This is a genomic window from Pseudomonas sp. GW823-FHT02C05, assembly GCF_058797595.1.
Map to the genome: position 1 here is coordinate 163,264 of NZ_JBXAJU010000001.1, position 109,096 is coordinate 272,359.

The following is a 109,096-nucleotide window of genomic DNA, read 5'->3' on the forward strand; positions in this document are numbered from 1 at the left end:
CTTCGGCGAGGCCAACTTCCTGCGCGACGGCAAGGACGTGACCCTGGTGTCCTACGGGCGCACGGTGAACACCGCCCTGGATGCGGCCCGCAGCTTGGCCGGGCGCGGCGTCGACTGCGAGGTGATCGACCTGCGCACCACCAGCCCGCTGGATGAAGACAGCATCCTGGAAAGCGTGGAGAAGACCGGGCGCCTGGTGGTGATCGACGAAGCCAACCCACGCTGCTCCATGGCCACCGACATCTCGGCCCTGGTGGCGCAGAAAGCCTTCGCCTCCCTCAAGGCGCCGATTGAAATGGTCACCGCGCCCCACACCCCAGTGCCGTTCTCCGACGCCCTGGAAGACCTGTACATCCCCGACGCGGCGAAGATCGAGAAAGCCGTGCTCACTGTGATCGAGTGGAGCCGCTGATGAGCCAGATCCATACCCTGACCATGCCCAAGTGGGGCCTGTCGATGACCGAGGGCCGGGTCGATGCCTGGCTCAAGGAAGAAGGCCAGAGCATCAGCAAGGGCGATGAAGTGCTGGACGTGGAGACCGACAAGATCTCCAGCAGCGTCGAGGCGCCGTTCTCCGGCATCCTGCGTCGGCAGATCGCCCGCCAGGACGAGACCCTGGCGGTGGGCGCGCTGCTGGGCATCGTGGTCGATGGCGAGGCCAGTGACGCCGAGATCGACGCGGTGATCGAGCAGTTCCAGGCCAGCTTCGTGCCCGGCGACAGCGCCGATGAAGACAGCGGCCCGGCGCCGCAGAAGGTCGAACTGGGCGGCCGCCTGATCCGCTATTTCGAGCGCGGTGAAGGCGGTACGCCGCTGCTGCTGGTGCACGGCTTTGGCGGCGACCTCAACAACTGGCTGTTCAACCACGAAGCCCTGGCCGCCGGGCGCCGGGTGATCGCCCTCGACCTGCCGGGCCACGGCGAATCGACCAAGGCCCTGCAACGGGCCGACCTGGACGAGTTGAGCCAGGTGCTGCTGGCGCTGCTGGATCACCTGGAGATTCCCGTGGCCCATCTGGTGGGCCACTCCATGGGCGGCGCGGTGTCCCTCAACACCGCGCGGCTGGCGCCGGACCGCGTGCGCACCCTGACCCTGATCGGCAGCGCCGGGCTGGGCCGCGAGATCAACGGCGACTACCTGCAAGGCTTTGTCGAGGCCAGCAACCGCAATGCGCTCAAGCCGCAGCTGGTGCAGTTGTTCTCCAACGCCGAGCTGGTGAACCGGCAGATGCTCGACGACATGCTCAAGTACAAGCGCCTGGAAGGGGTGCAGGCGGCCCTCGGGCAGTTGGCCGGCAACCTGTTTGCCGACGGCCGCCAGCAGGCCGACCTGCGCTCGGTGGTGCAGGACGGCCCGCAGCCGGTGCTGGTGATCTGGGGCAGCGACGACCGGATCATTCCGGTGAGCCACAGCGCCGATCTCAAGGCGCAGATCGAGGTGCTGCCGGGGCAGGGGCACATGCTGCAGATGGAAGCGGCGGAGCAGGTCAACCGCCTGATCCTCGATTTTATCCAGCAGCACTGAGGTGTTCTGCGGCGGCCAGGGGGCCGTCGCAGCTCTACAAGAATAAGGAGAAGCCAAGATGAGTGTTTCCCTCAAGCCTGTTCCCAGCATGCGTGCCGCGGTCTGGCACGGCCGCCACGATATCCGCGTCGAAGACGTACCGCTGCCCGACGCGCCGCCTGCCGGCTGGGTGCAGATCCGCGTCGATTGGTGCGGGATCTGCGGTTCCGACCTGCACGAATATGTGGCCGGGCCGGTGTTCATTCCGGTGGACGCACCGCACCCGCTGACCGGGATCAAGGGCCAGTGCATCCTCGGCCACGAGTTCTGCGGCGAAATCGTCGCCCTGGGCGAAGGGGTCCAGGGTTTCAGCGTTGGCCAGCCGGTGGCCGCCGACGCCTGCCAGCACTGCGGCACCTGCTACTACTGCACCCACGGCCTGTACAACATCTGCGAAAACCTGGCCTTTACCGGGCTGATGAACAACGGCGCCTTCGCCGAATTGGTCAACGTGCCGGCCAACCTGCTGTACGCCTTGCCGGCCAACTTTCCCGCCGAGGCCGGAGCGCTGATCGAGCCGCTGGCGGTGGGCATGCACGCGGTGAAAAAAGCCGGCAGTTTGTTGGGGCAGAACGTGGTGGTGGTCGGCGCCGGCACCATCGGCCTGTGCACCATCATGTGCGCCAAGGCCGCCGGCGCGGCCCAGGTGATCGCCCTGGAAATGTCCGGCGCACGCAAGGCCAAGGCCCTGGAGGTGGGCGCGACCCACGTGCTCGACCCCAAGGAGTGCGATGCCCTGGCCGAGGTCAAGCGCCTGACCGGCGGGCTGGGGGCCGATGTCAGCTTTGAGTGCATAGGCAACAAGCACACCGCCAAGCTGGCCATCGACCTGATCCGCAAGGCCGGCAAGTGCGTGCTGGTGGGAATATTCGAAGAGCCCAGCGAGTTCAACTTCTTCGAGCTGGTGGCCACCGAGAAAACGGTGCTGGGGGCCCTGGCCTACAACGGTGAGTTCGCCGATGTGATCGCCTTTATCGCCGATGGCCGGCTGGATATTTCGCCCCTGGTGACCGGGCGCATCCAGCTGGAAGAGATTGTCGGCCAGGGCTTCGAGGAACTGGTCAACAACAAGGAGCACAACGTCAAGATCATCGTGTCCCCCGGTCAGTTGCGACGCTCGTAAACGAGCGATTTGGCGATGGCCGGCCGCGGCCATCGCACTTTTTTACAGTTTTGCGTTCTATCACCTGGCCTGGCCGCGCCGATCCCCGCCGCAGCCCGTGAATTCCGACCCGGTGCCGATGGCCTACGCTCCCTCTTCTTGCATGATGCAAACCCGCTTTCAGCGCCTGTTCCTGGTGGCGCTGCTGATGCTTGGCGCCACGGCCTGTACCCAACAGCAAGGGCGCGATTTTGCCAAACAGTTTCGTGAAGGCAAGCCTGACGAATTCTTCCAGACCAGCGTCGATCGCATGGCCACCATCGGCATGCGCGACAACCTGCAGAGCCTGTACCTGCTGATGGGCAAGCTCTACCTGCGCAACCCCAGCCAGTGGCGCAAGTCGGGTTTCCCCGATGGCACCACGGCCCAGCGCGAGATCCGCAATGCCATCGAAAAGCGCCAGCCGCTGCCGGCCCTGGGGGATCGTCGCGACCTGGCGGCCCTGAGCTATTCCCTGAGCCCGGAGTTCCAGGGCGATCGGGTGGGGGCGTTCATCTATGCCATTGGCAGCATGCTGGTGACCGCCCATGGCGGGCGCACCGAGTTCTACATGACCGATACCATCGACCCGCAGTTCATCAGCAACGCCGCGCGCAATATCGAGAAGGCCACCTGGCTGCTGAGCCAGCGCCAGGATGCCAATGGGGTGCTGTTGCTGTTCTCCAACGAGATTTCCGAGGAGGGCAGCAACCTGAGTTTTGCCGTGGAGTTCGGCAAGATCGTCGCGCGCCTGGATTTGCTCACGCAGATTCTCGATGAGCGCTACCGGCGGGTGGGGTTCAATTACGCGCAGAGCCTGCTGCTGATGAATTTCTTGCCGGTGCAGTAGGAGCTGGCTTGCCAGCGAAGGCGCCCGTCCAGGCGCTGCAAGGCCCAAGGACCTGTTCGCCGGCAGCCGGCTCCTACACGGCGTTTGGCTTGGCCCTCTCTCAGGTCATTCCGAGTTTTTTACGCGCCATCAACAGGGCTACGACGCTCAACGCTGCCGCCAGCATCAGGTAGAAACTCGGTGCCAGCTGTGAGCCGGTCAGGGCAATCAATCCGGTAGCGATCACCGGGGCAAAACCGCCGAAGATCGTGACCCCCAGGTTGTAGCTCAGGGACATGCCGGTGACCCGGGTGCGCACCGGGAAGATGTCCGCCATCAGCGACGGCAGCGGGGCGAAGTACACCGCCTTGATCAGGGCCATCAGCGCCACCACCAGCAGCAGCGAACTGGCACTGGGGCGGCTGTTGAGCCAGAAGAACGCCGGCAGGATCGCCACGGCATAGACCACCGCCGCTGCCAGCATGATTTTCAGGCGCCCTATATGGCCGGACAGGTAGCCGACGATGGGCGTGATGATGGTCAGGATCAGGCCGCCGGTAAGGGTCGCCAAAAAGCCCGAGGACTGGGCGATGTTCAGGCTGGTGGCGGCGTAGGAGGGCATGTACTGGATCATGTAGTTCGAGGCGGTCGACACCACCAGGGTGCCCATGGCGATCAGCAGCAGGGTCTTCTGGGTCACCAGCACTTCGCGCAAAGGGCGTTCCCCCGGTTCGCTGGCCTTGAAGTCCGGCGACTCGTCCACCGTACGGCGGATGTACAGGCCCACCGGGCCCAGCAGCAGGCCGAAGAAGAACGGCACGCGCCAGCCCCAGTCGAGCATCTGCTGTGCATCGAGGTGCTTGGTCAGGAAGTAGCCGAAGGTCGAGGCGATGACCACGCCAAAGCCCTGGCTGGCGAATTGCAGGCTGGCGACAAAGTGCCGGGTGCGCGGCGGCGCGTGTTCCAGCATGAAGGCGGTGGAGGTGCCGAACTCGCCACCGGCAGAGAAGCCTTGCAGCAGCCGGGCCAGGAGGATGCCGATCGGCGCGGCGAGGCCCAGGGTGGCGTAGCTGGGCATGATGGCGATCAGCAGGGTGCCCGTCAGCATGATCAGGATCGACAGGGTCAGGGCCTTCTTGCGGCCCTTGCGGTCGGCGTAGGAGCCCAGTACCGCCGCGCCCAGGGGGCGGATCAGGAACGAGATGCCGAAGGTGGCGAAGGCCAGCAGCAGGGAGAAGGTCGGGTCCGCGGTGGGAAAGAACACCTGGCTGATGGTCAGGGCGAAGTAGGCGTAGATCGACAGGTCGAACCACTCCAGGGTGTTGCCGATCAGGGCGGCGCCTATGGGTTTCCACAGGGCCTTGGGTTCGACCCGGGGCGCGGTCGAGGTGGTGGCTAACGCTGTCATACAGGACGCTCCTGCTTATTGTTGGATTTTGAGCGACAGGTGCCCGGCCAGGGCCGGGCGGGGTAAGCGATGGCCTCAGGTCCGGGGCAGGTCCCCCAGGTCCCAGAACAGGGCCGTCATGATCTCCAGGCCTTCACGAATCACCGGCAGCAGCAGGTGTTCGTCCGGGGCGTGCTGCGAGCAGCCGGGGTAGGAGTGGGGAATCCACAGGGTCGGCAGCCCCAGCACTTCGGCGAAGATGTCGTTGGGCAGGGTGCCCGCCAGGTTCGGCAACAGCGCCAGGCGCTGCGCACTGCTACCTGCAATCGAGGTCTTGGCGAACCTGACCCAGGGGTTGTCCGGGTCCAGGCGGGTGGCCGGGGAGCAGCGCTCCATGACGATCTCCACCTGGCTGAAACCTTCACGGTCCAGGTGCGCCCGCAGCAGGCTTTCCAGCTGCTGCCAGGGCGTGCCGAGGACAAAGCGCAATTGGCAGAAGGCCACGGCCCGGGGCGGAATCGCGTTCACCGGCTTTTGCGGGTTGCCGGCGCTGAAGGCGAGGATTTCCAGGGTGTTCCAGGCGAACAGGCGCTCGCCCAGGGTCAGCCCCGGTTCGCCCCAGTGTTCGTCCAGAGGGCGGCCCAGGGACTCGCGCTGGATCTCCAGGTCGACGATGGCGGCGCGCACGTTGTCGGGAATGTTCGCCGGCAGCAGTTCGCGGCAGCGGATGCGGCCGTTCTGGTCCACCAGGCTGGCCAGGGCGTTGGCCAGTACCACGCCGGGGTTGCTCATCACCCCGCCCCAGTTGCCCGAGTGCAGGCCCTTGTCCCGGGTGTTGACCTCCAGGCGGAACTGCGCCGAGCCGCGGGAGCCGAGGAACAGCGTCGGCCGGGCCTGATTCAGCCGTGGGCCGTCGGAGGCGATGAACACATCGGCCCGCAACAGTTCGCGCTGCTCCTGGCACAGCTGGCGCAGCCCCGGGGAACCGGCTTCCTCACCCATCTCGAACAGCAGCTTGAGGTTGAAGCCCAGGCGCCCGTCGCGGGCCTTTAGCACTTGCTCCAGGGCGGTCAGGTTGATGCTGTGCTGGCCCTTGTTGTCGGCGGTGCCACGGCCGTACCAGCGTTCACCCTCCAGGGTCAGCTGCCAGGGATTCAGGCCCGTGCGCCACTGTTCGGCGTAACCCGGCACCACGTCGCCGTGGCCGTAGCTGAGCACTGTGTGCAGGGCTGGGTCTTCCAGGCGCGTGGCAATCAGGAACGGCCCACCGGCCTCCGGGTTGGCCAGCAGCTGACAGTCGAAGCCCAGGCGCTGCAGTAGCGGCTGGATTTCCTCCAGCAGGTAGCGCGGCAACTCGCTGGCGTGGGCCGGGTCCTGGCTGTCACTGCGAAACGCCACCCGGCGTCGCAGGTCCTGTTCAAAGTGGCCGTCGTCCAGGTACTGGCGAACGCCGGCGAGGGCAGCTTGCTTGGTCATTGCAACTCCGGTCGGGCAAGGGGAACGGACCCATGGTGGAGTTGGCAAAGGCATCTGTATATTGCTGTTTTTTGAAGGCATGATTCTAAAAATTGGATGCCTGGCAAGGGGACGCACATGGACTATCGGTATTTTCTGGCGGTGATCGATGCGGGCTCCCTGGCCGCGGCGGGGGAGCGTTTGCACATCGCCCCCAGCGCGGTGAGCCGGCAGATCGCCCTGCTGGAAGAGAGCGTTGGCGTGGCGCTGTTCGAGCGGCGCCCGCGGGGCATGCAACTCACCGCCGCTGGCGAAGCCCTGGCCGAACACGCCCGGCGCACCTGGCTGGAACAGGAGAACATCCTCGCCGAACTGCGGGGCGAGGGTTACCCGGGGGCCAAGGTGATCCGCTTGGTATCCACCGAGGGCCTGTCGCGGTATTTCCTGCCCCGGGTGCTGCTGGAGCATTACCGCCTGCGGCCCGGAGCCGAGTACCGCCTGGACGTGATCTCGCCCCACGAGTGCGTGCAGCGCATTCGCCGGGGCGAGGCGGACGTGGGGCTGACCTTCAGCACCGAGCCCGTGGAGGGGGTCAACGTGTGCTACTCGATCCGCTCGCCGATTCGCGCCCTGATGCGCGCCGGGCATCCGCTGGCCAGCGCCGGGGTGCTGTCACTGGAGCAGGTGCAGGCGTTTCCCGTGGCCTTGACGCCCAAGGGCACCACCCAGCGGCAACTGCTGGACCTGGTGTGCCAGATGGACGGCCTGAGCTTCGATCAGGTGATGACCTGCAACTTCTCCGGGGCCCTGCATGAGTTTGTGCGCCAGTCCGACACGGTGGCCTTTGCCAGCGCCATCAGCGGCGAAGGGCAGGGGATGGATGGGCTGGTATCGGTGCCCCTGTCCAACCCGCGCTTGGGCGATCGGGACATTCAGGTGCTGACCATGCCCAAGCGGGTATTGCCAGAAAGCCTGGCGTTCTTTATCGACACCTTGATTGCGCGGTTGCAGAAAGAGGGCTGAGGGAGGCTGCTGACCGTTCTCGCCGAGCCGGACACGCTCAGGGCGCTGGGTGAGTTCCTGATCAACGCTTCAGCCGACATGGCGGCCAATGGCCTGGAGCATGTGCACCTGCAAGACGTGATCGAGCACTTCTCGCACCAGCAGCATGTGGATGTGATTGCCCTCAACCGGGCTGTGATCAAGCCTGCCTGAGGCAGCGCCGTGCCCGGCCCGGCTTACATGTTGCGAATCCTCTCGTCGACCCTGAGCTCGAACTCGAAGCCAATGCCCACGTCATTCAGGGTTTCGGTGACCCGGGCCATGAAGTACTCGGCCTGCGCGGGCAATTCATACAAGCCAATGACCCGGATGATCGGGTACTTGCCATAGGCGCCGGGGATCTCGGTGTAGATCTCGCCACTTTCGATGAAGGCGATGTAGCTGTTGATTTTCTCTTGCAGCACGAGCAAGTGCTCGCCTTGTTCCGCCTTGTCGCCCCATTCGAGGTGGTCGGTCATCACCAGTAGCAGGTCGTTGGGAGCCTCCTTGGAGATCCCCCAGAAATCGATGACTTTGGGATTGGTGACGGACATGGCTGATCCTTCAGGCGGCGAGGGCGGGGATTGTATTACGTGCCCCGGGGTTAGTGGCGGTGCTGTTGCGCGTGCGGCATGGATGGGCATGCAGCGCACGATGCAGGAACTGTTCTAGTGACCGGGCCGGGCCCTGAAGGCGAGAACCGCCCCGGCGATTTTCCAACAACCGTTGCGTAATGGATAGTTGGCCATAGGATGTGCGCGTTGCCGATGATGATCGGGCCCCCATCGTCGTGATCCTTTACTCAGTTTCAAGGTTGCTGCATGAATCCGGATGACTTCAAGAAATTCAATATCGGCTCCATTGTTCGGGCCACTCAAAGCTCTGCTGCGCTCAAACACCAGCTCGGATTCCTGATCAGGGTTCTGGAGGAACTGGATATCCAGTTCTCCGACTGCGAGCAGGATCCTCTGCGCCTGGCGAAAGCCTATGTTGCCGGGGAAATTCCTGCTGAACGCTGCAAGGCGCAGGCTGCACTCTGGTGGGCAAAAATCGATGAGCAAGGGGCAATACGAGGGTTCAAGGATCGGGAGGTATTGAAGGCACGACTGGCCATTTGTCTGCTGTCGAATGATGAGGACGATATTTCCGTGTTGGGAGATAACCTCTCGTGGTTTCTTGAGGTGTTGGGTTTCTTGAATGTGGAACCGATGAAGCCAATTGAAATGATGAGAGAGTATTTCGAGTTCAAATAGAAGTTCATTCGCGCCCGGCTCGCTCTCGGTGCCCTGGCCGGCAGCCTGACGGCAGGCAAGCCCCCATGCGTTTTGCTGGCTCCCCCCGTCACGCTGGCGGTGTGCTCGACGCGTTTTTCATGAGCAGCATGTGGATTTCATTGCGCTTGATCGGGCGCTGATCCTGCCTGCACAAGGTGTTCCTGCGCGCGGCTCAATCGGCGAGCGCGCAGGGGGCGAGCTACAGGCTGGGAGCCTCTTCGTTCACTTTCAGCTCGAAATCGAAGCCGATGCTCCGTTCATGGAGGATCTCGGTAATGCGTTTGAAAAACCAATCGACTTGCTCGGGCAGTTCGTGCAAACCCAGTACCCGGATAATCAGGTGCTTGCCGCAGGCATCGGGAATTTCGCTGTAGATCTCTTCACTTTCGATGAAGGTGATGTAGGTGTTGATCTTCTCTTGCAGCAGGAGCAGGTGTTCGCTGTGTGCCGCTTCGTCACCCCATTCGAGGGGGTCGACCATGATCAACAGCAGGCTGTCGGGCGCGGATTTGGGGATGGCCCAGATATCGATGACTTTTGGATTGGTGATGGACATTGCTGATCCTTCAGAACGTGGGGGCGGCGGCATTATAGGCCGTAGCGATGGGTTTCTTCAGTGGGCAATCGGTGGTCGCGGTTCCGGCCCGTGGGCGAGGCCAGGGTGGGCTGCCGGGGCTTGCCCCGTTCAGGCGCAACCTGATCGAGCGGCGGCGTGCTCTTTTCAACAGCGGTCTGATCGACGGTAGTGACAAAACGCCATCATCTGCTATGGCTTGTTAGGCCCCCCGTGGATAGATGCCGGGCTCCAGGTGCCATTGCCCGGAAGAATCGAGACGGCGCGGGCCGCGTTATTCGACTTAACTGATGCTCACCCGCCAAGGGGGACATGGGCGCAGGAGGACCGAGTGGGGCCTGCGTCCCGACAGGCCTGGATTGACCCGAGTGAGTATCGACGTTGCCGTGCCGGGTGGGCCGCTAACCCAGTCGTCGGCTTGTTTGCAGCTCTCTGACACTCAGTCGATAGCGTGGAATGACAGCAGGGAAGTACCGACCATTCTATTGGAGAGATAAATAATGAACGTCAGGACAATGAATCTTGCTCCAAGGTCTGCCGCCTTTTTCTCGCTCATTGTCCTGGTGGTGTTCGCCCTGGGCATTGTCGCCGTGCTGCAAATGGGCAAGCTGCGAGACGCGGAGCAGGATGTCGAGACCAACTGGATGACCAGCATCCGCGAGATCGGCAAGATGAAGACCAGCGTCTTGCGCCTGCGCCTGGAAAGCATCCGCATCACTGTGACCACCGACGAACAGCAGCGCCAGACCCGCATCGCCTCGTTGAGCGGTTATCGATCCAACCTGCAGAACACCATCAACCAGTACGAACCCCTGATCACCGGGCCGGCGGAGCGTGAGCTGTACCAGGCTGTAGCGACCGATGTGCAGGCCTACTTCAAGCTGGTGGACGAGCTGGAGCCGCTGTTGCGCAGTGGCGACAACGCCGCGGCCATCACCCTGATCAACACCCGCATCAGCCCCATGACCAACGCCATGCAGGAGAAGATGGACAAACTCTCGGACTTCAACGACGAGGGCGCCAGGCAGGCGGGGATCACTGCCGAGTCGGTTTACAGCAGTGGCCTGACGCTGGTGTTGGTGTTGATGGGGGTGACGGTGGTGCTCACCGTGGTGTTGGCGGCGGTGCTGACCCGCAGCATCACCGCGCCCATCAGCGACGCCCTGGCCGTGGCCGAACGCATTGCCGGCAGCGACCTGTCCCGGGAGATCGGCGTCAGTGGCCGCGATGAAGCCGGCCGCCTGCTGGCCGCCCTGGCGCAGATGCAGACCAACCTGCGGGAAACCATCGCTCACATCGCCGATTCCTCCACCCAACTGGCCTCGGCCTCGGAAGAAATGACCGCAGTGACCGAAGACGCCAGCCGCGGGCTGGTGCGCCAGAACGACGAAGTCAGCCAGGCGGCCACCGCCGTGACCGAAATGAGCGCCGCGGTGGACGAGGTGGCCCGCAACGCCGAAGCCGCCGCCCAGTCGTCCCGCGAGTCCATGGAGTTCACCCGCTCCGGCATCGAGAACGTGGCCCAGACCCTCAAGGCCATCGAAGGCCTGGCCGGCAACGTGGCCAGCACTGGCGAGCAGGTCAAGGCGCTGTCCAGCCGCGCCCAGGACATCAGCAAAGTGGTGGAAGTGATTCGCGCCATTGCCGAACAGACCAACCTGCTGGCCCTCAATGCCGCCATCGAAGCCGCCCGCGCCGGCGAGCAGGGCCGCGGCTTTGCGGTGGTGGCCGATGAAGTGCGGGCCCTGGCCCACCGCACCCAGCAGTCGACCCAGGAAATCGAACAGATGATCAGCGCGATCCAGGCCGACTCGACCCACGCGGTGAGCGCCATGAACGTCAGCGCCGAGATGGCCAGCAGCTCGATCTCCGTGGCGCAGAACGCCGACCTGTCCCTCAAGCAGATCGCCCAGGCGATTACCCAGATCAACGAACGCAACCTGCTGATTGCCACCGCCTCGGAAGAACAGGCCCAGGTGGCGCGCGAGGCGGACCAGAACCTGACCAGCATTCGCGAGCTGTCGATCCAGAGCTCGGCGGGGGCCAGCCAGACGGCCAGCGCCTGCGGGGAGATGGCCAATCTGGCGATCGAATTGAACCGGCTGGTGGCACGGTTCAAGGTTTGAGCGCGGTTTTTTGCCCTACGGTGGTCTGGTTCCTCCGTAGGCGCTGGCTTGCCAGCGAAGCTCGCCAACGATGATGCGCAATCAGCGAATCAATGCGGCGCCAGCGAGTGTTTTGCAAGCCAGCGTGCGCCTGCCCAAACCCATTCTTGAAATCCGGGTTCACAGGCTTTTGTCGGCGCAGGCTGCAAATGGGCTGTTGCGCCCCTCAGATTGAACGCTGGTTGACCCGGGCCATCAATTGCTCGGCGCTTTCCTTGCGCTCGGAATAACGGTCCACCAGAAACGCCTGCCGGTCGCGCAGCAGCACGGTGAACTTCACCAGCTCTTCCATCACATCCACCACCCGGTCGTAGAACGGCGAAGGCTTCATCCGCCCGGCGTCGTCGAACTCCATGTAGGCCTTGGGCACCGAGGATTGGTTGGGGATGGTGAACATGCGCATCCAGCGCCCGAGCACGCGCAACTGGTTGACCACGTTGAACGACTGGGAGCCGCCGCAGACCTGCATCACTGCCAGGGTTTTGCCCTGGGTCGGACGCACCGCGCCGAGCTCCAGCGGAACCCAGTCGATCTGTGCCTTGAACACCGCCGACATCGCCCCGTGGCGTTCTGGCGAACACCAGACCTGGCCTTCTGACCACAGCACCAGTTCGCGCAGTTCCTGGACCTTGGGATGGTCCACCGGGGCATCGTCGGGCAAGGGCAAGCCGGAGGGGTTGTAGATCCGCGTCTGGGCACCGAAATGCTCCAGCAGGCGCGCGGCTTCTTCGACCAGCAGCCGGCTGAAGGAGCGCTCGCGGGTGGAACCGTAGAGCAACAGGATGCGCGGCTTGTGCTCGTCTGGCGTCGAAGTGGGTGCGCCATCGAACAGGCGCAAATCCAGGTTAGGCAGGTGCTCGGACATGGGGCCTCCTTAAAGCGTGCCGATGCGATCGAGCTCGGTCTTGAGCTGATCGCGGCTGAGGTGGTTGAAGGGCAGTGCGAAGAAGGCTGCGCAGCGCTGTTCGATCTGCGCCAGGGTGGCGCGGAACGCGGCGTCGATCGCTGCCTCTTCACCGCGCACATCGGATGGGTCCGCCAGCCCCCAATGGGCCTTGAGCGCCGGGCCGAAATACACCGGGCAGCTTTCACCGGCCGCCTTGTCGCAGACGGTGATGACAATATCCGGCGGGTTGTCGGCGAAGGCGTCATTGCCCTTGCTGTACAGGCCGTCGGTGGCGATGCCGGCCTGCTGCAAGGTCGACAGGCTACGTGGCAGCACCTGGCCCTTGGGGAAGCTGCCGGCGCTGACCGCCGCAAACCCCTCGGGCGCCAGATGGTTGAACAGGGCTTCGGAAAGAATGCTGCGGCAACTGTTGGCCGTGCACATGAACAGGACTCGCATGGGGGGCTCCTGCCGCTTTGGGCGGCTGTCAGAGGCTCAGGCGCAGGGCCAGGGCCGAAAGGGTGACCAGCAGAACCGGGAGGGTCAGCAGCACGCCGACCTTGAAGTAATACCCCCAGGTGATGCGCAGGCCCTTGCGCTCCAGCACGTGCAGCCAGAGCAACGTGGCGAGGCTGCCGATGGGGGTGATTTTCGGGCCCAGGTCGCAGCCGATGACGTTGGCGTAGATCATCGCCTCGCGCACCAGCCCCTGTGCCTCGCTGACCTGTATCGACAGCGCGCCGATCAGCACGCTGGGCATGTTGTTCATCACCGAGGACAGCAGCGCCGACAACAGGCCCGTGCCCAGGGTGGCGCTCCACAGCCCCTGTTCGGCCAGGCGGTTCAGCACCTGGGCCAGCAGGTCCGTCAGGCCGGCATTCTTCAGGCCGTACACCACCAGGTACATGCCCAGCGAGAACACCACGATCTGCCACGGCGCCTCGCGCAGCACCCGGCGCGTGGAGATCCGGTGGCCCTTGGCGGCGACGGCAAACAGCAGCGCGGCACAGGCCGCCGCCACGGCGCTGATGGGAATACCCAGGGGCTCCAGGGCGAACAGCCCGACCAGCAGCATCAGCAGGGTCCAGCCCCCGACCCTGAAGGTGGCCCGGTCACGGATCGCCGTGCAAGGTTGCGGCAGCGCATCCAGGGCGTAGCGGTGCGGCAGGTCCTTGCGGAAATAGAGGAACAGCACCAGCAAGGTCATTGCGACACTGGCCAGGCTCACCGGCAGCATCACCGCCGCGTACTCGGCGAACCCCAGCCGGAAGTAGTCGGCGGACACGATATTCACCAGGTTGGACACCACCAGCGGCAGGCTCGCGGTGTCGGCAATGAAGCCCGCGGCCATGACGAAGGCCAGGGTCGCTCCGGGGCTGAAACGCAGCGCCAGCAGCATCGACATGACGATGGGCGTGAGGATCAGCGCTGCACCGTCATTGGCAAACAGCGCCGACACCGCCGCCCCCAGCAGCACGCAGAAGGCGAACAGCCGATGGCCGCTGCCCCTGGCCCAGCGCGCCACATGCAGGGCGGCCCATTCGAAGAACCCGGCCTCGTCCAGAAGCAGACTGATGATGATCACCGCGATGAAAGTCGCGGTGGCGTTCCAGACAATGGCCCACACCGTGGGAATGTCCTGCAGCGATACCGCGCCCACCGCCAGCGCGATGATTGCGCCGAGCGTGGCGCTCCAACCGACGCCGAGGCCCTTGGGCTGCCAGATGACGAGAATCAGGGTGAAGAGAAAAACAGCCACAGCGACAAACATGCGGGTTCACTCGATAGGGGTCAGCAGCAAGCGGCTTCGCGAACGGGGCGGCCATCCATGTTCTGCAGGCGCGCGGCGTTGTCCTTGAGCCAAGCGGCGTTGGCCTTGGCCGTCACATGCAGAATCTCCCGGACCCAGCCCGGCAACTCGGGGTTGAGGCGGTAATACACCCATTGGCCCTGGCGGCGATCGAGCAGCAAGCCACTGCTGCGCAGTTGCGCCAGGTGGCGGCTGATTTTTGGCTGGCTGTCGTCGAGTGCACACATCAGCTCGCAGACACACAGCTCACCCTGATCGGCGATCAGCAGAGTGGCGCGCACACGGGTTTCGTCGGCCAGGCTTTTAAAGACTTCGGGAGGCGTGATCATGCTCGCTCCTTATATATGGAGAATCGAATATACGAATATCCATATGTATTGGGCAAGCCAAAATTTTTCGAGACGCAGGCCTATGGCGGGGAGCGGCCAGAGGAGCGTGGCTTTTCATGGACGTTGCACGGCCGCCCATTGCACTATTGCGCCGGCCTTTCAGCCACCCATCACCCTCCCGTCGAAGACAGAACCCTCGACGGCCCCTTGCCAAGGAAGTCATCAGACCCATGACCGTCAGCGAACTGCTTGCCGCCATTCGTAAACCCTATGTCGAAACCCTGGCGCGTATCGCCGCAGAAGGGGCCGCGCATGTCGAGCCCGCTTACCGCAACAGCGATGGTTCGCTGGCGGTTGAAGGGGCCATGGCCACGCCTTGCCGGGTGGATGTGATTGCGGCCGAGGGCGCTTCGACTGGCAAGCCGGTGCAGGTCGATTCCGAAACCGAGCTGGGCTTTGAGCCTGTGCGCTTTGCGATCGAGCAGATGGCGGTGGTGATCTCGCCCTTTGGCTGGGACTGGCTGCCGCTGGAGGTGCGGGGCTTGAGCCTGGAACAGGCCTCTGAGGTTATTCGCACCTGGTTCTTTGAATGGTTCGATGGCGAAGATGAAAACCCGCCAACCGAAGAAGGGCTGCAAGGGGTGCTGCACTTTGTGTCGGACCCGGAGGCCACGGAGGAGGGGTACAGGGTCAAGATTGACCTCGGCTCGGCGCCCGAAGAAGCGCTGGAAGCACTGCTGTTTGCATTGGCCGATGCCGGCGCCAGCGGAGCTTTTCTCGCATAGAGCAGGGGGAGGTAAAACGGCGACCACGAGCCGACCTGATATCGCTTCCCCTGTAGGAGCTGGCTTGCCAGCGAAGCTCGCCAACGAAGACGCGGAGCCACCTTCTTACCGCGTGCACCTGGGGGCGGGTGGCGGCCAACCCGGCATCCTGCCGGGTTGGCCACGGCTCAATGCCTGCCTTCGACCCTCCTGTGCGCAGGGGCAGGAAGATCAACAGCCAACACCGCCAACGATGGCTTCGCTCTCAGAGCTTCATGCCCACCGCCAGCCGGTTGAAGGCATTCATCAAGGACACGGCCAAGGTCAGGTCGGAAATTTCAACGTCGCTAAAGTGCGCTTTCAGCGGTTCGTAGAGCTCGTCCGGCGCGCCCTTGTCGTGGACGTAGGTGAGGGTTTCGGTCCAGGCCAGCGCGGCGCGCTCGCGTTCGCTGAACAGTTCGCTGACGCGCCAGCCGGCCAGGCAATCCAGCTTGTCTTGCGCCACCCCACACTCGCGCAGGGTCTGTGAGTGCTTGCCCAGGCAGAACGAGCAGCCGTTGATCTGCGACACGCGCAAAAACACCAGTTCCACCAGGGGCAAGCCCAGCGGGCTTGCGACCAGGGCGGTGTTGGTGGCGAGCAGGCCTTGATAGGCGGCTGGCGACAGGGTGGCAAAGGGCAGTCTGAGTTGGCTCATGGTGAAACTCCGATAGGGAAAAAAGTGATCAGGCACAAACGAGAGGGTTGAACAGGGGCTGCAAGGACAGTGCGCTGCGGGCCTCGTCGAGGGTTGCACGCACGGCCTCGTCACCGAACACCAACCCTTGCAGATAAGTGAACTGCAGGTCGAACAGGCCGAGGGTGTTCAGCACCTGGCGCAGGTAAGGCGTCAGAAAATCCGGTTGGCGTGCCCGTTCGCCCTGGTGAAAGCCGCCGGAACTGACCAGTACATGCACCGGGCGGTCCTTGAGCAGGCCGACCTTGCCCTCCGGGTCGGAGCTGAAGGTGCGGTGAATGCGCAGCACGTAGTCGATCCACAGCTTGAGCGCGGCCGGCAGGGTGAAGTTGTGCATGGGCGTGGCAATGAGCAGGGCATCGCTGCGCTCCAACTCGCCGATCAGCCCCTCGGACACCTCGAACAGTGGCGCGTCGAAGGGCGTGGGGGTGGTCAGGGCGTGGGCGTAGTCCATGCCCAGGGGGGGCAACGGATTGGCCCCCAGATCGCGTTCGACCAGTTCCAGGTGCGGATAGCGTTGGCGCAGGGAGCTCACCAGTTCCAGTGCCAACTGGTTGCCATGGGAACCCTGCCCACGGGGGCTGGCGTTGATCAGCAGCAGGTTGTTCATGCCGGCTCCCCGCCTTGAAGTCGTTGAGTGAAATGCATGCCCCGGGCCAGCAGCCCCTGGCGGAAATAGAAGCGCTGGGCCAGGGGCATATGCAGGCCGGTATCCAGCACCAGGTGATCGCTTTGACGCTGCACGGCCTCATCACGCACGGCGCTCAGCAGCCGCGCACCCAAGCCGCTGCGCTGAAGGTCGGGGCTCACGACCAGGTCATCAACGTAGATGAAGCGCCCGTAGAGCAGGTTTTCCAGCTCGCGGTAACCCGCCAGGCCGACGATGCGCTCGGCGTCCCATGCGGCGAGCAAGCGGTAGCCCTGTTCGGCCTGCCGGGCTACTTGGGCGACATAGGCCGCCGGGCTGGTGAGCTGGGGGCGCAAGACACGCATCAAGTCGAAACTGGCCGCCAGGGCCGCTTCGCTTTCGAGGTGTTGAAGGGTGTAGGGCATGTCCGTCATCCGCTGAAAAGAGATGACCCACTTTAGAAGGTCAATGGCTTAAGCTACAGGGCCAAAAAATGCATAAATGACTAGGCCATGATCCTTCCTTTCGAATTGGACCGCAGCCAGACGGCGCCGATCTATCGCCAGCTTTACCAGCGGTTTCGCGAGTCCATCGCCGATGGCCGCCTGCGTCCGGGGGACCGAGTGCCGGCGGTCCGCGCCCTGGCGGCGGAACTCAACCTGGCGCGGGGCACCGTGGAAGCGGCCTACCAGCTGCTGATAGGCGAGGGCTACCTGACTGCTCGCGGGGCCGCCGGGACCATTGTCACACCGCAACTGGCACCGGTTTCGGCGCCCACGCAGCGCGCCCCAGTGGCCCCCACGACCTACCAGGCCACCCATGCCGGCACGCTGCCGCTGGCACTGCAAATGGGCCTGCCAGCGCTGGACGCCTTTCCGCGCAAGCTCTGGACCCGCCTCGCGGGCCGGCAACTGCGCCAGGCGGGCGTCGAAGGCCTGGTCTACCCGGACGCGCGCGGCTACGCCCCGTTGCGTGCGGCCATTGCCTCCTACCTGGGGATTTCCCGGGGCATCAGCTGCCACCCGGAGCAGATTTTCGTCTGCGCCGGCTACCGCGCCTGCCTCGACCTGATCAGTCATACGTTGATGCGCCCTGGCGAAACCTGCTGGCTGGAGGAGCCCGGCTACTTCATGGCCAGGAGCGCGCTGCTGGAAGCCGGTGCGCAACTGGTGCCGGTGCCCGTGGACGATCAGGGCCTGGACGTCGCCCAAGGCATCGCTCGCGCCCCGCAGGCCGGTTTTGCCGTGGTCACCCCGACCCACCAGAGCCCGCTGGGAGTGTCGCTGTCCCTGCCGCGGCGCCTGGCTCTGCTGGACTGGGCCAACCGCCAAGGCAGCTGGATCATCGAAGACGACTACGACAGCGAATACCGCTACCAGGGCAAACCCTTGCCGGCCCTCAAGAGCCTCGACCAGCAAGGCCGCGTGCTCTACACCGGCACCTTCAGCAAAGTCCTGTTTCCAGGGCTGCGCCTGGCCTACCTGGTGGTGCCCGCCGAACAGGCCCCGGCGTTCGCCCGCCAGGCGGATCGTTTGCACAACCACTGCCCGCACCTGCAGCAGGCGACGGTCGCGGCCTTTCTCAACGAGGGGCACTTTGCCCGGCACCTGAACAAAATGCGCGGCCTGTATGCGCGTCGGCGCCAATGGCTGGTGGAGGCGTTGCACCAGCACGTGGGTGGGCGTTTGCAGATAGACCCGCAGGCCGGGGGCATGCATGTGGTGGCGGGGCTGGGGGAGGGGGACGATGTGCAGATTGCCCAGCGGGCTCGGAGGGAGGGGATTGCGGTGGAGCCGTTGTCGCAGTGGTATCTGGGGGGCGAGGTTAGGCAGGGGTTGGTGATGGGGTTCACTAATGTGGTCAGTGCCGAGCAGGCGGTGAGTGTGGCGTTGCGGTTGGCTCGGGCCATTGGCTGAAAAGCGGGGCTACGGCCGCTGAGGCTGGAGTCTTTCCTGTGGCAGCCCTCACCAATTGGCAGGCCACACCCCCTGTGGCGAAGGCTGAAGGGCCAGACCAAAACCTGTAGCCGCTGTCGAGCGCAGCGAGGCTGCGCACGAGGACGCAGTCCTCGCCAAACCTGCCGATGCTTTTCACCTGGCTGCATACAGTTCTGCGTATATATCCGTTGCTGCGGTCACGGCTGCTTAGGGTTCCGCTCTTACAGCGGGTCACTTTGGATATCCGGAATGCCGGCCAACCTTCGCGGCCAAACGAGTGCCGCGCGATCCCTTCACGTGATAACTATCTTGAGTATTCCCGAGCACCGGCTTGTGCTCCATCCATTTGATTACTATTCAAAAAATCTAAGCAGGCTCTCAGGGAGTCGATTTGGAAGAGCGCCGTTTTGCTAGATGTTGTGATGACGGGCTGTGGCCCTGTTTTTCTGGACACTATCAAAAGCTGGAAAGTTCTTTCTTTAATGGGGGCGATATAATTATTTCGTAAATGGCCTAGTCCCGGTTCAGGTGAGCGAACTATCAATGTGCAGCCAGGAGTAGCTGGATGCAGTTGTGCTGTGGTTGAGTGTGCGTTCATGTAAGGGCTTCGATTTAAAGTATTTAAATAACTGCTCGGAAGCCTGCGATAGTGTGTGGTGATTCTACGAAAGTCCTGAATGTGGTAGGTCTAAATCTACCATTCTATATATTTTTGTGAGAGGTAATAAAGATGAAAGCTCCCAGGTTTGTATTTTTTCTAATTGCGTTTTTTGGGCTGGTTAATGGGGGGGTTGCGGTCGCAGCTCCTGAAAACTGCCCGTCAGGTAGTTACTCGGGCGTGCATTTGCGATATGTAGGGTATCGTGAAAGTGATGGTTATATTACATTTGCCGTTAAAGAAGACAATGGTCAGCTGAAGTCCAGTAAAGAGTACTGGTTGTCCAACTATAAAATGGATAACTCCTGGGCGAAGGCCACATACTCCGGAGCTTTGACTGCACTCATGGCCGGCTCTTCGCTTTGGATTAATTGCTCTGGGAAAGCCTTGGATCAGCTTTATATATATGCATACTAGAATGTCTCGCGCCTAAGCGCAGGGGCTGGTGGGCATGGCACCAAGATGGTCCTTTGAAGACTTCTGGTTGTAAAGTAGTCGGTGTATTGCTGTTGCGTTGGCAAGAGTGTCACTGCCATGGAAGGGGTTAAGCATTCTCCATTAATGTGTGAGTGTCTTTATGTGGGTGAGTAAATATGTGTAAAGTCCGATTTTTTGTCTTCCCTTTATTGGTGTTTGTTTCATTTTTTTCGATGGCAGATAATCTCCCTAATGTCTATCGTGCGGTAGGTCTATTGGATACTCCTGCTGCTACAAAAAAAGCCGGGGGGTTTTTCCCAAAAGGGATGGATGGTTCTCGGCCGAATCAGCCACCGCCAAATATAAATTTGTGGAATCACACTAATGGTGCTGAAACAGGATTGGCTAGATATGATTCTGGGTATGTGGCTACAACGACTTTAAGAGGTACTGCGCTGGATTGGTTAGGTACCCATTTGGGGAATAATGGGTACATATACCACATAAGGCCAACTCCGAATTTTATCGATGTTAACAATACGTTATTAAGATATTCGCCACATCCTGCAGAGCATGAGGCTGCCTCACTGGGGATGATTCACTGGGATCAAATTGTGGGTTGGGAGCGGGTTGAATACGGCAGAGTTCATCCTTTCGAAAATAATCGAGACTACAACGCTCAGCGATATGGCGGAATAGTGCAGGGGATACCAAACGTTCAGCCCCAGCTTGCTGGGTTTCCTGCTGGTCACGTTGCATGGCAACGAGAACCCTGGGTTGCTTTTGCTAATTGCACATCGACGTCTAGCTCTGCCTATGCGTTAAGTGCTAGTTCTTCCTGCTCCCCTAAAGAGAGTTCCGAGAGTTATGGGGAAGAATTTTTTTACAAACAAAATATTGGTCGATGGCTTCCTGCAGCTATTTCGCCCTTGCTTCTCGACAACTGATTGGTATGCCTTGGAGGCCCAGTATCATGAATAGGTGGTCTGGACTTCATCGACCTAGAGCCGCTTTCAGCGCCCGAGTTTTTCCATCGCGGCATCCGCAAGAAAGGACGACCGGCTCTTGATGTTGTGCTCTCGCACAAATCGGTCGATCTGCTGGATCACATAACCCGGCAGGGTCACGTTGACCTTCTCGGTCTTGCCCAGGTAAGGCGCAATATCGATATCCAGCATGCCCCAGCCCATGCCCTCGAAATCGGGGTTGGCGCGGTGTTTGCGGGTGGGAGAGGGCAGAGGAATGGTGTGCCCCGCTCGGGCCAGCTCTTCGAGCATGACGTGGGCAATCTCGATAGCCGCGCTATAGGCGCTCTCGAAGCTGTCGCCCGCGGTGACAGCACCAGGAATGTCGGGAATCTGAATGCCGGTGGCGGTGTGTTCGTCGCCCCATTCGATGCAGATGGGATATTGCACGGGGATTTCCTCAATAGGTGTGAAGGTGGTGGGAGCTAGATCAGTCCAGCCAGTTTCCTGATGGCCCTGACCGTGCCCCGTGGCAGATCCTTCTTCGGGTGAGGCACCGGAACGGTGTTGGGCCTGTAAGGGTGCTTGAACAGATGATGGCTGCCAGTGACTCGCTCCAGCACCCAGCCTGCGGCTTCAAGCTCCTTGATCAACTGTCTGCTTTGCACCTCCATCTCCTTATCGGGGTGAGAGATGCTTTATAACTCCAGGTGCATAATAGCGCAGGTTGAATTGTGTGTCTGGAGTTATGTATCGGGGCATGTCGTTCGGGCTGGTTTTTGGTCTTGGGCGGCTGGGCAGGTCGCTCAGCAAGTCCCGGTGTGAGCGGCCCGTCTCAAGCGGCATAAACCAAGCAGCGTAAACAGTGAAAGGCGGCGAGGGCGCTATGTCCTCGCTACTTCTTCAGTAGCCGTCCGGCCAAGCCAGCGATATCGCCCATGCACAGCCGCTGCTGGATCAGGTGGCCCGGTAATCCGGGGCGACCACGCAAGCGCCGTCGCTGGTTACTGGCGGATAAAGGCTATGACGCAGAACACCTGCGTCACTACTGCGACCGGCATCGAATGCAGCCGGTGATCCCGCTGCCATCAACCTGCGCATCGCAGGTCAGGTGCGACGCGTAATTGGCAGCCCATCGGCGCCAATCCAGAACGGGAGTAACAGGCCCTGAAAGCAGTGACACAAGAATACGGCTGGCGTAATAACCAACTTGCAAGGCGCGGGTGGCGAGTGTAGAAGGTGGAAAAAATTCAAGAAGCGCGGAAGTACATTTAAAAATTAAATAGTAGATGGGGATGATGATGGCTGAAGGGAATCAGGCTGTTGGGAAAGTGTGGGCGTTAATCGTGGGTGGTAGTGAAATACGCGGAACTAGTGATCGTCTTATTTGCTCCCGTTTACTTGCCGAACAGCACGGCATGAGTGCTCTTTGTTACGCCCGTGTCTACAGGGTGGCGTATGCGTGAGTTCATGACATTCGATGCGGCGGAACCTGCTTTAGTTGCCCGTAGGCGCATCGCCCGTGCTTTGTGTTCCTCCATCAGCAATAACCCTGATGGCCGGGAGGCGCTTTATAAACTCCTGTTCGGGTCAGTGGGTGAGGGGTTTGAACAGTGGGGCAATTTCTTTTGTGAGTTTGGTTCGAACATAAACATTGGCGAAGGTGTTTTTATTAATGCCAATGGGGTGTTCCTCGATGCGTTTGAAATAAATATCGGCAACCGTGTGTTTATCGGGCCTCATGTCGGTATCTATACCTCTAACCATGCCAAGGATCTTGAACAGCGGCGTCGTTATATAGAATTGGGTGCACCTGTAGTCATTGAAGATGATGTATGGATTGGCGGCGGCGCAACAATCTTGCCGGGCGTCATAGTGGGTAAAGGGTCAATTATCGGTGCGGGTGCTGTCGTGGCAAAGTCGGTTCCGCCACACAGTAAAGTGCTGGGCGCTGGTTCTCAGGTTTATCCGATCTAATCAATAGAGGGCATAAAGGGATGTTTGTCTATCAGTCACGCGTGAAAGACCAAATTGTTGGCTCTGTTAAAGATGTCAGTGTTCATGCAGAGGGTGGCATCTACACGGATGCGATTTCGGGCATGTTTAACGTACCGTTCGGGTATTCATGCGACCCCATCAAGCAGCATATTTCCAAAACGTTGACGGATCTGCCTTTCCACCCCAAGGATCATTTCTATTCGTCCGAGCTGTTTGAAACTTCAGAGCTGCTGCTCAAACGCGCCAAGATGGAAGATGGCGGCTTGCTGTATGTCAACAGCGGCTCGGAAGCCATCGAGTCGTCGATTGCCATGGCCTTGGAATATCACCAGCGCAAAGGCAATACGTTCAAGAAGAAAGTGATCTGCCGCAAGCACTCCTATCACGGCGCCACCTTGGGGGCCCACAGTATTACCGGCAGGAACGATTTCAAGGACCTGCGTTGCAGCGGTTACGACACTATTCGGATCAACCCGCCATTCCCTGTTGTTCACGAAGGTCAGGCGTTGGAAATGCACAGCGTGGCGGATGTGGAGAATATTATTCTTCATTATGGTGCGGAGCAGATCGCTTGCATTATTTTCGAGCCGGTCAACCATTTGAAAGGGATGCGGCAAACTCCCCGCGAGTACCTGATCGGTATTCGGGAACTCTGTGACCGTTACGACATTGTGATGATTACCGATGAAATCGTGACCGGCGCCTCTCGAACCGGAGAGTTCTTGAATACCCATCAGTTTGGGGTTTCTGCCGATATCGTCGCGCTCGGGAAAGGCATCAGCGGTGGTTATTACCCGGCATCCGCTATGGCGACATCCCATAAAATCGCCTCGGTGTTTGACAAGCCAGAGCCGTGGATCCCGTTTTCCTATTCGCATACCTATGCAAGCAACCCGGTTTCGATCGCGGCCATCAATGCGTCGATGCGCGTGCTGGAACAGATAGAGGCCGCAGGGCAGCTACAAAAACTCATTACAAAGACTCAGGCGCTGTGTCAGGAAATCGCCGGGAATGAGCGGATCGCCCGAATTGAATCCCATGGCTTGCTGATCGGCATAACCCTGGACTCAAGCCTTGGGGAGCAGGCAGGCAAGAAATTGGGTGGGCTGTGCTTTGAAAGGAAGTTGATTATCCGAGGTGAGGAAGATTGGGCTTGCCTGGCGCCCGCCTACATCATGTCAGAAGAAACGCTAAGTGACGTGTTCGAGGTGTTGAATGAATCAATTAGTCAGTTATGACCTCGAGCCAGTTGCCAGCCTGTTGACGCCGTTATATGGCATTCGTCAAAGCGTGCATAAACGGAAGGCGTACCTGACGGCCGATGAGTATGTGCGTGCCAATGAGGAAATTGAAGTCGGTATTGCCGAGTCGTCGAAGTGCCAGACGATCAACGAACTGTCGGTAGCCATCGCCAGACAATTTACGCCGTTCTATTCAGACGCAAGGGTGTGCCTGGAGCGGATTCATGAAATTGCCGGTTACGGAACCCTGGCATCTTGCCTGTCGTCACTGAACATTGCCGAAGCACTGTTTGCATTGGAGTTCTGCAATGCGGCAGGGGTGGCCAATCAGGATCTGGTAATTGGCAGGGGGCATATTGCGCCATTGTTTTATGCTTATCGTCATGTGCTCAACGGTATGCCTTTGGCTTTTTTGGCTGCGGTTCACGACAAGATTCCGGCTGTTGTCAATAAACACTACGGTTTTGCCTACAGCATGCGGCATAGCCTGGGCGAGGGAGTGGGCATTGCGTTGGGGCGAGCGAATACCAATCGTGATGCACGTGTTATCTGTGTGGCGGGTGACGGTGAGTTGAACGAAGGGGTGTCTTTCGAGGCGATTCGCCTGGTTGGCGAACTTGAGGTCAAGAACCTGACGTTGATAGTGGACAACAATGGCAGAGGGATTGACCCGCTTCCCGGGAAGTTGAGGCCAGAGTATTTGGCCGCCTACTTTTCGGATGTTTATGAAGTGGATGGACACGACACCCAGGCAATCAGTGAACACATTCGCCAGGCAGAGAAGGACCAACGGTCGACCGCGATCATCTGTCATACCGAAAAAGACGTTCACTCCTTCAAACGTGCCAGCCATCAGAGTTTGATGACGTCAACGGACGATCAGCAGAAGAATGATCTGAGGAAAGCGTCCAGTTGCAGTCGGACGGCCGACATTATCGAAGAGGTTCGCTCAGGGGCACCTGCCCATGTATTCACCGCGGATCTGGCCGCTCGGTTTGGCCTTAAGGCATTGTCCGGTTATTGCAACACCGGCCTGGCCGAGTCAGCGTTGCTGACCTGCGCGATGGGGTGCCCGGATGATGAGCTGAAGTTTGTCCTGACCGATGACAAGTATTACCTCAACGCGATAGATGTACTGCACTCTGCTTTGATTGCCTGTCGTAATTTGCATGTCATTGGCGCTCGGAAAAACGGTGTGTGGGGCGGCGCTACCTATGCCTCAACCGTATTCAGCTTGCTGACGGAAGAAACCGTTTACGAACTGACAGACCCTCTCGATCTGTTGGCCTGTATTCAGCGGCAGAAAGCGAAGGGTGGAAACGGCCTGTACTTAATGTACGACCAGCCCATGGAAAGAGTGTGTGCCCTGAGGGAGAAGTACCGGAAGCTGTCTGAAGATATCTATATTTTTCAGTCCGAGTTTGCCGCAGGTTCATTGATAGTGTCAGCGGAGTCGATGGCGTACGAAGCCTTTCAGGTCGCCACGACCAAAAGATGCACGCATATCCGGTTTCTGTCCGTTCGGCCGGATCTTGAGTTGGTTAAAGAGATGCTGGGCCAATGTGCCGAAATCATTGTCGTCGAACATAACAGTGGTCGCTTCAACCTGGCTGAATACATTGAGTCCAGTTTGCTGATTCGAGTTCGCAAGGTCTTCAGTGATGCCTATGAGTGGCCAACAATCGAGACGTTCCAGGCCAATGTTGCACCTCGAGTACTGGGTGCGTTGTTAGCTGACCCGCCGTACGCATTAGCTAATTAGGCTTCACAGGTTTAAATGCAGTTTTAACTGTTTATTTATTGGTTTTCTGAACCCTGTATAGGGTTCGGCAGGCTTTCTATGGATTCAGGAGCAGTGGTTTATGACGCAGGGAAATAAAGCGCAAGGCAAGTTGTCCGGTAAAACCATGATCGTCGTGGGCGGTGCCAGAGGCATCGGCGCCGCGATTGTTGAAGTACTGGCCAAAGAAGGTGTTCATGTCTACATCTTTGATACCGACCGGACACCCAATGCAATCAACCACTATCAAACTCAGGATGTCAGTGGTTATCAGGCGGCTCGCACGCTGGCGGCGGATCTTGTGGAGCAAGGGTTTTCGGTAAAGGCCATAGCGGTCGACGCAACGTCTGAAGCCCAGGTCGTAGAAGCCGTAGGTGGCGTCGTCCATGAGTCAGAGCACTTTTACGGCCTGGTCAACGCCATTGGCAGCAGCCATCTGATCAACACGGTTGAATCAGCGCTGAGTGAGTTTGACGCGATCGTGCAAACCAACCTTACAGCACCTTACCTGACGTCGCGCGAAGCTGCCCGCGCACTGATCCAGAGAGGCAAGGGCGGTGCGATCCTGAACATCAGCTCCATTGCCGCAAAAGTCGCTTTTCCTGGAATCTCTTCCTACTGCGCCGCGAAAGCCGGGTTGCAGGGCTTCTCTGGCGCCTTGGCGCTGGAGTTGGCCACTCACAATATCCGGGTCAACTGCGTTTGCCCCGGCATCGTCAAGACCAATATGTGGAAGTACCTGGAGAACCGCCTCATCGAACCCAATGAGTCGCTGGATGACTTGTGGGCTCGCATGGAGGGGCTGATCCCGTTGGGTCGTACACAGATCCCGGAAAACATTGCCCGGTTCTGTCTGGCGGTCCTTGAGAACGAAGACATCACGGCTCAATCCCTGTCGGTCGATGGCGGAATGAACCTGTATGGATGACACCGTTGGCAATACGCCTGTTTTGCGCAAAGACCCGAACACCGTACTGAGGATCAGTGATCGTGTGTTCGCTCCCGAGCATTGCGCGCAGCTGCGTTATGTAGCGCCGGTTCTGAAACTGCGCAGCGAACCCGGTAGCGATTCGTTCAATATTCCAGGGCTTCATACGGTGGACAGCTTGGGCACTTTGCTCACGTCGGTGACGGGAGAGTTTGCCCTTGGCGCTGACATCAAGTTATTCAGCCTGGCCAAGTTTGATGCTGCCGGGCTCTTTCTTGAAGTCGGGCTGCACAAGCTGAAGTTCGGTGTTGAAGAGTACGGCAGCAACAAGAAGATCGTGTCGGTGCATTCATCGCCCTATAGCGATGAAGTCAATGGCATCGAGGTAAACGATGAACCTGTGCGGCTGTTCATTTCGCGAAGTGGGGATGTGTTCTCGTGTTATCTGAGTGGCCCTGAGGGGGTCGTGGTTTTTCATCGGGCGTTCTATGTGAGCAACTGCCCGAATGAAGTCCGTGTCGGGTTTAGTGTGCAGTCGCCCTTTTCCGAGGGCGCGCTCGGGGAGTTTTCCCGGATTGAAATATCCTTACAGTCCATGGGACTCATCAGAGAGTGAACAGGTATGACGAGCAAAGACACCTGGTTGATAGTTTCTGATTTTGACGAGACGTTTATGCCGGTCTTGTCGTCTCGAGAGGCGGATGCCGGGATAGACAAACTGGAAAGCTGTTTGAATCAACTGAAACGCAAGCACCACCTGTTATTTGGCTGGGCCACGGGAAACAGTCAAGCGGTGGTCCTGGACAAGATGAAGAGATACCCCGAGTTTCCCTGGGACTTTGCACTGACCAGCCTGGGAACCGAGTTGTACTGGAATCACCCGGACAGTGTTCTGGAGGATGAGGGTTGGCCGTTACCAGGCGCTGGAGCGTTTCCAGAGCGGGTCATAAGGCTGAGCGCCCTGTTCGAGCAAGAGGGTATTGAGTTGACGTTGCAGTCGGAGGCTTTCCAGCAAAAACGCATTCGGGGTTATTACTTGAAGGCCGATGGCAATGAAGCGACCGCCATCGAGCAGATCCATAGGCTCTGTTTGCAGGTGGGTCTTGAGGCCTCAATTACCTACGCCAGTGCCGCCGCCGGCGACCCGGAGAATGTCTACGATGTAGCCATCATGCACCCAGGGTGCGGAAAGAAGCAGGGGGTCGATTTCATCGTCAAGAAACATGCGATTTCCGCCGCCAAGGTCATTTCGTTCGGGGACAGTTGTAATGACATCGAGATGTTGCTGGCCTGTTCACATGGTTACCTGGTGGGCAACGCTTCGCAGGAGGCCAGGCAGGCGTTTGATCGTGTTGTTGAGGGTTTCTATTGTCATGGCATCGTTGATGGTCTTCAACGGCATTTTTGAAGTGGGATAGGCATCTACATGGACAGTACAGTGCACACGGACCATCACAGTGATAAACAGATATTTGATATCTACTTCGGGTTTATCAATACCTACACCTTGTTTTTTGCCGATGAAGTAAAGCTGTTTGATCTGCTTGAAGGCAAAGCGCTGAGGCTGGATGAAATCGGCTCGGCATTGGAACTGGCCCCTCGAGCCGCACAGGCGCTTGTGGCTATGTGCACCAGTCAGGGGCTGCTTGAGAAGCGTGGGGAGTGTTATGGCCTGACGTCTTTGGCACAAGCGTTTCTGACCCGAAAATCGGAAACCTCGTTCAGTGGGGTTCTGCAATCCGCACGCCACAAAGAAGATGCGTTCTCCTATGCATTCTTCAAAGAGTCGATGCTCAGTGGAGAGTCCGGGTTGTTCGGTGAGACTGATCTGTTTGAGAACAATGCGCAGGACCAGCTGCACAGCGAGATTTTCACCAAGGCGATGCACAGTAAAAGCAAAGGACCGGCTCGGGCCTGGTCGGGTCGGATTGATCTGTCCGGGTATAGCTGTCTTCTGGATGTGGGCGGTGGTTCGGGTGTTCACTCTATTTGTGCGCTGGAGAAATGGCCTGAACTGAATGCCGTGATCTTTGATCTTCCCTATGTGTGCGATATTGCCGATACCTACGTCGAGCAGTACCGGATGGCGGGGCGCATCACAACCCATAAAGGAGACATCTGGGCGTCTGAGTATCCAGCCGCCGATGTGCATCTTTACAGTGATATCTTTCATGATTGGCCGCTGGACAAGTGTCTGTTTCTGGCCAAGAAGAGTTTTGATGCACTGCCCAGTGGCGGCCGTATCATTCTTCATGAGATGTTTTTTAACAAAGACAAGACCGGCCCACATAATGTCGCGGCTTATAACGCGAACATGTTGCTTTGGACCCAGGGTCAGCAATTGTCAGAGACCGAGATAAGGGAACTGCTGACGATCGCCGGTTTTCGCGACATTACAGTTTCCCGCACGCAATACGGTGACTGGAGCCTGGCAACCGGAATCAAGTATTAAGGTTGCTGACAACCAATGCCCTGTGAGGGCGTTTTGATTGCACAGTGTGAACTCAAGGTCCGGCGCATTCGCCCCGGACTTCACTTGTGTCTTCTTGCGGGAGATTAAAGTGATCCCAGTACGTTACCGTATTCTTTGTATTTACTCCGGCATGCTGGCGTTGACCCAGTATGAATGGATGCGCTTTGCGCCTATCACGGATCAGGTGTCCACCCAGTACGGTATTACTTATGGGGAAGTCGGTTCATTGTCTTTGGCTGTGACGGCACTTGCATTACCGCTGGCACTTCCCAGCGGTGGCCTGATTGACCGGATATCGGTACAAACAGCCTTGCGTATCACAGCCATTGCCATGTTGTTGGCGGCCTTGATCCGGGTGTTACAACCCCATTATGAATACCTGCTTGCCGGCCAACTGTTGTTCGGGTTCGTTCAACCGTTGACCATGTCGCTGCTCGTCAAGTTGATGATCACCTGGTTTTCTGAAGATGAACATGTGCGGGTCACAACGCTGTTCAGTATGGTGATTTTCCTGGGTATAGGCTCCGCGTTCATGATTGTCCCGTTGACGGAGGAGGGGAACGTCAGCAGTTCGTTGTTGATTGACGTCGCGATCCTGGGGCTGATTGCGCTATTGACCTTCATTTATGTCCCGCGAGATGGCCCTCTTGTGCAAACAACGTCCGCCTCGACCAAGTCCGGCGGTCGTTTACTGGCGGAGGGTATCGATTTATTGCGCACGGCTCCGTTCACGGCTGTTTTGCTGATGATTTTTTTAACCAACGGCTATTTCTCCGCCATTACGACATGGCTGGAGCCGATCCTGTTGCGTCAGGGGATCGATGCCCAGGTTTCAGGATTTATCGTTGTTCTGATGTTGGCCGGTGGTATCGCGGGTATGACGTTCATGCCTTTACTGGTGCGCAGCGGTGCAAGCGTGGGGGGCATTCTGTCCGGGGTTTCATTGTTGGCAGGGGGAGGCACGGTACTGCTTTTCACCTCGGGTTCCCCTTGGATATTGAGTCTGGCAGGGATCGTGATCGGTGCCGCGCTGTTATCTCCGCTGCCTCTTCTGCTGCAACTGATAGCCGACACTGCCGGACTCTCCAGGTCTGGGACGGCGACCTCAATTTTCTGGTTAGTCGGCAATATTGGCGCCACGATAATGATCGCGACGTTGGGGGTTATCGCCGACCACGGTGATTGGGGAATGGCAGCGGTATTGCTGTGTCTGGTTCTGGTCGTCCAGATAACGATTTCTCTCATGGGCTTTCGAATGGTCGGCGCTAGCACCACCTGACTTCATACGGTTCTGTGTACATATCCGTTGCTGCGGTCACGGCCGCTTAGGGGGCCGCTCTTACAGCGGGTCACTTTGGATGGCCCGAAATGCCGGCCAACCCAAAGTAACCAAAGGCTCTCTGCCCCCGCATCCGGCGCCTCGCTAGTGCTCGGCGTTCCCTCACTCCGGCATTGCTCCGGGGGCACGCCGCCACAGGCCATCCATGGCCTGATGGCGGCTAGCTCGGCATCCATGCCGAGCTGCCCCCTGCGCAACGCCTGCGTTCGGCCTTCTGGAGGGGGCAGGTAGATCAAGAGCAAGATCAAAAGCCAAAGCAAGATCAAAGGCCGGGGCAAAGCCAAGCGCGTATTACGCTCTGGTTGAGTTCAATGGCGTGCAGGCCTCTTGCGCTGTTCGCCACTGAATCACCTCCAGCACCGCGCAACCCTCCCGGGTGAGCAGATGCACCCCTCGGGTGACCCGCGTCAGGTCGCAGTCGGCAATGTCTTTCAGGTTAAGCGTGGACAGCGTGTCCATCAGATCCCGCACCACGGTGAAACGATGGGCCGCACTGCTGGCCAGATCGTTCAGAGAGGCTTGGGTGTCGAGGTAGAAAACGGCTTGGTTGGTGTCGTGGGTGTCGACGGCGGTAAAGCGCGAGAGTGGCTGGTCAATCATCGGTACAGCTCCTGTGCAGGGAGCAATCACCTGGGTTGCCGATGACGAGGAAAATGATCGCTGTGCGCGCCTATGACGACCGGAGAATCATCGCGCACAGCCGTCATCACATCCTGTCGCGGGCACCGGAAAGGTGATTGCAAAGGTGTTGTGGACGCTGATGCTGCGTTGTAATTCGACCGGCCAAGGTCGTCGCGGATGTTGCTGCGAGTGGGAACTATAGGGGCGGTGTTTGGAGGCGGCAACTGTGCATTGGGTGAGATGTTTGAGCGGTTATGTCGTAACAGTTATCTGGTCTTGTAGACAGACTTGAGAGACAGCTTTCGGCCAAAAGAGGACGTGCGCAGCAACTGCTTAAAGCCAAAAACGGACACTCAGATAAGAGAAAAATTTTGTCTTACACACAACCTAGCGCAGTACTTAACTTCGTCGACTATTACGATATTGTCATTTATTGATCACGATAAGCTTGGCGACCATTCGTGAAAAATTTAGTCAAAATAATCGCAGTCGCAGTACGAGTCACAACTAATCCTTTAAACTATCAAGGGAACAATCAAGACAAAACCAAGGTACACGATCCTCGAGCAATAACGATCCAATGACTGAAAGCTTGTAGGCAACGCTTCCACTGAGCTCATAGGATAATGTCCAAGACTTTATGAAGTCCTCAACTCGAAAAACATCAAAACCGATTTGCCATGCCTCGTTCGTTCCGCCCTCCATAACAATTGAGGAGTAGTGAATATAGGAAGCTGGGCGATAGCAAGAAAAACTCAAACCGTCAATCTGCCATAATTCTTCATTCAAAATATCTTCAAGCTCAAAAATCTTAGCCGCTCTCAATAGCACGGATAAAGTCTCAATTGGTTTCTCTACAAGGTCGTAGTTGTTTTTAAAATTCCTATGCTCCCGAGAGAGTAGATAGTTCAGAGCCTTGTCGGGGGGAATATCATATCTGGCGATCTTGCCTTCGCAGCTAATTATAGAGTTGAATAGCAACCCGACTAGCTGTTCGGCTTGTTCATTGAGGTCCAACGCTTTGGCCACAGTTAGAGAAACCTCCCAGTGTGACGCTTGAGCATCACTCAATGCAATCACAGAACCGGAATACAATTCCAATATTTTATTTAGAATGCCAGCGAATTGTTGACCTGCTTTCGTCTGATGCGATTCCGGCGCGCAAAGAAACGCGACTCCTGCCCATCCTAGAATCTTAGATAAGCGAAGAGGTAATTGATACAATTCCACAAAGCCACCACCCTCTCGTGGCAACAAACAGTACTTATTTTTTTCCAGCGAGGACAATACGGACTCGTTTACGACTAGAAGCTCTTCAGCAAGCTTGTAAGTTAGCAGTTCTGCTCCAGCATCTACTATAGGCGCACCCAAACTCGGGAGTAGGCAAGCCACTACTCCAGCAGTAATCATAGGCGTCCGATAAGCGTCATTAGACTGTGCAGCTTTTGTAGAGAATGTCACAGCTAAACGATCAGCGCAGCTAATCAATATCGATTCATTTTCCCGGCATGGATTTAATACTGAATTCACAAGTGAAATAAACCGTGAAGCGTTCCATTGCTGATCTAATGCGCCATACATGCTCCATATGTCATTGTAATTGTCTTTTATTGCTTTATCGAGATTTGATGGCCACTGATGCATTAAACTGCGGAGAGGTGTGTTGGGATCTGTTTCATATTTAGGATTACGGCAAAAACTAGGTGGCCCATACAGATTCAGCCCCCAAACGATTGCATTTTGTCCATGATCATCAAGTTTCTTTGATATATGCCTACCTATTTCTACCAAATCTAAAATACTTGCTTTATCTTGTACAAAGTCCCTTCCTTCCAAGCAGTCGAGAATGGCGTTAGTACCTATACCTCCTGCTTGAGTTTCGCCGGCGGTCTGGTTTTTTGCTGACGTAGCGATTAGCGTCAAAGCAGGTGTTCCGGCATCACCAATAAGCTCAGGCTTTAATAGTACTCCGAGATCCGATATCAGCCCACCACTCTGGCAAGCATCTATAATTATATTGCTCTGCTTTGGCGATGTTTCGTTAAGCAGCCTAAACAACTCACTCAACGACAGCGCCGTCATAGATTGCATTCTTGGGCTTGTATCCCGAAGCCACATATGGAAGCTACCAGAACTCACACCACCATGTCCTGCGAAAAAAAACGTGAAATTCTCTATGTATGAGTTTTCGAAAAGCGATTTTTTTAATGCAGATCTAACTTGTTCAATGGTCGGAGACTGTAGAAATAGGGAGTGTTCGGTGTTGAACTGACCAACTTCAGGCTTCACGAGAGCATTGAATATTCTTAACGCATCATACTCTGCAGATTCGAGAGGTTTAGCGTGATCATATTCGTTGCAGCCAATTGCTAGGAGGATCCTCATCGCGCACTCTCTCCGTAACGCACAAACTTAGCTTTTCGAGCAGACTCTCTTTCCAACGCCTCAGCCACCTTTCTTGCCTTAATGTCTTCGACCATCGCCTTATATGCCGGAGTGCTTTCTTGCATTACCCTTGTGAACTCATTAAACCCATCCGTTCCAAGGTGGATCTCTGGAAGTGTCACTTCTCCTGTCTTGTTCGCACTAAACTCGATTTTTTCAAGCATTTCCAAGAAGGCGAGTTGCAGAGATCCAGAATTCTTTGCATCCACAACGTTTCCAGTTTGATCACAGACCTTCGATAGTGATGAATAGATCATACTAGCAAACTGAGCTTCCATCTCCTCCTGAAAACGATTGAAGCATCTTTCTAAAATTTTAACGTCATGAGCAACAATGCTTTCAAGCGTAATATCAAAAAGCGTGGAGTGAGTTTCAATCCCGCCATTGTATACTTGGGGAGCAGCAGGATTGCAGAACGTCGCGCCATGCTTTATACGTTGCGCGTTTTCTGGATCGATATACTTTTTCATTATGATTTGCTGAAGCGTAGATAACATCTTTCTCAGGGATTCATTAAAGTTTTCTACAAAGTCAGAATCTACAAAATAATCAACGCTCTGGCTGTTACGCTCCACGATCTTCACCACTTTTACCGATCTAGTTAGGGCTAAAATTAAAGTCAGCCATGCCGACACTATGAGATGCCACCGTGTGGTTGCTATAGACCCGTTGTGTGTTACGTTTAATTGTAGAGCAAAATATAGAAATTCCCTGCTGTCGCACTTTTACAAGCTGTAAGGATGTCTCCTGTCAGCCGGTACTGGCGTCGACGCTCGGACAATCGAAAATGCTTTATTCAAAAGGTGATCAGCTCAACCGTCGTGAACCGGATCACCTGTGATTCACTTCTCTTTTTTCGGGGGTTGCACTTTCGGCATAGGAAGAGTGTTTTGTACAGGAGGTAACCCTCGATCATTGGTCTGTACTGGTCTGCTTGGGTTATGGCGTGGTGGCTGCGATTTCTCGTTACTCATTGGTCAACTCCGGGTAATGGCTTTGGAAGTACCGTCTCATCTGCGACTCGGCTTTGGTCATAAGACCTGCTTTCTCAGGAATGACCATTCCAGCAAATGCAGATTTCATTACCGCCGATTTCTTCTTGCGTATTGCGAAACGTTTTTCGTTGATTTCTCGCTCGGTCAGCTCACCTTGCGCGACATCAAACCACCCTTTTTCTGCGTCATCAGCTAATACAGAAAGCTCTATTCCCGCTGCGCTTAGAGGCTTGATGCGGGCTTTGAATGGAAGAAATTTGTACACGACCGATACGACTTGGCTGAGCATGATGAAGAAGCCCCACACAAATGCGTATTCTTTCCAGATAGCCCAGCCACCAATACTTCCAGCCGATGCTATGGCTAGTACTATAGCTATTCCTCTCTCTATATTTTCAGATCTGATTTGGTAGAGTTCTAGATAGTAGACATGTGCTTTAAGATTTTGCAGCTCCACCCAATACTGCGCTTGATACATCGCCTTGCTTCCGTTGCTAATGAGAAAAGCCCAATGCCGCGTCTAGGGAATCATACAGTTCCTTTGAGACTGTTTGCACTCAGACAATCCATCTGCCTAGGCTAAAAGCATTCGTCAGATGAGAGGCCGCTTTTGGCCGATAGCAGTCTTTCACTAACTAGTCCTCGCCACTTTAAGCTAAACAAGTGCCGAAAAGTGCGCAGTGCCTCCCACCTCAATGCACAATCTGCGCAAGAAACGCCTTAGCCCTCTCACTCTTCGGCGCGCCAAAAAACGCCTCCGGCGGTGCATCCTCCACAATCCGCCCCCCATCCAAAAACAACACCCGCTCCGCCACCTGCCGCGCAAACCCCATCTCATGGGTCACACACAACATGGTCATGCCGCTGCCGGCGAGCTTCACCATCACATCCAACACCTCACTCACCATCTCCGGGTCCAGCGCCGAAGTCGGTTCATCAAACAACATAATCTTCGGCTCCATGCACAACGCTCTTGCAATCGCCACACGCTGTTGCTGCCCGCCAGAAAGCTGGCTCGGGTATTTATTCGCCTGGTTCTCGATGCCCACCTTGGCCAGAAAACCCCGGGCCAGTTCTTCAGCCTTTTTCCGCGACAACCCGCGCACGGTCATCGGTGCCAGGGTGCAGTTATCCAGCACGCTCATGTGCGGGAACAGGTTGAAGTGCTGGAACACCATGCCCACTTGGCTGCGCACCTGGGCGGCTTCGCGGGTGTTTTGCGAGAGGTCGGTGCGGTCCACCAGGATCTGGCCTTTTTCGGCAATCTCCAGGCGGTTGATGCAACGGATCAGGGTCGATTTACCCGAGCCGGAAGGCCCGCAGAGGACGATACGTTCGCCCTGGCGCACTTTGAGGTCGATGTCGTGCAATACGTGGAAGGCGCCGTAGAACTTGTTCAGCCCGGCAATATCGATCACCACTTCACGCGGGTCGGCAATGGGCTGGGCGGGCGCTTGGCGGGCGGCGGGAAGCGGGGCGGTCTGGGTCTGCATGGCGGTTCTCCGTCGGTCAGTTGAAGCGCTCGGCGCGGTAGGGGGTGGGGTCGGTAAAGGGCGTTTCGCCGGTGACCATCTGCGCCAGCAGGTGGCCGCTCACCGGGCCCAGGGTCAGGCCGTGGTGGGCGTGGCCGAAGTTGAACCACAGGCCGGGGTGGCGCGGGGCCGGGCCGATCACTGGGCACATGTCCGGCAGGCACGGGCGGCGGCCCAGCCAGGGTTCGGCGTCTAGGCGTTCGCCCAGGGGGTAGAAGTTCCGGGCCAGGGCTTCGCAGCGGCGCAGTTGGATTTCGTTGATCGGGTCGTCGCAGTCGGCGAATTCGATGCCGGTGGTCAGGCGGATGCCGCCCACCATCGGCGCCAGGACGTAGCCGCCCACCGGGTCGAGGATCGGATGCTGCAGGCGGGTGCCGGGCAGGGCGGCGTAGTGCATGTGGTAGCCGCGCTTGATCGCCAGGGGAATGCGGTAGCCCAGGGGCTCGAAGAGGCCGCTGGCTTGCGGGCCCAGCGCCACCACCACTTCCTGGGCGCTGATCGGGCCGAGTTCGCTGTGCACCTGCCAGCCGCCTTCGATCTGGGTCAGGCTCAGGGCGTCGCCGATGACGAATTGGCCGCCGCGCTGCTTGAACAGTTCGGCGTAGCCGCGGGTCAGGCCGCCGGGGTCGCTGACGGTCTTGGGGTCGAGCCAATGCAGGCCGCCCACTACGTCTTGGTGCAGGCCGGGTTCCAGGGTCAAGAGTTCGGCGCGGTCCAGTACCCGGTAGTTGAGCTGGTAGTCGCGCAGGTCGGCGGCGGCGCGTTGGGCGATGTCGAAGGCCTGTTGGTCGTTGAAGGCTTCGAGCCAGCCGCCGTCGGCAATCAGCTCCAGCATGTTGGCCGGGCGGGCCAGGGCCAGGTGTTCGCTCACGCAGCGTTCGATCAGCGGCAGCATGGCGCGGGTGGCGGCGGCCAGGCCCTTGGGCGAGGAGTGGCGCCAGTATTGCAGCAGCCAGGGGCCGGCCTTGGGCAGGTGGCGCAGGCTGTAGCGCACGTCCGATTGCTGGTTGAGGCCGTAGCGCACCAGCTTGGTCACCTCCCGGGGGAAGGCGTAGGGGATCACGCTGGCGCGTTCGATCAGCCCGGCGTTGCCGTGGCTGGTGCCGTTGCCCGGGGGCTGGCGGTCCAGCAGCACTACTTGGCGGCCGCGGGCCTGCAGGTGCAGGGCGCTGCTGACGCCGACGATTCCGGCGCCCAGGACGAGGGTTTGGCAATGCATGTTTCAGTCCTTATGACAGGGGCCGCGCGGCGGCCCGCTAAAGGGTTCAGTTCAGGTGCCGGCCCAGGCGGCCTTCCAGGTATTTGAGGCTGCGCCGCACTATTTCGACGATCAGCAGGTACAGCACCGCGGCCCACAGGTAGATCTGGAAATCGAAGCTGCGGGAGAAGGCCAGTTTGGTCACCCCCATCAGATCGTAAATGGTCACCAGGGAGGCGATGGCGCTGGCCTTGATCATCAGGATCAGCTCGTTGCCCAGCGGCCCGATGGCGATCAGCAGCGACTGCGGCAGTATCACTTTGCGAAACGCGGTCCAGCGCGACAGGCTCAGGGCCTTGCAGGCTTCGCGCTGGCCCTGGGCCACGGCCAGTAGGCTGCCGCGCAGGATCTCCGCCTGGTAGGCGGCGGTGTTCAGGGTGAAGGCCAGCAGGGTGCAGAACCACGCGTCGCGGAAGAACCACCACAGGCCCACGTCCTGCCAGAAGCCTTTGAACGAGCCCAGGCCGTAATACAGCATGAACAGCTGGGCCAGCAGCGGCGAGCCACGGAAGAAGTACACATAAGCCCCGGTAAAGCGCCGCAGGAACTGATTGCTGGACAGCCTCCCAAGGGCAATCAGCAAGCCGAGCACGGCGCCCAGGCTGAAGGAAATCGCCACCAGCTTGGCGGTCACCAGCAGGCCGTCGATAAAGCGCGGGCCGTAGCGTTCCAGCAGTTCCTGGTTGAGGAACAGGTTCAGCAGGTCATCCAGGCTCATGGTTGCAGGCTCCGTTGCGCACGGTTGAAGCGCCGTTCAAGAAAACTGAACAGGTGCCCGGACAGCGCCGAGAAGAACAGGTAGCCAAAGCAGGCCACGCTGTAGAACAGCATGGGTTCCTTGGTCACGCTGACCGCGAGGTTGGTCTGGCGCATCAGGTCCACCAGGGAAATGGTCGATACCAGGGAGGTGTCCTTGAGCAGCGACAGCCAGTTGTTGGACAGCCCCGGCAGGGCGATGCGGGTCAGTTGTGGCAGCAGCACCCGGGTGAAGGTGGTGCGGCGCGACAGGCTCAGGGCGCGGGCGGCTTCGTACTGGCCCTTGGGCAGGGTCTTGAACGCCGCCAGCCAGATCTCGCTGGAAAAGGCGGCGAACACCAGGCTGAAGGCGATCATCGCGGCGACGAAGGTGTTGATCGCCACTTCACCGGGGTAGCCCAGGGCGGCGAGGATCTTCTGCGCGGCAATCTGGCAGCCGTAGTAGATGATCAGCAGGGTCAACAGCTCCGGCAGGCCGCGAAACACCGTGGAAAAGGTCGTGGCCCAGGCCCGCGCCCAGCGGTTTTTCGAGCGTGCGGCCAGGGCTACCAGTAAGCCCAGGGGCAGGCCGATGGGCACGCAGGCCAGCGCCAGGGCGATGGTCACCAGGGCCCCGGCAAGCAGGGCCGAGCCCCAGCCGCCGCTGGCAAAGGACAGGAGTGACAGCTGTTCGAACATGCGCGAACCCTCTGGAAAAATGAACCGTGCAGGGTGCCGCCGCGCTCAAGGGAACGCGGGGCAAGGGCAGCGGCAAAGGCGGGCGGTCAGTAGATGTCGAAGGCGAAGTAGCGGCTGGAGATTTTCTTGTAGGTGCCGTCGGCAACGATCTCGTCCAGGGCCTTGTTCAGGCGCTCGCGCAGGGCGTTGTCTTCCTTGCGCACGGCGATGGAAGCGTCGGCGGTGGTGCCATTGACGTCGCCGATGATCTTGCAGCAGTCCTTGCCGGCGCTTTCAGCCCAGGCCAGCAGCGGGAACTTGTCGGCGATCACCCCGTCCACGCGCCCGGCGGCCAGGTCGCTGTTGGCTTCGTCCAGGGTCGGGTAGAACTTCACGTCGGCACCGGCCGGGCCGTAGTGGTCCTCGGCGTAGATGGCCTGGGTCGAGGAGGCCTGGGCGCCCACGGTGCGGCCCTTGAAGTTGGTCTGGGCGTCGGTGATGTCCGAGTCCTTGGGCACCGCCACCGACAGCGGGGTGCGGTAGTAGTGGTTGCTGAAGGCGATCTTCTTCTTGCGTTCGTCGGTGGCGATCATCGAGGCCACCACGGCGTCGTATTTCTTCGCCAGCAGCGCCGGGATGATGCCTTCCCAGTCCTGGGCGACGATCTGGCATTCGACCTTCATCTGCTTGCACAGGGCGTTGGCGATGTCCACGTCAAAGCCGTGCAGCTGGTTGTTGGAGTCCACGTAGTTGAAGGGTGGGTAGGCGCCTTCGGTGGCGATCTTCAGGGTTTCGGCCTGGGCCGTGGAGGCGGCGATGACCAGGGCGCAAGCGCCGGCGAAGCGGAGGACGTTGTTCATGGAGCACCTCGGTTATTTATTGTTTTGGTCGGGCGGACGATGTGTAGCCAACAAACTCGTTATGCAGGGCAGCGGTGGCTTCCAGGCGTTTTTCCACCTCGGGTCCCAGGTGCTTGCACACCTCGTTGACCAACAGGTGCACCAGCGACAGCATGGCCGCGGTGGACTCCCAGAACAGGTTGAATTCAGTGGGCACGCGGAACACCTCGTCGGCGTTCTGCTCGGCCCAGTCGCAGAAAGTGTCGGTGACCAGGGTCACCGGAATCCCGGCCTCGCGGGCCTTGTGGCACAGGGTCAGGGCATGGCGCGAATAGCGCCGGGCCTCGAACACCACCAGGGCGCAGTCTTCGGCGGGGCTCAGCAGCACGTCGGCGAAATGCCCGGCGGCGCCGTCCACCAGGTGCACGCCGTCGCGCAGGTATTGCAGCAGGTGGACCATGGAGGCGGCGATGCCGCGCTCGGTCTGGAACCCCGCCACGTACACCCGGCGCCGGCTGGCCAGGCGCTGGACCACGGTCTGCCAGGCCGGGGTCAGGCTGTATTCGTAGACCTTGACCAGCGCCGCCACTTCCAGCTCGAAGCTGCGGGGCAGGCCCTGGGCCGCCGGGTTGGGCTGCTGGCGAAATTCCTGCAAGCGGTCGCCCACCAGCCACGGGCCTTCGCCGAGGTCGTTCTTCAGGTCGTTTTTCAGATCCTTGAAATGGCTGTAGCCGATGGCGCGGCAGAAACGGCCGACGCTGGATTCGCTGACGCCGAGTTTTTCGGCGATGTCGGCGGCGGTCTGGAAGGGCAGTTCATAGAGGTTGGCCAGCATGTAGCTGGCAATCGCCCGGCCCGACGCGGTGGCGCTGGACAGGCTGCTTTCAAGGCGTTGCTTGATGGGTTGGCTCATGGTTGTTTTCATTCTTGTGGGCCGTTGACAATGGAAAATGAATGTTTTCTGTCATGAAGTCAACATTTGACAGTTAACTGGCGTGACGCGATAGTCAGGCACCTTCCAATAACAATTCCAATGGAGCTGCAATGACCGAAGCGAACCAGGCGACCCTGGCGCAGGCACCCGTCGAGTACCTCGACCTGCCTGCCTTGACCGACTTGCTGCAACGCATTTTTCTTCGCCACGGCACCTCTGCCGAAGTGGCCCGGGTGCTGGCCGACAACTGCGCCCGCGCCGAGCGCGACGGTTCCCACAGCCACGGGGTGTTCCGCATTTCCGGTTACCTGTCGTCCCTGGCCAGTGGCTGGGTGAATGGGCAGGCGCTGCCGCAAGTGGAGGATGTGGCCCCCGGCGTGGTGGCGGTGGACGCCGCAGGCGGCTTTGCCCAGCCGGCTCTGGCGGCGGCCCGCGAGCTGCTGCTGAGCAAGGCCCGCAGCGCCGGGATCGCGGTCCTGGCGATTCGCAATTCCCACCATTTCGCCGCCCTGTGGCCGGATGTCGAGCCCTTCGCCGAAGAAGGCCTGGTGGCCCTGAGCCTGGTCAACAGCATGACCTGCGTGGTGCCCCATGGCGCCCAGCGCCCGCTGTTCGGCACCAACCCGATTGCCTTCGCCGCACCCCGCGAAGGCGCCGAGCCCATCGTCTTCGACCTGGCCACCAGCGCCATTGCCCACGGCGATGTGCAGATCGCCAAGCGCCAGGGCCAGCAGCTGCCACCGGGCATGGGGGTGGACCGCGACGGCCAGCCCACTTGCGACCCGGCAGCGATTCTCGACGGTGGCGCCTTGCTGCCCTTTGGCGGGCACAAGGGCTCGGCGCTGTCGATGATGGTGGAGCTGCTGGCGGCGGCGCTGACCGGTGGCAACTTCTCCTTCGAATTCGACTGGTCGCAACACCCCGGGGCGCAAACGCCCTGGACCGGGCAACTGCTGATCGTCATTGACCCCAACCATCTGGGCGGCGGGCGTTTTGCCCAGCGCAGCGGCGAGCTGGTGCGGCAGATGCAGGCCGTGGGCCTGGAGCGCATGCCCGGCGACCGGCGCTACCGCACCCGAGCCAAGTCCCTGCAAGAAGGCATTCCCCTGGCCGCCGCCGAACTGGCGCGGCTGCGGGCCCTGGCGGGCGACGACTGAACGGGCGACGACTAAGGACTTCATCCCTTCGCACCCGGGTCCATGAGCCCTTGGTGTTACTCCAGGTAGTGGGCCCGGTAGCGGGCCGGTCGTGGATCGGATTTGCCGCTCCCTGCCAGCCCCTCCAAAGCACCGTGAACTTGCCCCCAAGGCAGCCTATGGGCGGCCTTGGCGCGTTTCGATAATCGCCTCCGACATTTCGTCCCCCGTTTGCGGAGCGCGCCATGCATAACAATAAGAACTGCCAGTACCCTCTGATTCCGGCCCTGCTTGTCGGCCTGTCGACCCTTGGCCTGGGCTCTGTCGCCGAAGCCGAGATCATGCTGTACGACAAGGACCAGACGACCTTTTCCACCGACGGCTACATCAACGCCTTCTACGTCAACAGCAAGGTCGACCGCGCCGGCGAGCAGTACGACCGCCGCCAGGCGCGGGTGAAGATGGGCTTTCTGCCCAACTACCTGGGCTTCAACATGGGCAAGCAGGTGGACGACCTCAAGCTCGGCGCCCGGGCCTCGTTCTGGGTGACCATCAACGACAGCGAAACCAACGGCACCGACACCGCCATCGACGTGCGCCAGTTCTACGGCACCGTGGCCAACCCGGAGTGGGGCGAGGTGCTGATCGGCAAGGACTTCGGCCTGTTCGCCCGTTCCAACATCCTGCTCGATGAAATGCTCGCCGGGTACGGCCAGGTCAGCGACAGCCTGGGGCTGGTGGACGGCGGCGGGGTGTCGTTCGGCAACATCGGCAGCGGTTACCCCTATCCCTTTCCTTCGTCGCAGATCACTTACCGCAGCCCGGTGATGGACGGCCTGCGGGTGGCGGTGGGCATCCTCGACCCGGTGGACACCAACGACAGCAGCGCCCTGGGCAAGGCCTACCAGAAGAACCCGCGCACCGAAAGCGAGGTCACCTACCAGTTCGACCTGGGCGGGGCCAAGTTCTACAGCTGGCTCAACGGCAGCTACCAGACCTCCGACAACACCGACCCCAACGTGCAGTCGGTGACCTCCAAGGGCCTGGGTTATGGCCTGCAGGCGAAGATGGGCGGGTTGTCCCTGACCGGCTCCGGGTTCCAGGCCAAGGGCATCAACCCGTTCTTCACCAACAATGCCGGCGAAGCCACCTTGCGCAATGTCGACAGCAAGGGCTACCTGCTGCAGGGCTCTTACAAACTGGGCAAGAACCGCCTGGCGCTGTCCTACGGCAAGACCCGTGACGACGGCAACGGCGTGGTCGGCAGCGGCGCCGATTACCAGACCCGGGGCGTGGCGCTGTTCCACGACATCAACGACAACCTCAAGCTGGTGGCCGAGTACAACCAGTTCGAGATCGACGGCCACCACACCAATGCGCAGAACGAAAACACCGACACCTTCGCCGTGGGCGCGGTGCTGACCTGGTAACCCCAGCGCCGGCCCTGGCGCGCGCATCGCGCCCGGGCCGGCGCCCCCTCCATTCCCCATATCTCCCGCATTTCCCGTAGGAGCCGGCTTGCCGGCGAAGAGGCCCGCCAGCCTTGAACCAGCCCGGCCGACGCCTTCGCTGGCAAGCCAGCGCCTACGCAGGTCGCGCCCCGCATTTCCCGCCTGTTTTCCGCATTGACGCCTTCCCCGTAGGAGCCGGCTTGCCGGCGAATAGGCCCTCAAGCCCTGCACCAAACCGGCCGACGCCTTCGCTGGCAAGCCAGCGCCTACACCCATGGAACCGGCTACCCGCTACCCAAGTAGCATTCGTGCCCCGGGGCCGGCTTCGTACACTCATTGCTCAGACAACCCGCGCCGGAGGCGACGATGCAGCAAGCCCAGAGCGAGGGCGTGGTCAGCGCCATGTCCCAGGCCGTCGATCCGCAGCAGGTGGCCCAGGACCTGGCCAGCCAGTTGCTGCATCCGCACCTGGGCTTCGTGCTGTTCTTCTGTTCCGCCGAATACCCCCTGCAAACCCTCGGCCCGGCCCTGCAACAGAGCTTTGGCGGCATCCCCCTGGTGGGCTGCACCAGCGCCGGGGAAATCACCCCCCTGGGCTACGGGCGCAATTGCGTGACCGCCATCGGCTTCGATCACCGGCACTTTTCCATCGCCGCCGAACTGATCGACCAGATGGAGCACTTCAGCCTGATCGACGCCCAGCAGATGGTCGAACGCCTGGTGGGCCGCTGCCGCAGCAACACCCTGGCGCCGATCAAGGGCAACAGCTTCGCCCTGACCCTGCTGGACGGCCTGTCGAGCCGCGAGGAAATGGTCCTGGCCGCCCTCAGCGCGGCCCTGGGGGACATTCCGCATTTCGGCGGTTCGGCCGGCGATGACAACTACCTGACCCACACCCACGTGTATTACGGCGGCGAGTTCCACAGCGGCGCGGCGGTGGTGGTGCTGGTCAACACCTGGCTGGATTTCGAGGTGTTCACCACCCACCACATCCAGCCCCGGGAAGAAAAACTGGTGGTCACCGGTGCCGACAGTACCTTGCGCCGGGTCTATGAACTGAACGCCGAGCCCGCCGCCGAGGAGTACGCGCGGCTGATCGGCGTGCCCCTGGCGCAGCTCGACCACCGGGTGTTCGCCGCCCACCCCCTGGCGGTGCGCATCAACCAGCACTATTACGTGCGCGCGGTGCAGCAGGTGCACCCGGACCTGAGCCTGAGTTTCTACTGCGCGGTGGAAAACGGCATCGTCCTCACCGCCATGACCCCCGGCCCCTTGCTGCCCAACCTGCAACAGCTGTTCGACGGCTTGCAGCAGCGCCTCGGCGGGTTGTTGCTGACCATTGGCTGCGACTGCTTTTTGCGCCGCCTGGAGCTGGAGGGGCAGGGCAGCCTGGAGCAGATCGGGGCCTTTTTGCGGGAACAGCGGGTGATGGGTTTCAACACCTACGGAGAACAGTTCAATGGCATGCACATCAACCAGACCTTCACCGGGGTCGCCATTGCCCGCAGTCGAACTCCGGCCCGCCGCTGAGCTGCAAGCGCAGCTCGATGACCTGCAGCGCGAGAACCGCAAGCTGCGGCGGATCAACAGCGCGCTGATCGAACGGGTCGAATCCGGCATCACCCGCGGCAATGACCCCTATGCGGCGTTCCAGCATTCGGTGGTACTGGCCGAGCAGGTGCGCGAACGCACCGACGCCCTGAACCAGGCCATGGCCGAGCTCAAGGCCGGCAACCATTTGCTCAGCGAAGCGCGGCTGCGGGCCGAGACGGCACACCAGCATCTGATCGATGCCATCGAGAGCATTTCCGACGCCTTCGTGCTGTTCGACCAGGAGCAGCGCATCGTCCTGTTCAACAGCCGCTTCCGTGCCTTCTGGAGCCACAGCCGGGTACGGATCATGGCCGGCATGCGCCTCTCGGAAGTGCGCAGGTTGCTGACCAGCACCGGGCTGTTCAGCGAAGAACCGCGCAGTGGCGGTGACGAGCAGTTGCTGTATCGCCTGCATAACGGCCGCTGGCTGCAGGTCAGCGAGCGGCCGACCCGGGAAGGCGGGCGGGTGATCCTGTTCACCGATATCACCGAGGTCAAGCACAGCGAAACCCTGCGCCGGGAACAGGCGGTGGCGCAAAAGTCCCACCTGCTGCAACGGGCGGTGGACAACCTGTCCCAGGGCGTGGCCATGGTCAGCGCCGAGGGCGTGCTGGAGTTGTGGAACCGGCGCTTCCTGGAGCTCAGCGGGCTGGCCCCGGTGGCCGCGCATCGCTTGTTTGCCGAGGTCATCGGCGACAGCGAACTGCGCCTGCTGAGCCCCGACAGCCGCGACGCCAACGGCCGGCCGATCCACGAATGCGAGCAGCGCCTGAGCGATGGCCGGGTGCTGGAGATCCGCACCCATCCGCTGCCCACCGGTGGTTTCGTCAACACCTTCACCGACATCACCGAGCGCTACCAGCACGCCGAGGCCCTGAGCGAAAGCGAACGCTGGATCCGCCTGATCACCGACCATGTGCCGGCGCTGATCGCCTACCTCAATGCCGACCTGGTGTACGAGTTCACCAACAAGGTCTACGAGGAATGGTACTGCTGGCCCCGCGGCGTGATGCTCGGCCAGAGCCTGCGCGAGGTGCACAGCGAGCAGCACTACCAGCGCCTGGAAAGCTATGTGGAGCGGGCCCTGGCCGGGGAGAGCGTGACCTTCGAATTCGCCGAGACCAACATCAACAATCAGGAGCGCTACATGCTGCGCTCCTACGTGCCCAACCGCCTGGCCAATGGCGAGGTGGTGGGGATCTTCGTGCTGATCCGCGACATCACCGAGCGCCGGCGCACCGCCGAGGCGCTGCATCAGGCCTACCAGAACCTGGAGCTGCGGGTGCGCGAACGCACCGCCGAGCTGACCACCCTCAACCAGCAGCTGCTGCGCGAGATCGAAGAGCGCAGCCGGGTGGAATCACGCTTGCGCGAAGCCAAGGCCGAGGCCGAACGGGCCAACCTGTCGAAGACCAAGTTCCTTGCCGCGGTCAGCCATGACCTGCTGCAACCCCTGAACGCCGCGCGGCTGTTCACCAGCGCCTTGCTGGAGCGTCGCGATCCCCAGGCCAGCAGCGCCCTGGTGCGCAATGTCAGCAACTCCCTGGAAGACGTGGAAAACCTGCTGGGTACCCTGGTGGACATTTCCAAGCTCGATGCCGGGGTGATCAAGGCCGATATCGCGCCCTTTGCCTTGAGCGAACTGCTGGAAAACCTCGCCGCCGAGTACGCCCAGGTGGCCCGCAGCGAAGGCCTGGAACTGCACTTCGTGGCCTGCTCGGCGCTGGTGCGTAGCGACATCCAGCTGCTGGCGCGGATTCTGCGCAACCTGTTGAGCAACGCCATCCGCTACACCCGCCAGGGCCGGGTGGTGCTGGGCTGTCGGCGCCAGGGGCGCTGGCTGTCGATCCAAGTCTGGGACAGCGGCATGGGTATCGCCGCCGAACGCCTGGAGGAAATCTTCCAGGAGTTCAAGCGTGGCGAAGAACAGCGCCCGGACCAGGATCGCGGCCTGGGCCTGGGGCTGGCCATCGTCGAGAAGATTGCCGGGATTCTCGGGCACCGCATTGGCGTGCGCTCCTGGCCGGGGCGTGGTTCGGTGTTCAGCGTGCAGGTGCCGATCAGCGCCAGCGCGCCCTTGCCAGCGCCGCGCCCGGAGCTGGGCGACGCCCTGCTGGAGCGTTTGCAGGGGGCGCGGATCTGGGTGCTGGATAACGACGCGGCGATCTGCGCCGGCATGCGCACCTTGCTTGAAGGCTGGGGCTGCCAGGTGATCACCGCCTTGTCCGAAGAAGACCTGGCGCGCCAGGTGGACGACTACCGCGCAGAGGCCGACCTGCTGATTGCCGACTACCACCTGGACCAGCAACAGAACGGCATCGATGCGGTAGCGCGAATCAACGCCCGGCGCGCCCTGGCGATCCCGGCGATGATGATCACCGCCAACTACAGCAACGAGCTCAAACAGCAACTGCGCGAACTGGGCCACACCCTGATGCACAAACCGGTGCGCCCGATGAAACTCAAGACCGCTATCAGCCACCTGCTGAGCCCAACGCGGCATCCCTGACAACCGTAGGAGCTGGCTTGCCAGCGAAGGGGCCCGCAAGATCGCCTTCGCCGGCAAGCCGGCTTCTACAGGGTCGGTGCACGATCAGCGTAATTCAACGGCGCAGGTAGGCGCCGAAATCGATGTCCCCGGCACTGAGGATCGCTTGCACCCGGTTGTGCACGTTGAGCTTGCGCAGAATCGCCGAGACGTGGGCCTTCACCGTGGTTTCGGCAATGTCCAGGGTGTAGGCGATCTGTTTGTTGGATTCGCCCTTGGTCATGCGTTCCAGCACCAACAGCTGTTTGCGGGTCAGGGCCTGGAGCAGTTCCGGGGGGAAGCTCGGGGTCTCGCTGCTGCGCCGCCCCGGCGGGCTTTTCTGGGTGCGGATGATGTCCGGCGGCAGGTACACGTTGCCGTTGAGGATCTGTTCGATGGCCTCGGTCATCTGCGAGCGCGCCGAGGATTTGGTGATGAAGCCGACGGCGCCGTAGGTGATGGCCTGGAGCACGATCTGCTTGTCCTGCTCGGCGGAAACGATCACCACCGGAATGGTCGGCGCTTCGTTGCGCAGGGTGATCAGGCCGTTGAGGCCGTGCATGCCGGGCATGTTCAGGTCGAGCAGGATCAGGTCCAGGTCGTCGTGTTCCTGGGTCAGGGCCAGGGCGCTGTCCAGGTCGGCGGTTTCCATCACCTCGCTGCCGGGAAATCCGTCGCTGATGACGTTGTGGATGGCTTCGCGAAACAGTGGGTGATCGTCGGCTATCAGAATTTTATACATGGCCTTTCACCTCGTTATTGTGGTTATGGGGGGGGCAACGCCGTGCTGCGGCGCTCAGGGAAAGGGTTGCGGCCGGGCCGCCTCCACGGGCAGGCCGGCGGCCTCCCAGGCATCCAGGCCGTCGCGGTACCAGTAGATGTTCTTATAGCCCAGGGCTGCCGCGCGTTTTACCGCGTTCCAGCTCAGCCAGCAATCGGCACGGCAATAGAACACCAGGGCGCGCTGCGGGTCGGCGTGGCTCAGCCGTTGCAGGTTGCCGGCGAAATAGGCCTGCCACTCGGGGCTCAGTTCGCCGTCGCCGGTGTTGGCCAGCCAGTGGCTGCCGGGGAGGTTGGCGTGGGGCTCGCTGTCGATGAAGCGGCCTTGCAGCCATTGCCGGCGGTAGACGTCGATCAGCAGGGGCGCCGGTTGCTCCTTGAGCAGCTCTTGCAGGCCCGGGGTGTCGATGATCCGGCCCTGGTCGATCTGCAGCGGGGTCGGGCTGCGGTACAGGCTGGTGCGATAGCCCTCGGCGGAAAACAGCGGGGCAGCGGCATGGGCGGCGCCCAGCGCCAGGCTCAGGGTTAGCGCGGCCAGGGTCTCTAAGGCACGGGGCATAAGGCTTTTATCCTTTTTGTTATAGGCCCATTACATGCCAGGGCAGGGCCTTTTGTGAATGCGACCATCGACAGCAAAAGCAGTACCAAAGTCGTAGATCGCCCATGGGCAAGCGCTGTGTAGGAGCCGGCTTGCCGGCGAAAGGGGCCTGGGGTCTGGCGTTGGGATTGCGGGCCTGTTCGCTGGCAAACCAGCTCCTACGTTGGGTGGAGGTGGGTGGCAGGATTTTGGCTCAGGTGCTTTTGCGCAGGGCGGCGTGCTGGGGGTTGAAGGTCAGCACCGCCAGCAGGGAGAACACCAGGGTCAGCCCCAGGCACACCGCCAGGGCCAGCAGGTTGAGGCGTTGATACAGGGCGAAGCGTACCAGTTCCACGGCGTGGGTGAAGGGGTTGAGGGTGCACAGCCAGTACAGCCAGGGGCTGGCTTCGAGCATCTTCCACAGCGGGTACAGCGCCGAGGACAGGAAGAACAGCGGGAAGATCACGAAGTTCATCACCCCGGCAAAGTTCTCCAGCTGGCGGATGGCGTTGGACAGCAGCAGGCCCAGGGCGCTGAGCATCAGGGCCACCAGCAGCAGCGCCGGCAGCGCGGCCAGCAGGCCCATGGCCGGCGGTTGCACGCCATACAGCCAGGCCACGGCGAGGAAGGCGTAGACCTGCAGCAGCGAGATCAGCGAGGTGGCCAACAGCTTGCTGGCCAGCAGGAAGGCCCGGGGCAGGGGGCTGGTGAGCAGCACGCGCATGCTGCCCATTTCCCGGTCGTAGACCATCGACAGCGAGCCCTGCATGCCGTTGAACAGCAGGATCATGCAGGCCAGCCCCGGGACGATGTAGACCTCGTAGGGAATGTAGGTGCTGTAGGGCTCGATGATGGCGATGCCCAGGGCCGCGCGAAAGCCGGCGGCAAACACCAGCAGCCATAGCAGGGGCCGCACCAGGGCACTGAGAAAACGCGTGCGCTGCAGCACGAAGCGCAGCCATTCGCGCAGCACGATGCCGCGCAGGCACTGCCAGTAGGCGTTCATGCAAGCGGTTCTCCGATCGGGGCCGGGCGTGGCAGGGGATTCTGGGTCAGGCGGGCGAAGGCCGCGCCCAGGTCGCCGCCCTGCTGCTGGCTGATGGTGCCGGCCACGCCACTGGCCACCAGGCGCCCCTGATGCAGGATCAGCAACTGGTCGTCGGCCTGCACCTCATCCAGCAGGTGGGTGGTCCAGAGCACGCTCAGGCGCTGTTCCTGGCACAGCTGGCGAATGTGCCGGTTGAGCGCCAGGCGGCTGGCGGGGTCGAGGCCGGCGCTGGCTTCATCGAGCAGCAGCAGGCGCGGTTCATGCAGCAGGGCGCGGGCGATCTCCACCCGCCGGCGGTGGCCGCCATTGAGGGCGCGCACGCTGTCCCGGCGCCGTTCGCTCAAGCCCTGGCGCGCCAGTTCGGCGTCGATCCGTGCCTGCCCCTGGCGCCGCGACAGGCCATGCAGCGCGGCGTGGTAGTGCAGGTTCTGCTCCACGCTCAGGTCCAGGTCCAGGGTGCTTTGCTGGAACACCACGCCGAGCTGGCGCAGGGCGGCCCGGGCGGCGTTGCGCAGCGAGCAGCCGCCGACACGGATGTCGCCCTGCTGCAGGTCGTAGAGCCTTGTGAGCAGGGCGATCAGGGTCGACTTGCCGGCGCCGTTGGGGCCCAAGAGCGCGGCAAAGCGCCCGGGAGCCAGGCTCAGGCTGACCTGATCGAGGGCCTGGCGCGGGCCGTAGGCGAAGCTCAGCTGGCTGACCTCCAGGGCGTTCATGGGGTCACCACCACGCCCCAGGGATAGCGCCCGACCTTCACCGACTTGAGCACCTTGAGGCTGTTCACGTCGATCACCGAAATATCGCCGCTGACCCCGTTGGTGGCCAGCAACTGGCTCTGGTCCGGGGTGAATGCCAGCTGCCAGACCCGGCGCCCCACCAGCAGGTAGTCGAGGATCTCGTAGGTCTTGGCGTCGATCACCGCCACGTGGTTGGCCGGGCCCAGGGCGACGAAGGCGTACTTGCCGTCGGCGCTGAGCTTGATGCCCACCGGCTGCACCTTGTCCGGGTGCACGCCCTTGATCTTGAAGTTCAGGGTCTTGAGCACCTGGCGCGTGGCCACGTCGAGGATGGTCACGGTGCCGCCGATTTCCGCTGAGGCCCAAAGCCTTGAGCCGTCCTGGTTGAACTCGACGAAACGCGGGCGCTGGTCCACCAGGGTGCTGTCGGCCAGGGTCTGGGTGCTGGTGTCGATCCAGTGCAGCATGTTGGTGGTTTCGCTGGTGTTCACCGCCCACTTGCCGTCGGGGCTCACCGCCATGCCTTCGGGCTCGACCCCGACGTTGATCTGGCCGAGGACCTTGGCGGTCTCGGTGTCGATCACCGTGACCAGCGCATCGTCCTCGTTGGACACGTACAGCCAGCGGTTGTTGGGGTGCAGGGCGAACTGCTCGGGGTCCTTGCCGGAGGGCAGCTCCTTGATGATCTTGCGGGTCGCCACGTCCATCACCTGGACCCGGTCCGAGTCGCTGGCGCAGATGTACAGCAGCTTGTTGTCATGGGACAGCAGCAGCCCGCGCGGGCGCTGGCCCACCGGCAGGGTCTGGGTGACTTCCAGGGTCTGCAGGTCGATCAGGCTCAGGCTGTTGTCCTTTTCGTTGGAGACCCAGGCGGTGGCGGCCATGGCGTGCCCGGCGGCGAGCAGCAGGCCCGCGCACAGGACGGAGCGGCAGAGAAGGGGGCGGCGCATGGCGGATTCCTTGTTGTTGTGGTTATGGGATCAGGGGTAGCGGCAGGTCACTTCGGGGCGGTCGTAGCCCAGGCTGTCCATTTCGTTGAAGGGGTGCAGGAAACCGTCCTGGGGCGAGGTGCTGACCAGGGCTCGGGGCTGCACCAGGGGAATCGGCTGGCGCAATTCGCCGTTCCACGGCCGGTAGCTGAGCTTGCGGCCCTTGAACCCGTCCAGGGGCAACTGGTCGCTGAGCAGCAGCGTCTGCAGGGCCCGAGGGTCGGCCTGGCGCAGTTTGCTCACTGCGCTGGCGACGCTGCGCACGGCCATCCAGGCAGCGAAGTCGCGGTCGTTCATCCAGCGTCCGGCCTGGGCTTCGAAGCGCTTTTGCAGTTGCGCGGCGCCGAAGGTTTCCACGCTCTTGTGCCAGCCGGTGGGGGTCAGGCCCTGGGTGCCGGCCACCGGGCGCGGGTACCAGGTCTGGTAGGGCAGGTATTCGCCGAAGTCGCCGCGCTCGTCGGCCACCAGCACCACGTCGTATTCGGCGGTCTGGGTGAACAGCGGCATGTCGGCCTGGGCGCTGCGGCGCTGGTCGTTGTCGAAGGTCCAGGGTTTTTCCGCGACGATATTCACGCCGAAGCGCTGGGTGGCCCGGCGCAAGGCGTCGGCGTAGGCCCGGTCATCCTCGGTCTGGCCAACGATCAGCAAGGCCCGCTGCCATTTGCGCAGCACCATGAACTGCACCAGGGCATCGGCCAGCATCGCCCGGCCGGGCAGGCTGTGCAGCACGTTGCCCAGGCACTGGCTGCTGCGCAGGCGGTCGTCGGGGCTGCCGGCGTTGAACAAGAGGCTGTCGGGCAGGGCGGCGGACAACTCGCGCAGGCTGGCCGCCGGGGCATTCACCACGAACAGCCGCAGGCCCTGGTCATGCTGGGCCTTGGCGGCTTGCAGCAACGCCTCGGGGCTGTCGACGCTGGCACTGTCGAGCTGGAACTGCTGCTTGAGAAAGCGCCCGGTGCTGTTGCTGTCGACAATCGCCAGCTGCGCGCCCTGCAGCCCGGCGTCGGCAGGCTCGGGAATGATGTTGGACAGCAGCGGGCCGGGGTCGGGGCGATAGCCCAGGTAGCCGATGCGCACCTGCAACGGTTCTTCGCCGGCCTGGCTCGCGGCCAGGGGCAACAGGACCGAGGCCAGGGCCAGCAGGCAGGTCGGGATAAGCGGGGCAGGCTTGTGCATAAGGCACTCCACGGCAGGTGGCGCCAGCATAGGAAGAGTACCGGGGTGGGGAAATATGCAGAAAGTAGCGCCCGGGCAGTACCAAGGTAGTAACCCGGCGCGGGTGCGGCGGTCTTAGCATGGTTGCAGCGGCCCCGACCCTGGAGAACACCGTCATGCGCATCCTCAAATTGCTGCTGTTGCCCTTGCTGCTGATCCTCAGCCTGATCGGCGTCGACCGTCTGCACGGCCCGCGCCCGGTGCTGCCCCAAGCGCTGCCGTTGGTGCCGGGGCGCTAGGCATGTCGGCGCTGTGGCGGATCAACCTGTGGGTCACGGCGTTCTTTGCCGTGGTGACCCTGGCCTGCGCTGCCTTGCTGCTGCATCAGGCGGTGGCCGATGTCGAACGTGAATTGCAGTCCGCCGAGGCGGTGGTGGAGTACCTCAGCGACAGCGCTGCGCGCAACCCGGCGGGCCTGCAACCACACCTGACCCAGAGCCTGCGCCATGTGCGGGTGCACTGGCTGGCGGCGGACGAGGCGGCACGCATGCCGGAAGAGGCCGGGCTGGACGCCTGGCTCGGCCGCCAGCTGTTCAGCGAGCGCCGCCACAGCGCCCGCGAACTGGACCTGGGCGACGGCCGTCGGGTGCTGATCGCCGTGGACGCGCGGGATGAGATCGACGAAGTCTGGGATTCCCTGCAACAGCTGTTGAGCCTGTGCGGCCTGGCCCTGCTCCTGAGCCTGCTGACCATCCGTTGGGCAGTACGCCGTGGCATGGGCTTGCTGGATGATTTGCTGCGGGCCTTGCAGCAGGTGTCCGGCGGGCAACTGGCGGTGCGCCTGCGCGAAGCCGGCCTGCCGGAAGCGCGACAACTGGCCGGGCACTTCAACCGCATGACCGCGACCCTGGAACAGACCCGCGCCGACAACACCCAACTGACCCAGGCCCTGCTGGCGGTGCAGGAGCGCGAGCGCACCTACCTGGCGCAGACCCTGCACGACGACCTCGGACAATACCTGGCGGGCATTCGCGCCCAGGCCTGCCTGCTACGCATGGTCAGCAACCAGCCCACGGTGGTGGAACACACGGCCCAGGCCCTGGAGCTCAACTGCGAGCGTTTGCAGCAAGGCTTTCGCGCCCTGGTGCAGGACCTGTACCCGGTGGTGCTGCAGCACCTGCCGCTGGCCGAAGCCTTCGGTTTGCTGGTGAGCCAATGGCAGGACAGCCAGGGCATCGACTGCCAATTGCGGGTCGGCGCCGACCTGCCAGCGTTGCCCAGCGCCAGCAAGACCCACCTCTACCGCCTGCTGCAAGAAGCGCTGACCAATGTCGCCCGGCACGCCGACGCCAGCCAGGTACGGGTGCGCCTGCAACGCAGCGCCCGGGGCCTGCGCCTGCTGGTGCGCGACAACGGTCGCGGCGCGCGCCAGCCCCAGCGCCCCGGCGTCGGCCTGCACTCGATGGCCGAACGGGCCCGCAGCCTGGGCGGCGAACTGCACATCCTCAGCCGTCCCGGCGCCGGTTGGGCACTGGCCTTGAACATGCCCCTGAACATGCCCATGGAGGCCTGATGAACATCTTGTTGGTGGATGACCACGCCGTGGTCCGCCAGGGTTACGCCAGCCTGCTGCGCGCGGTATTGCCGGCGATGCAGGTGCGCGAAGCGGCCAGCGGCGAAGAGGCCCTGACTCGGGTCGCCGAAGAAGTGCCGAACCTGGTGATCATGGATTTCGGCCTGCCGGGCATCAGCGGCCTGGAGACCACCCGCCGCCTGCGCCAGCGCCTGCCGCAACTGCGGGTGCTGTTCTTCAGCATGCACGACGAACTGCCCCTGGTGCGCCAGGCCCTGGAGGCCGGCGCCTCGGGCTACCTGACCAAGAACTCCGCGCCCCAGGTGCTGATCGAAGCGGTGCACCGAGTACTGGCCGGGCACGCCTACATCGAACAGCCCCTGGCCACGCAACTGGCCTGCACCCCGGCGCAGAACAGCAGCGACCCGCGCTTGCAGAGCATGACCCAGCGCGAGCTGGAGATCTTCGTGATGCTGGCCAAGGGCACCCCGGCGCGGGTGATTGCCGAGCAGCTGTGCATCAGCGCCAAGACTGTGTCCAACCACCTGACCTTGCTCAAGAGCAAGCTGCAGGTCAGCTCCCATGCGGAGTTGGTGCATTTGGGGATTGATATGGGGGTGGTGCGGGTGGCGGGGTGAGGGGGTATGGTTTGGCAAATTTTGTCAAAAGCGGACAAAGCCATGAGCACCATGAACATCTCCCTGCCGGACGCTCTCAAGTCCTTTGTCGATGATCAAGTCAGCCAGCGCGGCTACAGCACCAGCAGTGAATATGTGCGTGAGCTGATTCGCAAGGATCAGGATCGGCAACATCTGCGTGGCCTGTTGTTGGCCGGTGCTCAATCGGCGCCGGGCACTGCTGTGCAGGGTGACTATTTCGAATCCCTGCGTGCCAGGGTTCACAAGGCGCGAGGATGAAAGCCAAGCCGGTCATGCCACGTGCCCTTGCCAGCCAGGACGTGGGAGGCGCTATCAGCGACTAGCTTGACCAACAGGCCGAGCAGGCTGCGCTCGGTTTTATCGATGCTTTGGAAAAGGCCTATCTTCATATCGGCCGCCATCCGGCCTTGGGTATGTCTCGCTACGCCCACGAGCTGGATCTGCCGGGGGGGCTTTGCTTGCCGCTGAAGCGCTGTCCCTATCTGGTGTTCTACGTTGAACGCGATGACTACATCGACGTATGGCGGGTTTTGCATGGTATGCGGGACTTTCCTGAGTGGTTGGCTGAAGGTGTTTTCCGGTAGTGGTGGGGGATGTTGGGGGCTTTTTGTGGTGAGGGGGTGGGGTGTATATCCGTTGCTGTGGGTGTGGCTGCTGGTGGTTTCGTCTTGATGGTTTGGGGTTTGGGTACATATCCATTGCTGCGGTCACGGCCACTTAGGGTTTCGCCCTTACGGCGACTCACTTTTTTCAAACGCCGGAGTGCCGGCCCAGCAAAAAGTAAGCAAAAACGCGTGCCCCTCCATGGGCCCCTCGCTGAGGCTCGGTGTTCCCTCGCTTCGGCATTGCTCCGGGGGCCGCCGCCAACCGGCCATCCATGGCCGGGTGGCGGCTAGCTCGGCATCCCTGCCGAGTTGCCCCCTACGCAACGCCGCGCTCGGCCTGCTGGGAAGGGGCCTGAAGATCAAGATCAAAAGCCAAGGTGCGCAGGCCGTCTCCTTGTAGCCGCTGCCGAAGGCTGCGAACGAGCGCCAGCGCTCGCGAAACCAGGCAGCGCAGTGGGTCAGGAGCATTGGGGATGCAGGTTTAGCGTCTCCTGCGACGGAGTGCCGCCCAGAGCGTTCGCAGCCTGCGGCAGCGGCTATAGAGTATGTGCGTTCTGTAGCCGCTGCTGAGCCTGCGAAGCTGCGAAAAGGTCCGCAGGACCTTCAGCCCTCCCAAGAGCAATGTCGCCCAGTGAAGGACAAATGAAACAAGGCCGGCCGGTAGGCCGCCGTCAGATTTTGATCTTGATCTGGCTTTTGATCTTCCTGCCCCCTTAGACACGATGGCCGAACGCAGGCATTGAGCCGTGGGTAACCCGGCAGGGATGCCGGGTTAGCCGCCACCCGGCCATGGATGGCCGGTGGCGGCGGCCCACGGAACAATGCCGGAGTGAGGGCATGCCGAGCCTAGGCGAGGCACCGAGTGGAGGGGCAGAAGCGTTTTGCTCACCTTTTGTCTGGGCCGGCATTCCGGATTTTCAAAAGTGAGTCGCTGTAAGAGCGAAACCCAAAGTAGCTACACCCGCAGCAACGGATATGCCCCCCGTCCCCTTACTTATCCCACGTCCCCGGACACCCCTGGCACCCCTCCATATTGGCATCCTGAAAATTCCCATAGTGCTGCCGCGCCCCGCGCAAATCGGCCCGTTCCAGATTGCTCTCGCCAAACTTCGCCTCCTGCAGATTGGCATCGCTCAGATCGGCCCCTTGCAGATCCGCCTTGCTCAACCAGGCCATCTCCAGGTCCGCCGCCCGCAGTTTGGCCTGGTGCAGCTTGGCCCCGGACAGGCGGGCAAATTGCAGGTAGGCCGCGCTGAGGTCGGCTTTTTCGAATTGCGCGCCCTGGGCAAACAGGCCCCAGCCCTGGATCGCCATCAGCTTGGCGTCGGTGAAGTCCGCCAGCCGCAGGTTGCTCTGTTGCAGGCTGGCGCGGGTCAGGTTGGCGCCTTGCAGGCGGGCCTTTTCCAGGTTGGCCAGGTCCAGTTGGGCGTGGCGCAGGTCGGCGCCGGAGAGGTCGGCGCCGGCCAGGTTCATCTTGCGCAGGTCCTGGTTGGCGAGGTTAGCGCCACGCAGGTTGGCGCCGGGGCATTGGCTGGATTCGGCGATCAGGCAGCCGTTGATCGTCAGCGGGACGTCGTTGCCGTCGTCGTCGACATTCATGGCCAAGGCGGGGGAGAGACTCAGCAGCAGGGCCAGGGGCAGGTAGTTCATGGTGCGGTTCTCCAGGCGGGAGTGAAGGCGGGTGTGGCGAGGAAGCGGGCTCCCTCGCCACAGACAAGGCGGGGATGATCAGCGCTGGGCGGTCTTGTTATCCCAGCTCGGGATCTTGAACACCCAGAACGAGCCGCCTTGGGCCACCGGCTTGGTCAGTTCGGCCATGTCGCCGCCCCACAGCGGCACCGCGCCGCCGTAGCCCACGGTCACACCGATGTACTGCTCGCCATCCTGTTCCCAGGTGATGGGCGGCGAAACGATGCCGCTGCCGGTCTGGAATTTCCACAGCTCCTTGCCGGTCTTGGCGTCGAAGGCCTTGAAGAAGCCGTCGCCGGTGCCGGTGAACACCAGGTTGCCCTTGGTCGCCAGGACGCCGGCCCACAGCGGCAGGTGTTCCTTGTGCTCCCAGACCAGCTTGCCGGTGGTCGGGTCCATGGCGCGCAGGGTGCCGACGTGGTCGTCGTACATGCGCTTGATGCGGAAACCCATGCCCAGGTAGGCCGAGCCTTTCTTGTAGTTCACTTCCTCGGTCCAGTACTCCTCCTTCCACTGGTTGCCGGGGATGTAGAACAGCCCGGTGTCCTGGCTGTAGGCCATGGGGTTCCAGTTCTTGCCACCCAGGAACGGCGGCGAGACTTCCACCGGCTTGCCCTTGGTTTCACCCGGCAGCGGCTTGGCCGGACGCTGGCCTTCGTTTTCCACCGGGCGCCCGGTCTTGAGGTCGATGTGGCTGGCCCAGGTGATGTTGTCGACGAAGGGGAAGGCGTTCTGCAATTTGCCGTTGTTGCGGTCCACCACGTAGAAGAAGCCGTTGCGGTCGGCGTGGCCGGTGGCCTTGACCACCTTGCCGTCCTTGCCCTTGTAGTCGAACAGCACCAGTTCGTTGTTGCCGGAGAAGTCCCAGGCGTCGTTCGGTGTGTGCTGGTAGAACCATTTCACTTCGCCGGTGCTCGGGTCGACGCCGACCTGGCCCGAGGTGTACAGGCTGTCGTAGTCGTGGGGGTTGCCGTCCTTGGCGGTGCGCGCCCAGGTGTTCCATGGCCCGGGGTTGCCGGCGCCGACGATGATGGTGTTGGTTTCGGCATCGAAGCTGGCGCTCTGCCAAGGGGCGCCGCCGCCGTGGCTCCAGGCTTCGACCTTGCCGGTTTCGGTGGTCTTGTCGTCGGGCCAGGACGGCGCCTTGACGTCGCCGGTGGGGGTGCTGTCCTTGCCGTTCAGGCGGCCCATGTGGCCTTCGACGAAGGGCCGCATCCACACCTCTTCGCCGGTCTCCGGGTCGCGGGCGAACAGCTGGCCGACCACGCCGAATTCATCGCCCGAGCTGCCGTGGATCAGCAGCACCTTGCCGCTGGTCTTGTCCTTGATCAGCACCGGGGCGCCGGTCATGGTGTAGCCGGCGCTGTGGTCGCCGAACTTCTTGTTCCACACCACCTTGCCGGTGTTCTTGTCCAGGGCGATGACCCGGGCGTCGAGGGTGCCGAAGTAGATTTTGTCGCCGTAGATCGCCGCGCCGCGGTTGACCACGTCGCAGCACGGGCGAATGTTGTCCGGCAGGCGGTGGTTGTAGGTCCACAGGCGCTTGCCGGTCTTGGCGTCCAGGGCGAACACCCGGGAGTAGGAGCCGGTGACGTAGACCACGCCGTTGCTGACGATGGCCTGGGATTCCTGGCCGCGTTGCTTCTCGTCGCCGAAGGAATAGGACCAGGCCGGGGTCAGCTTGAACACGTTCTTGTCGTTGACCTGGGCCAGCGGGCTCCAGCGCTGGGCGTTGGTGCCCATGCCGTACTGCAGCACGTCCTTGGTGGTCAGGTGGTCGTTGGCGATGTCTTCCCAGGTCACGTTCTTGCTGGCAGGTGCCGCCGGGGCGGTGGCCGCTGTGGCCGCCGCGCCCAGGGACAGGCTGCCGGCCAGCAGCAGGGCCTGGACGGCAAGGCTCAGGGGGGAGAGGGCGGGTAGCGATCTTATTGTCATGGTTGCGGTTCCCAGTGGAGGTTTTGGCCTGACTAGGGTCTGCCGCGCGAGGTGCTTTGAGATACGGAAAAAGTCCCGCCCTTGCCGGGAATAGTTCCCGGGCGGCACCTGATTTAGGCCCGCGCCACAAGCCCTACTACCAAGGGAGTAGGGCGCGGCCACCAAAGCAGCATACGGCCGCCCGCCGGCTGTTTCTAAGATGGCGCCATGGCCTCTGTAGCTGAGGTCTTGCGTGCAATCTTGAGGGCATAACAATGACAACAAAACGCAACGCCTTGCTCGCGGTAGGGCTGCTGACCGGTGCCTTGGCCACCGGTGCCGTATGGGCCCATGGCAACGTGGTGCCCCAGGCGGTGGAAACCAAGGGCCTGACGCCGATCAAGGATGCCGGGGTGAGCGTCGATGGCGACGGCTGGGCTTCGGTCAACCCGTACCGCACCTCGCCCGAGCACGACAAGGCGGTGGAAATCGGCGCTTCGGCCTACAACCAGAACTGCGCCGCCTGCCATGGCCTGGAAGCCAAGTCCGGCGGTATCGCCCCGGACCTGCGCATGCTCGACGCCGGCGAAGCCGGGGATGAATGGTTCGTCGAGCGGGTGCGCCACGGTGCGGTGCGCGATGGCCGGGTGTACATGCCGAAGATGGCCGATTACCTGAGCCAGGAAGCCCTGTGGGCGGTGCGCACCTACCTGGACAGCGTGCGCGTCGAGGAGTGATCGCCATGGGCCGCTTCGCCCTGTTCCTGGCTGGCCTGCTGCTGTGTTGCGCCACGGCCCAGGCCGGGGTGCGCAACTACGACACGATGATCGCCTCCGGTGAACTGAAGGTGGCGGTGTACCAGGATTTTGCCCCCTACAGCTTCGAGGACCAGGGCCAGCCCCGGGGTGTCGATGTGGAGCTGGCGCAAGCCCTGGCCGAGGCCCTGGGGGTGCGCCTGCAACTGATCTGGGCGCCCCCGGGGGAGAAACTCGACGACGATTTGCGCGACTACATCTGGCGCGGCAGCCCGCTGCGCCACCAGCAGTTGGCCGACCTGATGATGCGCGTGCCCTACGACCACGACTACGCGCAAAAGCGCAACGAACTGGGGGAGCTGGCCAACGATCACGTGGTGATGTTCGGCCCCTATCAGGAGGAGCGCTGGCAGGTGGCATTCGACCGCCGCCGGCTGGATGCGGTGGCCAGTGTCGCGGTGTTCCAGGAGCACCCCATTGGCGTCGAAGTGGACAGTGTGCCGTCGTTCTACCTGACCTCGGTGTTCAACGGCATGCTCAGTGCCAAGACCCACCATTACCCCAGCGTGCAACAGGCGTTCGGCGCCTTGCGGGCCGGGCAGGTGGACGCGGTGATGGCCATGCGCGGCGAGATCGACTGGCAGTTGCATCAGGCCGCTGATCCGCAGTTGGCCCTGGCGGAAAACGCCTACCCGAACATGGGCAAGCAGGTGTGGGAGATCGGCATGGCGGTGCATGAAAGCAACCGCCAGCTGGCCTATGCCGTGGAAGAGGCCCTGGAAGGGCTGATCCGCGACGGTCGCCTGCAGGCGCTGTACGCCCGTTATGGCCTGCGTTACCAGGTCCCACAGATGTATCAATAGGAGCTGCGATGAACTGGCGAGCGACCTGTCTGCTGGCGTGCTGGCTGCCCTTGGCGACCCCGGCGCTGGCCGCCGATCCGCAGGCCCCGGACCCGGTGCCTTCGGTGATGTGGGCCTTCTACCACAAGCAATTGCTGGGGGACGCGGCGTTCGTCTTCGATGACCGGGTCAAGCTGCTGGCGCCGCCCTTTGCCGAGGATGCGCGGCAGGTGCCCCTGGAAATCGACGCCCGGGCCTTCACCGGCGATGTGGTGCGCATCCTCGCCTGGGCCGAGCTCAACCCCTTGCCGCGCATCGTCGATTTCGAACCGGGGGAGCGGGTGCTGCCCTGGCTGTCGATCCGCATCCGTATCGAGCAGGCCACGCCGCTGCGCGCCGCGGTGCTGACCCGCGATGGCCTGTGGCACGTGGGTTCGACCCTGATCGATGCCGCGGGCGGCGGCTGTACCGCGCCCAGCGTGGTGCGCACCCAGCCCGGCTGGGAAGAGCACATCGGCGAGGTGCTGGGCGGGCGTTATCCCCGTGGGGATGCCAGCCGCCTGCGCCTGCAAGTGTCCCACCCGATGGACAACGGCCTGGTCAGCGGCATCCCCGAGTTCTTTCTCAACCACGCCGAACTGCGCGACCAGAACGATCAGCGCCTGGCCAGCCTCGAACTGTTCCCGGCGGTCAGCGAAAACCCCAACCTGGGGTTCGATATCCAGGGGCCGGGGCAGACCCGCTTGCTGTTGCGCGACAACAGCGGCAACCAGTTCGAGGCCAGGCTGCCCTGACCGCATCCTTTGACCCACCCGAGCCGAGGCGCGCCATGCGTTGGATCCTGCTATTGCTGCTGTGCCTGGGCCTGCCGGCCCGGGCCGACCTGGACTATCCACTCAAGCCCCGGCAGATCGCCGCGGGCACCTGGCTGCTGGAAGGCAGCACCGACAACTTCGCCAAGGCCAATGGCGGCAATATCGTCAACACCGGCTTCATCGTCACCGACAGCGGGGTGGTGGTGATCGACAGCGGGCCGTCGAAACGCTACGGCGAAGCCTTGCGCCGGGCGATTGCCGCCACCACCGACAAGCCGGTGATCCAGTTGCTGCTGACCCACCATCACCCCGACCATGTGCTGGGCAATCAGGCTTTTGGCGACGTGCCCATCGGCGCCCTGGCCGGCACCAGCGACCTGCTGCGCCAGCAGGGCGAGGCCATGGCCGAGAACATGTACCGCATGGTCGGCGACTGGATGCGCGGCACCGAGGTGGTGCTGCCGACCCAGGTGCTTGAGCCCGGGGTGCTTGAGGTGGGCGGGCATCGCTTGCGCTTGCTGGGCCTGAGTGGGCACACCGGCGCTGATCTGGCGATTCTCGACGAGAACACCGGGGTGCTGTTTGCCGGTGACCTGGTGTTCTACGAGCGCGCGCTGACCACCCCCAACAGCCCGGGGCTGGAGGCATGGCTCAAGGATCTGGACACCTTGCAGGGACTGCCGTGGAAGCTGATCGTCCCAGGCCATGGCCCGGTGGCCAGCGATACGGCGCCCTTTGCCCAGATGCGTGACTACCTGGGCTGGCTGGACGAGCTGATGCGCGACGGCGCGGCACGGGGCGACGACATGGCGGAGATGATCCGCCGCCCGATCCCCGAGCGTTTTGCCGGCATCAGCCTGACCCGCTATGAGCTGATCCGCAGCGTCAGCCACCTGTACCCGCGCTACGAGCGCCAGCGCCTGCAGCGTATCGACGGCCTGTAGGAGCCGGCTGGCCGGCGAAGGCGGTCTTGCTGGGCCTCTTCGCTGGCAAGCCAGCTCCTACGGTAGGCAGGTATATCGCGTGGGGCTTTGTAGGAGCCGGCTTGCCGGCGATAGCGGTCTTGCGGGCCCCTTCGCTGGCCAGCCAGCTCCTACGGTGGGCAGGGAGATCGGGTGGGGCTTTGTAGGCGTCGGCGGCCGCTCCTGTACCAAGGAACTAGAAAACTCCGCACTGCGGGCAATTGTTGGCAGGCAGGCCGGGACCAAGAATTCCCGGCAGACCGGGAAAATTTCCCGGGAACAACAATAACCGCCGAGGTAGCCGTCATGACCCAACCCCCACGTCGTCCCTTTTTCGCCGTGAGCCTGGTGCTCAGCGCCATGCTGCTGTCCAGCGCGGCCCTGGCCGCCGTCACCGATGAAGAGATCCTCCAGGACCCGAAGAACCCGCAGCAGATCGTCACTAATGGCCTGGGCGTCCAGGGCCAGCGCTACAGCCCGCTGGACATGCTCAACGTCGATAACGTCAAGGAGCTGCGGCCGGTCTGGGCCTTCTCCTTCGGCGGCGAGAAGCAGCGCGGCCAGCAGGCCCAGCCGCTGATCAAGGACGGGGTGATGTACATGACCGGTTCCTACTCGCGGGTGTTCGCGGTGGACGCGCGCACCGGCAAGAAGCTCTGGCAGTACGACGCGCGCCTGCCGGACGACATCCGCCCGTGCTGCGACGTGATCAACCGCGGCGTGGCGTTGTACGGCGACCTGGTGTTCTTCGGCACCCTGGACGCCAAGCTGGTGGCCCTGAACAAGGACACCGGCAAGGTGGTGTGGAGCAAGAGGGTCGCCGATCACAAAGAGGGTTACTCCATCAGCGCGGCGCCGATGATGGTCAATGGCAAGCTGATCACCGGGGTCGCCGGCGGCGAGTTCGGCGTGGTCGGCAAGATCCAGGCCTACGACCCGAAAAACGGCGAGCTGCTGTGGATGCGCCCCACCGTGGAAGGCCACATGGGCTACGTGTACAAGGACGGCAAGGCCATCGAGAACGGCATTTCCGGCGGCGAGGCGGGCAAGACCTGGCCGGGCGATCTGTGGAAGACCGGCGGCGCGGCGCCGTGGCTTGGCGGCTACTACGACCCGGAAACCAACCTGCTGCTGTTCGGCACCGGCAACCCGGCGCCGTGGAACTCCCACCTGCGCCCTGGCGACAACCTGTATTCCTCGTCGCGCCTGGCCCTGAACCCGGACGACGGCACCATCAAGTGGCACTTCCAGAGCACCCCCCACGACGGCTGGGACTTCGACGGCGTCAACGAGCTGATCTCCTTCAACTACAAGGAAGGCGGCAAGGAGATCAAGGCCGCCGCCACCGCCGACCGCAACGGCTTCTTCTACGTGCTCGATCGCACCAACGGCAAATTCATCCGCGGCTTCCCCTTTGTCGACAAGATCACCTGGGCCACCGGCCTGGATAAGAACGGCCGGCCGATCTACAACGAGGCCAGCCGCCCTGGCGCCCCGGGTAGCGAAGCCAAGGGCAGCTCGGTGTTCGTCGCCCCGGCCTTCCTCGGCGCCAAGAACTGGATGCCCATGGCCTACAACCGCGACACCGGGCTGTTCTATGTGCCGTCCAACGAATGGGGCATGGACATCTGGAACGAAGGCATCGCCTACAAGAAGGGCGCGGCGTTCCTCGGCGCGGGCTTCACCATCAAGCCGCTGAACGAGGATTACATCGGCGTGCTGCGGGCCATCGACCCCATCAGCGGCAAGGAAGTCTGGCGCCACAAGAACTTCGCGCCGCTGTGGGGCGGGGTGCTGACCACCAAGGGCAACCTGGTGTTCACCGGCACGCCTGAGGGCTTCCTCCAGGCGTTCAACGCCAAGACCGGCGAGAAGGTCTGGGAATTCCAGACCGGCTCCGGGGTCCTGGGCTCGCCCGTGACCTGGGAAATGGACGGCGAGCAGTACGTCTCGGTGCTCTCCGGCTGGGGCGGCGCGGTGCCGCTGTGGGGCGGCGAAGTGGCCAAGCGGGTCAAGGACTTCAACCAGGGCGGCATGCTCTGGACCTTCAAGCTGCCCAAGGACCTGGTGAGCAAACGCTGATCGTAGGCGCCAGCTTGCCGGCGAAGGCGCCCGCACGACCGCTTTCGCCGGCAAGCCGGCTCCTACAAAGCCCTCGCAATATCCCTGCCTACCGTAGGCGCCAGCTTGCTGGCGAAGAGGCCCGCAAGACCGCCATCGCCTGCAGCCGGCTCCTACAGGCCGATCTGCCGCTTCATTCCCGCCTCGGTGCGGGGTGGGCGGAGGCGATCAACCTACGACCAAATGACGAGAGCCCCCCTGCCAACGATGCATTCGTCCGGCACGCGGGGCTCTCTACCATCGAGCCATCGCCTGTCGTGGACAGGCATCGACCAGCAGAGGCCCAGCATGATCTACGCACAACCCGGAACCCCAGGCGCCGTCGTGTCCTTCAAGCCACGCTACGGCAATTTCATCGGTGGCCAGTTCGTGCCGCCGGTGGACGGCCAGTACTTCAGCAACACCTCGCCGGTCAACGGTGAGGTGATCGCCGAATTCCCGCGCTCCACTGCCGCGGACATCGACAAGGCCCTGGACGCCGCCCATGCCGCCGCCGATGCCTGGGGCAAGACCAGCGCCCAGGACCGTTCGCTGGTGCTGCTGAAGATCGCCGACCGCATCGAGCAGAACCTGGAGATCCTCGCGGTCAGCGAAACCTGGGACAACGGCAAGGCCGTGCGCGAAACCCTCAACGCCGACGTGCCCCTGGCCGCCGATCATTTCCGCTATTTCGCCGGTTGCATTCGTGCCCAGGAAGGCGGCGCCGCAGAGATCAACGAACTGACCACCGCCTACCATTTCCACGAACCCCTGGGCGTGGTCGGGCAGATCATCCCGTGGAACTTCCCGCTGCTGATGGCCGCCTGGAAGCTGGCCCCGGCCCTGGCCGCCGGCAACTGCGTGGTGCTCAAGCCCGCCGAGCAGACCCCGCTGTCGATCATGGTCTTCGCCGAGCTGATCGCCGACCTGCTGCCGGCCGGGGTGCTGAACATCGTCCAGGGCTTTGGCCGCGAAGCCGGCGAGGCCCTGGCCACCAGCAAGCGCATCGCCAAGATCGCCTTCACCGGCTCGACCCCGGTGGGCTCGCACATCATGAAATGCGCCGCCGAGAACATCATTCCGTCCACCGTCGAACTGGGCGGAAAGTCGCCGAACATCTTCTTCGAAGACATCATGCAGGCCGAGCCCAAGTTCATCGAAAAGGCCGCCGAAGGCCTGGTGCTGGCGTTCTTCAACCAGGGGGAAGTCTGCACCTGCCCATCCCGGGCCCTGGTCCAGGAATCGATCTACGAGCCGTTCATGGCCGAGGTGATGAAGAAGATCGTCAAGATCAAGCGCGGCAACCCGCTGGACACCGAGACCATGGTCGGCGCCCAGGCGTCGCAGCAGCAGTACGAGAAGATCCTCTCCTACCTGCAGATCGCCCAGGAGGAGGGCGCCGAGCTGCTCACCGGTGGCGCCGCCGAGCTGTTGGAAGGTGACCTGGCCAGCGGCTATTACATCCAGCCGACCCTGCTCAAGGGCCACAACAAGATGCGCGTGTTCCAGGAAGAGATCTTCGGCCCGGTGGTGGGCGTGACCACCTTCAAGGACGAAGCCGAGGCCCTGGCGATCGCCAACGACAGCGAGTTCGGCCTGGGCGCCGGGCTGTGGACCCGCGACATCAACCGCGCCTACCGCATGGGCCGGGCGATCAAGGCCGGCCGCGTGTGGACCAACTGCTACCACCTGTACCCGGCCCACGCCGCGTTCGGTGGCTACAAGAAATCCGGGGTGGGCCGCGAGACCCACAAGATGATGCTCGACCACTACCAGCAGACCAAGAACCTGCTGGTGAGCTACGACATCAACCCCCTGGGCTTCTTCTAAGGGCAACAACAGGCGCGGTGGTTGGGTGCCGCCGCGCTTGTGCGGGACGGACACGGGGAGGGCTCATGGGTGGGCACCTCCCCGTGTGCGTTGTGGGCGCAGCACCGCCATCCCTGCAGGAGCCAGCTTGCTGGCGAAGAGGCCCGCAAGCCCACCCCCAATCTCCCCCTACCAACGCACCCGCCGGTTCGTCCCAAAGTAGCATTCGGCCCCCGCGCTCTCCGTGCATTAATGCCTTTACCGGAATCCCCCGGCACAACAAGAGGCTTGACCCCATGTGGCATAAACCCGCGTACACCGACCTGCGTATCGGCTTTGAAGTGACCATGTACTTCGCCAACCGCTGAGCCGTCCCGCTCCGGCCGGTACTGGTGTCGGCCGGAGCCTTTTGCCCTTCAGGAGCACGTCATGCATATCCGCATTCTCGGTTCCGCGGCGGGGGGCGGTTTTCCCCAGTGGAACTGCAACTGCCGCAACTGCGCCGGAGTGCGCAACGGCACGCTGCGGGCCCGGCGCCGCACCCAGTCGTCCATCGCCCTGAGCGACCATGGCAGCGAGTGGATCCTGTGCAACGCCTCCCCGGACATTCGCCAGCAGCTGGAGTCCTTTCCGGTGCTGCAACCGGCCCGACAGCTTCGGGACACCGCCCTGGCCGGAGTGATACTGCTGGACAGCCAGATCGACCATTGCACCGGCCTGCTCAGCCTGCGCGAAGGCTGCCCGCATCAGGTCTGGTGCACCGAGATGGTCCACCAGGACCTGTGCAGCGGCTTCCCCCTGTTCAACATGCTCAGCCACTGGAACGGCGGCTTGCAGTGGCAGCCCATCCACCTCGATGGCCGGGAATTCAGCCTGCCGGCCTGCCCGGACATCGCGCTGCGGGCGATTGCCCTGCGCAGCAGCGCGCCGCCGTATTCGCCCCATCGCGGCAACCCGCACCCGGGGGACAATATCGGCCTGTTCATCGAGGACCGGCGCAGCGGTGCCAGCCTGTTCTATGCCCCGGGTCTGGGGCAGGTGGATGAGGCCCTGCTGGGGTGGATGGACCGCGCCGATTGCCTGCTGGTGGACGGCACCTTGTGGCGCGACGATGAAATGCGCGTCTGTGGCGTCGGCGACAAGCTGGGCAGCGAGATGGGCCATCTGGCGCAAAGCGGCCCCGGCGGCATGCTTGAGGTGCTGGAGCGCTTTCCTCGGGCGCGCAAGGTGCTGATCCACATCAACAACACCAACCCGATCCTCGACGAGGACTCCGCCGAGCGCGCCGAACTGACCCGCCGCGGCATCGAAGTGGCGCATGACGGCATGGACATCCATCTCTGACGCCACCCGGTCCCTGTAGCCGCTGCCGAGCCCGCGAGGCTGCGCAAAGGCCCGCAGGGCCTTGCCTGACCATCTCCCGCCAAACCCGCAGCAACCTCAAGAGCGCCGCGGCCCTTCGTGCCGTTCGCAGCCTGCGGCAGCGGCTACACCAACCTCGGATCGACACTGGCCCTGTAGCCGCTGCTGAGCCCTGGCGAAGCTGCGAAAAGGCCCGCAGGGCCTTGCCTGGCGATCACCCGCCAAACCCGCAGCGGCCTCAAGAACGCTGCGGCCCTTCGTGCCGTTCGCAGCCTGCGGCAGCGGCTACATGGCCTGTAGCCGCTGCCGAGGCTGCGAAGTCCGCCAATGGTCGGATTGCTTTCAGCAACGGATGCTTTAGGCTGGCGTTCTTCTCCAGAACAATAAGAAAACAGGCTTCCCCCATGGGCCAGAATCTCAGTCTGCTGCGCAAGTTCGTCTCTCCGGAAATCATCTTTGGCGCCGGTTGCCGGCACAACGTCGGCAACTATGCGAAGACCTTCGGTGCGCGCAAGGTGCTGGTGGTCACCGACCCCGGGGTGATCGCCGCCGGCTGGGTCGCCGATGTCGAGGCCAGCCTGCTGGCCCAGGGCGTCGAGTACTGCCTGTACAGCGCAGTGTCGCCCAACCCGCGGGTGGAGGAGGTGATGCACGGCGCGCAGATCTACCGGGAAAACGCCTGCGATGTGATCGTCGCGGTCGGTGGCGGCAGCCCCATGGATTGCGGCAAGGGCATCGGCATCGTCGCCGCCCACGGGCGCAGCATCCTCGAGTTCGAGGGGGTGGACACCATCCGCATGCCCAGCCCCCCGCTGATCATGATCCCGACCACTGCCGGCACCTCGGCGGATGTCTCGCAGTTCGTGATCATCTCCAACCAGCAGGAGCGGATGAAGTTCTCCATCGTCAGCAAGGCGGTGGTCCCTGATGTGTCGCTGATCGACCCGGAAACCACCCAGGGCATGGACCCCTTCCTGTCCGCCTGCACCGGCATCGACGCCCTGGTGCATGCCATCGAGGCTTTCGTTTCCACCGGCCACGGGCCGCTGACCGATCCCCACGCCCTGGAAGCCATGCGCCTGATCAACGGCAACCTGGTGCAGATGATCGCCAACCCCTCGGACATCGCCCTGCGCGAGAAGATCATGCTCGGCAGCATGCAGGCCGGGCTGGCGTTCTCCAACGCGATCCTCGGCGCGGTGCATGCCATGTCCCACAGCCTGGGGGGCTTTCTCGACCTGCCTCACGGGCTGTGCAACGCGGTGCTGGTGGAGCATGTGGTGGCCTTCAACTACAGCGCGGCGCCGGAGCGCTTCAAGGTGATTGCCGAGACTTTCGGCATCGACTGCCGCGGGCTCAACCAGCGGCAGATCTGCGGGCGCCTGGTGGAGCACCTGATCGCCCTCAAGCGCGCCATCGGCTTCCACGAGACCCTGGGCCTGCATGGGGTCAGCAGCAGCGATATTCCGTTCCTCTCGCAGCACGCAATGGGCGACCCATGCATCCTCACCAACCCTCGTGAATCCAGCCAGCGTGATGTCGAGGTGGTCTATGGCGAGGCCCTCTGACGAACAGCAACGGGCCCTGGCCGGGCTCCTGGGACTGGGCAACCACTCGGCGCGCAAGAGCCATTACCCGGAACTGGCGGCGCGCCTGGAAGACCTGGAAACCGAGCGCAACCGCTACAAGTGGCTGTTCGAGAACGCAGTGCACGGCATCTTCCAGGCCAGCCTGCAGGCCGGCATGCGTGCCGCCAACCCGGCCCTGGCGCGCATGCTGGGGTATCAGGACCCCCAGGAAGTGCTGTTTTCCCTGGCCGACCTGGCGGGCAACCTGTTCGTGGGCGGCGCCGGGGAACTGGCGGCCATCGGCGAGCAGTTGCAGAACCAGCGCAGCCTGCTGGGTTACGAAACCCAGCTGCGGCGCAAGGACGGCAGCAGCATCGATGTGCTGATGAACCTGTTGCTCAAGCCCGACCAGGACGGGCTGGTGGAAGGGTTCGTCGCCGACATCACCGAGCGCAAGCTGGCCCAGCAGCACCTGGAACAGCTCAACGACCAGCTGGAGCAGCGGGTGGCGGCGCGCACCGATGAGTTGCTGGACGCCAACCGCAACCTGCAGCAGCAGATCGCCCGGCGCGAGCGCATCGAGCGCGACCTGCGCGAGGCCCGGGACGCCGCCGAGGCAGCCAACCGCAGCAAGGACAAGTACCTGGCCGCCGCCAGCCACGACCTGCTGCAACCTCTGAATGCCGCACGCCTGCTGATTTCCACCCTGCGCGAGCGCAGCCTGCCGGCCCCGGAGCAACTGCTGGTGGAACGCACCCACCAGGCCCTGGAAGGCGCCGAGGACCTGCTCACCGACCTGCTGGATATTTCCAGGCTCGATCAGGCGGCGGTGAAGCCGGACCTGGCCACCTACCGCCTGGATGAAATGCTCGCGCCCCTGGTTTCCGAGTTCCAGTCGGTGGCCGAGGCGGCGGGGCTGGGGCTGCGGGTGCGCTTCGGTGACTTTGCCCTGTTCACCGACTTGCGGCTGATGACGCGGATCCTGCGCAACTTCCTCAGCAATGCCTGCCGCTACACCGAGCGCGGCAGCATCCTGCTGGCGGCGCGCCGTCGCGGCGACCAGTTGCGGCTGGAGGTGTGGGACACCGGGCGCGGTATTGCCGCCGACCGCCTGGAGTCGATTTTCCTTGAATTCAACCAGCTGGATGTAGGCCGCGCCGCCGACCGCAAAGGGGTGGGCCTGGGGCTGGCGATTGTCGAGCGCATCGCCAAGATCCTCGGCTATCGGGTGCAGGTAGCGTCGCGGCCGGGGCACGGTTCGCGGTTCAGCATCGAGGTACCCCTGGCGGCCCGTGTGCCCTTGCCCTTGAGCCAGCAGGCGCCGCAGCCGGGCACCGGCAACCCGCTGCCGGGGCGGCGCCTGCTGGTGCTGGACAACGAGTTGAGCATTCTTGAAAGCATGGCCGCGCTGCTCGGCCAGTGGGGCTGCGAGGTGCTGACCGCCACCGATCAGGCCGCGGCCCTGGAGGTGCTGCAGGGCCGGGCGCCGGAGTTGATCCTGGCGGACTTTCACCTGGATCACGGGGTCACCGGCTGCCAGGTGGTCAGGCGCTTGCGCGAGCATTTCCAACAACCGCTGCCGGCGGTGATCATCACCGCCGACCGCAGCGACCAGTGCCGCCGCGCCTTGCAGCAACTGGGCGCGCCGCTGCTCAACAAACCGGTGAAGCCGGGCAAGTTGCGGGCCGTGCTCAGCCAGTTGCTGGGCTAGTGGTGGCAAGGGGGTGCGGCCAAATCGATGCGCCGGCGCGGGGCTCAGATGATGCCCAGCATCCACAGTAGGCCCAGGTAGACCGCTGCACCGCCCAGGGGCCAGACCACCAGCAGGCGGGTCTGGCTGAAGAACGACGGCGCTTTGCCCACCAGGGTCGAGTCCTCCAGCTGTTGCAGGGTCTTGGCGGGGACGCCTTCCTCCACCGGGGCCTGGAGCTGGGCCTCGATCAGCGGCTCGACTTCTTCGACCTTGCGTATCATCCCCCGGCCCGTGGCGAACAGCGCCGCGCCGACGAAGATCAGCAGGTAGATCACCAGGAATTTCCAGTGGGAGGAGTAACTCAGGTCGAGGAAGCTGGGTGTCGGGCTGTTGTCCCAGAACCAGTTCAAAGGCTGGGTGTTGGCATTGACCTGGTACACGAAGTACTTGATCGGGCGATTGATGGTCGAGGCCATGGTGGTGTAGCTGTCCAGGCGCCAGTAGAGCATTTTCAGGGTCGAGAAAAAGGTCGAGATCAAGGCACCGGTAAACAACAGTGCGCCTGCGGCGATGTACAGCCGGTACTGCAATTGGGCCCTGGTGTAGGTCATGGGTGCTTCCTGCAATGAACAAAAGGGCCGCAATACTATATTCCGTCGCCGTTGGGCGATAGGGGCGCGCCCTGGTTCATCGGTTGCCGCGCTGCAGGTTTGCGCTGGTGCCATGGGCGACACGGGTTATCCTTGAGCCCCCTTCAGGTCGGACGAGTCAGCCCATGCTGGAAGTACAAGGAGTGTTCAAGAGCTATGCCACCCCCCAGGGGCCGCTGGCGGTGCTGCAGGGTGTCGATTTGCACCTGGGGCAGGGCAGCAGCCTGGCGCTGATGGGCGAATCCGGCAGCGGCAAGAGCACCTTGCTGCACCTGGTGGCCGGGCTGGACCAGGTGGATGGCGGCAGCATTCGCATCGGCGCCCAGCGCCTGGAGCGCATGAGCGAAAGCCAGTTGGCCAACTGGCGCCGCACCGAAGTCGGCCTGGTGTTCCAGCAGTTCAACCTGATTGGCAGCTTGCGGGTCGAGGACAACCTGGGTTTCCAGGCGCGCCTGGCCGGGCGCTTCGATCCGCGCTGGCAGGCGCAGTTGGTGGAACGCCTGGGCCTGGGGGACTTGCTGCGCCGCTACCCCGAGCAGCTGTCCGGCGGCCAGCAGCAGCGGGTCGCTTTGGGCCGGGCCCTGGCGTCGAGGCCCGGGCTGTTGCTGGCCGATGAGCCCACCGGCAGCCTCGATGAAACCACCAGTGACCAGGTGCTGGATTTGCTGCTGGAATTGCTGGCCGACAGCCCCACCAGTTTGCTGATGGTGACCCACAGCCAGCGCGTGGCCAGCCGTTTGCAACACACCGTGGTCCTGCAGCGTGGCCGCCTGGCCGCAGCGGGCGGGGCCTGAGATGCGGGTGCTGCGTGGCACCTTGCAGGCGCTGTTGAGCCACTGGCGCCAGCACCCGGTGCAGTTCTTCAGTGTGCTCACCGGTTTGTGGCTGGCCACCAGCCTGCTGACCGGGGTCCTGGCCCTCAACAGCCAGGCCCGGGACAGCTATGCCCGGGCCAGCCAGTTGATTGGCGGTGAACCCCAGGCCAGCCTGGGCACGGCCACTGGCGCAAGCTTTGCCCAGCAATGGTTCGTCGACCTGCGCCGGGCCGGCTGGCCGGTGTCGCCGGTGCTGCAAGGGCGGGTGCAGTTGCAGGGCTTCGAGGCGCTGCGCCTGCAACTGATGGGCATCGAGCCTTTGTCCTTGCCCGCCGGTTCCGCAGTGGCCGGCAAGCCACTGGCGATGCAGCAGGTGGTGGAATTCTTCAGCCCGCCGGGGCGTACCTGGGTTGCCCCAGAGACCCTGGCCAGCCTCGGCTACCGCGAGGGCCAGCAGCCCCGGGCCAGCAATGGCCGGCTGCTGCCGCCGTTGCAGGTGCAGGCGGACATGGCCCCGGGGCTGCTGCTGATGGACATCGGCTTTGCCCAGCAGGTACTGGACCAGCCGGGGCAACTGAGCCGCCTGCTGCTGCCCCGGGACTTTGCCGCCCGCGCGCCGCCCTTGCCGGCCGAGCTGGCGGGGCAACTGGTGCTGCATTCGGGCGAATCGGAAAACACCCTGGCGCGCCTGACCGAGAGCTTTCACCTGAACCTGGATGCCTTGGGTTTCCTGTCCTTCGTGGTCGGGCTGTTCATCGTGCATGCCGCCATCGGCCTGGCCCTGGAGCAGCGTCGTGGCCTGCTGCGGACCTTGCGCGCCTGCGGGGTCAGTGCGCGGCTGCTGATCTTCAGCCTGATTCTGGAACTGGGGGCCCTGGCGCTGCTGGGTGGAGTGGCGGGGGTCATCAGCGGCTACCTGCTGGCCGGGCTGCTGCTGCCGGACGTGGCTGCCAGCCTGCGCGGCTTGTACGGCGCCGAGGTGGCGGGGCAGTTGAGCCTCAGCCCCGGGTGGTGGTTCAGCGGTATCGGCCTGAGCCTCTTGGGGGCCTTGCTGGCCGGCGCCGCCAGCCTGCTGCGGGCGGCGCGCCTGCCGCTGCTGGCCCTGGCCAACCCCCAGGCCTGGCATCAGGCCCATGCCCGCTGGCTGCGCCGCCAGGGTGCGGTGGCCGTAGTGGCGCTGCTGCTGGCCCTGGCGGCGTGGCAGTGGGGCGACAGCCTGGCCAGCGGCTTTGTGCTGATGGCGGCCTTGCTGCTGGCGGCGGCCCTGGGCCTGCCGGTGCTGCTCGATGCGGTGCTGGGGGTCTTGCTCGGGCGCCGGCGTGGGGTGCTGGGGCAATGGTTTCTTGCCGATTGCCGCCAGCAACTGCCGGCCCTGAGCCTGGCCCTGATGGCGCTGCTGCTGGCGCTGGCGGCGAATATCGGCGCCGGCAGCATGACGGCAGGGTTTCGCGAAACCTTCAACGACTGGCTGGAGCAACGCCTGAGCGCCGAGTTGTATGTCAATCCGCAGAGCCCGGAGCAGGCCCGGCAGTTGCTGGACTGGTTGCCGCAACAGGCCCAGGTTGTCGCTGTGCTGCCCAGCTGGCAGGTGGCGTTGCAGGTGCAGGGTTGGCCGGCGGACCTGTATGGGGTGATCGACCATCCCAGCTACCGCCAGCACTGGCCGCTCCTGGAAAGCGACGGCGCCGAGCCCTGGGCACAACTGGCGAGCCAGGACACCCTGATGCTCAGTGAACAGCTGGCCCGACGCCTGAAGGTGCGCCCCGGCGACCGCCTGAGCCTGCCGGTGCCCGTCGGGCAGTGGGCGCCCCGGGTAGTGGGGATCTACGCCGACTATGGCAACCCCAAGGGCCACCTGCTGGTGAATGCCGGGCACTTGCTGGCGCATTGGCCAGCGCTGACGCCGAGCCGTTTCAACCTGCGCCTGGCGCCGGGAGCGATGCCCGGGCTGGTCGGCGCCTTGCAACAGCGGTTCGCCCTGGACGACAGCCGGATCATCGATCAGGCCCGGCTCAAGGGCTGGTCGCAGCAGGTCTTCGAACGCACCTTCGCCGCCACCGCCGCCCTCAACAGCCTGACCCTGGGGGTGTCCGGGGTGGCGCTGTTCATCAGCCTGCTGACCCAGAGCCAGAGCCGGCTGGGCCAGCTGGCGCCGCTCTGGGCCCTGGGGGTGGGGCGGCGTCAACTGATGCTGCTGAACCTCGGGCAGACCTGGCTGCTGGCCTTGCTCACCCTGGTCCTGGCGCTGCCGCTGGGCATCCTCCTGGCCTGGTGCCTGGACAGCGTGATCAATGTCCAGGCCTTTGGTTGGCGCCTGCCGTTGCGGGTGTTCCCCGGGCAGCTTCTGCAACTTTTGGGCCTGGCCATGCTGGCGACTCTGTTGGCATCGGCCTGGCCGCTGCTGCGTTTGTACCGCGCGCAACCGGCGGACCTGCTGAGGACTTTTGCCCATGAAGACTGATGTGTTGGGCCGGGCCCTGGCAGGGTTGCTGCTGGCGCTGCTGGCCGGTTGTGAACAGCCCGCCGAGCCGCCCCAGGGTTTTGCCGGGCTGGGCAGCGAGGCCGCGGCCTTCACCCCGGTGCTGCCGGGGCGCAGTTTCAGCTTTCCTGCCGACCACGGTGCCCATGACGGGTTTCGCATCGAGTGGTGGTACCTCACGGCAGACCTGAGCGACGCCCAGGGCCGCCACTTCGGCGTGCAGTGGACGCTGTTTCGCAGTGCCCTGCGGGCCGCTCCCGAACAGCCGGGCTGGGGCGCGCCGCTGGTGTGGCTGGGCCATGCAGCGGCCACGTCGGCCCAGAGCCACCACGCCGCCGAGCGGTATGCCCGGGGTGGCGTCGGCCAGGCCGGGGTGATCGCGCAGCCGTTCCAGGCCTGGATCGACGACTGGCAGTTGAGCACCCTGAACAGCGCCGGCGACCCCCTGGCGCGGATGCAGGTGCAGGCCGCGGGGCCGGGGTTTGCCTATCGCCTGCAGCTTTCCAGCAGCCGGCCGCTGGTGCTGCAGGGCGAGGGCGGCTACAGCCGCAAGTCCGACCAGGGGCAGGCCTCCTACTACTACAGCCAGCCGTTCTTCCAGGCCGCGGGGGAGTTGCAGATCGATGGCCAGCGCTATCAGGTCAGCGGCCCGGCCTGGCTCGACCGGGAATGGAGCAGCCAGCCCCTGGGCGCGGACCAGAGCGGCTGGGACTGGTTCTCTCTGCACCTGGACAGCGGCGAGCGGCTGATGCTGTTCCGGGTCCGCGAGCGGGACAAGGCGCCCTATATCACCGGCACCTGGATCAGCACCGATGGCCACACCCAGAGCCTGGGCAAGGAGCAGATCCAGTTGCTGCCGCTGGCCCAGTCCAGGGTCCAGGGCCGCAGCCTGCCCACCACCTGGCAACTGAAGATCCCCGCCAAGGGCCTGGATATCACCACCCGGGCCCTGAACCCCCAGGCCTGGATGAACCTGAGCATTCCCTACTGGGAAGGGCCGCTGCAATTTGCTGGCAGCCACAGTGGCAGCGGCTACCTGGAGATGACCGGTTATTGAGGGCGCCGCGACGCTTGCACCCATCCCCCCGGTGAAAGCTGGCAGGGCGTCTATGCTCAAGGGCCTGACTGAAAGTCAGTGTGTTTCTCAACCACAAGGAATGTTCATGATGAAAACCCTCAATACCCTGGCCCGCGCCGTCGCCCTGGCCACTGTGCTGGGCACCGCCAGCCTTGCCGCACTCGCCGCCGATATCCCGCTGTCCGGGGCCATCGAGGCCGATCAGGTGGTGACCAAGGTCCTGTCGGTGGACGCCGCCAAGCACCAGGTGGTGCTCGAAGGCGCCGGGGGCAAGCCGGTGCATGTGCAATTGAGCGATCAGGCCAAGGACCTGGGCCACCTCAAGGTCGGCGATCAGGTCAAGGTCACGGTCACCCACTCGGTGGTGGCGGTGCTCGACACCGACGTTGAAAAGGGCAAGCCCGATTCCAGCGAAGCCAGCGGCGTGGTCCGCGCTACCGCAGACAACCCCAACCCCGGCGGCGCGGCCTATCGCCAGGTGCAGGTGCAGTTGAAGATCACCGCCATCGACTTGAAGAAAAACCAGCTGACCTTCGAAGGCCCGGCGGGCAACAAGAAAGTGGTGAGCGTGGAGAAACCCGAAGTCCAGCAGCGCCTCAAGGACCTCAAGGTGGGCCAGAGCGTGCTGGTGACCTACACCGACATCCTGCAGGTCAGCACTGCCCACGAAGGCTGAGGGGGCAGGACTGAGCGGGGGAGGCAATGGGCAATCGGGTTAACTGCACTGTGCAGTTTTATTCAGAATCTGCCCACGGACTTTCCCCGCCAGTTGCACTAGAATGCCAACCGTTCGCCCGGTGCAAGGGCTCTTTACCGGTGCAAGGATTGCCAAGGCCAGAGCACTGGGCGAACACCTTTCCCTGTCGCGTCCTGCGACTTTCCCGCTGTACATCACCCTGAATCGACCCTGGCTGGATGCTCCGGCGCGAGCCTGCCGTGCTTCCTCTACAGTGCCACCGGACTCAAGCTGACCTGGCGTGCAAGCAGGCTGACGAAGCCGCCTGGCTGCGCGTGGCCACCCTGCAGCGACAGCAGGACGATGTTCGGACCTATGGCCAGCGCCGCGACAGCCTCGTCTTCCCGGGGCAGCAACTGCCCGGTGACCCGCAGCCCCGCCTGTTCCCGGCTGATGCGTGGCCTGTCCTGGGTCGCGGCCCACAGGTTGTGATCCCAGACAAAATCGTCCTCCAGGCTCAACTCCACCTCATGCACCTGGCCCATTTGTGGCGGCGTGCCCAGCCATTGGCCCCGGCCTTCGCCGAACGCACTGCTGAAATTGACCCACAGGCTATGGTCGGCTTCGACATAAAGGGTGTTGAGGGTGATACGCATGGCCAATCCTTTCCTTGGTACTGCGGGTTCAAGAGGCGTTCAGCCGGCTTTCCGGGGGGGGCGGCCGGGCAGGATGGCAAGCGGCCACTGCGCTTGTTATTGCACAGTGCGCGGGCCTTCAACAGAATGCGCGATTGCCCGACCGGGACAGGTCGAGGGCGGTGAATGATAGCGGAGATCCTGGATTGATCTGGTTAAAACGTTTGCTCATGTCGGTGGGCGTACTGGCGCTGGTATTGCTGGCGGTGGTCGTGTTCAAGAACGGCTTCTCCACGACGCCGGCCCATGCATTGGCCGAGCACCCTGATGCGCGGTGGCAGGGGGGGGCCGATGGTGGGCATTACATTGAGATCACCCGCTCCGAGCCGCCTTATTTCTTTGTGCAGGTGCGTCATGAAAGTGGCGACTTGTGGGATGAGGGCTGGCTCAAGTACGAGGACGGCGACGCCAGCGCCCTGACCACCGACAAGGTGCTGGCCTTCGACGGTGACGGAGTGATTTACCTGCAGCAACGCAAGGTATTGGCGCCACTGCGCTCCGCGGCCCATTGATGGCCCCCGGCCTTAAGGTTGGGCAGCCCCATCCCCTGTGGCCCCCAGCCCATAGGCATCCCACAACTTGTTGCGGAACTTGTTCTGCGGATCGACCCGGGCCTTCAGCGCCAGGAACTCCCCGGCCCGTGGATAGGCCGCGCGAAACTGCTGGGCCGTGGCGTGGATCTGGTACGGCAGGTAGTAGCTGCCGCCGCGCTCGATGGCGCTGTCCACCAGGGCGCGGGTCCATACGCCGACTTTTTCCCGTTCCTCTGGCGCGGTGCTCTGCTGGTAGTACAGCACCAGGGCGAAGACCTCGGTCTTGGCCCAGGCCAGCAGGGTGCCGGGGTCGGCCTTGGCGTGGCGGATCGACAGGTTGATCACGTTGACCTTGTGCGCCCGCAGGGTCGCGCCCATCTCCTGGACGAAGCTTTCCAGCTGGTCGGGGGGCACGAAGTATTCCTGCAGCACGTAGGTGCGCTTGGCCCGGGAGTCGGGTTCCAGTTCACGCACATCGAGGCTGGCTTCGTGGTTGCGCCAGGACACTTGCGGTTTTTTCAGCACCAGGGGGTCGATCACTTCCTGGCGCAGGGTCTTGCCGCCGGGCCACTGGCTCACCACTTTCAGGGCCTTCTGTTCTTTCCAGTAGTTCTGGTCCAGGGGCGTGAGGCGTTCCTTGACCGTGACCGGCAGGTCGGTCTGGCTGTAGGAAACCGCGCGCAGGGTCTGGTACTGGTCGGGGTAGAGCACGGCGTTGTGCAGGATGACCTTGGGGTTGTTCTGGATCCGGGCCTGGAAGTAGGGGCGGTAGTCCCCCAGGGGCATCTCGTCGACGCTGCGCAGCAGGCGCACGTTGTCGCTCAGTTGCAGGGTGGCTTGGACGATCACCCCCAGGCCGCCGTAGCCGCCGATGGCGCCGTAGAACAGGTCGCTGTTGTGCTGCGGGCTGGCGTCCACCACTTGGCCGTCGGCCAGCACCAGCTTGATGGATTTCACCGAGCTCACCAGCGGGCCGTAGCCGATGTAGCGGCCATGGGCGTTGACGCTCAGGGCGCCGCCGACGGTGAAGTTGGCGTAGCTCTGCATGATGCTCACGGACAGATCGTGGGGGTCGATGTAGTCCTGCACGGCGCGCCAGGTGATGCCCGGCTGCACGGTGATTTCCTTGCGTTCCTTGGAGAAGTCGAGCACCCGGTTGAAGCCGCGCATGTCGATCTGCAAGGCCTGTTCGGTGGCGGTCTGGCCGCCCATGCTGTAGCGCCCGCCACCAATGGCGATGGGGCCGGGGTGCCCGGCCACCAGCTGGACGATCTGCTCCAGGCGGGTGGGGCGCACCACCTGGTCTACCACTATGGGGTTGAGCTGGGTGATGTCGTTGACGGTTTCTGCGGCGTGGGTGGTGAGTGCGCCGCCGAGTGCCGCGCATAAAAACAGGCCGATCGCGAATCTCATTCGCCGTGTCCATCCCTGGTGGTGGCGCGCCGCTGATGGGGGCGCAAGTGGCGGCAGAATAACGCCGCGACGGGTCCATGACCATGGGGGCAGCGCACCGGCTGCAAGGCCGGCATCGGCCCGCGGGCCTGCCCTGCGCCTTAGAGCGCCGGCAGGCCCAGGGTGGCGGCGCAGTGCTCCAGGGAGCGCTGCTGGGTCTGGGCGTAGAGCTGCAGTTCGTCGAGGGTGGGGCGGCCCAGGGCGGCTTCGAACGCCTGGCGGTTGGATTGCCCGGCGTAGTGGCTCTGGCTGTCGTCCCCCAGGTTGGACTGGAAGATCCCGGCGGCGCTGACCGGCAGGAAATCTTCATACACCAGGGGTTCGGCGCTCAGGTGCCCGGCCGCCAGCAGCGCTGCCAGGGTGGTGGGCCGCTGGGGCTGGTTGCGCGCGGCCAGCCCGGTTTCGCTGACGAAGTAGCGAAAGTAGGCCAGGCCCTGTTCGCGCATGGCTGGGTGGCTGTCGGGAAATTCCCTGAAGTGCTCTTGCATCAGTTGGTTGTAGCGTTGGGCATTGGCTTCGTTGGGGAAGTCGCCCAGGGCGTCGCGGGCGGCGTTCAGCAGGCGGTCGTAGAGCTCGCGGCCCTTGGGGGTCAGCGCCGCGCCGCGCTGTTCGATCTCGCCGAAACGCGCGCTGTGGCTGCCCTGGCTCTGGGCCTGGTCGGTGAAGGCCACGGATTCCTCCAGGGCCTTGAAGCTGGTCTGGCGCAGCAGGATCGGGCATTCCCGGCGCGGCGGGCCTTCGATCACCGCCTTGGGGGTGATGCCGCGGGCAGGCATCAGCCGTTGCACTTCATCGATGTCCAGGGTACGCGGGGTCAGGTGGTTGATGTGCGGGCCCTTGAAGGCCACCACGTCGGCGATCAGCCGGTGCTGGGCGCTGAGGCTGGCGTACTGGGCGGCGGTCACCGTGGCGTGGTGGTGCCAGCGGAAGGTTTCCAGGGCCTGGCGGATAAAGCGCTCGGCGTCTTCGGCGTCCAGGCCTCCGGCAGCCTCGGCCTGCTGGATCAGTTCCAGCACCTGGGGGGTGAAGATCTGGCGCCGGGCCAGGACCTGTTCGGCAAAGCTGCGCAGCTCCGGGTTGTCGATCAGCTCCAGGCGCAGCAGCGAGGTGAAGACCCGGAACGGGCTGACTTGCAGGGCCGCTTCGTGCACCGCGCGAAAGGCCGTGGAATGCACCGGCACCCCGGCGGGGGTCAGGTCGTAGTAGCCCACCGGCTGCATGCCCATTACCGCGAACAGCCGGGCCAGGGTCGCCAGCTCGGCGGCGCTGCCGACGCGGATCGCGCCGTGGCGCTCCAGGTCCAGGCGCTGCAGTTCACCGCTGCTCTGCAGGTGCCGGGCAAGCGCCGGCTGCCGCTCCAGGACCTGGGCGTTGACTTCGGCCACCAGCTCCATCAGGGCGCCGTAGAGCGGCACCTCCTCGCGGTACATGTCCGACATCGCCCGGGAAAATCCCTGGCGGATCAGGTCCGGGCTGACGAAGTGCTGGTTGCTCATGAACAGGCTTCCCGTGGCAGAGGGGCGAGGCGTGAAAGGGCGGGTCGGCCTCGATTCTGCTGGGCCTGCCCGAGGCTGACAAACGAAGTTTCCTCTGAACTTCATTCTGCAAATGAATGCATGAGCGGGCCGCTGTCAGTGCCGCTGGCGTTCCAGGAACTGCTGGTACAGCCGGGCACTGCGCTCCGGGCGTTCGACCATGGGCATATGCCCGATGCCCTCCCAGAGTTGCACCTGGGCCTGGGGCAGGCCCTTGGCCCAGACCTGGGCGCTGCTGGGGTGCAGCAGGCGGTCCTCGCGGCCCCAGAGCAGCAGGGTCGGGGCCTGGATCTTCGCCAGCTCGGGCTCCATGGGCGGGCTGGCCTGGAGCTCGGCGAAGATCCGCGCCAGTTGCCCGCGGCGCGCCTGATAGCGTTCGGCGATGGCCGCCAGCACTGCTTCGGGCACCCAGGGCGGGGCGGCCATGGTCAGGCTGTAGAAGTGCTGGAAGTCGGCGCGGGAGCGGACCAGGAAGGGGTTCTTGCCCTGTTCCAGCAGGTGCTGCAGGTCGCTGGTCTCGGGGGCTTCGACGCCGGCCGGGTCGAACAGCGCCAGGCCGCTGATCCGTTGCGGGGCATGGGCGGCCAGCCAGGCGGCGATATAGCCGCCCATGGAGTTGCCGATCACCTGCACCCGCTGGATGCCGCAGGCGTCGAGCAAGCGCAAAAGGCGCTGGGCCTGGGCCGGAACACGGTAGTCCTGGTGGGCGGCATAGGCGGTTTCGCCATGGCCGCCCAGGTCCGGGATCAGCAACCGGTAGTCGCGGTTGAAGTGCCGGGCAAAACGCAGCCAGATGCTCTTGTCCGCGCTCAGGCCGTGCAGCAGCAGGATCACCGGCGCCTGGGCCGGGCCGCCCTGGTAGGTCATCAGGGTCTCTTCGCCGATCTGCACCGGGACTTTCTGCAGCCGGTACAGGCGTGCTTCCAGGGCCACGCTGGCGTCGTACAGCAGGTGGCCGATGCGCGGGTAGGTGCGGTAGCACCAGAGTGCGGCAAGGAGCAGCAGGACCAGGATCACCAGCATCGGCGGCCTCCAGGGGCAGGGTGGATCGGCTCAGGGGCGGCGCGCGTCGTGCTCGCCACTGCGAAGTCGGTTATCGGCCGCCCCTCAGTTATAGCCAAATATTCCCCACCTGCTGGCGCTGGCAGGCCGAAACTGGGCGTTGGCAGTGATGGCGCTTTGAAACGCGACTGATAGACTTTCACCGGTTGCTTGCCACCCGCTCGTTCCACCTTTACCCATTGCTGATCGGAGGCGACTTGCTCCCTGCGCAGGACACCAGAGGGAAGGGACTGTCATTGGCCAGGAGGCTTTATCGGTCACGGACCCTGGGCCTGGCCCTGGGGTTTTTCTGCGTGGCCGCGGGGATGGCGCCCCTGCAACCGGCGCCCTGGGTCTGGGGCTTCATGCTGTTCAATGCATTTGCCTGGCCGCACCTGGCCTACCAATGGGCGCGGCTGGCCCGGGTGCCGTTTCGTGCCGAGTACCGCAACCTGCTGGTGGATTCGCTGCTGGGGGGCTTCTGGGTCGGCGCCATGCACTTCAATCCGCTGCCGCTGGCCACCACCCTGGGGATGATGGCCATGAACAACATGGCCCTGGGCGGGTTACGTTTCTTCCTCGCCGGCAGTGCGGCCCAAGTGCTGGGCATGGGCGTTGCCCTGTGGCTGTTCGGGCCGGCGTTTGTCGCCCAGACCACCCCCGAGCAGCTGTATGCCTGCCTGCCGATGCTGACCCTGTACCCGCTGGCCCTGGGCTACATCTGCTATCAGCAGGCGGTGACCCTGGGCCGGCACAAGCGCGAGCTGCTGGCCCTGAGCCGCACCGACAGTCTGACCGGGCTGCTCAACCATGGCGCCTGGAAGGACCAGTTGGAGATCGAGTTCCAACGCTGCAAGCGCCAGGCCCATGGTGGCGCCATCGCCCTGATCGACATCGACCACTTCAAGACCATCAATGACACCTACGGCCATGTGGCCGGGGATGTGGTGCTGCGCCAGTTGAGCAAGCTGCTGCGGCAGAACCTGCGGGTCAGCGACCAGGCCGGACGTTATGGCGGCGACGAGTTCTGCGTGATCCTGCCGGACGTGCCCCTGGCTCATGCCGCCGAACTGATGGAGGCCCTGCGCGGTCGTTTTGGGGCCCTGGGCTATGAACAGAGCCCGGCGCTGCAGGTCAGCCTGAGCATCGGCCTGGCGGCCTTCAACCCCCTGCACGACGACGCCATGGGCTGGCTCAACGATGCCGACCAGGCCCTGTATGCGGCCAAGACCTGCGGCCGCAACAACGTCACCTGCCACCCGCCGGAGCAGCCGTCCAGGCGTTTGCTCAACTCCCTGTAGCCGCTGTTCCTTGTGTCCCGCGAAGGCGTCTGTGGGTACGCCGAGGGATCGGGGGTGTTCCCTTCGCCGGCAAGCCGGCTCCTACGGGGGTGGGGGTCAGTCGTGGGTGGGGTGCAGGCGCCGGGCCAGTTCCAGGGCGGTGCGGCCGCTGGCGATGCCCGGCACCAGTCGGGCGAAGGGGATGTCGATCAGTCGGTCTTCGCGCACCGCGCGCAATCGCGACAGCACAGGGTCGCTGTGCAGCAGCTGGCGTTTGCGCCGGGCCGGGGACCACAGGGCGTCGGCCAGGAGCATGGCGTCCGGGTCGTTGGCCAGCAGGGTCTCGCTGTCCACGGTCAGGCGCGGGCGGTCGATGGCGGCAAAGCTGTTGCGCGCACCGGCCGCTTGCAGCAGCACGCCGACAAACCCGCGCTGGCCCTGGCTGGCCAGGCCGTTGACTTCGCTGTCCAGGTAGAACACCGAAGGCGTCGGGCGCCCGTGGTACAGGGCCGCGGCGGCCTCCAGGTCGGCATCCATCTGGCCCACCAGTTGCTGCGCGCGGGCCTCCTGGCGCAGCAGCCGGCCCAGGGTCAGCAGGTCGCGGCGGATATGCCCGAAGTAGTCCTGGTCATGCCCGGCGCAGGCCGATTCCAGCAGGTAGCTGCCCACACCTATGGCTTCCAGGCGTTGCCGGGAGCTGAAGTTTTCCGGGAAGGCCGAGGCGAAGCCGCCCACCACCAGGTCGGGTTTCAGGCTGTAGAGCACTTCTGCCGACGGGTACTGGCGAGCGATGACCGGCACGCCGTGGTAAAGCCCTTCGGCCTGGGCCTGGCCATCGTCGTCCAGATAGGCGACGCCGATCATCGACGGCCCGGCACCCAGGGCCAGCAGCAGGTCGGCGCTGTGCTGGTTGAGGGCGACGATGCGCTGGGGCGGGCCGTCCACCGTCCAGGTCCGGCCACAGTTCTGGTAGCTGTGTGCCAGGGCTGGCAGGGCCGCCAGCCACAGCAGCAGGCCGAGCAGTCTGCTAGGCATCCGCCGTTCCTCCGTAGGGCGCGGGAATCCGTAGGTCCGCCTCCGGTTCGCCCTGGACCAGGTGCTGCTGCACCAGGCGCAGCACCTCGCCGTCATCGCGCACCCGGTACCAGCAGCCGTCCGGGTGCACGGTGAGTACCGGCCCCAGGTTGCACGGGAACTGGCAGGCGGTGCGGGTCAGCAGCACGCCACCGGGCGTCTCCATGTGCTCCAGGCGCAGCAGTTCGCGGCGCAGGGTCTTCCACAGCGCCAGGGCGCCGCGCCGCACGCAGCGCGGGCCGGTGCACAGGAACACCTGGCGGGCATGGGGCGGCACCCGCGACCAGTCCGGGTCGCTCTGCACCGCGTTGACGTTGTCGCAGGCCAGGTGGCGCTCGCGCTGGCCGATGCTGGCGCAGGCCAGGGCCGCGTCCAGCCCGCGCCGGCCCAGGGCCTGGGCGGTGATCCACAGCCGCGGTGCCTGGGGGTGGGCTTGGGCCAGGCGCCCCAGCTCATCGCGCAGCCAGTCCAGGTAGGCACTGTCGGAGCTGGGTTCCAGGTCCACCACCAGCAGCTTCGCGCCGTCCTCGGGCAGGGCTTCGCCCAGCGCCGCCCAGAGGCTGTCGAAGCCGTCCAGGGTGTCGATCACCCGGGTGTCGGCGCCGTCGCCGCGCAGGGCCTGGAGCTCCTTGCGAAAGGCTTCGCCGAGGGCGCCGCCGTGCAGGCCAGGGCCGACGAACAGCACCCGTTGATAGTTCTCATGCATGTCGGTCGGCCTCAGAAGCGGTAGGTGTAGCGCACTTCGGTGGTGAAGGGTCGCCCCAGGTTGTCCACCGAGGGCGAGGTGCTGGTCATGCTGGTGCTGTAGTCGCGGTCGAACAGGTTCTCCACCAGCAGGCTCAGGCGGTGCTGCTGGGCCGTATCCAGGTAGCGATAGGCATCGGCGTCGACCACCGAATAGTGGCCGTAGTCGACGTTCTTCGGGCTGTCGATCTGGCCGATGTAGCGGACCGCACCACCCACGCCCCACATCCGGTCCGGGGCTTCGAAGCCCAGCCGCGAACGGGCGAAGAAACCGGGGATGTTGCTCAGGGTCACGCCGTTGCGCGACTCCAACAGGTTGCGGGTCATGTCCGCCTGCAGGGTCCATTGCGGGCTGAACTGCCAGCGCCCGTCGAGTTCGATGCCGCGCACCTTGATCCGGCCCTGGCCGTTGCTCCAGACATCGTTGGCGTCGAGGGTGATCAGGTCGTCGATCTTGCGGTGGAAGGCGCTGACGCTGGCGTTGAATTCGCCGGCCAGCAGGCTGCCCTTGTAGTCCAGGCCGAGCTCGGCATTGAGGCTCTTTTCCGGCTTGAGGTCGGGGTTGCCTTTTTCGTAGTCCTCGTTGGCGTACAGCTGCTCGGCGTTGGGCAGCTTGAAGGCGCTGCCGTACTGGCCGCGCAGTTGCCAGTGGGGCGTCAGGTCGTAGAGCGAGGTGAGCATGCCCACGGTGGCGCTCTCGCCGCCGCTGATTTTCTCGTGGCGCACGCCCAGGCTCGGGTGCCAGTCGGGCAGGGCGTCGAACACCGGGCGCAGCTGGGTGTACAGGGCATTGGCCTGGGCCTGCTTGTTGTCGATCTTGAGCACGTCGTCCTGGCCCTTGAACCACTGGTTGTCGGTGCCCAATACCAGCACGTGGCCGCCGTCCAGCTCGGCCTTGCCCTCGGCCTGCAGGCCCCAGTCGGTGAAGCCCCAGTAGTCGTTGTGGTTGCGCACCTTGAGGCTGGCGTCGTCGAGGCTGTCGATCCTGGTGTAGCGGGTGTCCCAGTCGTTGACATGGCCCTTGACGAAGTAGCTGAAGCCTTCGCCCAGGCGCTGCTCGAAGGTCGCGGTGGCGATCTGCTGGATGCGGTCGTTGGTGGTTTTCCGGTTGTTCACCGGGCGGGCGAAATCCAGGTTGGCGTCGCTGTACTGGTAGAACAGTTCCAGCCGCGAAGCGTCGCCAAGGCCCTGGATCGCCTTGGCGCCGAAGGTGGTCACTTCATAGCTGCGTTTCTTGTCCCGGGTGTTGGCGTTGTAGGCGCTGTTGCGAAATGGCTGGTAGCCATCGGAGACGTTGTGGCTGACATAGGCCAACAGCCCCAGCTCGCCCAGGCCGTTGCTGAGGATCTGCTCGGCGCGGGCATCGCCGCTCGTGCCCATGAAACTGTCCAGGCCCAGGTTGACCTCGCCGGAGACGTCGCGGGTCTGCGGGCTGCGGGTGACGATGTTGATCACCCCGGACACCGCCTGTGTACCGAACAGCAGGCTCTGGCCACCCTTGAGCACCTCGATGCGCTCGATGGCGTTGGCCGGCAGGGTATCCAGGTACAGGCCGCCGTACAGGCGGTTGTTCAGGCGCACGCCGTCCAGCAGGATCAGGGTGTCGTCGTTGCGCCCGCCCAGCAGGGAGTAGGTGCCGTAGTCGAAGGGGCCATTCTTGGGCGCCACATACAGCCCCGGCACGTACATCTGCAGGACCCGGGTGATGTCGCTGCTAGGGCCGGCGCGTTCGATCTGCTGGCGGTCGATGATCTCCACCTTGCTGCCGTACCGGGCCATTTCGGCCACCGTGGTGGACTCCACCGAGGGGGCGGAAACAAATTGTCGGTCCAGCGTCAGGGGGCTGTCGTCCGCCAGCAGCAGGGGGCTGAACAGGCAGCCGAGCAGGGCGCCGCTCATGGTGCGGCGAGGTGCACGCCAGTCGCGTGCAAGGAAAGTGTCAGGTGTTGTCATTGTTGGTCTTCTCGAAAGTGTCTTCGGGAAGCACGCAGGAGAGGGTATCGGCCACGGGCACGCGACCATACCGGCCCATGCCCGCCCACCGCAGGATTGCCAAACAGACGTCACAGGCCGGTCTCCGGGCTTGCGAGTCTGGCGGCATTCGCCTTCCCATACCTTGGGTACAGTGGCCTGTTGAATGCAGCACTCGCTTACCGTTGCGGGGGCAGCACCGGACTTGCCCGAAAAGGGGCGCACCGGTTTCCCGTTTCACCTCCTGCGCGGCGGCAGGAGGCACCTGAAACTGGGCGGCATATGAACATCCGCCCCGGCGTTCGTCAACGTTGCGCCTGCCGCCAGGTGTTACCGGATTCATCGCCCTGACGCCTCTGTAGCCGCTGCCGAGCCCACGAGGCTGCGCAAAGGCCCGCAGGGCCTTGCTTGGCAGTCTCATGTCGAGCACCTCAGCGGTCTTGAGATTTCGCGCCCCTGCGGGCCGTGCTTCCGAGCGCGGCCCGAGCCTGCGGCAGCGGCTACAGGAGCAGGGCGCTTTGCGGGGCCAGGTGCCGCTGTGCGTGCAGGGCCGTGCGTGACTCGCAGGCCAGCAGCGGCACCGCCCGTACCGAGTCGCCCGGCTGCAGTTGCAGGCGCTTGGCGGTCAGCCGGTCCACCAGCAGGCAACCCGAAACCAGGCGCCCGGGGGCGGCGGTGATGCGGCAGCTTTCCAGGCGCCGGTTGTGGATCAGCCACACCGGCGCCTGTGCGTCCGGAGTGCCCACCAGCAGGGGCAGGGTCTGGCTTTCGCGCACGCTGCGGATCTTCGCCACCTCGGCCTCGATCAGCGGCCCGCCATCGAAGATGTCGATGCAGCCCTGATGGCTGAAGCCTTCGTCGCGCAGGATGCTCACCGCCTGTTCGGTGCTGGCGTGGGCCTGGCCGATGGCGGCCTGTGCCTGGGGGCTGAGCAGGCAGGTGTACAGCGGCTGGCGCGGCATCAGTTCGGCGATGAAGGATTTGCTGCCGTGGCTGGACAGGCGATTGGCCTGCTGGAAACCCATCTTGAAGAAGTGCCGCCCCAGGCTGTCCCAGAACGGCGAGCGGCCCTGGCTGTCGAGCTGGCCGCGCAGTTCGGCCACCAGCTTGTCGCCGAACAGCCGGGGGAATTCGGCGACAAACAGCAGGCGCGCGGTGGACAGCAGGCGGCCGGTGTAGCCCTGGCGGTGATCGCGGCGCAGGAACAGCGAGCACAGCAGCGACTGCCCGGTCATCTCGTTGCACAGGAACAGGGTCGGGATGTGCTTTTCGATGCCCAGCACCGGGGCGCTGCCGTGGGTGGTGCCGACCCGGTAGTTGTAGCAGGGCTCGCGCAGGCCGATGGCGCCGCTCAGGCCGCAGACCCCGATCACCTGCTGCTCGTCATCTTCCATGACGAACAGGTAGTCGGCATCGGCCCGCTCCACCTGGTTGGCGAAGGCTCGCTGCGCCCAGCGCACCCGATGGGCCAGGCGCTCGGGGTCGGTGGACAGGTTGTTCAGTTCGCGACAGCTGCCTTCGAGCAGGCTCAAGACCGCCGGCAGATCGGTGACGCGGATCGGACGGACGATCATTGGCGGGCTCCTGGCAATGACGCCGGGCAGGGGGGCAACAGGGGCCGGTTCATAAGGCAACGCTCCGTACCGGCTCGCCCGGCGCCAGTTGCAGGGCCTGGAACATGGCCGGGTCGAGGCCGATTTCAGCGCCCGGGGCGGTGTCCAGCGCCGCGACTATGGCGCGAAAGCCCTGCAGCCGCTCGTTGCTCAGCAACCACTGCTGGCCCTGGCCGCTCTGGGGGCTGGGGTAACTGGTGGCAACCCGGCTCTGGGCGATCGAGCGCAGTTGGTGGCTGCGCCCCTGAAGGGTCGGCCCGGCATCGAACAGGTCGACGTACTGGGTCGGCGCGAAGCCTTCGTCGATCAGGATCTGGCAGGCCTCCCGGGCATCCGGGTGAACCTGGCCGATGCAGTCCTGGGCCGCCTGCGCCAGCATCGGGATGTACAGCGGGTACTGGGGCATCAGTTCGGCGAGAAAGCCGCGGCCCTGCAGGGCGCACAGGCGCTCGGCCTCGACATAGGGCAGGTCGAAGAAGTGCTGGCCCACGGCTTGCCAGAACGGCGACTCGCCGTTGGCGTCGCTGTAGCCGACGATCTCGCTGATGCAGCTGTCGGCGAAGCGCTGGGGGTGGGCGGCGATGAACAGCAACCGCCCGCGGGAGGTGAGCTGGGCCAGTGGCGTGCCGCCCAGCGGCGGGTCGACATGGAAGCTGCGCAGCAGGGTCTGTTCGCTGAGGTCGTGGCACAGCGACAGGGTGGGCACCCCGTGTTGGATGTTCAGCTCCCGGGAACTGCTGATGAACGGGCGGTTGCGCAGGCTGTAGAACGGGCTGGCAAAACCGGCAGTGGCGAGGATGTCCGAGCAGCCGCGCAACTGGCCGCTGTCGAGGTCCTCGAGCACCAGGAAATAGTTCTCCGGGCCCTGGCTGGCCTCGCTCTTGGCGAAGGAGGCCTGGGAATCGAGGATCTTGTCCCGCAGGCAGGTTTCGTCATCCACCAGGGAGGTGACGCCCAGCAGGCGTTCGCGGGCCAGGCGCCGCAGTTGGGGCAGATCGGATAACGCCACCGGACGCAAGGCCAGCATGGGTGTACTCCTGTATCAAGGGCCGCTTGCCCCGGGGGGCAGGCACTGGCCAGACATCACTGTCGGTTACCACGCAGTTCCATGGCCGCGGCATCCGGCGGCCAGTCCCCGGGCCGCTCTTGCTGGCAGCGCCGGGGTTGGCGCGACGCCCTGGGGCGCCGCGCGGGTGCAACTAGTGCTTGAGCGGGTCGGGCAGGGCGGCACCGCTGCCCAGCTTGTTCAGCAGGAACAGGTAGACCAGCCCGGCAAGGATCCAGATGGCGCCGAGTTTCTGCGCATCCACGCCCATGTTGTACATGATGGCGCTGACGATCACGAAGCCGATCACCGGGCAGATCAGGTGGCGCACCACCTGGCCGGACTTCTGCCGGCGCCAGTAGAAATTGATCACGGTGATGTGCAGCAGCATGAAGCCGCTCAGGGCGCCGAAGTTGACCAGGGAGGTCAGGGTGTCCACCGAGTTGATGAACAGGTAGCAGATCAGCAGCGACAGCACCGCCACCAGGTAGATGCTGATGTGCGGGGTGTTGTGCTTGGGGTGGACCTTGGCCAGCACCTTGGGCAGCTTGCCATCGCGGGCCATGCCGAACAGCAGGCGCGATACCGCGGCCTGCGAGGTGATGGCCACCGCCACGCCCCAGGCCAGCGCCGTGGCCACTCCGGTGAGGGTCGCCAGCCAGCTGCCGGCGGCCAGTTCGGCGATTTCATAGAAGGCGGTGTCGGCGGACTTGAAGCCCATGCCGGCGGCCAGGTCGGTGGCGATCCAGGTCTGTACCACGAAGATCGCGCCCATCACCACCAGGGTGATCAGCGCGGCGCGGCCGACGCTGCGGCCCGGGTCGCCCTTGACCTCTTCGGCGAGCGTGGAGATGGCATCGAAGCCGAGGAACGACAGCACCGCAATCGAGACGCCCTGCATCAGCATGCCGAAGTGGAAGTTCTCCGGGTTGTACAGCGGCGCCAGGGTCAGTTGGCCGTTGCCGGCGCCACCGTGCAGGGCATTCCAGGCGTAGAACAGGAAGATCCCCAGGACCGCCAGTTGCGCCAGCAGGAACAGGATGTTCATCCGCGCGGTGAAGGTGATGCCGCGCAGGTTGACGAAGGTGGCGCTGACCAGGAACGCCAGGATGAAGCCGACCTTGGGCACTTCCGGGTACAGGTGGTTGAGCGCCATGGCCGCGTAGACGTAGAGCAGCGGCGGGATCAGCAGGTAGTCCAGGAGCATCAGCCAGCCGGCAAGAAAGCCCACATGGGGGTTGAGGCCGCGCTGGGCGTAGGAATACACCGAACCGGCGATGGGAAAGGCGCGGGCCATGGCGCCGTAGCTCAGGGCGGTGAAGACCATCGCCACCATGCCGATGATGTAGGCCAGGGGCACCATGCCCGGGGCTTCCTGGTTGACGTAGCCGTAGACCCCGAACGGGGCGATGGGAATCATGAAAATCATCCCGTAGACCACCAGGTCACGCAGGCTCAGCCCGCGCTTGAGTTCCTGTTTGTAGCCGAATTCTTCAATCTCCATGAAGCCGTTCTCCTTGAGCCTGTGTAAGTGGGTAAAGGCGGGGCCCTGCGGGTCGTCATTGACACCTCGGGCCGCGCTTTCGTGTTTGAACCTGGCAGGGTTTAAAGACACACCACAGCGGTTTTTCTAGTTGTTGTACCGGTCCTGCAAACAGCGTTTTGGCGCGCCGGGTGAGTCCTTCGGGGCGCGCCGGTGAAACCTTCCTCTCGCCGCGGCTACAGCAGCGGCGCCAGTGTATCGCTCCAGTGCTGCACCGCTTCAGGGGTACGCAGCAGATCGTTGCGCACCTCGATCAATACCGACGCAAGGCCACGGGCGTCGCCGTGCACCGGCACGGTCATGTCGCTCAACGGATCGATCTCGTAGGGCTGGTTGCCCGCCACCTTGATCGGCAGCCTCCACAGCCCTTCGAGGATCCGCGCCGCGTAGTCGGTGGCGCTGCCATACAGCACGCCGATTTCCAGCGCGCGCGGCTGCCCGTAGTAGACCGGGGTGAAGCTGTGGATCCCCACCACCCGCACTTCACGGCCCTGGGCCAGGCGCCGGTCGATGATCCTTTGCAGGCGCTGGTGAAACGGCGTGAACAGCTGCTGGCGGCGGTACTCGCGAGTGGCCTCGTCCAGCTGCTGGTTGCCCGGCACCTGATAGATCTCGCTTTGCAGCGGGATGCTGTCGGGGGCGTGGCGCGGTCGGTTGAGGTCGATCAGCAGGCGCGAGTAATTGGCCGCGATCAGGGTCGCGCCCAGGGCCTGGGACAGGCTTTGGGCCAGTTCCAGGGCGCCCGGGTCCCAGGCGATGTGTTCGCGGGCCGCCAGCGGGTCCAGGCCCAGGTCGTGCAGGGCCGGTGGAATGTAGTGGCTGGCGTGTTCGCACACCAGAATCAGCGGGTGCTCGGAGTCTTCACGGATCAGGCGGTAGGCCGGCTCGGTGTAGAACCCCAGCTCGGCGGATTTAGTACAGGTGTCCATAGTGCTCACAGAGTTGGGCAGCGGTCAGGTGCTCGGTCAGGGACACTTCCTTTTGTTTGACGGCGAAGTAGGTGGCCAGCAGGTCCTGGGGCAGGAACTGCAGCAGTTCAGTGTTGCCGCGCAGGCATTCCAGGGCCTGGGGCAGGGAGCCCGGCAGCGGCACGATGCCACTGGCCAGGCGTTGCTCGGCGCTCAGGTCCGAGGGGGCCTTGTCGGTCACCGCATTGAGCACCCGTTGCTGTTCGAGGCCCAGGCGCCCGGCCATCAGGATGACCGCCATGGCCAGGTGCGGCGAGGCGGTGGCATCCAGGGCGCGGAATTCCAGGTTGTACTGCGGCGCCACCGGCTTGCCGCCCAGGCTCAGGGTCGGGCAGATACGCAGCGAGGCTTCGCGGTTGCGCAGGCCCAGGCAGGCGTAGGAGGCGCTCCAGTGATGGGGCTGCAGGCGCTGGTAGGAAATCGGCGTCGGCGCGGTGAAGGCGCACAGCGCCGGCAGGTGCCTGAGCACCCCGGCGGCCCAGTGCTGGCCCAGGCTCGACAGGTCGTCGCCACTCACCGCGTGGGGGTCGTAGAGCAGTGGCTCGCCGTCCAGGTTTTGCAGGCTCAGGTGCAGGTGCACCCCGTTGCACACCGCGTCGTCGGCAGTCTTGGGCGCGAAGCTGACTCGGTGCCCCAGTTGCCGGGCGATTTCCCGGGTGATCTCGCGCACGTTCACCGCCCGGTCGGCAGCGGCCAGGCCCTGGGTCGGCCGGCAGGTGATCTCGTACTGCTGCTTGCCGTATTCGGGGAGGAACATTTCCGGTTCGGCGCCGGCGGCTCGCAACGCCGCCAGCAGCCAGCCACCGAAGGCCGCGCCCTGGCGCTGGGCTTCCAGGGAGAAGGCCAGGTGCTCGCGCTGGCCGGTGCCGGTGTCGAGGTTGAATTCATGCTCGAAGGCCGCGGTGATCTGGATGCCCAGCTCGCGGTAGCGCTCGATTTCCTTGCGCAGCAGGGTGCGCGGGCAGGCCGCCCAGGGCGTGCCGTCGGTCTCGCAGATGTCGGCGTGGATGAAATCCAGCGGCGCCGCGCTGGCATCCGGCCCGGCGCCGACACTGACCCGGCTGTCCAGGTCGGGGATCAGTCGCAGGTCGCCATAGGCGCCCCAGGGGTTGTCCTCGGCGATCAGGTCCTGGGGCGTCAGCGCGCTGTTGGCCGGCACCCAGCCGCAGCCGCCGACCTTGTAGCGCTCCAGTTCGTCGCTGGGAAAGGAGCGGCCACGGGTGACGCCGATCAGGTCGGTGGTGACGATGCTGGTCATGGCCACCGGGGTCAGGGCCTCGATGCCCTGGCCGCGGCTCATCCGCGGATCTCCCGCAGGCGGCCGAGCACGGTGTCGGTGTCGGTGATCCAGCAGTAGCCCTTGATTGCGTTGAGGCAGGCCTGGTGCCGGGTATCGCCGTAGGTGGCGCAGGCATCTTCCACCAGGGTCACCAGGTAGCCGCGGTCGGCGGCGTCGCGCACGGCCATGTCCACGCACTGGTCGGTGACGATCCCGGCGATGATCAGGTGGCGGGTTTCCAGGTTGCGCAGCACGTAGTCGATGTTGGTGGAGTTGAACACCCCGGAGGAGGTCTTGGGCAGCACGATCTCGTTTTCCACCGGCTCGAGCTCGGCAATGATCGCCGCCTGGGGGCTGCCCTTGGGCAGGTGCATGTCCGACAGCTTGTGGTCCAGGGAGCGGTCACGGCCATCGGCGGTCAGGCTTTCGATAATGGTGTGCAGCACGTTCTGCCGCGCCTCGCGCACCGCCGCCAGCAGCCGTTGCTGGTTGGGGATCACCCGCTCTCGTGCGCGCTTGAGAAAGGCCTCGCCCTCGGGCCCTTGCAGGTGCGGGTCGAACTGCGGTTCAAGCCACGCCCGCTGCATGTCCACCAGCAGCAGGGCGGTGTGGTCGACGACGAAGGGCAGGTCCCGGGGCGAACGGTGGGGCAGGCTGAACATCCTTATTTTTCCTCCAGCACATGGGTAGCAAATTCCGCCCGCAGGGCATCGATGCCCTCCAGGCGTTGATCAAGATGAGGGCTGCGCGGGGTCAGGCAGGCGACCAGCGCCTCGACCTGGGCCAGCGCCGGCACCAGGGTGTCGAATGGCGACAAGGATTCCACCGGTGCACTGATGACCAGGTCCGCCAGCTCCCGCAGCGGCGAGGCATAGATATCGGTGAACAGCACCACCCGGGCGTTGCGTGCCTTGACCGCACTGGCCACGCGCATGGCCTGGGACTGGTAGCGGCGGTAGTCGAACAGCAGCACCAGGTCCTGGCGCTGGACATCGAACAGGCGGTCCGGCAGTTGGGCGTTGTCGTCAAGGAAGAAACAGCCCGGGCGCATCAGCCGCAGGTGGTTGAACAGGTAGAGGGCGAGGAAGCTGCTGAAGCGGCCGCCGAAGCAGTACACCGAATGCCGGCTGTCCAGCAGCCAGTCCATGAGCACGCGGATGTCTTCGGGCTGGGTCAGGGCCTGGGTGTCCTGCAGTACGCGCTGGCTGTCGGCCAGGTAGCGGCCCCAGGTATCGCCCTGGGCCACTTGCGAACGCGGGCGCAGCAGGGTGCTGGGGGAGCGCAGGCGGTCATCCATGTCACTGAGCAGGGCTTCCTGGAATTCGCCGTAGCCGCTGAAACCGAGCTTCTTCACCAGGCGCACGATGGTCGGATCGCTGACCCCGGCGTGTTCCGCCAGGCGTGACATCGGCCCCAGCCCGTTGCGCGGGTAGTGATCGAGCAGGGCCCGCACGACCTTGCGCTCGGAGGGCGTGAGGTCGAGGGCGGGGTCGGTGATCAGGTCTCTGAGAGAGGGCATCGGGGTGCCTTGGAAAGTGATGTCGTTTTTATTTCATAAAATGGCGAAATGGATATTTATGTAATAGACGCTACATGTCTAGTGAATTTTCCTCTGATATCAAATTGCCCTGAAATGGGGCGGTTTCAGGTGGGAATCTGTTGTTGGCGGGGCGGGAAGCCACGGTGCGGGACGTAGGGGAGCGATCGCAACAGGGTCTGGCTTACGCCGAGCAGGCCGAATACAGTGGCGCGACCGCACCGGACAGGCACCTGCGTGCTGTTTTGCAATGAACCTTGGAGGCGGTTGCAGCAAAGATGTTGCATCTGCCCGGCCCGTGTAGGTTTGCCAATCGATAACGCCAGAGTAAACACCGTGCAGGCCACCCGTCTGACCCTGATCTGCCATGCCCGCACCGCCGCCCAGAAGCTGGCGCGTTTTCCCCGGGACGAACCCCTGGAGCTGGACTGGCAAGCCCAGGCCCTGAGCCGCGCCGCTGATTTCAAGCGCGGCATCCGGGTGCTGTGCGGGCCCGAGCTGCGTACCCGCCAGAGCGCCCAGCTGTTCAGCGCCGAGCATGAGGTGCAGGACGCCTTGCGCGACTGTGATTTCGGCGCCTGGCAGGGGCTGCGCATCGATGAACTGCAAGAGCGTGAACCCGAGGCGCTGCAGGCCTGGCTCAAGGACCCGCAGCTGGCGCCACCGGGAGGCGAATCCCTGGCCCAGTTGTACCAGCGCGTGGCGCAATGGCTGGAGGTCATGGCGCAGCGCCCGGGCCACTGGCTGGCGGTGACCCATCCCTTCGTCATCCGCGCCGTGCTGGTGCAGGTGCTGCAGGCGCCGCTGGCCAGCTTCAACCAGATCGACATCGAGCCCCTGTCCCGGCTCGACCTGAGCCACGCCGGCCGCTGGCGCCTGCGCCTGCCCGGCCCCCCGACGCCATCCCGGTAGCCGCTGCCGAGCCCGCGAGGCTGCGCAAAGGCCCCGGGGGGCTTGCCTGGCCATCTCCAGCCGGACATGCAACGGCCCCAGACCACCTTTCGCCGCTCCGATGCCCGCCGCCCCAGGGGGCTACAGAAGCATTTCTCATCAGGCCAAAGCGCCGCATACTGGCCCGCTGGCAAAACAGCGAGAGCAAGCCCATGAAAACCCTCCTGGTGATCGGCATCGGCGCCGGCAACCCCGACTACATCACGATCCAGGCGATCAAGGCGCTGAACCGCAGCGACGTGGTGTTCCTCATGGACAAGGGGCCGAGCAAGGATTCCCTGATCGACCTGCGGCGCGAGCTGTGCGAGCGCTACCTCACCGAGCGGCCCTTTCGTTACGTCGAGGCGCAGAACCCCGAGCGCGAGCGCGGCGACGTGGACTACCAGGCCAGTGTGCAGACCCTGAACCGCGACAAGCAGCAGGTCTTCGAGCGGCTGATCAACCAGGAACTGGCGGACGGTGAAACCGGCGCTTTTCTGGCCTGGGGCGATCCGGCGCTGTACGACAGCACCCTGCGCATCCTGCAGCAGATCCTGGCCAGCGGCACAGCGTCGTTCGAGTATGAAGTGATCCCCGGCGTCACCAGTGTCCAGGCCCTGACGGCCCGGCACAAAGTGCCGCTGAACCGCATTGGCCGCTCCGTGGAAATCACCACCGGACGCCGCCTGGCAGCGGGGCAGGCCGGTTCCGCCGACAGCCTGGTGGTGATGCTCGACGCCGAGGATTCCTACCGCCACCTGCGCAACCAGGGCCTGGACATCTACTGGGGGGCCTACCTGGGCACCGCGGATGAAATCCTCATCAGCGGCCCCTTGGACCAGGTGGCCGACGAAATCCGCCGTGTACGCCTGCAGGCCCGCCAGACCCATGGCTGGATCATGGACACTTACCTGCTGCGCAAACCCCAGGACTGACGCCCCGCCGGACCAGCGTCGCCCCCTTCGCCGGCAAGCCGGTTCCTACGGGCGCGGTGGTGTGGTGCTTTCCAGGCCGCGGCCGAAGCGTTCGCGGTACACCGACGGCGGTACGCCCACCAGGCCGCGAAAGGCCACGCGAAAGCTCTCCACCGAGCGATAACCGCAGCGCAGGGCAATGCTTTCGGTACTCTCGCTGCCGCTTTCCAGCAGTTCCCTGGCCCGGGCCAGCCGTTCATGCTGCAGCCAGGCCTTGGGCGAGGCGCCAGTGGCGTCGTGGAAACGCCGCAGGAAGGTGCGTTCGCTCATCAGCGCCCGGGCCGCCAGTTCGCTCACGCTCAGCGGTTGATGCAGGCGCTCCCGGGCCCATTGCATGACTCGCGACAGGTCGCTGCGCGGGGTACGGCTGACCGGTGCGGGAATGAACTGCGCCTGGCCGCCGGTGCGTTGCGGCGACATCACCAGGCGCCGGGCCACGCTGTTGGCCACCTGGGTGCCGAAATCCCGGGCCACCAGGTGCAGGCAGGCATCGATACCGGCGGCGCTGCCGGCGGAAGTGATCAGTTGCCCGGCATCGACATAGAGCACATCCGGGTCCACCCGGATATTCGGGAAACCCTCGGCCAGCTCGCGGGCGTAGCGCCAGTGAGTGGTGGCGCTACAACCATCCAGCAGCCCGGTCGCCGCCAGAACGAACACCCCGGAGCAGATCGACAGCAGCCGCGCACCGCGTTGGTGGGCCTGGCGCAGCGCTTCCAGCAACTTCGGCGGCGGCGCCTGCTCGCGGCTGCGCCAGCCGGGAATGATGATGGTCCGCGCCTGCTCCAGCAGCTCCAGGCCCCCGTCGGCCAGCACCTGGATCCCGCCCAGGGCACGCATCGGGCCGGGGTCCACGGCAGCGATGGTTTGCCGGTACCAGGGGAAATCGAACTCCGGCCGGGCCAGGCCGAAAATCTCCACGGCAATGCCGAACTCGAAGGTGCAAAGGCCGTCGTAGGCGAGAATCGCCACCAGTCCGGGGTGATTGTGCATTTGGCGGAAAGTTACCAGTCAGTGTCTAGCTCGCCACTTTAGCGTGGTGGGGCAGGGCCTATAAAGTCCTTCCCACCTTAATCGCAAGTTTCTGGAGATGCCCATGACCAGCCTGGTCCGCAGCACTGCCGCCGCCCCTTCGGCCATTGCCCTGATGCATTTTTGCAACCGCCTGACCTTTGAAACCGACTGTTCCGACGTCCACAGCAGCCAGGAGGCCGGTGAAGTGGATTTTGTCCTGGTGGATGTGCGTGGCCCCGAAGCCTTTGCCCGTGGCCATGTCCCCGGGGCGATCAATCTGCCCGGGCGCTTGCTCACCGCCGAACACCTGGCCGGTTATCCTCGCGACACCCTGTTCGTGGTGTATTGCGCCGGCCCTCACTGCAATGGCGCGAACAAGGCGGCGGTCAAGCTGGCGGCCCTGGAATACTCGGTCAAGGAGATGATCGGCGGTGTCACCGGCTGGCTCGATGAGGGCTTCCAGCTCAGCACCGGGCAACCGCGCCGCGAGGGAGCGGATCTGTCCTGCGCCTGCTGAAGGGCTGACTCCGCTGGTAGCGGCCTTGGGCTGCGGCTAGCGGGGATGTGTCGGTAAAAATGACCCGTTCTGAGGCGAACGTCGGGATTTTCAGGGGCAAACGCATCATGCCGGGGCGAGGGAGGAGGCAGAGGATCGCGGGCGCATATTTTTTATAAGTATTTGTCGCATAAACACAATTTGCATCCCGGGAGCCGCTCTAGACTGCTGGCCACTTCGATTTGCCCCCCAATCGAAACCAGCCAATAAAAGCCTCCGTCTCCTGGAGTTATAAATGAACAAGTTTGCGCTGTTCGGTGCCCTGGCACTGTCGCTGTTTTCCTTCACCGCTTCGGCCGACGAGGCCAAGCCGATCCGTATCGGTATCGAAGCCGGCTACCCGCCGTTCTCGATGAAGACCCCCGACGGCAAGCTCACCGGTTTCGATGTCGACCTGGGCAACGCCCTGTGCGAGCAGATGCAGGCCAAGTGCACCTGGGTCGAGCAGGAGTTCGACGGCCTGATCCCGGCGCTGAAAGTGAAGAAGATCGACGCCATCCTGTCGTCCATGACCATCACCGACGACCGCAAGAAGAACGTCGATTTCACCATCAAGTACTACCACACCCCGGCGCGCTTCGTGATGAAGGCCGGCACCAGCATCAAGGACCCGCTGACCGAGCTCAAGGGCAAGAAGGTCGGTGTGCTGCGGGCCAGTACCCATGACCGCTTCGCCACCGAAGTGCTGGTGCCGGCGGGCATCGACCTGGTGCGCTACGGCTCCCAGCAGGAAGCCAACCTGGACATGGTCTCCGGCCGCGTCGACGCGCTGCTGGCGGATTCGGTGAACCTCGACGATGGCTTCCTGAAAACCGACGCCGGCAAGGGCTTCGCCTTCGTGGGCCCTGAGTACAACGATCCGAAATACTTCGGCGGCGGTGCCGGCATTGCCGTGCGCAAGGGGGATCAGGAACTGGCCGGGAAATTCAACAAGGCCATCACCGAGATCCGTGCCAACGGCAAGTACAAGCAAGTGCAGGACAAGTACTTCGATTTCGACGTCTACGGCGAGTAAGCCCGGGCGTTGAAAAAGGTGGTTGCCGGGGGCCGGCAGCCACCTTTTTTGTGCGCCACTGTTTTATTCTGCGCCACGCCTTTTTCTGATCTCCGGAGTTGCCATGCAACGCATCGACCATTCCTTGCCCTGGGGCCACCTGGGCACCCAGCGCCAGCTCAGTGTGTTCCGCTTTGGCAGCGGCCCGCGCAAGGTGTACATCCAGGCCAGCCTGCACGCCGACGAACTGCCCGGCATGCGCACTGCCTGGGAGCTCAAGCAGCGCCTGGCGCAGCTGGAGAACCAGGGGCGCCTGCAGGCAGTGGTCGAGCTGGTGCCGGTGGCCAATCCCATCGGCCTCGACCAGCAGGTGCAGGGCAGCCACCTGGGGCGTTTCGAGCTGGGCAGCGGCAAGAATTTCAATCGCGCCTTCGTCGAGCTCAGCGGCCCGGTGGGCGACTTGATCGGCAGGCAACTGGGGGACGACGCCACGGCCAATATCGCCCTGATCCGCCGTGCCATGGTCCAGGTGCTGGATGAGCTGCCAGCGGCTGATTCGCAGCTGCAAGCCCTGCATCGCTTGCTGTTGCGCCATGCCTGCGACGCCGACATCACCCTCGACCTGCATTGCGATTTCGAAGCGGCGATCCACCTCTATGCCTTGCCCCAGCACTGGCCTCGCTGGCAGTCCCTGGCGGCGCGGCTCAAGGCCGGGGTGGCGCTGTTGTGCGAAGACTCCGGCGGCAGCTCTTTCGATGAATCCTGTTCCGCGCCCTGGCTGCGCCTGGCCCGGGACTTTCCGCGGGCGGCGATTCCCCCGGCAAACCTGGCCGCCACCCTGGAGCTGGGCAGCATGGGCGACACCCGGGTGCAGCAGGCCCGGGCCAACTGCGAAGCCATCCTGGGGTTTCTCGCCGAACAGGGGCTGATCAGCGGCGAGTGGCCGGCCGCTGCGCAGCAGTGCTGTGAAGGCATGCCCTTCGAAGGCACCCAGTACCTGTTCGCCCCCCACCATGGCGTGGTCAGTTTCCTGCGCGATGCCGGGGAGTGGGTGGAGCGTGGCGATGCCCTGTTCGAAGTGGTGGACCCCTTGAGCGATCGCGTCAGCACCGTGTGTGCCGGCACCAGCGGCGTGCTCTTTGCCCTGGACCGTGGGCGCTACACCCAGCCGGGCATCTGGCTGGCCAAGGTGGCCGGCCGCGAGGCGATTCGTGAAGGCAAGCTGATCAACGACTGAACCGCCACCGCAGGGGTCGATCGGGCGTTGGCTGGCCAGCGCAAGCTGCAGCGCGCCCACCCCTTGATCCGGCGTCACGCCCTGCGCCGGCCAGCCGGCTCCTACGACAGATGTGCCCATGCCCCGAGTGTCGCTGTGCATCCGCCTGCTGTTCGCCCTGTGTCTGCTGGCGGCGACATTCAATCACCTGCGCGCCGCCTTCGAGCATGGCCTGCTCTGGGATTATGGCTACGGCGCCGCCACGCCCCTGGCCAGCCGGGCCTTCTGGGGCTCCCTGACGCTGTTCGATCCGCTGGCGGCGCTGCTGCTGTTGGTGCGCCCGCGCTGGGGCCTGCTGCTGACCCTGGCAATCATCCTGCTGGATGTGCTGCACAACAGCCTCTACGTGGCGGCCCATGGCCAGTGGCTGGAGACCTTCTACCTGTCCCAGGTGGGGTTTGCGCTGGCGGTGCTGCTGTGCTTGCCGCTGGCCTGGCGCGGGCTGGGCAGATGAACACTCGGGACTGGCAGTGCTAGGCTCTGGCGACCCGTTTTTACCCCTTCAAGGAGCTACACATGATCCGCTACCTGGCGCTGTTGGCGCTGCTGGCCGCGCCTTGGGTGCAGGCCGCCGATGCACTGCACGATGACCTGCCGCTCAAGTACCTGGAGCAGGCCCCGGCCGCGCCGCGCAACCAGCCGCTGGTGATTTTCCTGCATGGCTACGGCAGCAACGAGGCCGACCTGTTCGGCCTTCGCCAGCGCCTGCCGGCGAGCTACACCTATGTGTCGGTGCGGGCACCGCAGACCCTGGAGGAGGGCAGCTACCAGTGGTTCCACCGCAAGGGCCAGGGCCCCTACGACGGTGTGACCAGCGAGCTGGCCAGCGGCGCCGAGCTGATCGGCCAGTTTGTCCGCGCGGCGCTGGCCAAGTACCAGACCCAGCCGGACAAGGTGGTGCTGGTGGGGTTCAGCCAGGGCGCGGTGATGGCCTATGAAGTGGGCCTGCGCCATCCGCAGTCGGTGCGGGGCATCGCCGCCTTGAGCGGGAAGATCCTGCCGGTGCTGGCAGCGCAGGTGAAGAACAACCCGAGCCTGCAGCGCCTGGGCATCTTCATCGGTCATGGCACCCTTGACCAGCGCCTGCCCTACAGCGATGCGGTGGATGCCCAGCGCTTGCTGCAGGGGTTGTCACTGCAACCGCAGTTCCATGCCTACCCGGGCCTGGGGCACAGCATCAGCGAAGCGGAGATCGACGACCTCAAGGGCTGGCTGCAGGGGCTCAACCCCTGAGCCGGCACGGGGTCTACTGACCGAGGATCTGCTTCATCAGCGCGGTGTGGCCGGCCTTGTCGGTGGCCCGGGAAATTATCTGGATCACCGCCATGCGTGTGCCGGAGCCGGCAATCAGGGTGGAGTTCAGGGTCAGGCCGCCGCCCATGGTGGCGGTGCTGTCGATCTGGCGCACGCCAAGGCCCTTGAGGGTCATGTTCTTTTCGCTCTGCTTGCTGAAATCCGGCAGCGCCGCGGCCTGTTGCGCGAGAAAGCCGCTGACCGCGTCATCGAGAAAGGCGGCGTCGTTGTCCTGGACCTTGGCCCCATGGGGAATGGTGTTCTGCGCCGCGATCACCACGGTACGGGTGGTGGCGTTGGAATACAGGGTGCCGCTGGCACCCTCGGTGCCATTGGCCTCGCTGCCGGCCGGCAGTACCGAAGCGCTGAACCCCTTGGGCAGGGTGAAGGCGAGCTTGCCGTCGAGGACTGCGACCTTCTCCCCCGAGGCCTGCCTGGCCGCGGATTTGCTGGCGGCGACCGCGTTCAGCGCGCCCAGGCCCGCCACGGCGGCGAACACCAGGACCAGGGCTTTTCTAGCGAAAGATGACATGCGCAATCTCCGGGCAGTGATCAAAGGCGCGCATCATCCCACGGCCGTTGCGGCCTGCTCCACAAGGATTTTTCAGCGCGGCTCCGATGACGGCCAGCCAAGGCTCATAAGAGCTGGCTGGCCAGCGAAAACTTCCGCCAGCCCGGTGCAAGACTCAAGAGCCCCTGTGCCGGCCAGCCGGCTCCTGCACAGTGGCTCGCAACAGCCGCTTGCTCAGCCCCAGGACCAGCATCGACGCTGCCAGCGCCACCGCGAAGGCGAGCATGCCCAGCGGGGGCAGGGCCAGTGCCAGGGCCAGGCAGAAGGCGGCGAAGGCGTACAGGCCGGTGGTCAGGGAGCGCAGCAGGACAGTGGTGAAGGCCACGCCTCGACTCTGATGGGAGAACACCGCAAGGACGCTGCCAAGCACCGGGAACACCGCGAGCATGCCGCTCCAGCGTTCGCCGACGGTGCTGGCCAGCAGGGTCACGGCCAGGGTCAGCAGGGCCCCGGCGAGCATCCGGTAGGGCAGTTTGTCGGAGCGCGGCCCAGGGCTGGCGGGCAGTTCGCCCACCGGCGGAAACAGCCGTGGGGCCAGGAGCAGGGCGCTGGCGGCGCAGAGGCTGGAAAAACCCAGGGATGGCGGCACCTGGGCGATGACCGTGGCCAGCAAGGCCCACACCAGGGTCGCAATGGCCAGGGCCCCGGGCCAGGAGAAGCGCTGCGCGGCATGGGTATAGGCGACGCTGAAGGCGATCATCGCGAACACCGCCGACAGGGCCGCCACCGCGGCATGGGTGGCGAACACCTGGCCCTGCTCCAGGGCCAGGAACAGCAGGATCGGCCCCACCACCACGGGAAATCCCGCCAGCCAGCCAGCGACATTCGGGCCCCAGCGCTTGCTCGCCAGGGAGATCAACCACAGAAATCCGGGAACGGTCAGCAGTTTCAACAGCAGCATGGGCGCACTCGGCGGATGAACGGTGCGCCACGCTAGCATCCAACGAAGCGATTGGCGCGTATCTGCAGGCAGGGAAGTGGCCGGGAGTGAAGTGCAGGGTCGTTTTTTCTTGTACAGATAGAAAGTATTGAATCGATTAAAGGCTTATTTGTACAAGTATTTGGGCTTAAAAGGCATTTTTTGCCGATAAAAATTGTACAAAAATTAAATTGTCGTATAGGTTTTTAAGGTGTGGGATGTGCCGATAGCTGCTCAGTTTTTCAAGGGGCGGCGGTCGCTGCCCACGCTTTTTGGGCTCCGAGGTCAGGCCCGGGTGGAACCGGGGCTGGGTCAGTTAGGTGGTCGACCACCTCGGAGGCCTTTTTTTCCTTGGCACGTGCAAGGAAATTGCCCGCCCTGCCAGCCTTTCGGAAGCCATGCGCCATGCACGATCCTCTCTCCCAGCACTTTCACGGCATTTTGCAGGGGTTGGGTGAAGACCCGACCCGCGAGGGCTTGCGGGACACCCCGCAGCGAGCCTCAAAAGCCTTGCGTTATCTGTGCCATGGTTACGAAACCAGCCTCGAAGAACTGGTCAACGGTGCGTTGTTCAGCTCCACCAGCGACGAGATGGTGATGGTCCAGAACATCGAGTTGTATTCCCTGTGCGAGCACCATTTGCTGCCGTTCATTGGTCAGGCTCATGTGGCTTACATCCCCACCGGCAAAGTGCTGGGCCTGTCCAAGGTGGCGCGGATCGTCGACATGTATGCGCGACGCCTGCAGATCCAGGAGACCCTCACGCGGCAGATTGCCGAGGCGATCCAGGAAGTGACCCGGGCGGCCGGGGTGGCGGTGGTCATCGAAGCGCGGCACATGTGCATGATGATGCGCGGGGTCGAGAAGCAGAACTCGCTGATGAACACCTCGGTAATGCTGGGGGCCTTTCGCGAGTCGGCCAGCACCCGCCAGGAGTTTCTTCAGCTGTTGCGCAGGCAGCCTTGAATGAAACGCAGGCGGCGAGTGGGCGTGGCCCGGTTGCTGTGGCTGCTGGTGCTGCTCAGCGCTACGGCCAGTGCCGGTTGGCAAGAGTCGTTGCCCAATGCGCGGCTGCTGGGCAGCGGCGAGTTCAGCTGGTTCGGCTTCAAGGTCTACACCGCGCGGCTCTGGGGCACGACGTTGCCATTGACGGCCGATAGCCCCTTCGCCCTGGAACTGACCTACCGGCGCACGATCAGCCGCGGCGATCTGGTGCAGACCAGCCTCGACGAGATCCAGCGCCTGTCCGGCAGCGCGGTGAGCCCGGCGCAACTCAAGGACTGGCAGGCGCAGATGCAGCGCGCCTTCGTCGATGTCGAACCGGGCCAGCGCATCACCGGGGTGTTCCTGCCCGGGCGCGGGGTGCAGTTCTTTGTCGACCAGCGCTTGCAGTACAGGGTCGAGGACGAAGCCTTCGCCCGAGCGTTTTTCGCCATCTGGCTCGACCCGCGCACGCGCAATCCGCAGTTGCGCGCACAACTGCTGGGCCAATAGCGGGCGCAGCACAGGAGATATTCCATGCTCAAGCAATACTTGTTAGTGCTGTGCCTCGGCCTGGTCGCATGCAGCGACACCGACGTCAAGCAGTACCGTGACCAGAAGCCCGAGCTGGAACTGCGGCAGTTCTTCAAGGGTCGTGTCGAGGCCTGGGGCCTGTTCCAGAAGCGCTCCGGCGAGGTGATCAAGCGCTTTCATGTGCAGATCGACAGCCGCAGCGAAGGCGAGAAATTCATCATGCACGAAGACTTCACCTACAGCGACGGCACCCGCCAGACCCGGGTCTGGACCCTGGTCCCCGCGGGGCCCGGCCTGTGGCGCGGGACCGCCGACGATGTGGTCGGCGAGGCCCGGGGTGAGGTCGCCGGCAATGCCCTGCGCTGGCGCTACGTGCTCAACCTGCCGGTGGATGGCAAGACCTACCAGGTGCACTTCGACGACTGGATGTACCTGTTGGACGAAAACACCCTGGCCAATCGTTCCTACATGACCAAGTTCGGCTTCGAGCTCGGGCAGGTGACGCTGTTCTTCCGGCGTCAGCCCGGCTGATCGGGCCGGGTCGGGGCCTCAGGACGGGTCGTCGAGAAAGCGCCCCTGGTGATCCGGGCTCGGCAGTAAACAGACGTCGAGACGGCCGAACAACCGATAGCGATTGCGCGCAATAAGGTCGTAGACCCAATCCCGCAGCGGCCGGGGAACCCCGCGCAACAGCCGCAGCCAGCGCCAGGGCGCCGGCAGTTGCGCCATCAGGCGGATAAACGCATCGGAGCGCTGGGACAGCCGGCCTTCCTCGATCAGCACCACGCTGTCGAACTGTTCGGTGGGCAGGCCGAACCAGGCCAGCAGCGCCTGGCCCTGGGGCGATTGCACCGAGGCCAGCTTGATCCGCCGCTGGCTGTCGTGGCGGATGACGAAGCGCACCGAGGCATTGCACAGCTTGCACACGCCATCGAACAGCAGCACCCGGTCGCCGGGTTGCAGGAAAGGGGGCAGAGGTTCGGGGGGCGTCGCAGTGCTGTTCACAGGGCTACCTTGGGCCAGAAAATACTCACTGCCGAAGGTTTCGGCGCAGGGCACAACCTGCGCAGCATACTCGCCTTGGCGGGGTAAATTCAGGCTTGGGTGCCCGCATTGAAACGTCTAAGCTGGGCCCCTGCGCCAATCCGCCTGGGAAATATCCGTGAAATTCAGCTTGCCGAAAATCGCCACCGCGCCCTTTTGCCCGCCGGAGGTGGCGGGTTCCGTCGCCGTCGACCCCGGCGCTTCCCTGTGGCGCCGCCTGCTGCGCTTTGCCGGCCCCGGGCTGCTGATTTCCATCGGCTACATGGACCCCGGCAACTGGGCCACGGCCATCGAGGCCGGCTCGCGCTACGGCTACAACCTGCTGTTCGTGGTGCTGCTGGCGAGCCTGGCGGGGATGGCGGTGCAGTGCCTGTGTTCACGCCTGGGGATCGCCACCGGGCGCGACCTGGCCCAGCTCTGCCGCGAGCGCTACAGCACCCGTTCGGCGCGTACCCAGTGGCTGCTGGCAGAGGTTTCGATCATCGCCACCGACCTGGCCGAAGTGCTGGGCTGCGCCCTGGCGTTCCACCTGCTGCTGGGGGTGTCCCTGAGCACCGGGATCGTCATCACCGCCTTCGACACCCTGCTGGTGCTGGCCCTGCAGAACCGCGGCTTCCGCCGGCTGGAGGCGATCATGCTGGCGCTGGTGGCGACCATTGGCGTGTGCTTCTTCATCGAGCTGCTGCTGATCAAGCCCTACTGGCCGGACGTGGCCCGGGGCTTTGTACCCTCGCTCTCGGCCATCGGCGACGCCGCGCCGCTGTACCTGGCCATCGGCATCCTCGGCGCCACGGTCATGCCCCACAACCTCTACCTGCACACCTCCGTCGTGCAAACCCGGCTGGTGGGCAACGACCGCGCCAGCCGCGCCGACGCCATCAAGCTGGCGCGGATCGACACCATCGGCTCGCTGGCCCTGGCGCTGCTGGTGAACGCGGCGATCCTGATCCTCGCCGCCGCGGCCTTCCACAACACCGGCCACAGCGATGTGGTGGAGATCCAGGACGCCTACCACCTGCTCGACCCGCTGGTGGGCGGGGCCCTGGCCAGCGTGCTGTTCGGCGTGGCGCTGCTGGCTTCGGGGCAGAGCTCGACCTTCACCGGGACCATTGCCGGGCAAGTGATCATGGAGGGTTACCTGAACCTGCGGATTCCCTGCTGGCAGCGGCGCCTGATCACCCGTGGGCTGGCCCTGATCCCGGCGTTCATCGGCGTCTGGCTGCTGGGTGACGGCGCCGTGGGCCAGTTGCTGGTGCTGAGCCAGGTGGTGCTCAGCCTGCAACTGCCGTTCGCCCTGTACCCGCTGATCCGCATGACCAACGACCGGCGCCTGATGGGCGAGTTCGTCAACCGCTGGCCGACCCGGATCCTCGCCTGGAGCCTGTTCGCCATCATCGGCGCGGCCAATGCCTGGCTGATCCTGCAAATGGCCCTGTAGGAGCCGGCTTGCCGGCGAAGGGGCCCTTGGACTCTGCACAAGCCTTGCTGCCGCCTTCGCTGGCAAGCCAGCTCCTACGGGGCGGGGCGGCGGTCCCAGTAGGGCTCGGGGCCGAATTTCTCGACGAAGAAGTCGATCACCGTGCGCACTTTCACTGACAGCCGTCGGCTGCCGGGCCAGAGGGCGGCGATCTGTTGCGGTTCGAGGCTGGTGGCCACGTCGAAGTCTTCGAACAGCGCCACCAGCCGGCCCTGGTGCAGGGCTTCGCCAATCAGCCAGGAAGGGAACATCACCAGCCCCAGGCCCTGTTCGGCGGCCTGGGTCAGGGTGTCGGCGTGGTTGCCGGTCAGCGGGCCCTTGACGCTGTAGGGCGTCCAGTCTGCCCGGCCCTGGCGGAAGAACCAGCGCTGCTGGCCGGTCTCGCCCTTGTAGGCCAGGCACTGGTGCCGCTGCAGTTGCTCCGGGTGCTGCGGGGTGCCGTGCCGGGCCAGGTACGCCGGGCTGGCCGCTACCCGGTAGCGCTGCGGGGCCAGCAGGCGCGCCTGCATCGAGGAGTCTTCCAGGGTGCCGATGCGAAACAGCAGGTCAGTGCCGTCCTGCAAGGGGTCGATGTAGCGGTCGGTCTGCTGGATATCCAGCTGCAGCTTCGGGTAGCGCCCGTGCAGTTCACCGAGCCAGGGCGACAGGTGGCGCTGGCCAAAGACCACCGGGGCGTTGATCCGCACCAGCCCGGCCGGCTCGTCTTGCTGTTCCTGCAACGCCTGTTCGGCTTCCTCCCACTGCGCCAGCACCCGCCGCGCGTGGTGCCCCAACAGGCGCCCGGCCTCGGTGGGGCTGACGGCGCGGGTGTGGCGGTAGAGCAACTGCTGGCCCAGGGCCTGTTCCATCAGTTGGATCTGCCGTGAAATGGACGAGGGCGCCAGCCCCTCGCGGCGCGCCACGGCAGAAAAACTGCCCTGGTCGAGCACGGCGATAAATAGGCGCAGGGCCTTGAAACCGAGGTCGTTGAAGCCGTGCATGGGTCGATCCTGCTGTGCGTTTTGCGCAAAGGTGTTGTCGGCATGCTCCCATTTATCGCAAAGCTTGCGCAATCGATAATGCCGGCCATTCCTTGATGTCGAGCAGGTGTTGCATGTCCTCTGAAACCATAGAAGTACCGCTGCCCAACCCGGTGGCGAGCGCTGTACCCGCTGCCGGCTGGCAGCGTCTGATGCTGTTGCCGCTGGTGATCCTGGCGGGCATGGGCCTGTCGGTGGAGGCCGGTCTGCTGGGCCCGCTGGGGAGCCAGGTGGGCCATCTGTGGGCGACCCTGAGCATCTTCGGCGTGGGCACGGCGCTGCTGTTGCTGCTGCTGTTGTTCAGCGGCCCGCAGCCCGGCCCGGCCTTCAGCCAGTTGCCGCGCTGGCAGTTGCTGGGCGGGGTGCTGGGGCCGATCTACGTGGTGGTGCTGACGTTGGCCACGCCCCATATCGGCATTGCCATGACCATGATCGCGATCCTTTCCGGGCAGGTGGGCAAAAGCGTGCTGATCGACCATTTCGGCTGGTTCGGCAGTGCCCGCAAGCCGGTCAATGCCGAACGCTGGCTGGCCCTGGCGCTGATTGTGCTGGCCCTGATCCTGATTGCCCGAGGTTGAAGATGAATCTGTTTCTATTGCTGGTTGTGGTGGTGGCCGCCGGTGCGGTGCTGAGTGTGCAGGCGGCGATCAATGGCCGCCTGGGAGAAAGCGTCGGTGTGTTGCGCAGCAGCCTGCTGACCTTTGCCGTGGGTGCCCTGATCACCGGGCTGCTGATCGTGTTTTTCCAGCCGCCCCAGGCGATGAGCCTGCTGCAGGCGCCGAAATGGCAACTGACCGGCGCGTTGTTCGGCGTGG

108 protein-coding genes, 2 pseudogenes and 1 riboswitch (2 of these 111 running past the window's edge) are annotated in these 109,096 nt (G+C 63.6%); of the genes and pseudogenes, 59 read left to right on the top strand and 51 right to left on the bottom strand.

Annotated elements, in window-relative coordinates:
- From AC1RGE_RS00795 to AC1RGE_RS00810, 4 genes are all read left to right on the top strand, one after another.
- A protein-coding gene (locus AC1RGE_RS00795) for an alpha-ketoacid dehydrogenase subunit beta (protein ID WP_019094731.1) crosses the window boundary here: on the top strand, positions 1–412 show its final stretch. The gene continues 602 nt to the left of window position 1, outside the view; only the last 412 of its 1,014 coding nucleotides appear in the window; the start codon falls outside the window, past its left edge; it ends in the stop codon at positions 410–412.
- Positions 412–1,524 carry an acetoin dehydrogenase dihydrolipoyllysine-residue acetyltransferase subunit gene (locus AC1RGE_RS00800; RefSeq protein ID WP_492583012.1) on the top strand — a complete coding sequence of 371 codons (1,113 nt, stop codon included), beginning with the start codon at positions 412–414 and terminating at the stop codon, positions 1,522–1,524. Before AC1RGE_RS00795 ends, AC1RGE_RS00800 begins: the two co-directional genes overlap by 1 nt.
- Positions 1,525–1,612: 88 nt before the next feature.
- The gene (locus AC1RGE_RS00805) at positions 1,613–2,686 is read left to right on the top strand and encodes a 2,3-butanediol dehydrogenase (protein WP_011060473.1); all 1,074 of its coding nucleotides are present in this window, start codon (positions 1,613–1,615) and stop codon (positions 2,684–2,686) included.
- A gap of 142 nt (positions 2,687–2,828) precedes the next feature.
- Positions 2,829–3,554 (top strand): hypothetical protein, encoded by a 726-nt coding sequence (locus tag AC1RGE_RS00810; RefSeq protein WP_026020167.1) that lies wholly within the window; start codon positions 2,829–2,831, stop codon positions 3,552–3,554.
- A gap of 100 nt (positions 3,555–3,654) precedes the next feature.
- On the opposite strand, the gene AC1RGE_RS00815 is transcribed toward AC1RGE_RS00810, so the two are convergent.
- Positions 3,655–4,941, bottom strand: coding sequence for an MFS transporter (locus tag AC1RGE_RS00815; RefSeq protein ID WP_011060475.1), 1,287 nt, complete (start codon positions 4,939–4,941; stop codon positions 3,655–3,657).
- A gap of 75 nt (positions 4,942–5,016) precedes the next feature.
- Entirely contained in the window at positions 5,017–6,396 is a 1,380-nt protein-coding gene (locus AC1RGE_RS00820; RefSeq protein ID WP_011060476.1) for a M20 family metallopeptidase, read from the bottom strand.
- Between the two features lie 117 nt (positions 6,397–6,513).
- Here AC1RGE_RS00820 and AC1RGE_RS00825 point away from each other — a divergent pair, with 117 nt between their 5' ends.
- The gene (locus tag AC1RGE_RS00825; protein ID WP_011060477.1) at positions 6,514–7,398 is read left to right on the top strand and encodes a LysR family transcriptional regulator; all 885 of its coding nucleotides are present in this window, start codon (positions 6,514–6,516) and stop codon (positions 7,396–7,398) included.
- 9 nt (positions 7,399–7,407) lie between these two features.
- Positions 7,408–7,590, top strand: coding sequence for an Imm32 family immunity protein (locus AC1RGE_RS00830; RefSeq protein WP_425335764.1), 183 nt, complete (start codon positions 7,408–7,410; stop codon positions 7,588–7,590).
- Between the two features lie 23 nt (positions 7,591–7,613).
- Here the strand turns inward: AC1RGE_RS00830 and AC1RGE_RS00835 are convergent, their stop codons facing one another.
- Positions 7,614–7,970, bottom strand: coding sequence for a DUF6572 domain-containing protein (locus tag AC1RGE_RS00835; RefSeq protein ID WP_026020166.1), 357 nt, complete (start codon positions 7,968–7,970; stop codon positions 7,614–7,616).
- Between the two features lie 267 nt (positions 7,971–8,237).
- On the opposite strand from AC1RGE_RS00835, the gene AC1RGE_RS00840 reads away from it, so the two are divergent.
- Positions 8,238–8,669, top strand: a complete 432-nt coding sequence (locus AC1RGE_RS00840; protein ID WP_072444774.1) for a hypothetical protein — start codon at positions 8,238–8,240, stop codon at positions 8,667–8,669.
- Positions 8,670–8,889: 220 nt separating this feature from the next.
- Here the strand turns inward: AC1RGE_RS00840 and AC1RGE_RS00845 are convergent, their stop codons facing one another.
- A complete protein-coding gene (locus tag AC1RGE_RS00845) occupies positions 8,890–9,246 on the bottom strand; it encodes a DUF6572 domain-containing protein (RefSeq protein ID WP_015634967.1) in 357 nt (118 codons plus the stop codon).
- Between the two features lie 533 nt (positions 9,247–9,779).
- Here AC1RGE_RS00845 and AC1RGE_RS00850 point away from each other — a divergent pair.
- A pseudogene (locus AC1RGE_RS00850) lies at positions 9,780–10,535 on the top strand (MCP four helix bundle domain-containing protein); the annotation flags it as partial.
- Between the two features lie 66 nt (positions 10,536–10,601).
- Positions 10,602–11,390, top strand: coding sequence for a methyl-accepting chemotaxis protein (locus AC1RGE_RS00855; RefSeq protein ID WP_370059486.1), 789 nt, complete (start codon positions 10,602–10,604; stop codon positions 11,388–11,390).
- A gap of 205 nt (positions 11,391–11,595) precedes the next feature.
- On the opposite strand, the gene arsH is transcribed toward AC1RGE_RS00855, so the two are convergent.
- From arsH to AC1RGE_RS00875, 4 genes are read right to left on the bottom strand one after another with little or no spacing between them, the layout of a single operon-like run.
- Positions 11,596–12,294 carry an arsenical resistance protein ArsH gene (gene arsH, locus AC1RGE_RS00860; protein ID WP_346624425.1) on the bottom strand — a complete coding sequence of 233 codons (699 nt, stop codon included), beginning with the start codon at positions 12,292–12,294 and terminating at the stop codon, positions 11,596–11,598.
- A gap of 9 nt (positions 12,295–12,303) precedes the next feature.
- Entirely contained in the window at positions 12,304–12,774 is a 471-nt protein-coding gene (locus AC1RGE_RS00865; protein WP_011060484.1) for an arsenate reductase ArsC, read from the bottom strand.
- Positions 12,775–12,802: 28 nt separating this feature from the next.
- Positions 12,803–14,086: an arsenic transporter gene (locus AC1RGE_RS00870; RefSeq protein ID WP_492583014.1), complete on the bottom strand. Its 1,284-nt coding sequence runs from the start codon at positions 14,084–14,086 to the stop codon at positions 12,803–12,805.
- A gap of 20 nt (positions 14,087–14,106) precedes the next feature.
- Entirely contained in the window at positions 14,107–14,454 is a 348-nt protein-coding gene (locus AC1RGE_RS00875; RefSeq protein ID WP_011060486.1) for a metalloregulator ArsR/SmtB family transcription factor, read from the bottom strand.
- Between the two features lie 230 nt (positions 14,455–14,684).
- Here AC1RGE_RS00875 and AC1RGE_RS00880 point away from each other — a divergent pair, with 230 nt between their 5' ends.
- On the top strand, positions 14,685–15,239 hold the full coding sequence (locus AC1RGE_RS00880; RefSeq protein ID WP_492583016.1) for a hypothetical protein: 555 nt from the start codon (positions 14,685–14,687) through the stop codon (positions 15,237–15,239).
- Between the two features lie 244 nt (positions 15,240–15,483).
- On the opposite strand, the gene AC1RGE_RS00885 is transcribed toward AC1RGE_RS00880, so the two are convergent.
- The 3 genes from AC1RGE_RS00885 to AC1RGE_RS00895 are packed head-to-tail and all read right to left on the bottom strand — an operon-like array spanning position 15,484 to position 17,007.
- Entirely contained in the window at positions 15,484–15,915 is a 432-nt protein-coding gene (locus AC1RGE_RS00885; protein WP_011060488.1) for a carboxymuconolactone decarboxylase family protein, read from the bottom strand.
- Positions 15,916–15,943: 28 nt separating this feature from the next.
- A complete protein-coding gene (locus tag AC1RGE_RS00890) occupies positions 15,944–16,564 on the bottom strand; it encodes an FMN-dependent NADH-azoreductase (protein WP_492583018.1) in 621 nt (206 codons plus the stop codon).
- Positions 16,561–17,007, bottom strand: coding sequence for a GNAT family N-acetyltransferase (locus AC1RGE_RS00895; RefSeq protein WP_258611703.1), 447 nt, complete (start codon positions 17,005–17,007; stop codon positions 16,561–16,563). The genes AC1RGE_RS00890 and AC1RGE_RS00895 overlap by 4 nt, the downstream gene beginning before the upstream one ends.
- An 87-nt stretch (positions 17,008–17,094) precedes the next feature.
- On the opposite strand from AC1RGE_RS00895, the gene pdxR reads away from it, so the two are divergent.
- Positions 17,095–18,498: a MocR-like pyridoxine biosynthesis transcription factor PdxR gene (gene pdxR / locus AC1RGE_RS00900; RefSeq protein ID WP_492583020.1), complete on the top strand. Its 1,404-nt coding sequence runs from the start codon at positions 17,095–17,097 to the stop codon at positions 18,496–18,498.
- Between the two features lie 1,272 nt (positions 18,499–19,770).
- Complete coding sequence (locus AC1RGE_RS00905) at positions 19,771–20,541, top strand: enterotoxin A family protein (protein WP_492583022.1); 771 nt, start codon at positions 19,771–19,773, stop codon at positions 20,539–20,541.
- Between the two features lie 66 nt (positions 20,542–20,607).
- Here AC1RGE_RS00905 and AC1RGE_RS00910 read toward each other — a convergent pair whose 3' ends face one another.
- Entirely contained in the window at positions 20,608–21,009 is a 402-nt protein-coding gene (locus AC1RGE_RS00910) for a type II toxin-antitoxin system HicB family antitoxin (RefSeq protein ID WP_492583024.1), read from the bottom strand.
- A gap of 35 nt (positions 21,010–21,044) precedes the next feature.
- Positions 21,045–21,227, bottom strand: a complete 183-nt coding sequence (locus tag AC1RGE_RS00915) for a type II toxin-antitoxin system HicA family toxin (protein WP_492583026.1) — start codon at positions 21,225–21,227, stop codon at positions 21,045–21,047.
- Between the two features lie 248 nt (positions 21,228–21,475).
- Between AC1RGE_RS00915 and AC1RGE_RS00920 the strand changes: the two are divergent.
- From AC1RGE_RS00920 to AC1RGE_RS00960, 9 genes and pseudogenes are all read left to right on the top strand, one after another.
- A pseudogene (locus tag AC1RGE_RS00920) lies at positions 21,476–21,644 on the top strand (transposase); the annotation flags it as partial.
- A gap of 373 nt (positions 21,645–22,017) precedes the next feature.
- A complete protein-coding gene (locus tag AC1RGE_RS00925; protein ID WP_492583028.1) occupies positions 22,018–22,536 on the top strand; it encodes a sugar O-acetyltransferase in 519 nt (172 codons plus the stop codon).
- Between the two features lie 20 nt (positions 22,537–22,556).
- Positions 22,557–23,795 carry an aminotransferase class III-fold pyridoxal phosphate-dependent enzyme gene (locus tag AC1RGE_RS00930; protein WP_019094712.1) on the top strand — a complete coding sequence of 413 codons (1,239 nt, stop codon included), beginning with the start codon at positions 22,557–22,559 and terminating at the stop codon, positions 23,793–23,795.
- Positions 23,773–25,560, top strand: a complete 1,788-nt coding sequence (locus tag AC1RGE_RS00935; RefSeq protein ID WP_492583030.1) for a thiamine pyrophosphate-binding protein — start codon at positions 23,773–23,775, stop codon at positions 25,558–25,560. Before AC1RGE_RS00930 ends, AC1RGE_RS00935 begins: the two co-directional genes overlap by 23 nt.
- A gap of 100 nt (positions 25,561–25,660) precedes the next feature.
- Positions 25,661–26,506 (top strand): SDR family NAD(P)-dependent oxidoreductase, encoded by an 846-nt coding sequence (locus AC1RGE_RS00940; protein ID WP_492583032.1) that lies wholly within the window; start codon positions 25,661–25,663, stop codon positions 26,504–26,506.
- Positions 26,499–27,122 (top strand): DUF1349 domain-containing protein, encoded by a 624-nt coding sequence (locus tag AC1RGE_RS00945; protein WP_492583034.1) that lies wholly within the window; start codon positions 26,499–26,501, stop codon positions 27,120–27,122. The genes AC1RGE_RS00940 and AC1RGE_RS00945 overlap by 8 nt, the downstream gene beginning before the upstream one ends.
- A 6-nt stretch (positions 27,123–27,128) precedes the next feature.
- Complete coding sequence (locus AC1RGE_RS00950; protein WP_492583036.1) at positions 27,129–27,914, top strand: HAD-IIB family hydrolase; 786 nt, start codon at positions 27,129–27,131, stop codon at positions 27,912–27,914.
- A gap of 18 nt (positions 27,915–27,932) precedes the next feature.
- Entirely contained in the window at positions 27,933–28,958 is a 1,026-nt protein-coding gene (locus AC1RGE_RS00955; protein ID WP_492583038.1) for a methyltransferase, read from the top strand.
- A gap of 109 nt (positions 28,959–29,067) precedes the next feature.
- Entirely contained in the window at positions 29,068–30,258 is a 1,191-nt protein-coding gene (locus tag AC1RGE_RS00960; RefSeq protein WP_259699709.1) for an MFS transporter, read from the top strand.
- Positions 30,259–30,609: 351 nt separating this feature from the next.
- Here the strand turns inward: AC1RGE_RS00960 and AC1RGE_RS00965 are convergent, their stop codons facing one another.
- From AC1RGE_RS00965 to AC1RGE_RS01010, 10 genes are all read right to left on the bottom strand, one after another.
- Positions 30,610–30,918 carry a hypothetical protein gene (locus AC1RGE_RS00965; protein ID WP_492583040.1) on the bottom strand — a complete coding sequence of 103 codons (309 nt, stop codon included), beginning with the start codon at positions 30,916–30,918 and terminating at the stop codon, positions 30,610–30,612.
- 528 nt (positions 30,919–31,446) lie between these two features.
- Positions 31,447–33,324, bottom strand: a complete 1,878-nt coding sequence (locus tag AC1RGE_RS00970; protein WP_492583042.1) for a caspase family protein — start codon at positions 33,322–33,324, stop codon at positions 31,447–31,449.
- Positions 33,321–33,959: a hypothetical protein gene (locus tag AC1RGE_RS00975; RefSeq protein WP_492583044.1), complete on the bottom strand. Its 639-nt coding sequence runs from the start codon at positions 33,957–33,959 to the stop codon at positions 33,321–33,323. Before AC1RGE_RS00975 ends, AC1RGE_RS00970 begins: the two co-directional genes overlap by 4 nt.
- Positions 33,960–34,350: 391 nt before the next feature.
- Positions 34,351–34,857: a hypothetical protein gene (locus AC1RGE_RS00980; RefSeq protein ID WP_492583046.1), complete on the bottom strand. Its 507-nt coding sequence runs from the start codon at positions 34,855–34,857 to the stop codon at positions 34,351–34,353.
- A 214-nt stretch (positions 34,858–35,071) separates the two neighbouring features.
- A complete protein-coding gene (locus AC1RGE_RS00985; protein WP_103291351.1) occupies positions 35,072–35,872 on the bottom strand; it encodes an amino acid ABC transporter ATP-binding protein in 801 nt (266 codons plus the stop codon).
- Positions 35,873–35,888: 16 nt separating this feature from the next.
- The gene (locus AC1RGE_RS00990; protein WP_492583048.1) at positions 35,889–37,130 is read right to left on the bottom strand and encodes an NAD(P)/FAD-dependent oxidoreductase; all 1,242 of its coding nucleotides are present in this window, start codon (positions 37,128–37,130) and stop codon (positions 35,889–35,891) included.
- Between the two features lie 46 nt (positions 37,131–37,176).
- Positions 37,177–37,887 (bottom strand): ABC transporter permease, encoded by a 711-nt coding sequence (locus AC1RGE_RS00995; RefSeq protein WP_047285522.1) that lies wholly within the window; start codon positions 37,885–37,887, stop codon positions 37,177–37,179.
- Complete coding sequence (locus AC1RGE_RS01000) at positions 37,884–38,603, bottom strand: ABC transporter permease (protein ID WP_492583049.1); 720 nt, start codon at positions 38,601–38,603, stop codon at positions 37,884–37,886. Before AC1RGE_RS01000 ends, AC1RGE_RS00995 begins: the two co-directional genes overlap by 4 nt.
- An 86-nt stretch (positions 38,604–38,689) precedes the next feature.
- Positions 38,690–39,442: a transporter substrate-binding domain-containing protein gene (locus tag AC1RGE_RS01005; RefSeq protein WP_210457077.1), complete on the bottom strand. Its 753-nt coding sequence runs from the start codon at positions 39,440–39,442 to the stop codon at positions 38,690–38,692.
- 16 nt (positions 39,443–39,458) lie between these two features.
- Complete coding sequence (locus AC1RGE_RS01010; RefSeq protein WP_047285528.1) at positions 39,459–40,334, bottom strand: MurR/RpiR family transcriptional regulator; 876 nt, start codon at positions 40,332–40,334, stop codon at positions 39,459–39,461.
- Positions 40,335–40,465: 131 nt separating this feature from the next.
- On the opposite strand from AC1RGE_RS01010, the gene AC1RGE_RS01015 reads away from it, so the two are divergent.
- The 4 genes from AC1RGE_RS01015 (at position 40,466) to nahK (ending at position 47,044) form a co-directional block, all read left to right on the top strand.
- Complete coding sequence (locus AC1RGE_RS01015) at positions 40,466–41,512, top strand: Ldh family oxidoreductase (RefSeq protein ID WP_492583051.1); 1,047 nt, start codon at positions 40,466–40,468, stop codon at positions 41,510–41,512.
- A 224-nt stretch (positions 41,513–41,736) separates the two neighbouring features.
- Positions 41,737–42,921, top strand: coding sequence for a porin (locus AC1RGE_RS01020; RefSeq protein WP_492583052.1), 1,185 nt, complete (start codon positions 41,737–41,739; stop codon positions 42,919–42,921).
- Positions 42,922–43,308: 387 nt separating this feature from the next.
- Positions 43,309–44,472, top strand: coding sequence for a nitric oxide-sensing protein NosP (gene nosP / locus AC1RGE_RS01025; protein WP_011060502.1), 1,164 nt, complete (start codon positions 43,309–43,311; stop codon positions 44,470–44,472).
- Positions 44,402–47,044: a hybrid sensor histidine kinase/response regulator NahK/ErcS' gene (gene nahK, locus AC1RGE_RS01030; protein ID WP_041752122.1), complete on the top strand. Its 2,643-nt coding sequence runs from the start codon at positions 44,402–44,404 to the stop codon at positions 47,042–47,044. Before nosP ends, nahK begins: the two co-directional genes overlap by 71 nt.
- Before the next feature lie 94 nt (positions 47,045–47,138).
- On the opposite strand, the gene AC1RGE_RS01035 is transcribed toward nahK, so the two are convergent.
- The 6 genes from AC1RGE_RS01035 to AC1RGE_RS01060 form a co-directional block, all read right to left on the bottom strand.
- Positions 47,139–47,804: a response regulator transcription factor gene (locus tag AC1RGE_RS01035; protein WP_072451454.1), complete on the bottom strand. Its 666-nt coding sequence runs from the start codon at positions 47,802–47,804 to the stop codon at positions 47,139–47,141.
- Positions 47,805–47,858: 54 nt separating this feature from the next.
- Positions 47,859–48,401 (bottom strand): PQQ-dependent catabolism-associated CXXCW motif protein, encoded by a 543-nt coding sequence (locus AC1RGE_RS01040; protein ID WP_011060505.1) that lies wholly within the window; start codon positions 48,399–48,401, stop codon positions 47,859–47,861.
- Between the two features lie 232 nt (positions 48,402–48,633).
- Entirely contained in the window at positions 48,634–49,425 is a 792-nt protein-coding gene (locus tag AC1RGE_RS01045) for an ABC transporter permease (RefSeq protein ID WP_011060506.1), read from the bottom strand.
- Complete coding sequence (locus tag AC1RGE_RS01050) at positions 49,422–50,180, bottom strand: ABC transporter ATP-binding protein (protein WP_342404092.1); 759 nt, start codon at positions 50,178–50,180, stop codon at positions 49,422–49,424. Before AC1RGE_RS01050 ends, AC1RGE_RS01045 begins: the two co-directional genes overlap by 4 nt.
- A complete protein-coding gene (locus AC1RGE_RS01055; protein WP_492583053.1) occupies positions 50,177–51,151 on the bottom strand; it encodes a YVTN family beta-propeller repeat protein in 975 nt (324 codons plus the stop codon). The genes AC1RGE_RS01050 and AC1RGE_RS01055 overlap by 4 nt, the downstream gene beginning before the upstream one ends.
- A gap of 30 nt (positions 51,152–51,181) precedes the next feature.
- A complete protein-coding gene (locus AC1RGE_RS01060; protein ID WP_492583054.1) occupies positions 51,182–52,366 on the bottom strand; it encodes an ABC transporter substrate-binding protein in 1,185 nt (394 codons plus the stop codon).
- Between the two features lie 119 nt (positions 52,367–52,485).
- Here AC1RGE_RS01060 and AC1RGE_RS01065 point away from each other — a divergent pair, with 119 nt between their 5' ends.
- The 5 genes from AC1RGE_RS01065 to AC1RGE_RS01085 all read left to right on the top strand — a co-directional run bounded on the left by AC1RGE_RS01065 (position 52,486) and on the right by AC1RGE_RS01085 (position 55,161).
- Positions 52,486–52,644 carry a hypothetical protein gene (locus AC1RGE_RS01065; protein WP_015635009.1) on the top strand — a complete coding sequence of 53 codons (159 nt, stop codon included), beginning with the start codon at positions 52,486–52,488 and terminating at the stop codon, positions 52,642–52,644.
- A gap of 2 nt (positions 52,645–52,646) precedes the next feature.
- On the top strand, positions 52,647–53,918 hold the full coding sequence (locus AC1RGE_RS01070; protein ID WP_401260865.1) for a sensor histidine kinase: 1,272 nt from the start codon (positions 52,647–52,649) through the stop codon (positions 53,916–53,918).
- Positions 53,918–54,556, top strand: a complete 639-nt coding sequence (locus tag AC1RGE_RS01075; RefSeq protein WP_047285547.1) for a response regulator — start codon at positions 53,918–53,920, stop codon at positions 54,554–54,556. Before AC1RGE_RS01070 ends, AC1RGE_RS01075 begins: the two co-directional genes overlap by 1 nt.
- A gap of 42 nt (positions 54,557–54,598) precedes the next feature.
- Complete coding sequence (locus tag AC1RGE_RS01080) at positions 54,599–54,835, top strand: type II toxin-antitoxin system ParD family antitoxin (protein WP_011060512.1); 237 nt, start codon at positions 54,599–54,601, stop codon at positions 54,833–54,835.
- Between the two features lie 101 nt (positions 54,836–54,936).
- The gene (locus tag AC1RGE_RS01085; RefSeq protein WP_492584228.1) at positions 54,937–55,161 is read left to right on the top strand and encodes a type II toxin-antitoxin system RelE/ParE family toxin; all 225 of its coding nucleotides are present in this window, start codon (positions 54,937–54,939) and stop codon (positions 55,159–55,161) included.
- A gap of 1,011 nt (positions 55,162–56,172) precedes the next feature.
- On the opposite strand, the gene AC1RGE_RS01090 is transcribed toward AC1RGE_RS01085, so the two are convergent.
- Positions 56,173–56,832, bottom strand: coding sequence for a pentapeptide repeat-containing protein (locus AC1RGE_RS01090; protein ID WP_011060513.1), 660 nt, complete (start codon positions 56,830–56,832; stop codon positions 56,173–56,175).
- A 78-nt stretch (positions 56,833–56,910) separates the two neighbouring features.
- Positions 56,911–58,806 (bottom strand): quinoprotein ethanol dehydrogenase, encoded by a 1,896-nt coding sequence (gene exaA, locus AC1RGE_RS01095; protein ID WP_401260869.1) that lies wholly within the window; start codon positions 58,804–58,806, stop codon positions 56,911–56,913.
- A gap of 254 nt (positions 58,807–59,060) precedes the next feature.
- Here exaA and pedF point away from each other — a divergent pair, with 254 nt between their 5' ends.
- The 10 genes from pedF to AC1RGE_RS01145 all read left to right on the top strand — a co-directional run bounded on the left by pedF (position 59,061) and on the right by AC1RGE_RS01145 (position 70,709).
- On the top strand, positions 59,061–59,522 hold the full coding sequence (gene pedF / locus AC1RGE_RS01100) for a cytochrome c-550 PedF (RefSeq protein WP_016967318.1): 462 nt from the start codon (positions 59,061–59,063) through the stop codon (positions 59,520–59,522).
- 5 nt (positions 59,523–59,527) lie between these two features.
- Positions 59,528–60,403: a substrate-binding periplasmic protein gene (locus AC1RGE_RS01105; protein WP_492583055.1), complete on the top strand. Its 876-nt coding sequence runs from the start codon at positions 59,528–59,530 to the stop codon at positions 60,401–60,403.
- 8 nt (positions 60,404–60,411) lie between these two features.
- Complete coding sequence (locus tag AC1RGE_RS01110; RefSeq protein WP_492583057.1) at positions 60,412–61,176, top strand: quinoprotein dehydrogenase-associated SoxYZ-like carrier; 765 nt, start codon at positions 60,412–60,414, stop codon at positions 61,174–61,176.
- A 35-nt stretch (positions 61,177–61,211) separates the two neighbouring features.
- The gene (locus tag AC1RGE_RS01115) at positions 61,212–62,141 is read left to right on the top strand and encodes a quinoprotein relay system zinc metallohydrolase 1 (RefSeq protein ID WP_346625266.1); all 930 of its coding nucleotides are present in this window, start codon (positions 61,212–61,214) and stop codon (positions 62,139–62,141) included.
- A 324-nt stretch (positions 62,142–62,465) separates the two neighbouring features.
- Complete coding sequence (pedH, locus tag AC1RGE_RS01120; protein ID WP_346625265.1) at positions 62,466–64,241, top strand: PQQ-dependent alcohol dehydrogenase PedH; 1,776 nt, start codon at positions 62,466–62,468, stop codon at positions 64,239–64,241.
- Positions 64,242–64,568: 327 nt separating this feature from the next.
- The gene (gene exaC, locus AC1RGE_RS01125; RefSeq protein WP_015635021.1) at positions 64,569–66,089 is read left to right on the top strand and encodes an acetaldehyde dehydrogenase ExaC; all 1,521 of its coding nucleotides are present in this window, start codon (positions 64,569–64,571) and stop codon (positions 66,087–66,089) included.
- A 275-nt stretch (positions 66,090–66,364) separates the two neighbouring features.
- Positions 66,365–66,436, top strand: a complete 72-nt coding sequence (gene pqqA / locus AC1RGE_RS01130; RefSeq protein ID WP_011060521.1) for a pyrroloquinoline quinone precursor peptide PqqA — start codon at positions 66,365–66,367, stop codon at positions 66,434–66,436.
- 61 nt (positions 66,437–66,497) lie between these two features.
- Positions 66,498–67,412 (top strand): pyrroloquinoline quinone biosynthesis protein PqqB, encoded by a 915-nt coding sequence (gene pqqB, locus AC1RGE_RS01135; protein WP_492583058.1) that lies wholly within the window; start codon positions 66,498–66,500, stop codon positions 67,410–67,412.
- A 422-nt stretch (positions 67,413–67,834) separates the two neighbouring features.
- On the top strand, positions 67,835–68,998 hold the full coding sequence (ercA, locus tag AC1RGE_RS01140; protein WP_011060523.1) for an alcohol dehydrogenase-like regulatory protein ErcA: 1,164 nt from the start codon (positions 67,835–67,837) through the stop codon (positions 68,996–68,998).
- Positions 68,982–70,709: a PAS domain-containing hybrid sensor histidine kinase/response regulator gene (locus tag AC1RGE_RS01145; protein WP_015635023.1), complete on the top strand. Its 1,728-nt coding sequence runs from the start codon at positions 68,982–68,984 to the stop codon at positions 70,707–70,709. Before ercA ends, AC1RGE_RS01145 begins: the two co-directional genes overlap by 17 nt.
- A 44-nt stretch (positions 70,710–70,753) precedes the next feature.
- On the opposite strand, the gene AC1RGE_RS01150 is transcribed toward AC1RGE_RS01145, so the two are convergent.
- Positions 70,754–71,302 carry a YniB family protein gene (locus AC1RGE_RS01150; protein WP_015635024.1) on the bottom strand — a complete coding sequence of 183 codons (549 nt, stop codon included), beginning with the start codon at positions 71,300–71,302 and terminating at the stop codon, positions 70,754–70,756.
- Positions 71,303–71,466: 164 nt separating this feature from the next.
- Here AC1RGE_RS01150 and AC1RGE_RS01155 point away from each other — a divergent pair, with 164 nt between their 5' ends.
- The 4 genes from AC1RGE_RS01155 to AC1RGE_RS01170 all read left to right on the top strand — a co-directional run bounded on the left by AC1RGE_RS01155 (position 71,467) and on the right by AC1RGE_RS01170 (position 76,389).
- Entirely contained in the window at positions 71,467–72,135 is a 669-nt protein-coding gene (locus AC1RGE_RS01155; protein ID WP_011060526.1) for an ABC transporter ATP-binding protein, read from the top strand.
- 1 nt (position 72,136) lies between these two features.
- Positions 72,137–74,617, top strand: coding sequence for an ABC transporter permease (locus AC1RGE_RS01160; protein ID WP_492583060.1), 2,481 nt, complete (start codon positions 72,137–72,139; stop codon positions 74,615–74,617).
- Positions 74,607–75,692, top strand: a complete 1,086-nt coding sequence (locus tag AC1RGE_RS01165) for a lipocalin-like domain-containing protein (protein ID WP_011060528.1) — start codon at positions 74,607–74,609, stop codon at positions 75,690–75,692. Before AC1RGE_RS01160 ends, AC1RGE_RS01165 begins: the two co-directional genes overlap by 11 nt.
- 109 nt (positions 75,693–75,801) lie before the next feature.
- Positions 75,802–76,389: a hypothetical protein gene (locus tag AC1RGE_RS01170; RefSeq protein ID WP_041774161.1), complete on the top strand. Its 588-nt coding sequence runs from the start codon at positions 75,802–75,804 to the stop codon at positions 76,387–76,389.
- Between the two features lie 269 nt (positions 76,390–76,658).
- Here the strand turns inward: AC1RGE_RS01170 and AC1RGE_RS01175 are convergent, their stop codons facing one another.
- Entirely contained in the window at positions 76,659–77,045 is a 387-nt protein-coding gene (locus AC1RGE_RS01175) for a hypothetical protein (protein WP_401260887.1), read from the bottom strand.
- 185 nt (positions 77,046–77,230) lie between these two features.
- On the opposite strand from AC1RGE_RS01175, the gene AC1RGE_RS01180 reads away from it, so the two are divergent.
- On the top strand, positions 77,231–77,596 hold the full coding sequence (locus AC1RGE_RS01180) for a hypothetical protein (RefSeq protein ID WP_368995639.1): 366 nt from the start codon (positions 77,231–77,233) through the stop codon (positions 77,594–77,596).
- Between the two features lie 12 nt (positions 77,597–77,608).
- Here AC1RGE_RS01180 and AC1RGE_RS01185 read toward each other — a convergent pair whose 3' ends face one another.
- The 3 genes from AC1RGE_RS01185 to AC1RGE_RS01195 all read right to left on the bottom strand — a co-directional run bounded on the left by AC1RGE_RS01185 (position 77,609) and on the right by AC1RGE_RS01195 (position 81,627).
- Positions 77,609–79,030, bottom strand: a complete 1,422-nt coding sequence (locus tag AC1RGE_RS01185; protein WP_011060532.1) for an FAD-binding oxidoreductase — start codon at positions 79,028–79,030, stop codon at positions 77,609–77,611.
- 140 nt (positions 79,031–79,170) lie between these two features.
- On the bottom strand, positions 79,171–80,565 hold the full coding sequence (gene hglS / locus AC1RGE_RS01190) for a 2-oxoadipate dioxygenase/decarboxylase HglS (protein ID WP_053157541.1): 1,395 nt from the start codon (positions 80,563–80,565) through the stop codon (positions 79,171–79,173).
- 135 nt (positions 80,566–80,700) lie between these two features.
- Positions 80,701–81,627 (bottom strand): alpha/beta fold hydrolase, encoded by a 927-nt coding sequence (locus AC1RGE_RS01195; protein ID WP_492583062.1) that lies wholly within the window; start codon positions 81,625–81,627, stop codon positions 80,701–80,703.
- 236 nt (positions 81,628–81,863) lie between these two features.
- Between AC1RGE_RS01195 and AC1RGE_RS01200 the strand changes: the two genes are divergently transcribed.
- The gene (locus AC1RGE_RS01200) at positions 81,864–82,946 is read left to right on the top strand and encodes a diguanylate cyclase (protein ID WP_492583064.1); all 1,083 of its coding nucleotides are present in this window, start codon (positions 81,864–81,866) and stop codon (positions 82,944–82,946) included.
- Between the two features lie 96 nt (positions 82,947–83,042).
- Here AC1RGE_RS01200 and AC1RGE_RS01205 read toward each other — a convergent pair whose 3' ends face one another.
- The 10 genes from AC1RGE_RS01205 to AC1RGE_RS01250 form a co-directional block, all read right to left on the bottom strand.
- The gene (locus AC1RGE_RS01205) at positions 83,043–83,960 is read right to left on the bottom strand and encodes an ABC transporter substrate-binding protein (RefSeq protein WP_041117246.1); all 918 of its coding nucleotides are present in this window, start codon (positions 83,958–83,960) and stop codon (positions 83,043–83,045) included.
- Entirely contained in the window at positions 83,953–84,705 is a 753-nt protein-coding gene (locus tag AC1RGE_RS01210) for a (2Fe-2S) ferredoxin domain-containing protein (RefSeq protein ID WP_492583066.1), read from the bottom strand. Before AC1RGE_RS01210 ends, AC1RGE_RS01205 begins: the two co-directional genes overlap by 8 nt.
- An 11-nt stretch (positions 84,706–84,716) precedes the next feature.
- Entirely contained in the window at positions 84,717–86,642 is a 1,926-nt protein-coding gene (locus tag AC1RGE_RS01215) for a TonB-dependent receptor plug domain-containing protein (protein WP_492584230.1), read from the bottom strand.
- A gap of 152 nt (positions 86,643–86,794) precedes the next feature.
- Positions 86,795–86,998: riboswitch (cobalamin riboswitch) on the bottom strand.
- 216 nt (positions 86,999–87,214) lie between these two features.
- A complete protein-coding gene (locus tag AC1RGE_RS01220) occupies positions 87,215–88,288 on the bottom strand; it encodes an arginine N-succinyltransferase (protein ID WP_011060539.1) in 1,074 nt (357 codons plus the stop codon).
- Positions 88,289–88,337: 49 nt separating this feature from the next.
- Entirely contained in the window at positions 88,338–89,354 is a 1,017-nt protein-coding gene (locus tag AC1RGE_RS01225) for an arginine N-succinyltransferase (protein WP_011060540.1), read from the bottom strand.
- 172 nt (positions 89,355–89,526) lie between these two features.
- On the bottom strand, positions 89,527–90,876 hold the full coding sequence (locus AC1RGE_RS01230; protein WP_011060541.1) for an APC family permease: 1,350 nt from the start codon (positions 90,874–90,876) through the stop codon (positions 89,527–89,529).
- A gap of 215 nt (positions 90,877–91,091) precedes the next feature.
- Positions 91,092–91,844: an N-formylglutamate amidohydrolase gene (locus tag AC1RGE_RS01235; RefSeq protein ID WP_011060542.1), complete on the bottom strand. Its 753-nt coding sequence runs from the start codon at positions 91,842–91,844 to the stop codon at positions 91,092–91,094.
- Positions 91,828–93,183 (bottom strand): type I glutamate--ammonia ligase, encoded by a 1,356-nt coding sequence (locus AC1RGE_RS01240; RefSeq protein ID WP_015635040.1) that lies wholly within the window; start codon positions 93,181–93,183, stop codon positions 91,828–91,830. The genes AC1RGE_RS01235 and AC1RGE_RS01240 overlap by 17 nt, the downstream gene beginning before the upstream one ends.
- Positions 93,180–93,824, bottom strand: coding sequence for a cysteine hydrolase family protein (locus AC1RGE_RS01245; protein WP_011060544.1), 645 nt, complete (start codon positions 93,822–93,824; stop codon positions 93,180–93,182). Before AC1RGE_RS01245 ends, AC1RGE_RS01240 begins: the two co-directional genes overlap by 4 nt.
- A gap of 2 nt (positions 93,825–93,826) precedes the next feature.
- Positions 93,827–94,681, bottom strand: coding sequence for a MurR/RpiR family transcriptional regulator (locus AC1RGE_RS01250; protein WP_011060545.1), 855 nt, complete (start codon positions 94,679–94,681; stop codon positions 93,827–93,829).
- 354 nt (positions 94,682–95,035) lie between these two features.
- Between AC1RGE_RS01250 and AC1RGE_RS01255 the strand changes: the two genes are divergently transcribed.
- Both AC1RGE_RS01255 and cobF read left to right on the top strand, forming a co-directional pair.
- Entirely contained in the window at positions 95,036–95,611 is a 576-nt protein-coding gene (locus AC1RGE_RS01255; RefSeq protein ID WP_492583068.1) for a histidine phosphatase family protein, read from the top strand.
- A 191-nt stretch (positions 95,612–95,802) separates the two neighbouring features.
- The gene (gene cobF / locus AC1RGE_RS01260) at positions 95,803–96,564 is read left to right on the top strand and encodes a precorrin-6A synthase (deacetylating) (RefSeq protein ID WP_015635042.1); all 762 of its coding nucleotides are present in this window, start codon (positions 95,803–95,805) and stop codon (positions 96,562–96,564) included.
- A 45-nt stretch (positions 96,565–96,609) separates the two neighbouring features.
- Here cobF and ftrA read toward each other — a convergent pair whose 3' ends face one another.
- Positions 96,610–97,596, bottom strand: coding sequence for a transcriptional regulator FtrA (gene ftrA / locus AC1RGE_RS01265; RefSeq protein ID WP_019095782.1), 987 nt, complete (start codon positions 97,594–97,596; stop codon positions 96,610–96,612).
- 103 nt (positions 97,597–97,699) lie between these two features.
- Here ftrA and AC1RGE_RS01270 point away from each other — a divergent pair, with 103 nt between their 5' ends.
- From AC1RGE_RS01270 to AC1RGE_RS01290, 5 genes are all read left to right on the top strand, one after another.
- Positions 97,700–98,134 (top strand): rhodanese-like domain-containing protein, encoded by a 435-nt coding sequence (locus tag AC1RGE_RS01270; RefSeq protein WP_011060549.1) that lies wholly within the window; start codon positions 97,700–97,702, stop codon positions 98,132–98,134.
- Between the two features lie 274 nt (positions 98,135–98,408).
- Positions 98,409–99,188, top strand: coding sequence for an ABC transporter substrate-binding protein (locus tag AC1RGE_RS01275; protein WP_011060550.1), 780 nt, complete (start codon positions 98,409–98,411; stop codon positions 99,186–99,188).
- A 103-nt stretch (positions 99,189–99,291) separates the two neighbouring features.
- The gene (locus tag AC1RGE_RS01280) at positions 99,292–100,404 is read left to right on the top strand and encodes a succinylglutamate desuccinylase/aspartoacylase family protein (protein ID WP_103291522.1); all 1,113 of its coding nucleotides are present in this window, start codon (positions 99,292–99,294) and stop codon (positions 100,402–100,404) included.
- A 118-nt stretch (positions 100,405–100,522) separates the two neighbouring features.
- Positions 100,523–100,897: a hypothetical protein gene (locus AC1RGE_RS01285; RefSeq protein WP_026020012.1), complete on the top strand. Its 375-nt coding sequence runs from the start codon at positions 100,523–100,525 to the stop codon at positions 100,895–100,897.
- A gap of 62 nt (positions 100,898–100,959) precedes the next feature.
- A complete protein-coding gene (locus AC1RGE_RS01290) occupies positions 100,960–101,676 on the top strand; it encodes an alpha/beta hydrolase (RefSeq protein WP_019093530.1) in 717 nt (238 codons plus the stop codon).
- Between the two features lie 13 nt (positions 101,677–101,689).
- On the opposite strand, the gene AC1RGE_RS01295 is transcribed toward AC1RGE_RS01290, so the two are convergent.
- Positions 101,690–102,268 (bottom strand): DcrB/PsbP domain-containing protein, encoded by a 579-nt coding sequence (locus AC1RGE_RS01295; protein ID WP_011060554.1) that lies wholly within the window; start codon positions 102,266–102,268, stop codon positions 101,690–101,692.
- Positions 102,269–102,422: 154 nt separating this feature from the next.
- Positions 102,423–103,208, bottom strand: coding sequence for a hypothetical protein (locus AC1RGE_RS01300; protein WP_401023464.1), 786 nt, complete (start codon positions 103,206–103,208; stop codon positions 102,423–102,425).
- A 423-nt stretch (positions 103,209–103,631) separates the two neighbouring features.
- Between AC1RGE_RS01300 and folE the strand changes: the two genes are divergently transcribed.
- The 3 genes from folE to AC1RGE_RS01315 are packed head-to-tail and all read left to right on the top strand — an operon-like array spanning position 103,632 to position 105,272.
- Positions 103,632–104,192 (top strand): GTP cyclohydrolase I FolE, encoded by a 561-nt coding sequence (folE, locus tag AC1RGE_RS01305; protein ID WP_019093528.1) that lies wholly within the window; start codon positions 103,632–103,634, stop codon positions 104,190–104,192.
- Complete coding sequence (locus tag AC1RGE_RS01310; protein ID WP_041774165.1) at positions 104,193–104,720, top strand: chalcone isomerase family protein; 528 nt, start codon at positions 104,193–104,195, stop codon at positions 104,718–104,720.
- Between the two features lie 24 nt (positions 104,721–104,744).
- Positions 104,745–105,272 (top strand): DUF3833 domain-containing protein, encoded by a 528-nt coding sequence (locus AC1RGE_RS01315; protein ID WP_011060558.1) that lies wholly within the window; start codon positions 104,745–104,747, stop codon positions 105,270–105,272.
- An 18-nt stretch (positions 105,273–105,290) separates the two neighbouring features.
- On the opposite strand, the gene AC1RGE_RS01320 is transcribed toward AC1RGE_RS01315, so the two are convergent.
- Positions 105,291–105,746, bottom strand: coding sequence for a thiol-disulfide oxidoreductase DCC family protein (locus AC1RGE_RS01320; protein WP_011060559.1), 456 nt, complete (start codon positions 105,744–105,746; stop codon positions 105,291–105,293).
- A gap of 178 nt (positions 105,747–105,924) precedes the next feature.
- Between AC1RGE_RS01320 and AC1RGE_RS01325 the strand changes: the two genes are divergently transcribed.
- Positions 105,925–107,223 carry an Nramp family divalent metal transporter gene (locus AC1RGE_RS01325; protein ID WP_162470471.1) on the top strand — a complete coding sequence of 433 codons (1,299 nt, stop codon included), beginning with the start codon at positions 105,925–105,927 and terminating at the stop codon, positions 107,221–107,223.
- A gap of 74 nt (positions 107,224–107,297) precedes the next feature.
- Here the strand turns inward: AC1RGE_RS01325 and AC1RGE_RS01330 are convergent, their stop codons facing one another.
- Entirely contained in the window at positions 107,298–108,242 is a 945-nt protein-coding gene (locus AC1RGE_RS01330) for a LysR family transcriptional regulator (protein WP_011060561.1), read from the bottom strand.
- Positions 108,243–108,355: 113 nt separating this feature from the next.
- On the opposite strand from AC1RGE_RS01330, the gene AC1RGE_RS01335 reads away from it, so the two are divergent.
- Together AC1RGE_RS01335 and AC1RGE_RS01340 are read left to right on the top strand one after the other, a co-directional pair.
- On the top strand, positions 108,356–108,859 hold the full coding sequence (locus tag AC1RGE_RS01335) for a DMT family transporter (protein WP_011060562.1): 504 nt from the start codon (positions 108,356–108,358) through the stop codon (positions 108,857–108,859).
- Between the two features lie 2 nt (positions 108,860–108,861).
- Positions 108,862–109,096: the 5' portion of a DMT family transporter gene (locus AC1RGE_RS01340; RefSeq protein WP_011060563.1), read on the top strand. 218 nt of this gene lie beyond the right edge of the window; the window shows 235 of its 453 coding nt (coding positions 1–235); the start codon lies at positions 108,862–108,864; the stop codon falls past the right edge of the window.

Excerpts from the sequence above, each read along its gene's own strand:
- AC1RGE_RS01005 (WP_210457077.1), bottom strand. The coding sequence starts at position 39,442 with ATGAACAACGTCCTCCGCTTCGCCGGCGCTTGCGCCCTGGTCATCGCC.
- AC1RGE_RS01285 (WP_026020012.1), top strand. The coding sequence starts at position 100,523 with ATGCCCCGAGTGTCGCTGTGCATCCGCCTGCTGTTCGCCCTGTGTCTG.
- pedH (WP_346625265.1), top strand. The coding sequence starts at position 62,466 with ATGACCCAACCCCCACGTCGTCCCTTTTTCGCCGTGAGCCTGGTGCTC.
- folE (WP_019093528.1), top strand. The coding sequence starts at position 103,632 with ATGCACGATCCTCTCTCCCAGCACTTTCACGGCATTTTGCAGGGGTTG.
- AC1RGE_RS00945 (WP_492583034.1), top strand. The coding sequence starts at position 26,499 with ATGGATGACACCGTTGGCAATACGCCTGTTTTGCGCAAAGACCCGAAC.
- AC1RGE_RS00985 (WP_103291351.1), bottom strand. The coding sequence starts at position 35,872 with ATGCAGACCCAGACCGCCCCGCTTCCCGCCGCCCGCCAAGCGCCCGCC.
- AC1RGE_RS00825 (WP_011060477.1), top strand. The coding sequence starts at position 6,514 with ATGGACTATCGGTATTTTCTGGCGGTGATCGATGCGGGCTCCCTGGCC.
- AC1RGE_RS00980 (WP_492583046.1), bottom strand. The coding sequence starts at position 34,857 with ATGTATCAAGCGCAGTATTGGGTGGAGCTGCAAAATCTTAAAGCACAT.
- AC1RGE_RS01150 (WP_015635024.1), bottom strand. The coding sequence starts at position 71,302 with ATGACCTACACCAGGGCCCAATTGCAGTACCGGCTGTACATCGCCGCA.
- AC1RGE_RS00990 (WP_492583048.1), bottom strand. The coding sequence starts at position 37,130 with ATGCATTGCCAAACCCTCGTCCTGGGCGCCGGAATCGTCGGCGTCAGC.
- cobF (WP_015635042.1), top strand. The coding sequence starts at position 95,803 with ATGAAAACCCTCCTGGTGATCGGCATCGGCGCCGGCAACCCCGACTAC.
- ftrA (WP_019095782.1), bottom strand. The coding sequence starts at position 97,596 with ATGCACAATCACCCCGGACTGGTGGCGATTCTCGCCTACGACGGCCTT.
- AC1RGE_RS01015 (WP_492583051.1), top strand. The coding sequence starts at position 40,466 with ATGACCGAAGCGAACCAGGCGACCCTGGCGCAGGCACCCGTCGAGTAC.
- nosP (WP_011060502.1), top strand. The coding sequence starts at position 43,309 with ATGCAGCAAGCCCAGAGCGAGGGCGTGGTCAGCGCCATGTCCCAGGCC.
- AC1RGE_RS01065 (WP_015635009.1), top strand. The coding sequence starts at position 52,486 with ATGGTTGCAGCGGCCCCGACCCTGGAGAACACCGTCATGCGCATCCTC.
- AC1RGE_RS01055 (WP_492583053.1), bottom strand. The coding sequence starts at position 51,151 with ATGCGCCGCCCCCTTCTCTGCCGCTCCGTCCTGTGCGCGGGCCTGCTG.
- AC1RGE_RS00940 (WP_492583032.1), top strand. The coding sequence starts at position 25,661 with ATGACGCAGGGAAATAAAGCGCAAGGCAAGTTGTCCGGTAAAACCATG.
- AC1RGE_RS00855 (WP_370059486.1), top strand. The coding sequence starts at position 10,602 with ATGACCGCAGTGACCGAAGACGCCAGCCGCGGGCTGGTGCGCCAGAAC.
- arsH (WP_346624425.1), bottom strand. The coding sequence starts at position 12,294 with ATGTCCGAGCACCTGCCTAACCTGGATTTGCGCCTGTTCGATGGCGCA.
- AC1RGE_RS00880 (WP_492583016.1), top strand. The coding sequence starts at position 14,685 with ATGACCGTCAGCGAACTGCTTGCCGCCATTCGTAAACCCTATGTCGAA.
- AC1RGE_RS00835 (WP_026020166.1), bottom strand. The coding sequence starts at position 7,970 with ATGTCCGTCACCAATCCCAAAGTCATCGATTTCTGGGGGATCTCCAAG.
- AC1RGE_RS01335 (WP_011060562.1), top strand. The coding sequence starts at position 108,356 with ATGTCCTCTGAAACCATAGAAGTACCGCTGCCCAACCCGGTGGCGAGC.
- AC1RGE_RS00930 (WP_019094712.1), top strand. The coding sequence starts at position 22,557 with ATGTTTGTCTATCAGTCACGCGTGAAAGACCAAATTGTTGGCTCTGTT.
- AC1RGE_RS00875 (WP_011060486.1), bottom strand. The coding sequence starts at position 14,454 with ATGATCACGCCTCCCGAAGTCTTTAAAAGCCTGGCCGACGAAACCCGT.
- AC1RGE_RS01330 (WP_011060561.1), bottom strand. The coding sequence starts at position 108,242 with ATGCACGGCTTCAACGACCTCGGTTTCAAGGCCCTGCGCCTATTTATC.
- pdxR (WP_492583020.1), top strand. The coding sequence starts at position 17,095 with ATGATCCTTCCTTTCGAATTGGACCGCAGCCAGACGGCGCCGATCTAT.
- AC1RGE_RS01115 (WP_346625266.1), top strand. The coding sequence starts at position 61,212 with ATGCGTTGGATCCTGCTATTGCTGCTGTGCCTGGGCCTGCCGGCCCGG.
- AC1RGE_RS01240 (WP_015635040.1), bottom strand. The coding sequence starts at position 93,183 with ATGAGCCGCGGCCAGGGCATCGAGGCCCTGACCCCGGTGGCCATGACC.
- ercA (WP_011060523.1), top strand. The coding sequence starts at position 67,835 with ATGGGCCAGAATCTCAGTCTGCTGCGCAAGTTCGTCTCTCCGGAAATC.
- AC1RGE_RS00815 (WP_011060475.1), bottom strand. The coding sequence starts at position 4,941 with ATGACAGCGTTAGCCACCACCTCGACCGCGCCCCGGGTCGAACCCAAG.
- AC1RGE_RS01175 (WP_401260887.1), bottom strand. The coding sequence starts at position 77,045 with ATGCGTATCACCCTCAACACCCTTTATGTCGAAGCCGACCATAGCCTG.
- AC1RGE_RS01045 (WP_011060506.1), bottom strand. The coding sequence starts at position 49,425 with ATGAACGCCTACTGGCAGTGCCTGCGCGGCATCGTGCTGCGCGAATGG.
- AC1RGE_RS00935 (WP_492583030.1), top strand. The coding sequence starts at position 23,773 with ATGAATCAATTAGTCAGTTATGACCTCGAGCCAGTTGCCAGCCTGTTG.
- AC1RGE_RS00865 (WP_011060484.1), bottom strand. The coding sequence starts at position 12,774 with ATGCGAGTCCTGTTCATGTGCACGGCCAACAGTTGCCGCAGCATTCTT.
- AC1RGE_RS01000 (WP_492583049.1), bottom strand. The coding sequence starts at position 38,603 with ATGTTCGAACAGCTGTCACTCCTGTCCTTTGCCAGCGGCGGCTGGGGC.
- AC1RGE_RS01080 (WP_011060512.1), top strand. The coding sequence starts at position 54,599 with ATGAGCACCATGAACATCTCCCTGCCGGACGCTCTCAAGTCCTTTGTC.
- AC1RGE_RS01280 (WP_103291522.1), top strand. The coding sequence starts at position 99,292 with ATGCAACGCATCGACCATTCCTTGCCCTGGGGCCACCTGGGCACCCAG.
- AC1RGE_RS00800 (WP_492583012.1), top strand. The coding sequence starts at position 412 with ATGAGCCAGATCCATACCCTGACCATGCCCAAGTGGGGCCTGTCGATG.
- nahK (WP_041752122.1), top strand. The coding sequence starts at position 44,402 with ATGGCATGCACATCAACCAGACCTTCACCGGGGTCGCCATTGCCCGCA.
- AC1RGE_RS01160 (WP_492583060.1), top strand. The coding sequence starts at position 72,137 with ATGCGGGTGCTGCGTGGCACCTTGCAGGCGCTGTTGAGCCACTGGCGC.
- AC1RGE_RS01010 (WP_047285528.1), bottom strand. The coding sequence starts at position 40,334 with ATGAGCCAACCCATCAAGCAACGCCTTGAAAGCAGCCTGTCCAGCGCC.
- AC1RGE_RS01185 (WP_011060532.1), bottom strand. The coding sequence starts at position 79,030 with ATGAGATTCGCGATCGGCCTGTTTTTATGCGCGGCACTCGGCGGCGCA.
- AC1RGE_RS00970 (WP_492583042.1), bottom strand. The coding sequence starts at position 33,324 with ATGAGGATCCTCCTAGCAATTGGCTGCAACGAATATGATCACGCTAAA.
- AC1RGE_RS01225 (WP_011060540.1), bottom strand. The coding sequence starts at position 89,354 with ATGCTGGCCTTGCGTCCGGTGGCGTTATCCGATCTGCCCCAACTGCGG.
- AC1RGE_RS01220 (WP_011060539.1), bottom strand. The coding sequence starts at position 88,288 with ATGATCGTCCGTCCGATCCGCGTCACCGATCTGCCGGCGGTCTTGAGC.
- AC1RGE_RS01155 (WP_011060526.1), top strand. The coding sequence starts at position 71,467 with ATGCTGGAAGTACAAGGAGTGTTCAAGAGCTATGCCACCCCCCAGGGG.
- AC1RGE_RS01105 (WP_492583055.1), top strand. The coding sequence starts at position 59,528 with ATGGGCCGCTTCGCCCTGTTCCTGGCTGGCCTGCTGCTGTGTTGCGCC.
- AC1RGE_RS00905 (WP_492583022.1), top strand. The coding sequence starts at position 19,771 with ATGTGTAAAGTCCGATTTTTTGTCTTCCCTTTATTGGTGTTTGTTTCA.
- AC1RGE_RS01050 (WP_342404092.1), bottom strand. The coding sequence starts at position 50,180 with ATGAACGCCCTGGAGGTCAGCCAGCTGAGCTTCGCCTACGGCCCGCGC.
- AC1RGE_RS01170 (WP_041774161.1), top strand. The coding sequence starts at position 75,802 with ATGAAAACCCTCAATACCCTGGCCCGCGCCGTCGCCCTGGCCACTGTG.
- AC1RGE_RS01215 (WP_492584230.1), bottom strand. The coding sequence starts at position 86,642 with ATGAGCGGCGCCCTGCTCGGCTGCCTGTTCAGCCCCCTGCTGCTGGCG.
- AC1RGE_RS01145 (WP_015635023.1), top strand. The coding sequence starts at position 68,982 with ATGGCGAGGCCCTCTGACGAACAGCAACGGGCCCTGGCCGGGCTCCTG.
- AC1RGE_RS01090 (WP_011060513.1), bottom strand. The coding sequence starts at position 56,832 with ATGAACTACCTGCCCCTGGCCCTGCTGCTGAGTCTCTCCCCCGCCTTG.
- AC1RGE_RS01250 (WP_011060545.1), bottom strand. The coding sequence starts at position 94,681 with ATGCCCTCTCTCAGAGACCTGATCACCGACCCCGCCCTCGACCTCACG.
- hglS (WP_053157541.1), bottom strand. The coding sequence starts at position 80,565 with ATGAGCAACCAGCACTTCGTCAGCCCGGACCTGATCCGCCAGGGATTT.
- AC1RGE_RS01275 (WP_011060550.1), top strand. The coding sequence starts at position 98,409 with ATGAACAAGTTTGCGCTGTTCGGTGCCCTGGCACTGTCGCTGTTTTCC.
- AC1RGE_RS01210 (WP_492583066.1), bottom strand. The coding sequence starts at position 84,705 with ATGCATGAGAACTATCAACGGGTGCTGTTCGTCGGCCCTGGCCTGCAC.
- AC1RGE_RS00995 (WP_047285522.1), bottom strand. The coding sequence starts at position 37,887 with ATGAGCCTGGATGACCTGCTGAACCTGTTCCTCAACCAGGAACTGCTG.
- AC1RGE_RS01310 (WP_041774165.1), top strand. The coding sequence starts at position 104,193 with ATGAAACGCAGGCGGCGAGTGGGCGTGGCCCGGTTGCTGTGGCTGCTG.
- AC1RGE_RS01110 (WP_492583057.1), top strand. The coding sequence starts at position 60,412 with ATGAACTGGCGAGCGACCTGTCTGCTGGCGTGCTGGCTGCCCTTGGCG.
- AC1RGE_RS01235 (WP_011060542.1), bottom strand. The coding sequence starts at position 91,844 with ATGGACACCTGTACTAAATCCGCCGAGCTGGGGTTCTACACCGAGCCG.
- exaA (WP_401260869.1), bottom strand. The coding sequence starts at position 58,806 with ATGACAATAAGATCGCTACCCGCCCTCTCCCCCCTGAGCCTTGCCGTC.
- AC1RGE_RS01040 (WP_011060505.1), bottom strand. The coding sequence starts at position 48,401 with ATGCCCCGTGCCTTAGAGACCCTGGCCGCGCTAACCCTGAGCCTGGCG.
- AC1RGE_RS00955 (WP_492583038.1), top strand. The coding sequence starts at position 27,933 with ATGGACAGTACAGTGCACACGGACCATCACAGTGATAAACAGATATTT.
- AC1RGE_RS00885 (WP_011060488.1), bottom strand. The coding sequence starts at position 15,915 with ATGAGCCAACTCAGACTGCCCTTTGCCACCCTGTCGCCAGCCGCCTAT.
- AC1RGE_RS01315 (WP_011060558.1), top strand. The coding sequence starts at position 104,745 with ATGCTCAAGCAATACTTGTTAGTGCTGTGCCTCGGCCTGGTCGCATGC.
- AC1RGE_RS01075 (WP_047285547.1), top strand. The coding sequence starts at position 53,918 with ATGAACATCTTGTTGGTGGATGACCACGCCGTGGTCCGCCAGGGTTAC.
- AC1RGE_RS01060 (WP_492583054.1), bottom strand. The coding sequence starts at position 52,366 with ATGCACAAGCCTGCCCCGCTTATCCCGACCTGCCTGCTGGCCCTGGCC.
- AC1RGE_RS00810 (WP_026020167.1), top strand. The coding sequence starts at position 2,829 with ATGATGCAAACCCGCTTTCAGCGCCTGTTCCTGGTGGCGCTGCTGATG.
- exaC (WP_015635021.1), top strand. The coding sequence starts at position 64,569 with ATGATCTACGCACAACCCGGAACCCCAGGCGCCGTCGTGTCCTTCAAG.
- AC1RGE_RS00895 (WP_258611703.1), bottom strand. The coding sequence starts at position 17,007 with ATGCCCTACACCCTTCAACACCTCGAAAGCGAAGCGGCCCTGGCGGCC.
- AC1RGE_RS01035 (WP_072451454.1), bottom strand. The coding sequence starts at position 47,804 with ATGTATAAAATTCTGATAGCCGACGATCACCCACTGTTTCGCGAAGCC.
- AC1RGE_RS01070 (WP_401260865.1), top strand. The coding sequence starts at position 52,647 with ATGTCGGCGCTGTGGCGGATCAACCTGTGGGTCACGGCGTTCTTTGCC.
- AC1RGE_RS01230 (WP_011060541.1), bottom strand. The coding sequence starts at position 90,876 with ATGGAGATTGAAGAATTCGGCTACAAACAGGAACTCAAGCGCGGGCTG.
- AC1RGE_RS00870 (WP_492583014.1), bottom strand. The coding sequence starts at position 14,086 with ATGTTTGTCGCTGTGGCTGTTTTTCTCTTCACCCTGATTCTCGTCATC.
- AC1RGE_RS01205 (WP_041117246.1), bottom strand. The coding sequence starts at position 83,960 with ATGCCTAGCAGACTGCTCGGCCTGCTGCTGTGGCTGGCGGCCCTGCCA.
- AC1RGE_RS00845 (WP_015634967.1), bottom strand. The coding sequence starts at position 9,246 with ATGTCCATCACCAATCCAAAAGTCATCGATATCTGGGCCATCCCCAAA.
- AC1RGE_RS00925 (WP_492583028.1), top strand. The coding sequence starts at position 22,018 with ATGCGTGAGTTCATGACATTCGATGCGGCGGAACCTGCTTTAGTTGCC.
- AC1RGE_RS01195 (WP_492583062.1), bottom strand. The coding sequence starts at position 81,627 with ATGCTGGTGATCCTGGTCCTGCTGCTCCTTGCCGCACTCTGGTGCTAC.
- AC1RGE_RS00950 (WP_492583036.1), top strand. The coding sequence starts at position 27,129 with ATGACGAGCAAAGACACCTGGTTGATAGTTTCTGATTTTGACGAGACG.
- AC1RGE_RS01295 (WP_011060554.1), bottom strand. The coding sequence starts at position 102,268 with ATGTCATCTTTCGCTAGAAAAGCCCTGGTCCTGGTGTTCGCCGCCGTG.
- AC1RGE_RS01290 (WP_019093530.1), top strand. The coding sequence starts at position 100,960 with ATGATCCGCTACCTGGCGCTGTTGGCGCTGCTGGCCGCGCCTTGGGTG.
- AC1RGE_RS00890 (WP_492583018.1), bottom strand. The coding sequence starts at position 16,564 with ATGAACAACCTGCTGCTGATCAACGCCAGCCCCCGTGGGCAGGGTTCC.
- AC1RGE_RS01245 (WP_011060544.1), bottom strand. The coding sequence starts at position 93,824 with ATGTTCAGCCTGCCCCACCGTTCGCCCCGGGACCTGCCCTTCGTCGTC.
- AC1RGE_RS00805 (WP_011060473.1), top strand. The coding sequence starts at position 1,613 with ATGCGTGCCGCGGTCTGGCACGGCCGCCACGATATCCGCGTCGAAGAC.
- AC1RGE_RS01165 (WP_011060528.1), top strand. The coding sequence starts at position 74,607 with ATGAAGACTGATGTGTTGGGCCGGGCCCTGGCAGGGTTGCTGCTGGCG.
- AC1RGE_RS01020 (WP_492583052.1), top strand. The coding sequence starts at position 41,737 with ATGCATAACAATAAGAACTGCCAGTACCCTCTGATTCCGGCCCTGCTT.
- AC1RGE_RS01270 (WP_011060549.1), top strand. The coding sequence starts at position 97,700 with ATGACCAGCCTGGTCCGCAGCACTGCCGCCGCCCCTTCGGCCATTGCC.
- AC1RGE_RS00965 (WP_492583040.1), bottom strand. The coding sequence starts at position 30,918 with ATGATTGACCAGCCACTCTCGCGCTTTACCGCCGTCGACACCCACGAC.
- AC1RGE_RS00840 (WP_072444774.1), top strand. The coding sequence starts at position 8,238 with ATGAATCCGGATGACTTCAAGAAATTCAATATCGGCTCCATTGTTCGG.
- AC1RGE_RS00820 (WP_011060476.1), bottom strand. The coding sequence starts at position 6,396 with ATGACCAAGCAAGCTGCCCTCGCCGGCGTTCGCCAGTACCTGGACGAC.
- AC1RGE_RS01300 (WP_401023464.1), bottom strand. The coding sequence starts at position 103,208 with ATGCTGCTGTTGAAACTGCTGACCGTTCCCGGATTTCTGTGGTTGATC.
- pqqB (WP_492583058.1), top strand. The coding sequence starts at position 66,498 with ATGCATATCCGCATTCTCGGTTCCGCGGCGGGGGGCGGTTTTCCCCAG.
- pedF (WP_016967318.1), top strand. The coding sequence starts at position 59,061 with ATGACAACAAAACGCAACGCCTTGCTCGCGGTAGGGCTGCTGACCGGT.